Consider the following 112486-nt stretch of genomic DNA (forward strand, 5'->3'; position numbering starts at 1 on the left):
CGGGCACCGTCCTGCTCGTCGCGCGCGACGAGCAGGACGGTGCCCGCATGGCGGCCCAGCACGACGGCGTCGGTTACCGCGAGGATCGGCGCGGAATCGATCACGACGGCGTCATAGCGTGCCGACAGCGGGTCGAGCACCGCGGCGATGCGCGCATCGACCAGCAGCTCGGCGGGATTCGGCGGCAGCGCGCCGGTCGCGATGAAGTCGAGATTCGGGACGACGGTCGCGTGGATCGCCTCGTCCGGCGACGCCGCGCCCGCCACCAGTTCCGCGAAGCCGCGCTCGCGCATCACGCCGAAATAGTCATGCAGATGACCCTTGCGCAGATCGCCGTCGACGAGCAGCACCCGCATGCCGTTCGCGGCGAGCAACGCCGCGAAGTTCGCGGACACGAACGACTTGCCCGCGCCCGGCACGGGCCCGCTCAGCAGCAGCACGTTGTTGCGCGCGCCCTGCATCGCGAAGTGCAGCGCCGTGCGGAGGCTGCGCAGGCTTTCGACCGCCGGTTCATGCGGATGACGCGCGCTCAGCAGGTGCGGCCCCCGCGCACGCGCGGCCATCTGCCGGACCATCTCCCGCTGCCCCGGGGAATCCGGAATCGTCGCGTAGACGCTCAGGCCGAGGTGCTGCTCGATTTCGTCGGCGCTGCCGACGCCGCCGAACAGGAAGTCGCGCGCGAACGCGAGCGCGGTGCCGAGCAGCAGGCCGAGCAGTGCGGCCGCGCCGATCACGGCCGGCCGGTTCGGGCGCACCGGATCCTCCGGAACGATCGGTGCGTCGACGAGACGCACGCTGCCGGTCTTGCCCGCCTTGACGAGTTCGAGCTGCTGCGCATTCGCGAGCAGCGCGGTATAGAGGTCGGTGTCGACCTTCACGTCGAGCATCAGCCGCACCGCATCCTGCTGGAGGTCGGGCAGGCGCTTGACGTCGCGCTCGAACGCCTGCTGCTGGCGCTCGAGCGTCGCGATCTGCGCGCCGAGCGCGGCCATGTCGGGGTGACCGGGCGCGAAGCGCGCCGCCATCTCGTCGCGTTTCTGCCGGAGTTCCAGCAGGCGTGTTTTCGCGTCGGCGGTCTGCTGCAGGATCAGCTTCGATTCTTCCGTCAGGTCGACCGTGCCGTTCGCGTTGCGCATGTCGGTGTAGCGCTGTTCGGCGTCCTGCAGCTGCTTCTTCAGCACCGGCAGCTGCTTGGTGAGGAATGCGAGCGACTGCGCCGCATCGGCGGACTTGCGCTCGATGTTCTGGCGGATGTAGTGGTTCGCGATCTCGCGCAACTCGGCCTGCACGCGCTGCGGATCGGGGCCGCGCAGCGTCGCGACGATCACGCCGGACTGCTTGACCTTCTCCTGCACGTCGAGCGCGCGGCGCAGCGTGTCGATCGTCTCCGCGCGGGAATGGCGCACGAGCGTGAAGCGCGTGCCCGGGTGCGCATCGATCCGCGTGACGTCGATGTCGATCGGGCCGTATGCCGTTTCAAATCGCTCCGCGCGGCCGACGTGCCCGGTGACGGACGCGGGCAGGTCGGAGCCCGACAGCCGGTAGCGGCCGCCGTCGAGCAGCGTCAGGTCGAAGCGGTCGCCTTCGAGCGGCCTCGGCACGTCGAAGCGCGCGAGTTCGGCGCGCTCGTCGCCCCACGCATAGCCGCCGATGCCGAGCACGCCCGGGCGGGTGATGCCGGTGTTGAAACGCGAAATGAAATCGCCGACAACCGGAAAGCGCTGCGGCTGCACGACGATGTAGCTGCGCAGCGTGTCGACCGCGCGCGTGACGACGAGCCGCGACGCGAGGATCTGCGCTTCGGCGGCCGCGGTCGACTTCACGTCGAACAGCGACGACACGTCGCCGAGCAGGCTTTTCGCGGCGGACGCGTCGCCGCTGTCCTCGACCTGCACCAGGATGTCGGCCTGATACAGCGGATGGCTGAGGAACGCGTACAGCGTGCCGGCGCCGACGCACGCGGCGGTAACGAGCGCGATCAGCCAGCGATGGGAGACGAGCGTGTCGACCGCCGCGGCGAGACTGATCTCGTCGGGGCGCTCGCGGTCGCGTTGAGGGGGTTGGATTGATGTCATCGGCTCAGTCCGGAAGAGGGGCGTGAAGGGGAAGGCGGCAGCGGGTCGCGTTGTGGCGATGCGGCAGGCGTCTGCGCGCCGGCCGGCTTGATGCGCACGCACCAGCAGTCGATCGCGTGCTCGATGAGCGCGAGGCTGTGCTCGAACGCGGCGCGTACGCCGAGGTATGGATCCGGCACGTCGAAGCCGGTGTGCGTACCGTTCGGCGCGGGGCAAGCGTCGCCAAGCCGGAAGACCCGGCCGCACAACGCCGGATCGCGGCGCTCGAGATACCGCTTCTGCTCGCGATCCATCGTGAGGATCAGGTCGGCGCGCGTGCACAGCCACGCAGGAAGCTGACGCGCGCGATGCGCGCTGATGTCGAGGCCGCGCTCGCGCATCAGCGCGACCGCGTGCGGATCGGCCGGATGTCCGTCGAGCGCGCCGATCCCGGCCGACTGCAAGTCGACACCCGGCAGGCGGGCGCGAAGCAGTGCTTCCGCCATCGGGCTGCGGCAGACGTTGCCGACGCACACGACGAGCAGCGTGGCCACCGCGATCATTTGACGGCGAGCGCCGCGGCGGCGCTGGTGTTGACGCCCGGCAGCAGCAGGCTCAGCACGCGGCTGAAGCGCACGAGGCCGTTGCCGTCGACGTACACGATGTCCTTCGGCTGCAGCTCGAACTCGTTGGCGAGCACCATCGACACCGGCGAGCGCGCGTCGAGATGGAACACCTGCGGCGTGTCCGTCTGCGAGCCGCGAATCACGAACATCTGGGCGGCGTCGGCGGTATTCGCGTTCACGCTGCCGGCCTGCGACAGCGCGTCGGACAGCGTCAGCCTGCCGTCGCGCAGCGGCAGCGCGAGCGACGGCTTGTTGACTTCGCCCATCACGTACACGCCGTAATCGTTGCGGGCCGGCACATGCAGCAGATCGCCGGCCGCAAGCACGATGTCCGCGGGGTTTCGGCCATGGCGCAGCAGCTGCGTCAGGTCGAGCGGATGGGACACGCCGCCGCGCACGAGCGTCAGGCGGCTCTGGTCCGCGGACGGATTCATGCCGCCGGCGCGGCCGAGCGCTTCGTAGAGCGTCATCGGCACATCGTTCACGGGCTGGCCGCCCGGCGTGTGCACTTCGCCGTCGATATAGACCTGCTTGGAACGGAACGACGCGACGCGCAGCGTGACTTGCGGATCGCGATAGACGTGCGCGAGCGCGGCGGCGACGCGTGCCTGCGCGGCGTCGGTGGTCAGGCCCGCGACCGGCACGGCGCCCGCGAACGGAAATGACACACGGCCTTTCTGGTCGACGACGAAGCCCGCAACGGGATCGGCGGCGCGCGGTGTGTTCGGCGGCGCGGCGCCTTGCGCTGCCGCGAGTTCGGGGTGGTCCCAGACGGTGATCTGCAACACGTCGCCGGCGCCGATCCGGTACGCGGCGGGCCGCGCGGCAAGCAGGCTTGCCTGCGCGGCCTGCTGCTCGTCGGCCTGTGCCTTCAGCGTGCGGACCAGCGCTGCGTCGATCGTCTCGATCCGGTAGCGCGGTGGTTCGCCGTCCGGTTGCGCACCTGCCGCGGACGGCGGCTGCGGATCGCTCATCCGCATGCCGGGGGCGATCGCGCACGCGGAAAGCGTGACGCTGAGCGCGGCCGTCAGCAGCAGGCGGGCGCCAACGGGGCGCGTGTTTCCGATCCGCTCGGTTACGGCGGTTTTCATATGTAGTCCTCTATGTGATCCGGCTTCGCGTAGCGTGACACCGCTGGCGCGTCAGTACGCGTTGCTGTTGGTCCAGCCGTGCGTGACGGTGGCCACGACGATGCGCATGTCGAGTGCGAACGACCAGTTGCGCAGGTAATAGAGATCCGCTTCGACGCGGCGCCGCATCTTCTCGACGCGATCGGTTTCGCCGCGCAGCCCGTTGATCTGCGCCCAGCCGGTGATGCCGGGTTTCACGCGGTAGCGGTGGATGTAGCCGTCTACGATCGGCTGGTACAGGTCGTCGTGTTCGATCGCGTGCGGACGCGGCCCGACCACGGACATCTCGCCGCGCAGCACGTTGATGAACTGTGGCAGCTCGTCGAGGCTCGTGCGGCGCAGGAACGCGCCGATGCGCGTCACGCGCGGGTCGTCCCGCGTCGCTTGGCGCACCGCGCCGTCGGCGTCCGCATGCAGCCGCATGGTCCTGAACTTGTAGATCGTGAACACCTTGCCGTCCGCGCCCTTGCGACGCTGGCGAAACAGCACCGGCCCCGGCGACGAAAGCCGGATCGTGACGGCGATCGCGAGCAGCAGCGGCGCGGTTCCGATGAGCGCGGCCGCCGCGAACGCGCGGTCGAACAGCGCTTTCTGCACTCGTGCGCGCGACGACAGCGGCGACGCGACCAGATTGATCGCCGGGGTGCCGACGAGATCGATCATCTCGCCGTCGAACATCGCGAGCGTGCTGATGTCCGGCATGAAGCGGATATTCACGAGATCGTGGCTGAACGCGTCGCGTACGGCGACGACGGCGCGCGTGTCGGCGATCGGCAGCGCGACCCACACTTCCGGAATCGCGTGTGCGCGCACGTGCGACGCGAACGCGCCGAGTTCATCGAAGCGCGGGAGGCCGCGGTGATCGTCGGGCGCACCCGGATTCGACATGTCGAGCACGGTGACCGCACGAAAGCCGGGAGACGGCGACCGGGCGATCCGGTCGAGAACGGCGTCGACGTGCGTGCCCATGCCGACGATCGCGACCGGGCAGTCGCGCTCGCTTGCGTTGCCGAGGCGGTCGAATATCGTGCCCGCGACGAGCCGCGACACGATGAGGGCGGCGCTGCTCGCCAACGCCCAGCACAGATGCCAGTCCGTCGGAACGGACAGCGTGTGATACGGCGCGAGCATCACGAGCGCCGCGCAGGCCTGCGCGACGATCCACGCAATGCACGTGCGGCCGGCGACGGAATATTTCGAGCGGTCGCGCGTTGTGCGATAGACGCCGAAGGTCGGAAACAGCACCATCGCGAACGTTGCCGCCGACGCGACGAGTGCCACCTCGGCGGATGGATGGTCGCCGCCGTGCGGCAGAACCATGGTCGTGACCAGCGCGCTGAAAGCAATCAGTGTGACGTCCGACATACGCGCAAGCAGCCCTGCGGCTGCTGACGGCGTGCGCGCGCGCCGGTCAAAGAGTGCCGTATGCATATACCCATTTCCATGCTGTTTTAAATGACGTTGCGTTCTTCGCTTCGCACGACGCACGACGAACCGCACACCGATGAACACGGTGCGCCGCTGCCGATTCCGATTTCGTGGAATGTCAGACGAATGGATGGAACGCGCTCTGCCTGATCGGGAGATCGTTTGCGCCGCGCGTGCAACTTTTAAATACGGAAAGATGCGTGTGGAGGTGGAGATGCGATGCGGCGATCAACGAAACCCACATCGATTTTCGGGAAATGGAGCGGTGATTTAAATCGGACAAGTACGAAGTTTCGGATGAACTCTTTGAGGCTTGTACGAAATTTTTAAACTTCGTTGAGACGCGCGTCATGATCGAACAGGAGGGGGCGATCAAACGGGAAGGTGACGATCGAATAACAGGACAAGGCTCGCGGCATGCGAGCCTTGTCGAGCCGAAACGGGCATGCCGCAACCGCGCATCACCCGTCGCGAAAGATGAAGCTGTACGCGCTCAACGCGGGCGCGCCACCCAGGTGCGCATACAGCACCTTCGAGCCGGGCTCGAATTCGCCGCGCCGCACCTTGTCGATCATCCCGTGCATCGACTTGCCTTCGTAGACGGGGTCGGTCAGCACGCCTTCGAGCCGCGCGCACAGCCGGATCGCTTCGAGCGTGCCTTCGTTCGGCAGTCCGTATTCGGGGCCGCCGTAGCGCGTATCGAGGATCACGTCCTGCTCGGTGATCGCGCGCCCGAGTTCCACGAGCTCCGCGGTATGGCGTGCGATCCGCGTGATCTGTTCATGCGTCTTCCCGGGCTTCGCGGACGCATCGATGCCGATCACACGATCCGCGCGCCCGTCGGCCGCGAAGCCGACGACCATCCCCGCCTGCGTGCTGCCCGTTACCGAACACACGACGATGTAGTCGAATTTGAAACCGAGCTGCGCTTCCTGTGCGCGCACTTCGTCGGCGAAGCCGACGAAGCCAAGCCCGCCGAGCGGATGTTCCGAGCAGCCGGCCGGAATCGGATAAGGCTTGCCGCCCGCCTGCCGCACGCTTTCGAGCGCGTCCTCCCAGCTGCGGCGGATGCCGATGTCGAAGCCGTCCGGCACGAGCCGAACGTCCGCGCCCATGATGCGCGACAGTTCGATGTTGCCGACGCGGTCGTAGACGGCGTCGTAGTAGTTCACCCAGTTCTCCTGAACGAGCACGCACTTCATGCCGAGATGCGCGGCGACGGCCGCGACCTGGCGCGTCTGGTTCGACTGGATGCCGCCGATGGACACCAGCGTGTCGGCGCCCTGCGCGAGCGCGTCGGGAATCAGGTATTCGAGCTTGCGCGTCTTGTTGCCGCCGAACGCGAGGCCGCTGTTGCAGTCCTCGCGCTTCGCGTACAGCTCGACCTTGCCGCCGAGATGCGCACTCAGGCGCTTGAGCGGCTGGATCGGCGTCGGGCCGAAGGTCAGCGGATAGCGGGGGAAGCGTTGCAGGTTCATCGATTGTCTCCGGAAAGGGCTGCGTAGACGTGAAAGCGTGACGGGATCGCGTCGGCCGACACCGGGCGCCGGGCCGTGACGCGATGAAAAAATGATAGGCACGCACGCTCGAAATGAGCTTGCGAAATAAATCCGGCCGTCCTACGTTTATGACGAAATCATCGACGAGCAAGCAACCGGTGTTCGCCGAAAAGGAGACAGACGCAATGAAATTAGGCAAGCGATCGGCATCCGCGCCGGATGCCGCGCCGGTGCTGGATCGCATCGATCGCGCGATCCTGCGGCAATTGCAGCAGGACGCGTCGATCTCGAACGTCGCGCTCGCCGCGAAGGTGAAGCTGAGCGCGCCCGCGTGCCTGCGCCGCGTCGAGCGGCTCAAGGAGATGGGGCTGATTCGCGGGATCGTCGCGCTGCTCGAGCCGAAGGCGCTCGGCGCGGGGATGCTGGTCGTGATCGGCTTCGTGCTCGACCGCTCGACGCCGGAAGCGTTCGCCGCGTTCGAGAAGGCCGCGCAGAAGGTGTCCGGCTGCGTCGAATGCCACGTCGTGACCGGCGAGTTCGATTACTTCATGCTGGTGCGCACGCGCGACAGCGAGAGCTTCAACCGGCTGCATGCGGAGCAGTTGCTGTATCTGCCCGGCGTGCGGCAGGTGCGCAGTTTCATGGTGCTGAAGGAGATCCTGTCGACGCATGCGTTGCCGGTGTAGCGAGGGCTGGCAGCCGATTGCCGGTGGGAGACGACACGCGAACGGCACGCCGCAGGCGGAACTGCTTGCGCGGCGCACGGCATGCGAACCGTCGAACTGGAATTCGGTCTCGGCCGGTAATTCACGCGGAATGCTTGACGCTGTCGAACGTAGCTGGATGATGCGTGTGACTCAGGGTTTCGGCGCGGAGTCGGGTGCACTGCATGCCGATAGCGCCGTCATCGCACTTCCACTCACACCGGGCGAGGCAACGGATGAACACCGTTCAGGCATTGATTTTCGACGTACAGGGCACGGCCACCGATTTCCGCACGACGGTCGGCGCGGCGGCCCGCGAGATCGCGGGCGATCGCGCGCCCGATACAGACTGGGGACGTTTCGTCGACGACTGGCGCGGTCGCTATCGCCCCGCGCTCGACGCGATCCTGTCCGGCGCGCAGCCTTGGTCGTCCGTCGACCGGATCTATCGGCACGCGCTCGATCAGGTGATCGATGCGTACGGCCTGAGCTTCCTGACCAGCGACGAACGCGAGCACCTCAACTTCGCGTGGCAGACGATCGAGCCCTGGCCAGATACGGTCGACGGCCTGTCGCGGCTCAAGCGCAGGTTCAAGCTCGCGACGCTGTCGAACGCGGACGTGAGCGCCGTCGTCAACATCTCGAAGCGCGGCGGATTGCCGTGGGACGCGATCTTCGCGGCGGAGATGGCCGGCACGTTCAAGCCCGATCCGCGCACGTACCGGATGGCGCTGCGCTATCTGGGCGTGGACGCCGGCGACGCGATGATGGTCGCGTGCCACAAGTACGACCTTCACGCTGCGCGCACGCTCGGCATGAAGACCGCGTTCGTCGCGCGGCCGCTGGAATTCGGCCCCGGAGGCGCAGTCGATACGGCGTTCGAGGACGCCTTCGACATCAATGCGCATGACCTGATCGATCTCGCCGCGCAGCTCGGTTGCTGAGCGGTCGCGGCGGCGGCGCGAATCCCCATCCCATATGAACCGACCTGCGCCCGCAAAGGCCGACGCGAACGGCATCCGGCAAGCACCAGCCGCGTGATCATCGTTGATACGTTTCCGAATGGCCCCCGCGGACGGCCTTTGCCTCCTCTGCGGAAAGAATCCGGCCCGATCTCCTTGTCCGATATGCGTCAGCGATCGAGATCGAATATCCGGTCAGGCCGGATGGCCCGCGGGCGGCGATTGACGATGCCAGAAGTGAAACGTTTTGCGTTCGTCATTCCGTCATTCGAAAAATCGAGCAGGTGTCTGAATCCAAAAGGGTTTTCCCCGATATTTAGGGGAAACCCCGGTGTCGTGCCGGGCGGTGCGTTTCAAAACTGAATCAAAAAACGCGCGCCGCAATCGGCCGGGTCGGATCGTTTTGCGCGAAAAAACGATATTTCTCTTTGCATTCAGTCGCTTGCAGCCTTGGCATCGCCGATGCGTGACGGGTGACGGATTGGCTCAGTCGGCCAAGCCGTCCCTTGTTAACGCAGGAGGATTTCATGCGCAAAACTTTATTGGCGTCTGCTGCAGTCCTCGCCCTAGGATTCAGCGGCTACGCAGCGGCGAACCCATGTGCTGATGGCAGCAGGACATGCGATCAGTCATCCCGTAGCGGATCGAATAGCATTTCAAACTCAGTCAGCTCGACGCAAACCAGTGCAAGCGGGTCGAACGCGAACGAGATCTCGGCGCCTGTCTCCCAGGATGCTTACAACAACACGAAAGTCGTCGCGCTCAGCAGGCTCAGCGGAACCGTGAGCGGCGTCAGCGTCTGGAACATCGGCAACCAGGCAGGCAACTCGGGTAGCGCTGCTGGCGGAAGCGGTGGCAGCGGCGGCAGCGGGGTAGGCCTTGGCGGCACTGGCGGAAAAGGTGGTAAAGGCGCGGTCGGCGCCGTTGGCGGCGCTGGCGGCGCTGGCGGCAGCGGCGGCAAATCGACAAACGGTAGCGCCACGGCGGGCAACGCCAGTAATGGCAACGCGACGGCTGGCAACGGGACTGGCGGCGCGGGTGGCGCTGGCGGCGCGCCGAGTGCCAACGGCGGACAAGGCGGTAATGGCAACGCCGCCGGCGGCTATGGTTCCGGCCAGGGTGGCGGCGCGGTCGCAGCTTCGGTCGGTGTGGGCGGCGACGGCAAGGGCACTGGCAAGGGCTGGGGCACCGGCTCGGGCAGCAGCAGTGCTGGCGGGGTCGGCGTAACGACTAACGGTGACGGAGCCGTGTCGGCATCGAGCGGCGCAGGCACCGGCACGGGTACGGGCACCGGCACCGGCGGGGGAAGCGGCACCGGCGGCCAAGGGTCGTCTGGTACGGCTTCAGCGTCCGGTGGTAACGGCTCGGGCACGGGCGGTACGGCTGGCTCGGCGGGTGGTATGGGCGGCACCGCGGCGGCCGTCGCGGGCAACGGCGGCGGCGGCGGCACGGGCACGGGCGGCGGTGCAGCGACCTCCCCTGCTTCGACGTCGGCCAGCAACGGCAGCTCGACGGCAGGCAACGGCGCGGTTGGCGCGGCAGGCGGCTCGGGCGGCTCGGGCGGCTCGGGCGGCACCGGTGGCGTCGGGGGCAGCGGTGTTGGTATCGGCGCAGCTGGCGGTGCGGGCGGCGGTGGCGGATCCAACTCGGTCAACGCGGGTACGTTCGACATGGCCAACACGATGACAAGCGTCGGCGCGGCCGCAGCGGGCATCATGATCGCCAACCAGAACAGCGGTATGGCGTCGCTCGTGCAGCAGGCGGTCACCGTGCAGTCGCAACTGACCGTCGGGCACTAGAGCAGCCGGTCGGCAAAGGTCGATCGTTCGATCGCCGGACGGACAGGCACATCGGCGACGGCGAGCTGGCCGAAAGGCCGCCTTGCCGTCGCCGGCGGATTGCCGCCCTATCTCCGTATGCCGACGATCACGCAGATTCCGCTCCCTGCGCGTCGGGTTCGTGCAAGCCGCCGCGGGGTCCAAGGAGACAACCATGCGAACGCGTAACGCATTGTCGCTGGTGTTATTGCCTGCTGTGCTGTTGACGGGCCTGGCCGCTCAGGCAGCGCCTGACGAGCCTCGATCGATTGACTCGGATGCCGCCGTCACGGCTGCATCGAATGCCAACCCTCCCGCACCGGCTGCGCCCGCGGACGGCGCCGCACCCGCTACGGCTGCGGTCGTCGCTCGGCCTGCCGCAGGCGCCGCGACCGGACGCGAAGACAGCTTCGGCGTCGCGATGACGCCCGACCAGCTCGACGCGCACCGCGGCGGCGATGCGCTGATCGGCCAGAACTTTCTGAACGGCACGGTTTCCGACAACGTCGCGAACCGGGTGTCGACGGGCTCGAATTCGATTGCCGACGGCTCGTTCGCCAATTCGAGCGGCCTGCCGACGGTCATCCAGAATACCGGCGCCAATGTGCTGATTCAGAACGCGACGGTACTCAACGTGCACTTCGGGAACTGAGCGATGCGACACCTCGCTGCGGTGTGGATGGCGGCACTCGCGTGCGCGCTGGGCGGCCCGGCCGCGCAGGCGGACGAGATGACCGTCGTCGATCCGGCAGGCGCCGGTTACGCGATGCATGTCACGAGTCTCAAGGAGGCGCGTTTCAAGCGCACCGTGAAGCAGCAGTACGACTTCAGCTGCGGGTCGGCCGCCGTCGCGACGCTGCTGACTTATCAGTATGACTATCCGATGACCGAGCAGATGGCCTTCGCGCAGATGTGGGAGAACGGCAACCAGGAGAAGATCCGCCACGAGGGCTTCTCGTTGCTCGACATCCGGCGATTTCTCGAAGCGCGCGGCTTTGTCGCGGACGGCTACGAACTGCCGCTGCAGACGCTTGCGAAGACGCATACGCCGGCGATCGTGCTGATCACCGAGCATGGCTATCACCATTTTGTCGTCGTGAAGGGGCTGCGCAACGGGCGTGTGCTGGTCGGCGATCCGGCCAACGGCACGCGGCCGATGTCGCAGGCAAGTTTCGAGCAGAAATGGGAAGACCATGTGATCTTCGTGATCCACAACAAGCCGCAGCTCGCGGTGTTCAACGATCCGCGCGACTGGCGCGTCGCGCCGAGCGCGCCGCTTTACACCGGGATCAACCGCGATGGCCTTTACAACGTCGTGATTCCGAAGCACGGCCCGAGCGACTTCTGAGGTCAGCCATGAGATCAGCAACCGCAAAGATAGCCGGCATCGCCGCGATTGCATGCGGCGCAATGGCGTCCGCGGGCGCGGTGGCGATGCAGGACGGATCGCCGGCCGCGAGCGTCGAACCTGCGGTGCAGGCGAGCGATGCCGTGTCGGCCTGCGACACGCAGGCCGGCGCCGACGTCGCACAGGACGACCGGAACTGGCAGCCGGCAGGCGGCGCGCTCGCGCTCAGCGACGCGCGCCTCGACGCGATGCGCGGCGGCTTCGACCTGCCGGGCGGCTTGAAGGTGTCGTTCGGCGTGTCGCGCGTCGCGTTCGTGAACGGCAATCTGGTTACGTCGACCAGCTTCAACATTCCGGACGTCAGTCAGATCACCGCGCAACAGGCGCAGGCGCTGGCGGCCGCGAACGCGGGCGCGCTGATCCAGGTCGGCCCCGGCAACGCTGCGCAGCCCGGCGTGCTGCCGGCGCTGACCGGCGCGGTGATCCAGAACACGCTGAACAACCAGCATATCCAGACGCTGACGACGATCAACACGACCGTCAACACGCTGCCGATGTTCAAGAACCTGAACATCATGTCGACGCTCAACAACGCGCTGCTCGGCGTGCTGCCGGGCCGGTGAGCGGGCAGGTCGCGGGCATTGGCGCGCGCCGGGGGCAACGCCCGGCGCCCGGAACGCGCTCAGAACGCGATCGGCATGCGCAGCGTCATCACGACGTCCGGCGTGTCGCGCGTGAGCCCCGCGCCGATCGACAGGTTCAGCGTGGTCTTCGGCGACAGCCGGTACGAGTAGCCGACGAGCAGCGTGCCGAGGATCACGCGCACGGAACCGGGCACCGTCTCGCCGTTCTGTTGCGTCGGCAGCACGATGCTCTGGTCGTAGCCGAGGCTGACCGAGGCCTTCTCGTTCAGCGCGAGGCCCATGCCGATGTTGAAGCCCCAGATGTCGCCGGGCTGCACGCTGCCGATGAAATCCTTCTGTCCATTGCGGATCGTCAGGCTCAGGTTGTCGCGGCCGAAGCTGTGCAGGTAGCTGACGTTGCCGAAGAACACCACCGGGTCGGACGGGAACAGCCACGTGAGGCCCGGCTGGATCGCATAGAAGCCGGAGCCGGTCGGCTGCTCGAGCGGCAGGCCCGTGCCGGTGGCATTGCCGACGCAGCGCGTGACGCAATCGGTGACGACGTCGAACGGGCTCTTGCCGGTGGCCGTCTTGAAGCGGAGCCAGCCGATGTAGTAGAACTTGTCGGGGCCGCCGGTGTTGAACTGGTAGCGCAGCGTCATCTCGACGTCGCCGATGTTGTGGCCGTGGCTGTTGAACGCATTGTCCTGCGCGGTACCCGTGAAGATCTCGCGGCTGACCGTGTCGGTCGTCGAGTACACGTACGGCACGCGGACTTCGAATTCCATCCGGTTGGTGATCCCGTAGCGCGCCGCGACCGCAGCCGTCAGTACGGTCGTCTTGACTTCCCGCACGTCGATCAGGCCAATTAGCAGCGCGGGGATGATCGTATAGCCGACGAGCGCGACGCGGTCCGACGACGAATAGCTGAACTGGAACGACGGCTCGATCACGAACTTGTGTTTCGGCGTCAGTACGCCGGGCTGATCGAAGATCGGCGCGACGGGCGGCGGCGCGGTTTCCGGCACGGGCGCCTGGCCGACCGGCTGCGCGGGAGACGGGGCGGCCGCGGAGGCGGGTTGTGCCGTGCTGCCGGTCGCGCCACCTGCCGCTCCGGCGGCCGGTGCTTCGGTGGCGGGTGCTCCGGTGCTTGCGGCTCCGGGCTCGGCGGCGGTATCGGCCTGCTGCACGGTGCCGCCGGCATCGCCGGTGCCGGCGCCGCGCTTGTTCGCGAGTTCGCGCGAGTCCAGCGCCCGGCTCAGGCGGGCGAGATTCGTTTCTTCTTCGGCGAGCCTGCGCTTGAGCGCATCGAGTTCCTTCAGGTGGTGGTCGACTTCCTGGCGCAGCGCGGAGATGTTCTCCTGCGTCGACTGGGCATCCAGCGACTGCGCCTGTGCTTCGGCTTGAAACAGCAGCACGGTTGCGTAGGTGATGGCACGGATGTGGCGAAAAGGCATGCGCTTCACGGTGCGTCTCCAAGATCAGGCTTGCAGATCCACCCCCGATGCACTCCGACAGCAGGCTCGCGCGCGTCGCACGCGGGCCGATGTCTGTCGCGCGGCATCGATGCGCGCCCGGCGGCGCGCAATGATCCACCGGCTGCGAGGCCGCGCGCCGACACTGGATTGTCATGTCCGCAACGTCACCACAACGACTCAATCGCGCCTGCCGAACAACACGCTGCAGATTTCACGAGGCTAGTTCAGGCGGGCTTCCAAAGCCAACCAGACAAACCCTTGCCTGCGTATGGCGCGCGATACGGGATGTGCTGATTCGCGGGGGCTTTCGGGAAAACTGGATGCACGTTTCGCGCCTGTGGCGCGTAGTGTTTTCAGGTGTCCGTGCCCGTCGCCCCCGCATAGGCGGATTTCAGCGCGGCGACGTCGAACTTCGTCATTTGCATCATCGTGTTGGCGACGCGCCCGGCCTTGACCGGGTCGGGGTCGGCCATCATCGCGATGAGATCGTCCGGCACGATCTGCCATGACACGCCGAAGCGGTCCCGCAGCCAGCCGCAGCTGTCGGTCGAACCACCGCCTTCGAGCAGCGCGCTCCAGTAGCGGTCGAGTTCCGCCTGATCGCGACAGTTGACCATCAGCGAGATCGCGTGATTGAACGACTCGGCCCGTTCGGCGCTCATCGCGATGAACGGCTGCCCGAAGAGCACGAACTCGACGACCTTGGTCGAACCGGCGCTCGGCACCGGCGTGACGCGAATCACGCGCGAGTCGGGGAAGATGCCCGCATAAAAAGTTGCGGCCTCCTCGGCTTGCGTGGCGTACCAGAGAAACGGCGTGATCTTCTGAATCGACATGGCAAATCTCCTGTCAGGGTTGGCCAGATGCCGCGACGAACTGCATGCCGCGATGGATACGACGGAGAGAGGCCACCAAAATTAACACGTCAGGCAGAGATATTTCATGCTTTTTATCCGCTTCGGCCGTGCGGATACGACACCGGTAGACTTGCTGTTCAAGTCATAGATAAGGTATCCGAAATGTATCCGCGTGCGCAATGGCGGGTTGTGGTGGGCGATGACCGCGTCGCTTCCTGCCACCGAAGTCCGTCACACGACTGGTATGAACCGCGCGCCGGGAACTGCAGTCACGACACGTTTTGCCGGTGCCGTGGGACTTGCTGCGATTGCGCGCCAGGCCGGCCGACGCACTGACCGCCAGCGACCCCTCACGCCGTTATCGTCATACTAATGAATGTGTATTTTCACGTTTTCACTAACTTGAAAATAAAAATTCAGAGACCCATACTTCGGGCATCCCGTCACCCGAACGTCCCATTCATCCCTGTGAGCGACACCGAACTGCCCGGCGCGATCGAGCGCATTCACTACGCATCCGCCACGGCCTCCGACGCGTTGAAACCCGTCGCGCGATGGCTGGCGTCCCATTCGCTCGACGCCGCGACGCTCACGATCGAGGAAGTCGCCGACGCGTGCGGCGGCTCCGTCGCCAGCGTCAACCGGTTCGCGAAGCACGCGGGGTATCGCGGGTTTTCGGAGCTGAAGGCGGACCTCGCGGCCGTCGTGCGCCAGGCGCTGCAACCGGTGGAGAAACTGGAACTGGAAGCGTCGTCGGCGCAGGAGGGGATCGGCGCATGGCTGGCGGATCACCAGCGCAACCTCGCGGCGATGGATTCGCCGCTGCAAAGGGAGCGCCTGGCCCACGCGGCGGCGCGCATCGTCGAGAGCAACGCCGTGTATTGCCTCGGGCTGGGCCTGAGCACCTATTTGACGGGATTGTTGGCGGACACGCTGATGCCGTATCACCGGCAGGTCGTATGGGCCGCCGCGGGAGGCGGCAGCGAGCAGGCGGCGCGACACATGACGCGCATCGACTCGGGCGACACGCTGATCGCGATCTCGCTGCCGCGCTATTCACGCGACACGGTCGAACTGGCACGTTATGCGCGCGAACGCGGCGCGTTCGTTGCCGCACTGACCGACGATCCCACCGCGCCGCTCGCCGCGGCTGCCGACTGTGTGTTGCTGGCGCCCGCCGAGCATCGCGTGCTGTCGTCGAGTTCGGTGGGCATGGTGGCGCTCATCGAAACGCTGGCGTCGGAAGTGCTGAAAGCGACACCGCAGTCGAAAGCCATCGCGGCCAGCTTGTCGCAAACGGTGCTGCCGTATCTCGTGTTCGACGCCGCGCCGTCGATGACGGCGAAAACCCGGGCCGACACCAAGGCCGACACCCAACCCGACGGCAAGGCCGCCGGTCGCAAGCGTGGCGATGGACCGCCGGGTGCGCCCGGCAAAGTTCGCAAACCGTCATGACCTCGTGAACGTCGCTTGTAGTTGTGTCAGCAGTTGCATCTGTTTCAGCAGTTCGAGAAGTCGAGGAGACTCAAATGAACACCACCTCCGATAGCGTTGCCGAGTCACCGGTCCAGCAATTGAGGGATACGTCTGGCCTGGCAGGGCATCCGCGCGGTCTCACCACGCTGTTCTTCACCGAGATGTGGGAGCGGTTCAGCTTCTACGGCATGCGGGCCATCCTTGTGCTGTACATGGTCGCGGCGCCAGGGCTCGGCGGCCTCGGTTACGACACGCCGCACGCGACGGCGATCTACGGCACGTATTCGATGGCCGCGTTCCTGCTGTCGCTGCCTGGCGGCATCATCGCCGACCAGTGGCTCGGCACGCGGCGCTCGGTTCTGATCGGCGGCATCATCATCGCGTGCGGCCACTTCACGATGGCGATCCCCGCCGTCCCGACGTTCTTCGCCGGGCTCGTGCTCGTCGCATGCGGAACGGGCCTGCTCAAGCCAAACGTGAGCGCGCTCGTGGGCGGCCTCTATTCGCAAGACGATGACCGCCGCGACAGCGGTTTCTCGATCTTCTACATGGGCATCAACATCGGCGCATTCCTCGCGCCGCTCGTCTGCGGTTTTCTCGCGGAAGCCGAGCCTTTCAAGAACATGCTGCGCTCGTTCGGCATCGATCCGGTCAACAGCTGGCACTTCGGGTTTGCGGCGGCAGGCGTCGGCATGTTGCTCGGTCTCGTCGTCTTCTGGTTGCAACGCGGCCGCCTCGAGCATGTCGGCGATCGGCTCGCGGCCAAGCCAGCGCCGTCGACGCAGAAGCAGAAGCGGCAGGGCGGCCTGCCGCAGACGGCGATCTATGTCGCACTGGGCGTGTTCACAGTTATTGGCACGGCGCTCGCCGGCAGCAACTGGCAAAACGTGCTTCCGTTCCTGCTGGCCTTCGATGCGCTCGTGCTCGTCATCATGATGGGGAGGCAGGAACAACTGACGGTTGCCGAGTGGAAGCGCCTGGCCGTCATGGGCATCTATTTCGTCGTGACGATCGCGTTCTGGTCCGCGTATGAACAGAAGGGCTCGAGCCTGAGCCTCTTTGCCAAGGAGATGGTGCAGCGAAACATCGGCAGCTTCGTCGTGCCCGCCGCCTGGTTCCAGTCGCTGACCGCGCTGTACGTGATCCTGCTCGCGCCCGTGTTCGCGGCGCTCTGGGTGCGGCTCGGCCGTCGTCAACCGTCGAGCCTCGCGAAGCTCGCGCTGGCGCCGCTCTTGATCGGCTCCGGTTACGCCGCGTTTGCGATCATGTGCTCGTCGCTTCACGTCGGCGCCAAGATCAATCCGCTCTGGCTGGCAGGTCTCTTCCTGTTCGAAGTGTTCGGCGAACTGTGCCTGAGCCCGATCGGCCTGAACCTCGTCACGAAGCTCGCACCCGTCAAGCTGGTCGGATTGATGATGGGCCTCTGGTTCTTCGGCAGCTCGTTCGGCTACAAGCTTGCGGGTTACTTTGCCGGGTTCTACGTGCCCGTCCCGGCACGGTTGACGATGCTTTATGGCGGCATCGCAGCGGGGCTCTTCGTCGTTGCGGCGCTGCTGTTCCTGATGATGCCGACGATGAGAAAGCTCGTTGGGGATGAATCCGCCAAGGCCGCGACGCACGCGCATTGACGATCGAATCGAATACCGCAGGAAGATTGAAATGGCACAGTACATCCTCGCAATCCACGGCGGCGCCGGCACGCTGCAGCGCGGCGTCATGACGCCGGAACAGGAAGCCGCGCATCGGGTCGCGCTCGAAGAAGCGCTCGACGCAGGCCATCGCGTTCTGAAAGAGGGCGGATCAAGCATCGATGCTGTCGTTGCCGCCGTCGTCGCATTGGAGAATTGTCCGCTGTTCAACGCCGGGCGCGGCTCCGTCTTCACGCATGCGGGCACGCACGAAATGGATGCGGCCGTGATGGAAGGACACACCGGGCGTGCAGGCGCGGTGGCAGGTGTTTCCCGTATCAGGAATCCGGTCGAAGCGGCGCAACGCGTGATGGACCGGTCCACGCACGTATTGCTTTCCGGCGCAGGGGCCGAGCAATTTGCGACCGACGAAGGCCTGGCTCTCGAGGGCCCCGAGTATTTCCACACCGATTTTCGCTGGCAGCAGTTGCTTGCCGTGCGCGATACCGGGCGAGAATTGCTCGATCACGACGGTACGGCTCTGCTTCGCGAACAGGATCCGTCCGCCGTCAGCCGGCTCATCAATGGCGAGCACAAGTTCGGCACGGTCGGTGCCGTTGCGCTCGATGCAGCGGGCCATCTGGCCGCCGCGACGTCCACCGGCGGCTTGACGAACAAACGCCACGGACGAATCGGCGATTCGCCGCTCATCGGATGCGGCACATTCGCCGATACGCGCGTGGCCGTGTCCACGACGGGAACGGGGGAGGCATTCATCCGCGCTGTCGCCGCGCATGATGTCGCGGCGCGGATGAACTACGGCCTTGCGACCGTCGACGAGGCTGCACGCGCGGTCATCCACGACGTGATACCGCGGCAACGCGGCACCGGCGGGCTTATCGCCGTCGATGCCGAGGGGCGCGTGTCGATGCCGTTCAACACCGAAGGGATGTATCGCGGCGTCATTCAAAGTGACGGCAACCGGTACGTGGATATCTACCGGTAGACGACGGCGGTGCGCGGTCGACCGGGGAAGCGGAAGCGGAACGCGACGGCCGGCGCGTTTCGCGGCTATGCTGTGCGACCGTACACCTTCAATGCAGGAGCAGCGCATGTCTGACGCAGCGGCAACGAACGCGAGCCATCACGCGCATCCGCTCGACACGGTCGTCTGGAACGCGCTTACCAGCCAGCAGAGCCGGTTTGCACTCGGCGACGCGCGGGCGCTGCGCTTTCCGGCGGCTATCGCGCCGTTTGCTGCGGTGGCCGATGACACGCCCGCTTCCTTCGCAGCGTTGCGCACGCTGATGGACGCGCAGGGCCCCGTTGCGCTGGTCACGCCGCGCGAGATGGCGCCGCCGGCCGGGTTCGCGGTGATGCGGCGTGCGACGCTGCTTCAGATGATCTGGCAGGGCGAGTCCGTCCCGACCGTTGCGACCGAGCACGTGAGGCTGACCGACGCCGACGTGCCGGAGATGCTCGCGCTGGTCGCCGCCGCGCAGCCCGGTCCGTTTGGCGCGCGCACGATCGAGCTGGGCGACTATTTCGGCGTGCGCCGGCAGGGCAAGCTGGCCGCGATGGCGGGCGAGCGCATGCGACTCGACGGACTGACCGAGATCAGTGCCGTCTGCGTGGATGCCGCGTTTCGCGGGCAGGGTCTCGCGGCCGATCTGATGAAGCGGCTCATTGTGACGATCCGCGCGCGCGGCGAGACACCGTTCCTGCATGTGCTCGCGTCGAATCACGCGGCGATTGCGCTTTACCGGACGCTCGGCTTCGTCGATCGGCGCGCGATGCATCTCGCGGTGTTCGAAAGCGCGAAGGGTTAGGCGACGCGCGTGCCCGCGTGACTGCAATGGCGGTAGCGGCGATGATCGGGTAGGGGGCGGTTCACGACCCGCGTGGGCGGCTGGTTGGGTGCAGTCCGCACGCATCGTGCAGGATCCCAGATGCCTGTATCTGTGAACGAACGTTACCAACTGCAGATTGGCACGATCGTTGTCAAACAGGGTCACGCGATTTCTTTCTATCGCTGCCGGCTATTGATCGGGATCCTGCCCGAAGTGCATGAGCGTTTCCCGGCGAGCCATGGCCTCGGCCTCGGCTTCCGATATGATCGGCAACTTGCACTTTGAGAGATCGATGCGTCCCACGTTGAAGACGGCTTTTCGCGGTGGGGGTACCGGTTCGCCCGACGGCCGTGCGCCGTGCTCTACGCCGGACTTGCGCATGACGCGCGTCAGGCTGCGATGGAGCGCGTCTGTGACGAACGCGTCAATGAGCTGTCTGGCTTCCGAGAGACGAACCGGACGATGCTCGCTCGTCGAGCGACCGCGCCTCGCCGTGGGGTGCGCGATCCGGAATCCGGTGATTGGCGTGTGTTTTGCGCTCATTCGTAAATCCCCTTTTCGACCAAGTATTTTTGCAACGCGTGCACGGACTTGCCATGCGGCGCGACGTCGAATGTCACCCAACGATGTGACCCGGCTACACGCCAGAAATCTCGCCCGAATCGAGTCGCGTAGAGCGCGCGCAGCGACCGAAGCGACCCGTCGGCCAAACCGACCGGATACCCTTGGAAATACTGGAACAGTGCCGCTTCATCGCCATGCTTGTCGGGAATGGGCGCATCGAAACCGAAGCGTGGCCAAGCGTAGTATCCAGATAGCCGTGGCCCGCCGGGTTTCGGCGCCGCCTTACGGCCGCCCGCTGCCAATGCGCCGATGCGGATGATCCCCAGCGTATCGCCGCGATTCCGGCCGGCCGAGTCCGCCGAATGGCCAGACCGGAGGCGGAGCGGCTGGGCAGCGCAGCCGTCGCCGCTTCAACCGCTCGACGCCTATAACACGTCCGAATCGGCAGGATAGACCTTCAGGCAGGGTTGTGGCGTGACGATGCCTTCGCTCATGATCGGCTTTCGCGCGGTGAGGATCCGGCAAGACGACATGAACGCGGGCGACATGCTGATGAATACCTGGCGAACATATCCGATACGGTCCTGTGCCATCTGTCCGGTCAATTGTCGACGCCCGCGCCCGATCTGCCTGGAGGTTCTATCCTTGATAATAGTTGATAAACCGGCTAATCTGTGCGCATTGGACTCAATGCCGACTGGAGGTCAACATGATCAGTGCCGAACTGGGCCAGCAACTGGAGAGTTACGTCGCGAAGCTGGTCGAGTCGGGCCGCTATGGGTCCAAAAGCGAAGTGCTTCGGGAGGGCGTGCGCTTGATTCAGGATCGCGAGGCGCAACTGAATGCGCTGGACGCCGTGATTGCGCGCAGCCTTGCCGACGCGGACGCGGGACGCGGAGCCGACGCGGCGGACGTGTTCGATCGCCTCGAGGCAAAGTACCAGGCGCAGGCGGATCGTCAGGTGTGATCGTGCGCCTGTCTGATTTTGCGATTGCCGAACTCGAATTGATCGCTGATTACATTGCGCGCGACAACCCGCGACGGGCCGTCACGTTCGTGCGGGAACTGCGCGAGAAATGCCTGGGCCTAGCCGGGATGCCGCTTGCGTTTCCGCTTGTCCCCCGCTTCGAAGCTCATGGCATCCGGCATCGCGGACACGGCAACTTCCAGATCTTCTATCGGGTCGTGGGCGACCCTCCCGCGCAGGTCGACGTTCTTTACGTGCTGCACGGCGCAAGAGACTACGCGGCCATTCTTTTCTGAGTTCTGCCGCGGTTTCTCGATTCTCGCGTACGCGAAAAACCCGCCTCCAGGCACATGAACCCGGCTTCGACCGGATTCTCTCGATGCGCGTTGGATTATCGCCACGCCGCATGGCGTTGCGCCGCTCAGCGCCCGAGCCCCGCCATCAGCGTGTACTTCAGCTCGACATATTCATCGAGCCCGTACTTCGACCCTTCGCGGCCGAGTCCCGATTGCTTGACGCCGCCGAACGGCGCGACTTCGGTCGAGATGATCCCGTCGTTGACGCCGACCCTCCCGCTTTCCAGCGTGCCGGACACGCGCCACGCGCGGCCGAGGTTGCGCGTGTAGAAGTACGCTGACAGCCCGAACGGCGTGTCGTTGGCAGCCGCGATCGCTTCCTTCTCGACCGCGAAGCGGAAGCACGCGGCAGCCGGACCGACACGCATTCTTTGCGCGTGCCGCCGCGTTTTTTTCACGGCGTTTATGCTGGCTCTTCTAAGCTGGGTACTGTCCAGACCAGCCGAACCGGCTTAACTTCGCCACATGGTTCCTACCCGACTCGCAACGGTGCCGCACCGCGCGGCGCCTGCCAATGCACCGACTTCCCACGACAACGTGATTCCGTTTCCGCCGCCGCGCCTGCTGGTGCCGGTGACGCTCGCGTCCGGATCGGACGGCCTCACGCGGCAGCGGCTGACGACGCTGCTGCATTCCCCGCTGGGCGTGTATGTCGCCGGCGTGCGGGCCGTGCGCAACGAAATCCGCGTGCAGCTCGACATCGCGTCCGAGGACATCGATTTCACGCTGCACACGCTGATCGCGCTGCTGCCCGATGCCGTGATCGGGCCGGTGACGCGGCGGCTGCGTGTCGGGATCGCTGGCCGGTAAGCGGCCTTCACCACGCTTGCACGAAAGGCCTGCCGCACCGCGGATTGTGCGGACTGAGCGGTTTTATGGGCTGCAGTGCGATATCGGCGCTCGCGCATTGCCGCGTGCGGCGCTCGTGATACGAACGGACAAGCTATGTACCTGACAGAGAATCTGCGTGTCGCCGTTGCGCGCGTCGCGTTGCCGCAGCGCGAGCGGGAGCGGGAGCGGGCACGGCTGGCGTCGCCGCAATTGCCGTCGCGGCCGTTGCCGTCGAATTCGCAACTCGAGCGGCAGGTCCGCGCGACCGTGCGCACCGCCGACGTGCTGCTGAGGCAGGCGATCGGCGTGCCCGCGCATCATGAATGGTCGGTCGACACCGAATGCGTGAATGCGGCCGGCGGGCCGCTCGCGGTGTGGGATTCGTGCATCGCGTTCCGGATTCTGAAGGCATTCGCGCCGACGCTCGACGCGGCCGCGCGCCTGGCCGATCCGCAGCAGCGGGTGGTCGAGATCTGCGTGATGCTCCCCGAACAGCACTATGCAGTCGGGCCGCGCGTGGGCACGTTCGGCAAGCATCACGGCAGCCGGTTCGCCGCGCGGCTTTCGGTGCGGTCAGGGCCGCTGGGGCCGGGGCAGGGCGTCGAGCACGTCGACGCGGCGAACCGCCGGCTCGACGGCGCGACGCTGGAGGGGCTCGTCGACGCGGTCGCCGCGGTCGTGAATGCGGCGTTGCGTTCGGCGGATCTTTCGGCGAATCGTTCGGCGAATCGTTCGGAGGATCGTGCAGCGGATAGTTTGGACGATCGTACGGCGAGTCATGCGGTAGACCATTCGGCGAATCGTCCCGCGCACGTGTGAGCGTTCGTCATCCCGCGGCGCCAGACAGTGCGCTGTCCTACATATGCACACCACCACGCAGCCGGCCACTTGCCGCCTGTGACACTTTCGCGTCACGCGTCCCCGGCCTGCCCCGTCTGCCGCTGCAGATCCTCCATGATCTGTTCCGCGAGGAAGTCGCACGGCGGCCGCTTCGACTTCGTGCTGCGCGCGAGGATCAGCTCGAGCGGCGGCAGGTCGGGCAGCCCGTGCGAGCGCCCGAGCACCGTCAGCTGCGACGGGATCGCGCAGCGCGCGAGCGGCGCGACCGCGAGCCCCGCTTCGACCATGCTGATCAGCCCGAGCAGGCTCGGGCTTTCATACGAGGTGCGGTACGGAAGCTTCGCGCGTTCGAGGCTTCTGATCGCATTCTCGCGCGCGACGCTGCCCGGCATGAACACCGCGATCGGCAGCGGGCGCTCCTCCCACACGCGCGGCCCGTTCGTCATCGCGGCCCACGCCATCGGCTCGTGCCGCACGAAATCGCCGGACAGCCCCTTCACACGCGTGCCACACACGAGATCGACGGTGCCGTCCTTGATCAGCGGTGCGAGCGCGCTGCTCGGCAGCCCGATCACCTGGATCTCGACCTTCGGATAGGACGCCGAGAATTTCTTAAGTACTGAAGGAAGAAGCGACGACGCATAGTCGTCCGGCACGCCGATCACGACCTTGCCGGTCACTTCCGGCCGCACGACGGCGGCCCACGCCTCGTCGCGCAGCGCCAGCATCCGCCGCGCGAAGCCCAGCAGCACCTCGCCCTCGCGCGTCAGCACGATGCTGCGCGGACGCCGCACGAACAGCGGCCGGCCGAGCGCATCCTCGAGGCTCTTGATCTGCATGCTGACGGCGGATTGCGAGCGGTTCACGGCTTCGGCGGCGCGGGTCATGTTGCCGGTCTCCGCGACGGCGACGACGGTGGCGAGCACGTCGTGATCGAGCATCTTCATCGGTATCAGAAAATCTGAACGTAACGATCAGCATTATGCGTTTTTATTGTCGTTATGTGTCTGCCATAGTGCGATCACGCAAGCGATTCCGCTGCGGCTGCCGTTGCGTCGGGGCGTTGTCCGGGCACGGTTGCCGGCATGCCGAAGCCGCGGGGTTGAACAAGGAAAGCATGGTGTATCGATGATGGACCATCCGTTGCGCGCCGCACTGGCCGCGGAATTGCATGCCCGGCCGTTCCTGCGGCTGGCCGAATCCGTTTCGCTGACGCATTACGCGATCTACTCGGACGGCCAGCCGGACATCCACGAGACGCTGCTGAACACGCTGTGCCGCGACGCGGGCCTGCCGGCGCCGCACGACGGCGCAACGCACCACGCGGTGCAGTCGCTGAGCGGCTGGTACCTGAAGTGGGAGCGGCACACCGAATTCTCGACCTTCACGTTCGTCGCGCCGCGCCGCGACACCGGCTATTTCGACGATCTCGCGATCGAGGGGATCCCGGCCGACTGGTTCGCACGACTGAACGGCATCCGCTTCGTCGCGGTGCGGATGGAGCTCGTGTCGGGCGCCGCCGCGAAGCTCGTCTGCGACGACCTGCGCCGCTGGATCGACGGACCGATTCTCGTCGGCGCCAACGTGCTCGGCGGCGGCAAGGTGTTCTGCGACTGGCACGTGCGGCCCGACGGCTTCATGCGCTTTCTCGTCGTCGACGAGGATTTCCGCGAAGAGCAGGGCGGCCGGCTGCTGCAGCGTCTCTATGAAATCGAAACGTACCGGATGATGGCGCTGCTTGCGCTGCCGGTCGCGCGCCGGATGAGCCGCGAGCTCGACGAGATCCATGCGTCGCTGCATGCGCTGATGCAAAGCATGGATGCGGGCGGCGCGCACGGCGACGACGCGGCGTTGCTGGTCAGGCTCACGCACCTTGCCGTGCGGGTCGAATCGATGTCGGGGTCCGGCGGGCGCTTCAGCGCGTCGCGCGCATACGAGAAGCTGGTGCTCGCGCGCATCCACGAACTGCGTGAAGAGCGCATCGAGGGGATGCCGACGATCGCCGAATTCATGGAGCGGCGCTTCGCGCCGGCGATGGAGACTTGCCGCAGCGTGTGGGCGCGCCACGAGCAGATCGCCGACCGGATCGCGCGCGCGGTCGACCTGCTGCGCACGCGCGTCAATCTCGCGCAGGAAAAGGACGTGACGCGGCTGCTCGCCGGGATGGAGCGCACCGCGCGCAACCAACTGCATCTGCAGCATGCGGTGGAAGGCCTGTCCGTCGCCGCGATCTCGTATTACGTGCTGTCGCTCGCCGCGGCGGCATTCAAGGCGCTGCACGTGATGAGCCTGCCGGTCGATCCCGAGCTGGCCGAAGGCCTGCTGATCGCGCCGGTCGTACTCGCGGTGATCCATATCACGCGACGGACCCGCGCGCAGCTCGCGCGTGCGGAAGCCGCACGCGATGGCGAGCCCGTGCACGCGGTGAAACTGAAGCAAGTGGCATAGAACATCAATGACATATCAAGGAGTGGAGATGACTTTTTCGCAGATGCAACCCGGATTCTTCGTCAGCATGGACGACTATGCGGAGCCGATGAGCGATGACGCAGGCGACGCGGAAGTCGCGCGCGTGTCGTCGTATCAGGCCGTGCTGCAGGAGCCGACGGTGTCGCTCGTCGGCAGCGCGATCGATCGGCCGGATGTCGCGACGGTCGCGATTCTTGGGTACAACTGACTGAACGCGCGCGCCTCCCGCCTCTCGCGTCTTGGCACGCATACCAGATGATGGATCTGACGTGGCTCGAAGCCGCGTCGACGCATGCGTTGCGGGCGTAGTCGTCGCAACGACGCCGTGGCAGAATGGCCGGTCAGCTTTCCGGACGGGCCGGATCGGCCGGCCCGACATTCTGTCACTGCCCTGCGCACTTACATGACTGCTCATTCAGACATCGAGATCCGGTTGACCGCCGTCGGCCAGCCGGCGGCACGAGACTTCATCGGCAACAAGCTCAAGGAATTCAACGACACGGTGGTCGGCGAGTACGACAGCACGGCGCTCGACGTGTACGTGACCGACCCGGCGACCGGCGACGTCCTCGGCGGACTGGTCGGCCGCACGTCGCTGGGGCTGTTCTTCATCGACCTGCTGTACGTGCCCGAATCGCTGCGCAAGGACGGCCTCGGCAGCAAGCTGCTGCACGCGGCCGAAGCGGAAGCGAAGCAGCGCGGCTGCGCGCGCGCCGTGCTTTACACGATCACGTTCCAGGCGCCCGCGTTCTACGAGAAGCACGGCTATCGCGTGTTTGGCGAAGTACCGTGCGAGCCGGCCGGGGCCGCGCGGGTGTTCATGGTGAAGGAGCTGTGACGGGCGTCTGAGCAAACCGCGATCCACGGCGACGCGCGGTCGCTGTTTCGCGGGCTTCCCATTCGCTCGAGGGCATGCGATCATGGCCACATGAATTTCCGCACCATCACTTCCACGCAGCACCATCATCACGGCCGCTCTCCATCGCGCCGTGGTTCGTTACATCCGTTTCACTGATCGGTCCGCTTTACTCACCGACAAAACGACCAAGGCGCTTCGGCGCCTTTTTTGTTTTGCTCCCGTGTGCAATCGGAAAAAGGTCGAAGCCGAAGGTCCCCTTGGAATGCGCAGCACCAACTTGCCTTCAACACAAGGAGTGGCCGGATGCAACAAGCCTGGGACGACATTTCCATTGCCGACTTGCCTATTCGCGAGGACCTCAAGTCGCTGCGCGCCTACGGCGCGCCTCAGTTCGATGTTCCGGTGCGCCTGAACGTCAACGAAAATCCGTATCGGCCGTCGCAATCGTTGGCGGACCGCATCGCCCAGACGCTGTCCGAAGTCGCGATGCATGCGAATCGATACCCCGATCGTGACGCGACCGGGCTGAGAGCCCGTCTGGCCGACTATCTCGCGCACGATACCGGCGTGATCGTCGATGCCGGCAACGTATGGGCCGGCAATGGCTCGAACGAAGTGCTCCAGCAGATACTCCAGGTATTCGGCGGTCCGGGGCGTACGGCGTTGGCCTCGACGCCGGCGTATCCGATGTACGACGAGTACTGCCGGACCACGTTCACCCGATTGCACACGTTCCCGCGTACAGAGACGTTCGAACTGGACCGCGATCTCGCCGTTTCGACGATCCAGGCATTGCAGCCGGACGTGGTTTTCCTGACTTCGCCGAACAACCCGACCGGCACTGCGCTTGCGCTTTCGGATATCCAGGCGATTCTCGGCGTTGCACCGGGCATGGTGATCGTGGATGAGGCATACGCGGAATTCCGGCGTCATGGCGTAGCGAGCGCGGTGACCCTGCTGCCTGGCAGTCAACGCCTGATCGTCACACGCACGTTGAGCAAGGCGTTCAAGTTTGCTGGCGGACGGGTCGGTTACTGTGCGTGTGCGGCGGCCGTCGTCGACGCGATCAAGCTCGTTCGACTGCCTTACCACCTGTCCGTCTTCACGCAAGCGGCAGCCTCCGTGGCGCTCGATTGCCGCGATGAGATGCTGTCCCAGGTCGAGCTCCTGAAAGCGGAGCGCGATCGCACCGTGTCCTGGCTTCGCGACCTCGGCTTCGATGTACCGGACTCGGATGCCAATTTCGTGATGTTCGGCCGGTTTGAAGACCGGCACCGGATATGGACCGAACTGTTGCGCAGCGGCGTCCTGATTCGGGAGGCGGGGCCGCAAGGCTATCTTCGCGTGTCGATCGGCACCGCGGACGAAATGACCGCGTTCCGCGGTGCGTTGTTGAGCGCGATGGACACCTGTCCGCCGCGATCGTCTTCGTAGGCCGAAACAGAAACGGAAGGCAACCACGCAGCCCCGCCTGTGCAAGCGCAGGGGGCTGCGCGTTCAGGCCGCCGGTCTTCACCGCAAACACTGGCCGCGTCACTTCCCGCTGCGTATCGGTTTCGCGAGCTTCGCATCGCAACGCCAGCTTCGATCGCGGATCGCCGCGACCTGCGCAATCGCCGGGCTGCGCCATCCGGGCGGCAACTTGCACGCGCGGTGCGTCGTGTGCTTCGGGGGTGTGTCGTCGTTGTCGTTGTTATCGTCGACGAGCGAAGCGTAGCTGTCGGTCACGTCTCCAGTCAGCGCATTGACGCTCGTGTGGAATTCGCCGCCGCCATCTGCGGCGCGATGCCAGTCCCAACCATCGAAGTCCCATCCTGCAATGATCCACTGGCCATTGCGTATCGTCAGATGCCAGGTTTCGTTCCAGCGCATCGGGCCGCCACCGCCTGCGTTCCCGACGACCAGCGAACCACGGCTGACCTCGAGCGATTGATACGGATCGCCCATCGCGCCGCCTTCGTCCGGTCCCATTGCGATGGCATCGTTCGACACCACCCGTTTGCCGTCGACGAAGATGCGCAAGCGGCGCGGCCCGTCGTGCTGCGCACGCAGCACGTCGATGCAGGCGTTCACGGAAGGGGGAGAACCAAACGCGCCGCGCACGCTGTCGTCCAGCGCGTATCCGGCGTCGACCTTCGCGCATGGATCATCCGCCGCTTCGGCACCGCTGCCGTGCGCAGTCGCGCAGACGCTCAAAGCCGCGAATGCGAGCAACGCGTGCGTGCAACGAGCGACGTGGTCGAGGATCCTGGAGGGCGGGCGGAAATGGCGCACGGTGAGCTTGTCCTGGCGGTGTGGGCTTGCAGTTTAAGGGATCGAGCAAACGTCACGGGCGGCGCAATGAATGTTGCGACGCCGCAAACGAGTCTTCAATCACGCGCGACGATCGTGACCGGCTGGATGCAAGCGTTTATGTGCGACGCACAAAAACCGCGTCAGGAGCGGCCCGCCGGGCCGCTGTTTCCGCAGATGATTACCGGGGAAGCCCCGAGTGCCGCACGAAACGTGTCCGCGTTACGCTTGGACGGCGAGGAGACAAACCATGAGAAGAGCTGTCCATATTGCTGTTATCGCGTTGCTGGCGTATCTCGTTGCCGATCGCGCGCTGTTGCATGCGCAGGGTCGCGACGCCAGCCCGCAGGCCTGCGCACAGGGCGCGGAGCGCGTGAAGTACGACGCGCTCGGCCGGGGCTTCGACGATGCTGCAGCCAGCAGTCAGAGCGAGGCGTTCATGTCGGGCTGCCTGGTGACGGGGAGGGGCGGCAACGACGCGACGATCGCGAATAATTGAAGCCGGCGAGAAGCGCCTGCTGCACTCGCAACGACAACGCGTTCGCACACCGGAAGCCTGAACGCGGTCCTGCGCGAGCGGCCTGGCGCCTCGATCCTGCTCAAGGCTGAACCATCGCAGACCCCGCGCGACGCGCATTGACACCCCGATAGGTCGCATACACCACAGCGATCCACACCGGAATGGCGAGCGCGGAAGTGCGTATCGTCGGCGTGAGCAACATGACGGCCACGATCAGAACCATGAACGCGAGGCACGCGTAGTTGCTGTATGGCGCGAAGGGTGCGGGAAAGCCGGGCTTCGTGCCGCTCGCCGCGCATGATCGGCGAAAGCGCAGATGCGTGACGATGATCGTCACCCACGTGATGACGAGCGCGGCCACGATCAACGACATCAGCATTTCGATGACGCTCGCCGGCGCGACGTAATTGAGCACGATGCAGAGCGCGGTCAGCATCCCCGGATAGACGATCGCGCGCACCGGCACGCCGCGCCGGTTCACCTGCATCAGCGACCTGGGCGCGTTGCCTTCAATCGCCATGCCGTAGAGCAGCCGGCTGTTGCAATAGACCATGCTGTTGTAGACGGAAAGCGTCGCCGACACGATCACCACGTTGAGCACGTTCGCGGCCATGCTTTCGCCGATGCCCGAGAACACGAGCACGAACGGGCTGTGGCTGTAGGTGCCGCCGCCGCTCTTGAGCTGCGCGAGCAGTTGATCCCACGGCGCGAGCGCGAGCAGTACCGCCATCGAACCGATATAGAACACCAGCACGCGGAAAATCAGCTGGTTGATCGCCTTCGGAATCACCCGGCGCGGCTGGTCGGCTTCCGCCGCCGTAAAGCCGAGCATTTCCACGCCGCCGAACGAAAACATGATGAAGGCCATCGCCATCACCAACCCGGAAATGCCGTGCGGAAAGAATCCGCCGTGCGACCACAGGTTGCTGATCGATTCCCCGGGCCGGTCCGCGCTCGTCAACAGGAATACGCCAGCGACGATCATCGCCAGCACCGCGACGATCTTGACCAGCGCGAACCAGAACTCGACTTCGCCGTAGATCTTCACGTTGATGAAATTTACGCCGTTGATGATCACGAAGCAGACGAGCGCCGTGAGCCACGTCGGAACCTGCGGCCACCAGAACTGGATGAACTTGCCGACCGCGGTCAGTTCGAGCATTCCGACCAGCACGTACAGCGCGACGCAGTTCCAGCCCGCGAGAAAACCCGCGAAACGCGAGCCATAGCGATGCGCGAAGTGGCTGAACGACCCGGCGATCGGCTCCTCGACGAGCATCTCGCCGAGGAAGCGCATGATGAGGAACGCGACGAGCCCGACCAGCGCATAGCCGAGCAGCATCGACGGGCCGGCCAGTTCGAGCACGCCGGCGGAGCCGAGAAAGAGCCCGGTGCCGATCGTGCCGCCGAGCGCGATCAGCTGGATGTGACGGTTCTTGAGCCTGCGCTCGAGGTGTCCGTGGGGGGAATCGGTATGCATGACGGGCGCGCTCCGGTCGTCAGTGAGTCACGAAGAACAGCTTCGCGTGCGTTCCGAAGTACTTCACGGTCGCACCCTTCACGATTTCGATCACATCGCCGGGCCTGCCCTCGATGCGCGTGCCGTCGCTCGCCTCGACACCGAACACGCCCTCGAGAACGAGGATCACCTCGTCATAGGTCAGTGTCTTGGGTTCGCACACGGCCTCGTGCAATCGCCCGAAACCGCAAGGCAATGCTGCGCCTTCGTCGTCCGGAATCGCCCACGCGATTTCGGCGATGCCGCCGGCCGCGCCGCCCCGATCCGCCGTCCGGATCGCCTCACCGTTGATCAGTCGAATGGACCGCATTGTCTCGTCTCCTGTCTATGCCGATATGGATGGATGCGGGATGCCAGACCCGCGCTATACCTCGTGTCTGCCCGAGGCCCGCGTGCGCATCAGCGCGAGATGCACGCCGATATCGCGAAGCGGGCGCGGCGGGATGTAACTGGCCGTGCCCTGAATCAGAAAGTCGTCGGTGAGTTCGCCGCGCTCGCCGAGCGCGAGCTCCGCGATCAGCATGCCGGCCGCGGTGTGCCGCACGATGCCCGAGCCGTTGCAGCACGAGACCGCATGGACTTTGTCACCGACCTGGCCGAACGCGGGCGCGTGATTGCGGGAAACCGCGAGCCATCCCATCCAGAAGTGCTCGATCTCCAGCACGCCGAGATGCCCGAAGCGCCGCGCGAGCAGATCGGCATGCATCGCGCGCGCGGCATCGCGTTGCGCATCGTCGCTGCGCAGCGACGGCGAGTAGTCGAACCCCTGGCGAATGAGCAACCGCTTGTCGGCGGTCAGCCGGAGCGTCGATCCGGCCACGCCATGCGCCGGCGTGATGCCCCAGTTGCGATCGGTGCCGAGCTTCGCCAGCTGATCGGGCGTCAGCGGTTTCGTCAGGCTCGCGAACAGCAGCATCGGAATCTGCCGCGCCTGGAACACGCCGAACGATTGCGAAAACGGATTGACCGCGAGAATGAGCTTGCCGAAGCGAATGCGGCCCGCGGACGTGCGCACGTACGGCGCGGGCCCGTCGAATTCGACCTCGATCACGGCGGAATTTTCGAAGAGCCGCACCGAGGGCGGCAGGCAATCGGCAAGGCCGCGCACGAGCGCAGCGGGATTCATCAGGCAAGTGCCCGGCGTGTAAATGGCCGAGTGGTAATAGCGCGTGCCCAGGCGGGCTTCGAGGTCGTCGCGCGTGAGACGCTCGAAATCTTCGCCCCACGCTTGCAGATTGGCCGTGTACGTGTCGAGCTCGGCGGCGGCGACGTTCGCGGTCACCGCCGCGTGATAGCGTCCGCGTCGCTGCCAGTCGCAGGCGATCTGATGCCGCGCGATGAGGCGCTCGAGTTCGGCCAACGCGAATGGCGCGGCGCCCTTGCTCGACCGACGTGGGTGTCGTCGACGGGACGTGCGGCAGATCGATCGCGAAGCCGGAATTGCGCCCCGACGCGTTCTCGCCGACCACACCGCTCTCCACGAGCGCGATCGAGTCCCGCGGCCGCAGTTCGGCGAGCCGGCGCGACGCGGCGATACCGGCATAACCCGCGCCGACGACTACCCAGTCGAACACGTGGTCTCCGTCGAGCGGCGGCTGCGGCTGGCGTGCGGGGAGCAACGCGCTCCAGCCGTTGGTGCGGTCGTCGCCGGGAAGGCGGGTAATCGGACGAGACATATCGGGGCCAGTTTCAGTGTGGATCCGCGACGAAGCGCGGCGGGCATTCGAACTATACAACAACAATAATTTATTATTGTTAGTGATTGTACTGATCCCGATCGACCGGACGCCCGGGGCTTGCCAGCTATCCGGAAGTATTTATTATTGTTTCGGTGCGACGAACCAGACGAACTTCCATGACGACGACTCCCTCGCCGGCCCGCGCCCGGACAACACAAAGCGAACGCATCGAAGCGACGCAACGAAAGATCATCGAATCGGCCCAGCGCCTGCTGCGCGAGGAGGGGTTCAAAAGCGCGACGCTACAGGCGATCGCGCGCGGCGCGAATGTTTCCCTCGGCGCGCTCCAGCATCACTTCGAGAGCCGCGATGCGTTGATGGAGCGGCTGGTCGACGAGGCCATCTCGCCGCTCGGTGAGCTCGACGGCGTATGGCCAGACGCCGCGCTGCCGCTGCGCGAGCGCGCCGAAATCTTCGTCACGCGGGCGTGGACGAACATCTTCGGTGCGACGAGCTACCTGACCGCCTGGAGCCTGTTCTTCGGCTGCAAGGCCACGCCGTCAATCTTCGGCCGCATCGATGCGAAGCGCGTCAACGAGGACAGGAAATTCTTCGCGATGTTTCTCGATGCGTTTCCGGAGCTCGATAAACACCATCCGTACCCGAAGGGATTCACCGCGTCGGTGTTCTCGACGCTTCGCGGCCTCGGCGTGTTCGAATTGTTCGACGTGACCGAGGACGACAGGCAGCAGGAGCTGGATGCGCTGGTGGAAACGATCGTCCGCGCGTGTTCGCCCGTCGCGGGAGAGGTTGGCGCGGCCGCGCCGCGCCGTGGCGCGCGACGCGGCAAGGCGACAGGGCGGGATTGACGGGCGGCTTGCGTCGTTGCCGGTGCTTTGTCGTTGATCAGGCATTGTCGAATGCGTCGAGCGTGCGCGCGGAATAGACGCGCGCAGCACCGGCAGTCAGATTGATGGCGACTCCCGGCACTCCGAAAATCCGCTCGTGGTAACATCCCGCGCCTTCCAATCGACGCGGCTTGCCTGGCGGCAACGGGCGAGCGTCAACGACTCAGCGAGGATGGCATGTCCCAGATCGTGGTCGAAGGTTTGGCCAAAACCTACCGCATCGCAGAACGGCAACCGGGCATGCTCAGCGTGTTCCGCCGTCGCTGGCGCGAAGTCGAAGCGCTCAAGGACGTCACGTTCAGCCTGCGGCGCGGCGAACTGCTCGGTTTCATCGGCCCCAACGGGGCGGGCAAGTCCACGACCATCAAGATCCTCTCCGGCATTCTGCGCCCGACGGCCGGCAAGGTCGTGATCGAAGGCCGCGTGCCGTTCGACAACCGTATCGCCCACGTCGCGCGCATCGGCGCGGTGTTCGGCCAACGTAGCCAGTTGTGGTGGGATTTGCCTGTCATCGACGGCTTCGACCTGCTCCGCGACATCTATCGTGTGGACCACGGGGCCTACCGCCGTACGCTCGACGAGCTGGTCGCGATGCTGCGGCTGGAGCGCCTGCTCGATCAGCCGGTGCGCCAGCTTTCGCTCGGGCAGCGGATGCGGGCCGAGATCGCGGCGGCGCTGCTGCACGCGCCGTCGATCCTCTTCCTCGACGAACCGACGATCGGCCTCGACGCGCCGTCGAAGCTGGCCGTGCGCGAATTCGTCAAGGAACTGAACCGCGCGCGCGGCGTCACCGTGGTGCTGACCACGCACGACATGCATGACATCGAGGCGCTCGCGCAGCGCGTGATCGTGATCGGTCACGGCCGCGTGCTGGCCGACCAGCCGTTCGACGCGCTGCGCGCCGGCGTGCTGTCCGACCGCCGCCTGTTGGTGGATTTCGCAGGCGACGCGCCCGCGCTCGACATCGACGGCACGCAGTTGCTGAGGCGCGACGGCCGCACGGCCGAGCTCGCATTCGATCCGCGCGTCGTCGGCGCGCCGGCGATCATCGCGCGCATCGCGGCCGAACATGCGGTGGAGGACATCCGCGTCGAGCAGCCGGCGATCGAGGAAGTCATCGCCCGCTTCTACCATCTGCATGGCGCAACCGAGGCGTGACCCGATGAACGCCTTTCGTCCCTATGCCGCGGCGTTCGCCGCCCGTTTCAAGACCATGCTGCAGTACCGCGCGGCCGCGTGGGCCGGTTTCACGACCCAGTGCTGGTGGGGCGCGCTCAAGGTCATGGTGTTCGCGGCCTTCTATCGTCACTCGGCGCATGCGCAGATACCGATGACGCTCGAGCAGGCGATCACCTACACGTGGCTCGCGCAGGCGCTGTTCTCGCTGCAACCCTGGAGCGGTGACCCGGACATCGCGGCGGCCGTGCGGACCGGCGCGGTGAGCTTCGACCGGCTGCGCCCCGTCGATACGTACGCGTGGTGGCTCGTCCGGGCGGTGGCGTGGCTGAGCGCGCGAGCGTTGCCGCGCGTCGCGCTGATGTTCGTCGCGGCCGCGATCGTTCTGCCGTTGGTCGGCCTCGGCGAATGGGCGTGGCGTCCGCCGGCCGATGCGACGCAAGCCGCGCTGTTCGCCGTGTCGCTGCTGCTGTTGATCGTGCTTGCAGCGGCGTTCGTGATGTTGCTCAATCTGTGCATCGCCGCGACGCTGACCGACCGCGGAATCAACACGTTCGCACCGGCGTTCGTGATCCTGTTCTCGGGCAACCTGATTCCACTGGGCTTCTTTCCCGACCGGATCCAGCCGCTGCTGATCGCCCAGCCGTTCGCCGGCATGCTCGACATCCCGTCGCGCATCTACATCGGCACGCTCAGCGGCACCGCCGCATGCATCGGACTGGCGTTGCAGGCGTTCTGGATCGTCGTGTTCGTCGTGCTGGGCCGCAAAGGCATCGACAGCGTGATGACCCGGCTCGAAGTGCAGGGAGGCTGAGGCCATGAACACCGCACGTCTGCTGTCGCGCTACTTCGCCATGTCGGTCCGCGCGCAGCTTCAATATCCGGCATCGAGCCTGCTGCTCGGCGCCGGCACGTTCCTGACGACCATCATCGAGCTCGCGGGAATCTGGGCGCTGTTCGATCGCTTCGGTGACGTGCAGGGCTGGCGCTTCGGCGATATCTGCATGTTCTTCGGCATCGTCAGCATCAGCTTTGCGATCGCCGATTTCTTCAGCCGCGGCTTCGACGTGTTCGGCAGCCAGTTCATCCGCACCGGCGACTTCGACCGCGTGCTGCTGCGCCCGCGCACGGCCACGCTGCAACTCGTCGGCCACGACTTCAGGCTGCGCGTGATCGGACGGCTGATGCAGGGGATCGTCGTGGTGGTGGTCGGCAGCCGGGCACTCGATTTCCAGTGGAACGCCATCTCTGCCGGGCTCGCGTTGTGGACGATCGCCGGTGGCGTCGCGCTGTTCTTTGGCCTGATGGTCCTGCAGGCGACGCTTGCGTTCTGGACGGTCGAGAGTCTCGAAGTGGTGAACGTTGTCACGTATGGTGGCGTGCAGGCGGCGCAGTTTCCGCTCAGCCTTTACGCGGGCTGGCTCCGCAGCTTCCTGATATTCATCGTGCCGATCGCCTGCGTCGCGTACTTTCCGGTGCTCGCGATCCTCGGCAAGCCGGACCCGCTCGGTGCGCCGGACTGGTTCCTGCCGCTGGCGCCGGCGGTCGCATTCGTGTTCCTGGCGATCTCCTTTGCGGCGTGGCGGCTGGGGGTGCGCAAGTACACGTCGACCGGCACCTGAACAGGGACGCGCGCGGCAGACCGTGCTCGCGGTGGAGCTTCGACATAGACACCGAAAAGGGTCGGAATTGGATAGCCGATTTGTACGCTATCCGTAATGATCTGACGAACGCCCGAATCAGTACAAAGCCGCGTATTCATCAACCGCAGGGAAGTGCGAAACTTCAGATACTTCGGTCATGCGGTCGGACTGACGACACTGACGTTCTTCACGTTGCACTGGTGAGGGGCCTGACGTCGTCGGCAACGGCGGGGGGGCGTGTCATGGAATTCGTGGAAAGAAAAGTCGCGACGAATCTCGTTGAGCGGACGGATCGCGCCGTTGAACATGTCGGGGCCGATAACGAGAAGCGGACGTATTACCCCGCGATGTCGATGTGGTTGAAGCTGGAGCAGCTTCAGGTGGTGCAACAGCTCGTCGAGCCTTTGGGCGCAGACAGGCAGCCGACACTTTCCACGTCGCTGCACGGCGTCGCAAATTTTGACGGCCACGACCTGTCGATCATTGGCGACGATCAACACACGACGCGCACGCTTCAGGTGTCGTTCGAGGCGCGCGACGTCAGCAACGCAGATCGGCTGGGGCTGCGTGCGCTGGAAGACGAACTGGGTACCTCGCTGTCCGATGTGGCGCTCGGTAGCGCCCGACTCGGCTTCAATCGCGCCGACAGCGAGAGCGACGAGCCCGACAAGTGGTGGCTCGCGTGCCACGTTCCCGACGCGTGCCTGCAGGTGCTTGCAAAGGCAATCGCGGATGGCCAGCTTGGCGGGGTAGAGCTGGGTCTGGCCATGCGGCACCTGTATCTGGCGGAAAGCGCGGCGGCGAACCCCGCACGTCAGCCCAGCCTGTTCCTCCGGCCCGACGACAGCGGCGACACGGTCGAATGGCCGAACATTGCGACGGGCTATGTCACCCATCTGCGAATCGATTTTGCGACGACTTCGTTGCGTGGCGCCGCGGCGAGCGATGGCGACGAGAATCCCACGACGGCGAAGCTCGTTGCGGATGCCGTGAACTCGCTGGGGCTCAGGCTCTATAACCTCAGACTGACCGTAAGATGGATCGGCGTCCTGATCGCCGTGTTGCTCTTTCTCGAGGTTCTCGAGCGGCTCTGATCCGGCGCCCTCGGAAAGTCGCCGCAAGCGACCGGTATCGCTGCGCCATCTGCGCATCGCGCGTGACGACGGTCGCGACGAGCCCGTAACGCGTGTCGTTCGCGAGCGCGATCCGCGGTTGCCGTCAACGCATATCCGCGCAGGCCGCTTCGGCATCGCGCGCCTTCAGCCAGAGCCCGAAATCGCGCATCACGTCGACGACAGGTCGCAGCCGGTTGCCGTCGTCGGTCAGGTCGTATTCGACCTTGACCGGCACTTCCGGGTAAACCGTTCGCCGGATGAGTCCGGCTTCTTCGAGCGCACGCAGGTCGAGCGTCAGCATCCGCTGCGAGATGCCCGGCACGTCGCGGCGCAGGTCGCTGAAGCGCTTCGGCCCGTCCAGCAGGTACGACACCAGCAACAGCCGCCAGCGTCCGCCGAGCAGGCGCATCGCTTCTTCCACGGAACATCCGGTCGCACTCGTTTTCATTCGTTCAGGCTGGGTTGGTAACGTTTTTGTGACTACGGCACAAACTACTGCCGTCTTCTCTTTCGGGCTTCGATGCGTGATATTAGCGCCCGCGTCGCGACGAATCGATACACGGACCTCGAAACCCTAAGGAAACACATGAAGCTCTATCACGCCCCTGGAAGCTGTTCGCAGGCGATCCACATCGTGCTGCGCGAACTGGACATGGACGCGGACGTCGTCAAGGTCGATGCGCGCAAGCACCTGCTCGAAGACGGGCGAAGCTATTACGACGTCGCCGAACTCGGTTATGTGCCGCTGCTCGAACTGGACGACGGCACGCGCCTGCGGGAGGGCCCGGTGATCGCGCAGTATCTGGCCGACCGGCGGCCCGAAGCGGGACTCGTGCCGGCGCACGGCACGCTCGAACGCTATCGGCTGATGGAGTGGCTCAATTTCCTGACGGCGGAAATTCACAAGGGGTTCATTCCGTTGCTTTATGCGGTGCAGGCCGGCAAGTATGTCGAGCCGGCGCGAGCGAAGCTCGAAAGCCGGTACGCGTGGATCGACCGGCAACTGGCCGACAGGACGTTCTTGATGGGAGACGCGTTCGGCATCGCCGATGCTTATCTGTTCGCGCTGACCGGGTGGGGGAAGGCGGCGTGGATGCGCTCGGTTTATAACGCAGACATCGATCTCGGCGCCTATGTGCATCTTGGGGCGTGGTACGAACGGGTTCGGGCGAGGCCGTCGGTGCAGCATGTTCTGGCTAGCGATGGATTGCTGGGTTAGCTTGCGCTGATTCGTTGCGGTGGTCGCTTCCGACCCGCGTGAGTGCGACCTGAGCGGCGCGACCGGAGAGGGTTCCGGCGCGCGCCGCTCTGTATTTCTGATTCCCGCGAAGATCCGGAGCCGACACGCATGACCCAATCCGCCGATGCATCAACGCTGTTCGAACCCGAGTCTTCTGAACTTGATCAGTTCCGTTGATGGAGAAATGCGTTCGCGCTTCAAACAGAAACAGAAAAAGATTCGAGTCATGCATGGCGGGAAGCTGAATCAGAAAATTCCACCTTTAAAGAGCGGCGTTGGTCGGTGTTTTAATTCGGTTTTTGTTTTAAAGGCTTGCTCCCTTCGTGCAAGCGCCTGGCCACGATGTTCTGGCTGGACAATGGTAAGTTGATTTCAAATAAATAACGGGTTGCAGTTCGACAAACGCTGTTCTACGCTTTCTCTACCAACCCAAATAGATGTCGTTACTCACCTTCTCGTGAGCGTTAGTGGTGTCCGGGGACAGCGCAGTAGTCAACCAAGACAAATCAGCGGCCATGGACACTCGCACACGACACCCATTCCCGAACCTTTGCCAGTAGCGCCCAAACGCCCCCATTCGGTGCGTGCACGCGTTTGCCTCTTCGCTTTCTGACGTGCGGAGAGTACTCGCGTGCGTCGGCGCTCGTGCGTGACGTGCTGCCCGCCTGGGTTTTGAAGACATTCATTTGGTCAGCATCGGTAGACCGTTCCGATGCTGACTATCGAGCCGCCAGGGAGGAATCGTCATGAACAAGAAAGAGCATTTTATGTTCGGTTTCCTGAGTGTATCGGCAACCGCTGCTGTCCCGCTTGCGGCATGGGCCGATTTCGACGCGGGGCTGTTCGGCATGTTCGGCGTGATGGCCGGCGAAACCGCACGTGTGAGCGTGACCAACGTCTCGGCGCCCGGAACATATCCGGTCAGGTCCGGCGGCCGTCTGCTGGACCAGCGAGTCGTCGCGAGAGGTACGTACTGACGGCATCGCGCACGGTCGCAATTGGGGCGAGCGTTCGTAACCACCGAGGTTCGCCTTGACCACGCCACGCCACGCAATGCCGTCATCTCAACAACGCATCGCCTTTCCCACCAGGAGAAGTACCGATGAAACGTTATCCGCATGTGTTGCGATCCCTGCTGCTGTCTGCCGCGTTAGGGTTGAGCGCCTGGTCGATTGCCCAGGCGTCGCCGACGCTGTTCGTCGGCGATGGCGGGGACAATTCCGTCAAACAGTTCGATTCCGCCAGCGGGATAGCGCTCGGTGCATTCGTCGCTTCAGGGGCCGGCGGGCTGACCGGGCCGAGAGGGATGATTTTTACCGACGGAGAGCTCGTAGTCGTCAACCAGAACGTGAGCACCAGTCCAACAACTGACGCTCCTCCCGGCGAGCTTCTGCGCTTTGACGGCACGACCGGAAACTTTATCCGAAAGCTGGTCGCCTCGAGCGACCTGAATGCACCCTACGCGCCGCGCGGCATCGTGCGCGGTGGACCGGAACGCGCCTTCTACGTCGCGGATGACGGCACACGGGGCAAAACCTGTGCGAATCAGGGCGACGTCAAGAGATACAGCGATACCGGTGCGTTTCTGGGCAATCTCGACCGGGATCATTTCGCGCCGGCGTTCTATCCACGCGGCGTCGTCTTCGGGCCCGACGGGCTGCTGTATGTTTCGGCGAGGGGATGCCCGGTTGCAACCGACCCGAACACACCGCTCATCGGCTACGTCTTGCGTTTCGACCCACACACCAATGCATTCGTCGACATATTCGCGTCCTATAAGAGCATCCCGGATTTGCACCGGCCTGAGGGATTGGTTTTCGACAGCGCAGGTAACCTGTGGGTCACCAGCTTTCGCAATCTGAGCGATGCCGGCGATACGGACAAGATCCTCAAGCTCGACGGCAAAACCGGCGCGCTTCTTGACGAACTCGTATTGTCAAAACCGCACACCAACAGGGCGTATGCGCAGGCCATCATTTTCGGGCCGGGCGGCTATCTGTACATTCCCATCAATGGCAATGAACGCCAGACGACCGGCGAGCTGCGGCGCTGCAATCCCACGACCAAGGCATGCGACGTGATCGTGCCGGCCAACGCGTCCGGCGGAACGCTGCAACAGCCGTGGTACCCGATCTTCAGAAGGAGCAACCCTGCGACGCTCAACTACGAAGAGGATTGAAGCACTGGTGGCGGATAAGCTGGGAGGGGCCTGGCAGCGTGCCAGGTCCCGCGTTCCTTCGAGCGAGGAGGACGTCCACTGAGTCCCGATCAAGGATGAGGCTGGCACGTGAATGGGGGCGGGCCACCCATGGTTGAGGTGGTATTGCAGTAGTTGCTCGTGCAGTCAGAGTTTGTCAAGCAACGCAGGCCCACGCTGCACTTCGGGCAGACCGGCCCGCCACAATCGACATCGGTCTCAAACCCGTCCACCTTCTGGTCCGTGCACGACGGAGCGGGTTCGGGCGCGGCGATATCGAACGGATTCGCTCCCACCTGGACTGTGGCCACCACGGTATTGGAGCCAGGGTCAATGACGGACACCGAGTGGTCGCCCGCATTTGTCACCCAGATATTTAACCCGTCCGCCGAGTAGGTGAGCTTGTTCGGAAATGGACCGACCGGCACGGTGGCGACCACGACCTGCGTGATTGTGTCGATAACGGACACGGAGTTGGAACGAGCGTTCGCAACATACACTTGTCTCGCGCCGGCGAGAATGCTCACGGGACTCGAGCCCACCTGAACTGTGGCGACCAAGGTGTCGTGTGCTGTGTCGATGACGGACACGGTGTTCGATCCGCTATTGGCAACATAGGCGCGCGCCGCTGGCTGTGCGACGGCGATCGCAACCGGAATCGGCCCGACGGCAATGGTGGTCAACAAGTTATTGGTATACCTGTCGAGAACAGATACCGTGTTCGAACGGGCATTGACGACATATATGTGTTGTGACTGAGCGACGGCGTCCTGAGCAGTCGAGGCCAGCGTGAGCATGAGGACTGCCAGGATGCGAAGGGCAGATTCGAGGCTTGCGGCACGCAAGAGAATGCCGACCTTTCCAATGGCGAGCGTGAGTCGCTGATACTTTGCATTCCGGATCATATCGAACTCCAATGAACAATCGACTAAGGCTGCAGCTCCCGACAGAGCGGTCGGCTCGCAGCTCGAAGGATTTCCGTTAAAGGGCGTGCGAGTCGCACGCCATGCCCCGATAGTCCATATGAGGTTTGCCAAGGCGTACGGCTCGGGTAAGGCTACAGCGCCGCTGCAACCTCACCTGAAGTACCGTTCCGTGCTGCGATCTCCTCTCAGCTCTATTGGACGTTGAGGTGGTAGAGCATGTTGATATTGATGATTCCGGGAAGAGTGGCAGAAAAACTCAGCGTATGCTGGCCAGCAGGCAATGGCTTAATTGCAATCCAATAGCCATCCGACACGGAAATCACTGGGCCGCTGGTCGAGAAGCCGGAATAAAAAATGAAATCTTTGATTTGCGAGGGTGCCGTGAAAAAGAATACCGGCGATTGGAAGTGAAATTCGCTCAAAAAGTTGATGTTCACGCCATCGAGTGAGACGGTTAAATCGCTTAATTTCGGCAGCGCCTTTTTCGCATTGGTTGGCAGCGGGACTAGCTGGAGCAGTGCAGCACGGAGGTCGGCACCGCTGAAATTTTGAAGCTCCAGGTTGGACCATTCTTGATTGGCGATGGGAAATAGAATCGGGCTTCCCGCTGGCACTGTGCAACTGCGAACGACTTGCGGTTGCGGCGCTTGCAAGCTAACACCCGTCAGGAAGAAAACGGGCCCGGCCGGCTGGTTTCCGTTATTGCAGGTGTTATCCGCGGTGGCCACGAACGGGTGACTGTTGTTGACGTTGGGGATTTGAAAATAGAATTGCCACCAAGCGGCTGTCCAGTCGCCATAAGTCATGCCTAGAATAAGCTCATTCGGCGCGTAGATGCGGTTGTCGAATGCTTGAGCATGGGGGATGGGATTGGCGCATAACAGCGCGATTGCCAATGCAACTGTGCGTGCTTTCATGATGCTGCCTCCTGATGACTCGTGCGAAGCTGCCTGCTGACGTTGGTCACAAAAGTGATTGACCTTTTTCCCCGGATGTCAAAAACTCGCTACCTTTCCGCGTGGCGTGTCCGTGCCGTTGCCGCCTTGCGCCGAGAATCGAAAGGTGCTTATCAAATCAGATGAAACGGCGAACCGTTCGCGGTCTATTGCCCTGATGAATGACAAGCGGGTGGTAGTTGATTGCGCGCGCAACGGTGCAGACGCAAAGCCGCAGGACAGGCACGCGATCGTTGAACATGCGAACTGCATGGCGCGACGTCGCCCGCCAAGGAGTTGGACTTTGTCCACTTGACACCTCCATCTGCGATTTTCAATCTTGGGGGAACGCGCAGTGCGCGAGCAGCGCGAACGCGAGCACGATGGCGGTGACCAACACCACGAGGAAATCGATCAGGAGATACGTGTTCTTGTTCACGAAAGCTCCTTCCAGGAGGCTCGACGACTTCCGATGGCAACGGCGCACCCGGCCCGCAATCGCCCGGGTAGGGCGAACGGGCGAGCGTTGACACGCGTCGGCGCTCTCCGAATTTCAGCAAACGAAGAGGTAAACGCGTGCGCGCACCGGATGGGTGCGTTTGGGCGCTACTGGCAAAGGATCGGGAATGGGTGTCGTGTGCAAGTGTCCATGGTCGCCGATTCGTCTTGGTTGACTACTGCGCTGTCCCCGGACACCACTAACGCTCACGATAAGGTGAGTAACGACATCTATTTGGGCTGGTAGAGAAAGCGTAGAACAGCGTTTGTCGAACCGCAACCCGTTATTTATTTGAAATCAACTTACCATTGTCTAATCCGTGCATTGCGAATCGACGCTGGTATGAAGAAAGCAGGTTTTTAAAACGCCAATTGAATCGGGAGGCTTGAAAACGTTATAAACCAGGGATGCCAATCCCTTGATATCAACTGGTCGATGAAAATGCGGGCAGCCGGGCCTGCCAACAAAAACCCCCGCAAATGCGGGGGCGGAGGTCACACAGTTCGCGCATCTCGTTCCAACATGTTGGCGACCGTGCGGCTGCGCATTACTTCACGATGTCGACGAGTTCCACTTCGAAGTTCAGCGTGCTGTTCGGCGGAATCGGACCGACGGTCCGGCTTCCATATGCCGTGTCCGGCGGGCAGGTGAGCTTCGCCTTTCCGCCGACCCGCAGCTTTTGCACGCCTTGGGTCCAGCACGGAATAACCCGATTGAGCGGGAACGTGGCCACGTCGCCGTGCTTGGCCGAGTTGTCGAACTCCGTTCCGTCGGCAAGGGTACCCCGGTAGCGGACCTTGACTACGTCGGCCGCGCTCGGGTGGGCGCCGGTTCCCTCCTGCGTGATTTCCACTTTCACGCCTGACGGCAGACTTTCGACGGTCCCGGCAGCGTGGGCTGCCGACGCACAGATTGCCAGGATGCCGACGGCCAGCATTCGTTTCTTCATATCCCCTCCTTGACGATGGCGGTTAATTCCGCGTGATATCGTCAACTGAGGTTGTTATCCGCGTCAAGCCCTGCAGGAAACTCGTCATAGTCGCCTGAGAGACAGGAAACGTGCTCATGCAACGATTTGCGCCCACGCGTCAAGGCGGTCTGACCGTTACTTTCAACTTCACCTGAAGCAAGGTCAGTGCACCGAGCACGAACACGGCGACGGTCCACGCGCCGTCATGATGCAACAGCACCGCGGCAGTCGCGGCGATGCCCGCCAGTCCTTGCTGCAGGAAGCCACACAAGGCCATCGCGTGCGCGCCGTAGTCCCGAGCATCGCTGACGGCGGTCGCCATGCTGTTGGGAAACAACACCGCCTGGCCAAAGGTCGTCAGGCAATACAGCGCGATGAAAATCCACAGTCCGGCGAAATGGTTCAGCAGGCCGCCCAGCCAGCACGCCAGCATCAGCGTGGTGGCCAGCGCGATCAGCGCTGCGCCGGCATGCATCAGCCGCACGCCGCCAAGTCGGCTCACAATGCGATTGACGAGCATCGCGCCGCTGAAATAGGCGACGCCGAGCAGCAGCCCTATACTGCCGAAGCTTGTCACCGCGAGCCGAAAATGTTCCTGGAACACGAACGGACTTACTTCCTGCAAGGTTACGGTCGTGGCGAATCCCAACCCGCCCGCGCAGGCGGGCCACAGGAACCCTTGGCGCCGCAGCATGGCCCAGTAGGTGCCGGCCATGCCCGACGTGACGGCGGTGCGCCGTCCCGCCTTCAAAGGCACCGAATATGACAGGCTGATCGCCAGCGCGGCCGTGACGGCCATCAGCACGAAACCGGCGTGCCAATGGCTGTACTGACCGATCAGCCCGCCGATGAACTGGCCACCGCCCAGTGCCGTGATGAAGGCGATCGACAGCACGGAGAGCCGTCGCGCCAGTTCGTCGCCATGCCAGTTGTCCCGCACGATGATTCTGGCGATGATCGCCGCACCACCGCCCGCGATGCCCTGAATGGCGCGCAACACCAGCAGCGCCGGCGCGGATCTGCAGCTTGCGAGCAGCATGCTGCTGGTCACGAACAGCAGCAAGGAAATCAGCAAAGGGCCGCGCCTGCCCCAGCGTTCCGCGGCGGCGCCCCAAAACAGAACAGGCAGTGCCGCGCCGATCACATAGGAGGAAATGGACAGCTCGGCGGTACCCTGAGTCATATTCAGTTCGCGCATGACAATGGGCAAGGACGGCAAATAAACCGTCGTTGCCATTTGCGTCATGAAGACGATCAGGCACGCCAGCGCCATCGTACGAAACGCCGTAGCGGGGCTTGCCAGGGGCGCGTCGGCGGCGAAAGCGGGCTTGTCACTCATGGTCGGCCTTGAGCTGTATGGCGTTCCTGGTATTGGCGAGTGAATGCATGGAATTTCCGGAGATGATCGGCCAGTGTCGATTCGTGCTCGAAAGAGATGAATTTTGCCATGCGATATGGCGGTTTATCGAACCCCGGCGAGGCTAGTTTTTTCGGTGGGAAAGTCTAAATAACATTTCGGCATGATAGTATTTTTACTTGTAAGGGATCGCGCTTTTGTGTGGCGTACCTGTACTTGTTGAATCGTTGAAGCTTCCAGAAGGTATAGCGGCTGCGTCGGCAGTGGTTGGTGCGATTGCCTACATGTTCTGGGCGTTGATGTTCTGCTGCCCAAGGTGCGGAACCCCGTTTCTGTGGGAAATTCGCGGCCATTGGGGCATTCCCCACCTATTGGCGGGAAAGAAATGCAGAGCCTGCAGCTTAGCCACGCGAGATGTTTATGCCAAAGGAACGCAGAGAGGGCGGGCGCCCCGAGTCAGCGCGAGCAATCCCGATTCTTGAATCGAAGTGCCTCAGTTAACGCAAATGGAAATCGAGGAGACGAGGAATGAGCCGTCGAATCTACCTCAGACATCCAAGTCGCGATGATGTGGTCTCAATCGCGACGGGGTTCAATTGGTCGGCATGCCTTCTCGGTCCGCTTTGGGCGATTGCTAAAAGGCAGTGGCTAATCGGCGTCTGGTTGCTCGCCGGGAACGCCGCAATAGCTTGGGCCGATGCAGTATTGGCGCAGGCAGGTGTGTCAATTACTCTTGGCAGCGTGATAAGCCTCGTGTCGACCCTGGTCTTTGCTGCGTTCTGCGGTTACAACGCTAACCGATGGCATCTTCGAGCCTTAAAAAGGAAGGGCTATCAGGTTGTCTAGTCCCGTATGGCTCATCTGTCAGCGGTCAGATATGGCCGACACGTTCATCGTAAATTGCCTGCCGCTCGGTGAGCACGACTAAGTCTGTAAATCTGCTTTAGCAATCCGCATCGGAGAGTTGCATCAACCCTTGCAGACCCTGGCGCGTCGTTCGCCTAGGAGGGGTTCTAGCCCCCAACTGAGGTCCAGGGTATAGACCCATCCGGCGTCTGCCTTCTCGCCGGCGTATTGCAAATTGGCGGAATAGCCGTTCTTACGGTAATGCGCGGTTCGCCCTCCAAGGTCGCGCCACCAATCGCGTACCGGTTCTTCCGTCTGAAATTTCCACCCGAGTCGTGCAAGCTCCCCATCGTAATACTGGCGAATCTCCGCATACGTGGCGGTTGTCGAGTACATGCTGCCTGTCAAGGCCTGACTCGTCTTGTGGTCAGCGTAAAACGATACGACGGTTGCTCCGGGCAAAGGTTTGATAGCTTGGAACTCCCGCTCCAGTATGTTCTGCGCCGATGCTGCCTTGGGGGTGTTAACACGGTGGTCATAAATCGCAAACGCGATAAAGGCGGATAGGAACACAGCCGAAGCGATGCTGATGACGACCTTCCTAAAATCCCGGCCGCCTGGCATCTCCGAGATGGTCGCTCCAAGCGTAGAAGTGATACTGCCTGAGATGTATGCAATATCATTTTTCGAGAGCCACCAGCCAAATTTTATGAATCCGACACCTGCCGCCGGCAAAGCGACCGCGATGGCGATGGGGATAAAGCCTTGATAGGAGGCAGGCGATTCACACAAGGCATCGGCTGCACCGGCTCGCATGCGCGCGACTCCGAAAACTGCGTGCGCTAACAGGAGTAGACAGCCCACGGTCGCGCTCGCCAACCAAAACGTCATGAATATTTTGATGGGGGTGAACATCGTGAACCGTCCATCAAGGACGACCTTGCCATCGTGCTGCTCGAACGTGCCCATGAAGCACGGTTTGAAACTGTTCCCGTAGAACGGAATTACTCTTTGCAGCCGCACTGAGCGTTCCGTGACGCGGCCCACAACTGCCTGGGTCGGGGGCAGCAGACAGGACAGCACGCTGGGCTTAATGACCGCATGAAGGCGCTGGACAGACTCGTCAACGGAGTAGCTACTGGCAAATCGGGCAGGAATGCTCGGATAAAGCCAGTGCCAGAGCTTGAACAGTGCATTCATTGGCGCTCCCCACATCGCGGATGCAACTCAGGCGGTATATCGTTAACACCGGTTGGCGATGAGCCTCGGTTATCGCCGGTTTCGTCGGTAGTGCGCCACAAACGCAATGAATGAATCGAGATGCTTTCGGTAGGCGTCTTCAGTGCGAGCACTGAGCGCGAAGAGGAGGATGTACTCCCCCTCTTCATCGTATGCGATGCGCTCCCAGTTGCCGGCTTGACCGGTAGCTGGCGCAAAACTGTATGCGGCGAGCGCTCTGCCGTCACCATTGACCACGGCAGGTGCCTTCACTATCCGGGCTTTCGGCACTTCTCCCTGATATTCTGCACGGTCGCCTTCGATGAAGTCAGCTAGCGTGGTCGCTGCTTTGCCTTTGTAGATAGCCTTGGCGTAAATAACTACGTCGGCGTTTGAGAAAGTGCTTCCCTGGGGCGCAAATGCGTTGACTTGATAGAGCCGACTGGAGCCCTCGTCGCGGAGCCACCCCGGTGGGGCGTCCACAACAGGACGCCGCCAGAAGCAAATCTTGTCGCCACAGGAAGGAGAGGCGAACCCTTCAGTCTCCGCCGCTGCCGTCAGGTTGACGACAATCAGGCTGCCTGACGAAATTCGAGCAAACATCCTTGACGGAACAATTAGAGCGATTTCTGTAGACACTTGTATCTTTGACGCTTCAGGGCTGCGTCTCGAACATGGACAACTGAAACAGCTGGAGAGCCTGGCCGCATCCGGGTTTCGATTGGTATTCTCCGAAATGACCCTGAAGGAGCTTCGCAGGCATCTGGCAAAGAAGACTGAAGAGGCACGCTCCGCGCTACAAAAGGGACTCGCAGAATCAGTCAACTACTGGGCGCTCTCGGAGGAGAGGCGGCATCAGATTTACGAGGAGATTGTTGGCAACGCGGACTTTAAAGGCAAAGCAGAAGCTAGGCTTACGGTGTTCCTTGAACGGTGCAAGGCCGAGCGTATTGGCGTCCGGGAAAATCTCGACGTCGACAAACTCATATCTTCCTATTTCGAGCCGAAAGCACCCTTCGAATCTACTAAAGACAAGAAAAGCGAGTTCCCAGACGCGATTGTGCTTCTGTCGCTAGAGTCATGGGCTGCCAGGGAGCAGACGTCAATCCTATTCGTCACGAAGGACCAAGGATGTCAACGTACTGCGGGACTGCGGCGCGCCTTGCGGCAATAGACGACCTTGGTAATGCCCTAACGCTTGTTCAAGAGCGAAACGCCCATACGCGTCAGCTGACGGACTTGGTTGCTCAACGCATCGGGCAAGGCATGTATCACGATTTCGTCGCAGAACTTACCGAGCATATATCGGAAAACATCCAATACTTTAACCTCATTCCCGAGGCATCCTCGGCTTTCTATTTCGATGCTGAGATTGAGGGCGAGTACGTAAATGGTGCGAGTCTTGAAGTGGCAGATGGAACTCCGATTCTTAAGCCGATTGGCTATGTCGACGATGTGCTCACGGTACAAGGCAACGTTAAAGTCGACCTTGATGTAGATGGCGTCTTCTCATTTTCTGTGAAAGACGGTATCGACAGAGACATGGTGCGCATCGGCACCGGCCGTGCTGAGACCAACCTTAGCGTGAACGTCGAGGTGTTATATACCTTCGAAGATTTCGAACACGGCGAGCCGGAACTCGTCCAAATCGAAGTCGTTCCGACGACAATCGAGGTTGACTTCGGAGAGGTTGGCCCAGATTACGAATCCTGACCCGGGACTAGATTTATGCGCTGCTGGAAGGTTCGCTCGGGCTCGCCTCGCGAGCGCCAGTAGCATCGGTAGCCGTTCCATGCGCGCCACTTATCGGATTCCGTGCCGGGCGAGCAGTCGGTCGAAAAACTCGGCAACGCGGCGCTGCGCCTCAGGACCGACCTGCGGTTTCTCTCCAAGGGCCACGTCACGGAATTCGTATCCGCCGAAGCGATATACCTCGTAGCCCATCAATCGAAGCCGCCGGTCTTCCATTGCCATCTCGGCGTAGAGTTCTGCGTTCGCGATGTAGCGCTCGGGAGCGCGCTGGTCTTTCACCGCGTAGTGATGGCGCCCATCTATCTCAATAACAATGCGGACGCCTTGCTCAAGCATGAGAAGGAAGTCCATGCGCTGCCGCGCCAAGAATTTCTCATCGCCCCGCTGACGGCGCGTGTACGGGTCGTAGTGCAGATAGACCTGCGGAATCAGAGCCGGCAGTCGCTCGTCGAGAAGTTTGTTGAAGCGTTTGTAGTAGCCGTGAAAAATCGCGTACTCGCCGGCCGAGTTGGTGCCGATGACGGAATCGCGCAAACGCGTGTACAAAATCCTCGAGCCTTCGGTTTCATCTACACCATGAATCTCAGCGTACCAGTCGCGAAGGTCGCTCCATAAGAGCATCCCCGAGCTGGGAAGCGGCTGGTCGTAGACGAGCACCTTGTCCGCATGCTTCGTGATTTCGACGTCATTGTTCAGCGCGTCGCGAAACACGAGCTCCGGTTTCTCACCTGTCGACGCGAAAATCAGATTCTTCATCGTTCCGGCGACGCCAGCCTGAATGCGGACGACGCCGTAAATCGCATATCCCGATTCCACGGCAGTTTGCTTCAGAGTGAAACCATCTCGTTTCAAGGCGTCGCTGATGGCGCTGGCGAGCTCAGCCTGTTCGGCATCGCGCCGGGTCATCGGATGGACAAGTTTTTCGAGTAAAGCGAAGAAGCGAAACTGAGAGCACGTCAACGCGCCGCATTCAATGAGCATCTCCTCGCTGGTCCAATCAGGGTTGCGAAGATAGTGCTGGTCTATCTGAGCCTCCAAGCTGGAGTTATCCAGCCACAACGACCCGCCATCGCGTAGCGCCGCAGCGCCAAAAACTTCCGCCAGGCTTTCCAGGACCGGAGCATCCCCGAACAGCGTATCAAACCGATTCAGAACTTTGAGGACGTCGCCGCGAACAAGCTTGCTCACGCGGTGCTGACTATGCACCGTCAACTCGACGAGCGCTTCCATCAAGCTCTCATCCGGATATTTGAGGAGCACCTTGCGCGCGAGCTCGACAAGCGCGTCTTCGCTCAAATCGGCGATTCTCGTGCTGACGTATGACCTTTTGCTGGCGTGCGCCTCTGTTTCATCGCCGGGTCCAACGGACGGCTGAATACCCAGCTGCGTGCACACGCGTGGAAGGTTGTACGATTTGACTTCGTGCAGAACAGCTGGAATCAGCGTCCTTATCGACTCGAAGGAAACTGCCGGGACCTTGATGCTCGAACCGACCATGAAAGATGCCTCCTGGTTTCGCACTTGCTCATCGCCTCAATCGAGGCCTTCGCAAAAGCATGCATTGTTTCTGCAAAAATAGCAGCCGCCAAGGCAGCGAGGACATCGGTCATTGCATGGAAGCCGGAGTTGCGTTCCCGTCGAACATCGCGCCGGCCGCGCGTCGAGAGGCGCCTACCTGATGGAGCCATTGAATGGAAATCATCGTTGAGACGTATGTGCCCACTGGCGAGCCTTCGTCCGCCGGCTTGCGCGTGAGGCCGCTTCCTGGGCAAGGGGTCGACCCAAAGCTCAAAGTCGAGTGCAGCCGGTCCATGCGGAGACAGTATCCGGCCGGCTCGCTGTTCCGGCTGGCGGTGAAGCTGACTGACCGCGAAGGCACACAATTTCTATACGCTCACCATGCCGCGCCGTTCGAGCACGTGAGCCGCGAAGAAGCGAAACGATTCATTTCGACCATGTTTCGCGCTAAACCGGTCGAAACACCTCGATAGGAACACGGCGACGATGCAGCAGGCTACCTATAAAGGTTACGTGCTATGGGGCCACGCCATCGAGCAGCAAGAGGAGATTCTGGCGCCCGAGCGGTATGCGGCGAGCGGGACCATTACTCGCGAGCGGAAATTCGTAGAAGCCTCGGGAATTCTTGGCGTTTTCGATACCGAGGAAGAAGCGCAGGATGCCGGTCTGTCGTGGGCGCGCGCTTGGGTCGACTCGCACGGATAGCAGGGCCCATCCCCCGTTGCAATTGCCACCGTGTTGGACGCGCACGTCATGACCTTTCGGCAGATGCTCACGGCGGTAGTACAGCGGTGAGCGAACGATAAATTCCTCCCGCCATTTTTCTCACGTCACCGCGCGATTTGTTCATCAGGATGTTCGTGGTCGAAAAGAACGGCAAGAAAGGCTCAGAGGGCATGGTCCTCACTTCACCATCTACCAGCCTGTGCTCGAGCGCCGCGCCGAACCAGTTCTCGGGTAGAGGATGGAGAGCATCAGGGTTGCGAATCAGGACGGTCCCCTGCCGCCAGGTTTCAAGGGGCCAATCTTTATCGCCCACCTCGTAGACGAATGGACGCGGAGTTGCTGCGTTGGGGTCGTGCCGGTAGCAGGAGCCCCATTGAAGCATCCGAACGCCCTTCGCCATGAACGCGCCTTGATGACCCATGCGGTTGAACTTGGGGATGGTTCCCGTATTGCAAAACAAAACGGCCGAAATGTGCTCCGCATCGGGCTGCCGGAAAAAGCCAGACGGTATGCGCTTGTCGCCGTGCTGGTGCTCTTCGAGTTGGTGGCCTTCGATGACAAGATTTCCTTCTTCGTCGTGCCGCCAAGTTTGACCGAGGCCGTACAGGTATCGCACCAAGGGTACGTCGGAGGTCGCCAGCGCGCCGGCCGTGTGGAAATCCTGAATCGCCAAAATCAGTGGCTTGTCCGCAACCTGAGGAAGCCCCCAATATTTCTTCTTGAGCTTCGAGAAGAGCGGGCTTCCCAGTCGGATGGGAATCGTGTGTTCCAGCTCCTCCGCGGCTTCCTGGCGCTTCCTGAAATCGGGGACCGCGTCATAGGGCTGGATTGCGCCGTTCCCCTGCGGGTTGGCTGTCACAGCCTCGACGGCTGCGGTCACGCCATCCTTGGTGATGAGGAAATCGGGGCGGTCGAAGCTCCTGTCCAACTCGTGGCCAGCGTCCTTCAGCATCACCGAAAGGAAGAACTCGAAGGTGCGCGCGTCAAGGCCGAACGTCTGAAACTGCTCGACGAAATTGCCGTCTGGGTCGGAAAACTCTTCCTGAAGCTGTCTGATGAGTTGGCGTGCCGGAGCGTACCCAGGTGCATCTCGCAATGTTATGAACTGCGGATGCAGTTCGCTATCAGGCTTCCCCAGGTCGGCGAACAGGTCGATAGGCATCTGAATTGGCTCCCACTATCGCGCTTCGGCGCCACGCCGGCGCAAGTTTGCGTCATCGCTCCTCGGCACGTCGCTGAGGATGTCCGGCGCGGCGGAGGCCACCCTGGCACCGGCACCGCCACCGCCACTCGGTACGGCTACATAGCACCGTTGTGTCGCATGGGGCTAATGAACTTCTCGGGCAACTCGATAAGGTGAAAATGACTGCCTTCAGTCACGCGGTCGAAAACTGCGACGCTTTCATCGAATGAGGCGGCGAGAATGCTCTGCAGCTGCTTCAGTCCGCTCATGAGGTTCACAAGCGCCTTCTGGCTCGTCTCGCTCATCGAATGCTGACCCGGCTCATCGAACATCAACACGCTCGGGTGATTCCCTGCATAGTCCCGTGTCGCCGACGTTTGATAAACCGCGAGCAGGAATGCCCAGATAAGCCGGACAAAGTCACTCGCCGATGATTCGGACTTCACGTTTCGCTTCAGAACCTCACGCAGCGTGATGTCACCCAATGCCGGAAGCAAGGTCCCTGCATTGACTTGGACTTCCGGGATGTCGGCGCTCGTGTAGTTGAACGCCGATGCGTTTGCGCGAAAGTTCTTTTCGAGAACCGAAATCTTGATGCGGTCTCTCTTGCTGTACAGGTCGCTCGGGAACTTCGCACGCTCTTCCTCGGCGCCGACAAGCTTTTCCACGAGCTCTTCCGCGCGCTCGAGGAAGGTCGACAGCCGGGACTCCGCACTCTGCATCGAGCGGATGTCTTGCTCGAGAGTTATCTGCTTTCTGACGTCGGCTTCGAGTGTTGCATCCGACTGCGAGATGTTTTTCCTGAGATTTACGACGTAGGTTCGCTGCTGCGCTATCTCGCTCTCCAACGCTGCGATGTGGCCGGCGGATTGCTCGCCCATATTCTCCAAACCAGCAATCTGCCCCTTGAGCATACGCAGCTGCGCTTCGAGGTAATCGATGTTGTGCTGCAAATCCATCGGTGTCACGCCGTCCGTGTGAGGGAGCAGAGTGTTCTCCATGTTGGCGCCGCAAGTTGGGCACTTTCCTTCGGCAGATTGAAGCTGGAGACTGGCGCCCAGGTCGTGCAGCTTCCGGGTCGTCTTGTTTTTGCGAAGGTCGGACTCCGCCTGTTGGAGGAGCTGCCGAAACTCGACCAGGCTGTTCTGTCGCAGTCGGGCTTCACTCGACAGCGTCTCATAGCGCGCCATGAGCATGTCCAGCCTGGCGGTTTGCTCATTCAACAGGTCGATAACATCTGGGGTCGCCGACGCCGGGCCGATTTTGCGGCGGCGCTCAATTGCATGCCACTGCTCCGTCTTATTCGACACAGCTTGCGATACAGCAACGTTTTCCGATTCGATTCTCACCCAGAGAGTCGCGTGGCCGGGCTCGAACGACCTGTGGAGGGTTTTGGGAATACCTTGCGCCGATACGCCCACCATGCGCAGAGCAGCCTGCAGCTCAGAGAGATTGTCCGTCCATCGAGCTTGCAGTTGGTTGATGAGCTGTTCGTTGAGCGCTCGCTCCTCCTCGAGCTTGAAATTGTCGAGGCCCAATAGGTACTGAACAACTCGAGTCGGCGCACCTAGGATTTGGTAGAACGGGATGTTCGCTATGTAGTCGGTCCAGCCTCGCTTCTGTTCGATGAACAATGCGGCGGCGACGACTTGCGGATAAAGCCGGGTGAGCCCGCCCACCGAGGATTGCACGCGAGGCAACTGCATGCCGAGAAAGGTCTCGAGGTAGCGCAGAAACCCGCGCTCGTACTGCGCGGCGCCCGGGTCGTGCAGGAAGAGCGGCGTGGGCTCGCCGGCAGCATCATCGGGCTTCGTGACCAAGGCGCCGTCAAATGCTTCGACGAGTCTGGTCTGTTTGCTTTCATTCCGGATAGGGCGCCGGAACGTGATGACCTTCCCTGAGTCGTTTTCGACTTCCACCAGGACTGCGGACTGGCTGATGATTCTCGTCTTGCCGTCGAACTGGAAGCTGTCGCGCACGGCCGATGTCAGGGCGCGCTCACCCTTAACGCCAACCAGTTCTTCAAACCCGAGACCGTACATCAAGGTGTTCACCAGGGTACTTTTACCCGATGAGTTGCGACCTTTGATGATGTTGAGTCCGGCCTTGAACGGTGTACGGAAACCGAAGGTCTCACCGTCGCTGATGATTCGAATTTCAATTCCACGAATGAGCATACTAGACCCACTTCTCCACGATACTGTCGACCATTTTCTCGGTTATAGACGTCTTGAGTCCGCGCAGGAAGGCGGCGTCTTCGTCGTACAGCTGTTCGTCCAAAGCTCGCTGGCAGAATGAGCTGCCCTTGTCCGTCAGCACCACCGTCTTGGCGGTCGCGTCGATGAGCCCATCTGCCGCGGCCAGAGTCATTGCCGTCTGTACAGTCGGGTCGAGGCCCCAAGCCGGAAAATCGATTTCCTGGCTCTTGGCGGCACGAATGAGCTTCTCCCTTCGTGCGTCGTCTTTCAATACCCAATTGAATAGCTGCAGCCTGACGAGGCTGGACTTTCGCCCGCGCGACGCGAGCAACAGCACAAGCAGAAGCTGCGTAATCTTGAAGAGCGGTCGATGGTCAGGAAGTACGGATGAGGGGCGGACGTTGAACTCGAGGAATGCCATTATTGGACCGGCTCCGAGAAGTCAAGCTGGCATACGGCAAGCCAGCGCGCGACGACGAGGTCTGCAAGAGTGCGCGTTTCGCTGAAACCGACAACACCTCCGAGCTCTTTCTCCAGCCGGGTGCCAAGTTCAGCTCTGACCGATTCCACTAGCTCGTTGGGCTCGCCGGTCCAGAAATACTTGAGTTCCTGCATCTCGTCAGCGTAGAGGCCAATGACACGAATGACTTGTGCAAAGGCCTGAGGTGACGTCCGCTCAATCGTGGCGAGGTGGTGGTCGCAGCGTAAGAATTTGCCTTGGACAAGCTTGTTGAATTCCGACAGCTCGGCTTCAAACGTCGGGCTGGCCTGCCTCGATTTGAGGCGCATGCGGTTCTTTCGAGCGATGAGCTTGTCGTACTCCTCGGGAGCTTCCGGCAAGGCAATCGACTTGTCTACCGCCGGGCCAAGCTGCAAAGCAGTCCCCGCGTTGCGCCTGCATTGCTCGAACTCGCTGGAGTAGTAGCCGGCGTCCAGAAGCGAGATGTTGAAGTCTTCGGTGAGGATGGTGAGCTCCCATTTGCGGGCATCCTTTTCCTTCTTCCGGGCGTGCTTGTGGAGCTCGTTGTCGTTTATCGTCGGCGTCACAAACAGCCAGTTGCGAATCCTCGTGGAGCCGATGCGCTCGGCTATCTGTTGCGCATAAGATTTGAGCTTGCCAACGTCGCGCGTAATCTTGTCGCGGATGTTGTCGTAGAGCTCTTCCTGCGTGTAGTGCCGTTCCGGACAGTAACATTGGAACGCGAGACCGTCCGTCGTCCAACCTTCGATTCCAAAGTCGCCAGGCGAAGCTGGCATGTGCTGATATGACGGTCCGTATTTCAATTTGAACGCCGACTGGCACAAGCGCTCCCAGCTTGTGCCATCGAAAGTCCCGAAATCGGTTTGTATCACGAAGCCCCCAATCTACATATATCGTCCAGGTACGACTCTTCTCGTGCGGTCTCCGTAACCGACAAAACGGGCATATTGGTGACGCTCAAGGAGAACACCGCTTCTGTTCACTCGTCGCACACTTGTGCAGGCAGGTCTGACCTTTCGGGCGATTATGTGTGCGCATCATCTAAAAATCTACCAGTTAGTGCAGTTTTCTCCAGTGACATCCTCGCCGCGAAACAATGACCAGGGCGCGGCGCACCAACGACGCGGACCAATGTGCGGGGGTCACGTGGTCCGAGTGCCAGAGTCTGGCTGTTGCTCGCGCGCGGCTACATGCAAAGCCCAAGTGGATGGCGCTGACTGGCGACTTTTGACGGCGTGCTCATGCTTCAGAATACGGTCGTGTAGCGCTTTCATCGCGTTTTCCCCGTACTGATGCAACTGAGCGGCCGGAAGTCCGGAACTGTATCGACCTTTCGCTGCCAACTTCCAGGCCTGTATTCCGAGCCGCGCACAGCCCAGCGTTATGTCATCACATGTGCCGCACGGGTCATAAAAGTCCGCCCTGTTGCGGATGTGCTGCGCGGTATCCCTATGTGCATTGGGGAACTCACGCAGGTCTGCCGCCATGTCGTTTGGCAGCCACTTCCACTGGATGTCCTTCGGATACGAAAAGGCGGGAAGGTGAACTCGGTCCAAGGGTTCGTGGCTTCCGCGCTGAACTGCCTCCTGCTGTGCTTCGCCGTCCGTGTAAATCATCTGGACGCAGGCGCGCATGTAGCCTTCGAGTTCTTCGACTGCCAACAGGGCAGCCAGGAACGACTCGCGGTCGCGCTCACGCCTGTCTTTACCTCGCGCGAACAAGCCGTTAATTATCGCGCCCATCGCCGAGCCAATAACAGCCGATGATGTTGCGATTTTCAACCAGTCATAGCTATCGAGTGCCATAGCGTTCCATGCGGCTGCTGTTTTGTGGCCGGATACACCTTCAAAGTCACGAAGCGCAAGACAGTGCACACGCTCCGAATCGCCATCGACGTCGGCTTAGAGCCCGTCCATCCCTGTTGTCGGGAATATTGTATCTGTGTGATAACCGTTAAGACGAACGCCGATAAGGTTGACGCGGCGCGTGACTACCTGCGGAACGCGGTGGCGGCGCTGAAGTGAGTGCGCGTGGCCGCCAGGCGGAAACTGGCGCGGCGGGCGCGGTGATGCGGATAGAGAGACCGGGAACTGCGGGGAAACGGGGCCAGAGCACCGGTCCGCCCGCTCGATGGATTCATTCCGTGACACTTTTTTCGGAATTTCCCTTCGAAAACAGGCGATTTGGTGTCGACGGATTAGAAGCGTTTACGTTGTAAAATCAAGTGTTTGCAGTCGCGTAACGACTTCTTACGCAGAGATTTCGCCGTTGTGTAACGACTTCTAATCCATATTGCCAATTTCGACAATCCCACCCCACCCACTACTCCACCGTCACCGACTTCGCCAGATTCCTCGGCTTGTCGATATCCGTCCCCCGCGCAAGCGCCGCATGATACGCAAGCAATTGCATCGGGATCGTATGCAAAATCGGCGACAACGGCCCGTAATACTCATTGAGCCGAATGACCTCGATCCCCGCACCCGGCGACAGCCCGCAATCGACATCGGCGAACACGAACAACTGGCCATTGCGCGCACTGACCTCGTGCATGTTCGACCGTAGCTTTTCCAGCAGCGCATCGTTCGGCGCGACCGCGATGACGGGCATCTCGTTGCTCACGAGCGCGAGCGGCCCATGCTTCAGTTCGCCGGCCGGATACGCCTCCGCGTGGATGTACGAAATCTCCTTCATCTTCAGCGCGCCTTCTAGCGCGATCGGGTAGTGCATCCCGCGCCCGAGGAACAGCATGTTCTCGCGGCGCGCGAGCAGTTCCGACCACGCGATGATCTGCGGCTCGAGCGCAAGCACCTTCGACATCGCGTCGGGCAAGTGACGCAGCGCGCGAAGATGGCGCTTCTCGTCGTCGTCGCCAAGCCGCCCGCGCACCTGCGCGAGCGCGAGCGTCAGCAGGAACAGCGCGACCAGCTGCGTGGTGAACGCCTTCGTCGACGCGACACCGATCTCGATGCCCGCGCGCGTCACGAACTGCAGCGCGCATTCGCGCATCAGCGCACTCGTCGCGACGTTGCAGATCGCGAGCGTGTGCCGCATGCCGAGCTGTCTGGCGACATGCACGGCGCCCAGCACGTCGGCAGTCTCGCCGCTCTGCGACACCGCGACGACGAGCGTGCGCGGATTCGGCACGCTGTCGCGATAGCGGTACTCGCTCGCGATCTCGACGCTGGCCGGCAGCCGTGCGATGCTCTCGATCCAGTACTTCGCGGTGAGCGCCGCGTGATAGCTGCCGCCGCACGCGAGCAGCAGCACCGAGTCGACGTCGTTGAATACGCGCCAGGCCGCGTCGCCGAACAGCTCCGGCATGATCGACGTGACGTCGAGCAGCGTATCGGCCACCGCCTGCGGCTGCTCGAAGATCTCCTTCTGCATGTAGTAGCGATACGAGCCGAGATCGGCTGCGCCGCTGTGCGCGGCGACCCGCTGCACGGTGCGCTCGACGCGCCGGCCGTCGGCGTCGACGATCCAGTAGCGATGCAGCTGGATGTCGGCGACATCGCCGTTCTCCAGGTACGCGATCCGGTCGGTGATGCCGGACAGCGCGATCGCGTCGGACGCGAGGAAGTGCTCGCCATCGCCGACACCGACGACGAGCGGCATGCCGTCGCGCGCGCCGACGATGCGGTGCGGCTCGTCGCGGCACATCACCGCGATCGCGTAGCTGCCCCGCAGCCTGGCGACCGCAAGCCGGACCGCATCGAACAGGTCGCCGTCGTACAGGTGATCGATCAGGTGCGCGATCGCCTCGCTGTCGGTCTGGCTCGCGAACACGTAGCCATGCGCCTCGAGTTCCGCGCGCAGCGCGTCGCAGTTCTCGATGATCCCGTTGTGCGACAGCGCGATGCGCGCATTTTCGTCGCCTGGCGAGAAATGCGGATGCGCGTTGAGCGTGACGGGTGCGCCGTGCGTCGCCCAGCGCGTATGGGCGATCCCCGTGTAGCCCGACAGCGCCCGCTCCGCGATCTCGCGGTGCAGGTTCGCGACGCGCTCGACGCCGCGCGCCCGCACGAGCGCCCGGTCGCGGTACACGACGACGCCGCACGAGTCGTAGCCGCGGTATTCAAGCCGCTTCAGGCCGTCGACGAGATTCGGCAGGATGTCCCGCTGGGCAACGGCTCCGACAATTCCACACATGGCGCGCTCCTTGGAAGGTGCTGTTTCGGTCAGTGACAGCGATGGTAGGGGCGGCTTGATGGAATTAAATTTCAATAATGAATCGATATTGAAATGGATCGGCGGTCACGTATGATGCTGAAATTAAATTTCACATACGGCTGACCGGAGGTGACCTTGGCGAGCGTGACCCTCGACGACCTCGACCTGCGCATCCTCGCGATCCTGCAAGCGGATGCGTCGGTGTCGAACCTGGAACTGGCGGAGCGCGCGCTGTCATCGCCGCCGACCTGCATGCGCCGGGTGCGCCGGCTGCGGGAGGCGGGCGTGATTCGCCGGCAGGTTGCGATTCTCGATCAGCAGATGATCGGCTCGGCCGTCACCGCGATCATCGAGATCAGCCTCGACCGCCAGACGGCGGAAGACTACGACGCGTTCGAGGCTTACGTGTGCGCCGAGCCGGCCGTCACGCAGTGCTATCGCGTGTCGCCGGGGCCGGACTTCGTCGTGCTTGCGGATCTCGCGGACGTCGCCGGGTACGACGCGTTCGCGCGACGGCTGTTCACCGGCGCATCGAACGTGCGGAACGTGCGGACGTTCTTCTCGACACATCGCGCGAAGTTCGAGGCGAACGCGCCGGTCGCGCATGCGCTGCGCAAGCACGGATGAGCATCGGCGACGCGCAACTGGGCTACGATTCGACGTCGTCGTTCATCGGGCTCTTTCAGGCGAAATTCATCGTGACGCCCGGCGCGTTCGCGAAGCGGGCGACACGGCGGATGACGATGGCCGGTTGAGTTCGGGCAGGCAGTCAGAACGCTTGATTGCCGGCTGCACGCACGCGAATGGCCCGTATCGTACACCGGCATGCGTGTTGAAAGGAGGGCGCGGGTTCACCGGGTTACATCAGGAATGCAGACGATCCGCATGTACTGACGCGACCCGCGCGTCAGAACGCTAGCGTCTGCTGAGCCCGATCATGTCTGCCACCGGCACGGTCGGCCCCTTCGAGCGCCAGCAACGCGCGCTTCCTGTCGATCCCGCCCGCATAGCCCGTGAGACTCCCCGTCGCGCCGACGATGCGATGACACGGCACGATGATCGACACCGGATTGCGGCCGACCGCTCCGCCGACCGCGCGCGCGGCACTCGCGGGCAGACCGATGCGCAGCGTCAGCTCGCCATACGACACGAGCGTGCTGAACGGAATCGTCAGCAGCTCGTGCCACACGCGCCGCTGGAAATCGCTGCCGCGCAGATGCAGCGGCACCGAGAATGTCGTGCGTGCGCCAGCGAAATATTCCGCGATCTGCTCCTGCGTGTTGCGCGCAACGGGCGACGCCGGCCGTTCGCCGGTCGCGACGTTCATCGCCGGGAAGTACTTCTGTCCGACGAAGAAGAGTCCGGTCAGGACATCGTCTTCGATGCGCATCACGATATCGCCCAGCGGGCTCGCAATCAGGTGGCCGAGTGTTGTCATGCGGCGACTGTACACCATCGCCACAGCCGGCTCTGACCGGAACCGGACACGAGCCCCGACCACCGCGATCCCGCGCGGCACGATAAAAAACGATTAACTCCGATATCTGGACAGGTCATCTCTTTTCCGTTGCCAGTAGAGAGATGACTCCTCGAAATCCCGCACTGGTCAGACGTCTGGAATCCCCCTATTCTTTAAAAAACGTTTTCCAAACCGATCGGCGGGACGTGGCGCGGCGGGCATGACGCATCGCGACGCCTCCCGCCCCGGCGCTCGTCGCCGGCGACAGACAGCGTGCGGTGCGACGAGCGACGCCGCGCAACGGAGACTGACATGCAATCTGCCGTCGTCGGCGTCGCGCGCGCCGCGAGCCGCTACCGCTGGGCCGTTTGTGGGCTGCTGTTCCTCGCGACCGTGATCAACTACATGGACCGGCAGATTCTCGGCCTGCTGGCGCCGATGCTCCAGCACGACATCGGCTGGACCCAGATCCAGTACGGCCGCATCGTGATGGCGTTTTCCGCGTTCTATGCGATCGGCCTGCTGTGCTTCGGCCGCGTGGTGGACTGGCTCGGCACGCGCGTGTCGTATGCGCTCGCGATGTTGTTCTGGAGCATCGCCGCGATGCTGCATGCGCTGGTCGGCTCGGTGATGGGCTTCGCATTCGTGCGTGCGCTGCTCGGCATCGGCGAGGGCGGCAACTTCCCGGCGGCGATCAAGACCACCGCCGAGTGGTTCCCGCGCCGCGAGCGCGCACTCGCAACCGGCATCTTCAACTCGGGCGCGAACATCGGCGCGGTGTTCGCGCCGGCGATCATTCCGGCGATTGCGGTCGCGTACGGCTGGCGCGCTGCCTTCGTGATCATCGGCGCGATCGGCCTCGTCTGGCTCGCCGTGTGGCTCGTGTTCTACAAGCCTGCCGACCCGCAGGCGCTCGCGCAGGAATTCGACGAGCCGCGCGACGAAGTGGAAGCACTCGACGCCGGCAACGCGAACGCGGGCTCGCCGGGCTGGGGGATGCTGCTGCGCAAGCGCGAGACGTGGGCATTCCTGATCGGCAAGTTCCTGACCGACCCGGTCTGGTGGTTCTACCTGTTCTGGCTGCCGAAGTGGCTCAACGAATCGCGCGGGATGGACATGCAGCACATCGGCATGCCGCTCGTCTGCATCTATGCGCTGACGACGGTCGGCAGCATCGGCGGCGGCTGGATCTCGTCGACGATGCTGCGCTCCGGCTGGAGTGTGAACGCCGCGCGCAAGACCGCGATGCTGATCTGCGCGTGCTGCGTGCTGCCGATCGCGTTCGTGTCACAGGTGCAGAACCTGTGGGTCGCAGTGCTGATCGTCGGGCTTGCCGCCGCCGCGCACCAGGGCTGGTCGGCGAACCTGTTCACGACCGCGTCGGACCTGTTTCCGCGCCGCGCGGTCGCGTCGGTGGTCGGCATCGGCGGGATGGCCGGCTCGATCGGCGGTGTGCTGTTCTCCGAAGTAATCGGGCAGGTGCTGCAGCGCACGGGCCACTATTGGGTGCTGTTCGCGATCGGCGCGCTCGCCTACCTGATCGCGCTGGCGGTCATGCATGCGCTCACGCCGCGCATGAAGCCGGCGAAGCTCGATGCGTGATCGCGAAATCGCGCGGCGCGAGCCACCACGCTCACGCGCTGGCGGCCGTCGACTCTCGCACGATCAGCCGCGGCTCGAACGACGAATAGCTGGCGTCGGTCTGGCCCGCGAGCGCGTCGATCAGCTTCTGCATCGCGAGTTCGCCCATTTTCTCGCTCTGGATGTCGACGGTGGTCAGCGCGGGCGCCGCGTATTTGCCGTACGGCACGTTGTCGATGCCCGCGACCGACACGTCCTGCGGCAGCCGGAAGCCGAGCGACGCCGCTTCCTTCATGAAGCCGAGCGCGATCAGGTCGTTGTAGCAGATCACCGCGTGCGGGCGCTGCGGCCCGAGCATCACGCGCGAGCACGCGCGCTCGCCGGCTTCCGCGGTGGGCGCATGCGCATCGTGCACGTCGAGCGTGAGCCCCGCTTCCGCGAGGCAGTCGCGCGCGCCCTGGATGCGTTCGTCGTTGATGCGCGTCTGCCCGAAACCGAGATAGGCGATGCGCCGGTGGCCGAGATTCAGCAGGTGGCGCGCGAGCATGTAAGTCGCCATCCGGCTGTCGATGCCGACGCCGGGAATCGGCAGGTCGGGGCTGTGCCGCAGCAGCACGAGCGGCTTGTGGAGATCGAGCATCCACCGCACCTCGTCGTCGGGCAGGCGGGAGCTGACGATCAGCCCGTCGACGCGCGGCGCGAGCGCCTCGATCAGCGTGCGCTCGCGGGCCTGGTTCTCTTCGGTGTCGACGAGCAGCAGCGTGTAGTCGTGCTGCAGCGCGATGCGGTTCGCGCCTTTCACGATGTTCGTGAAGTGTGGGTTGCTGATGTCGAGAATCACGAGGCCGATTGTGCGCGTGCGTCCCGTGATCATCGAGCGCGCGAGCGGGTTCGACCGGTAGCCGAGCTTGTCGATCGCGGCCTTGAGTCGCGCCTCGACCGACGGCGAGAAGCGCTGCGCGCCGTTCACGTATTTCGACACCGTCGCGACCGACACGCCGGCTTCGGCGGCGACGTCGCGTATCGTCGTGGAAACTTTTTTCATGCGAAGGGTAACGTTTTCTTCCGGTAGTCCCGGATTGTGGCAGAAAAAGGCCGGCATGCGGCGCGGCGCCGGGCTAGGGAAACACCGGGGATCGTCGATGCAGCGTGCGATTGACGTTGGGTCGGCGTCGAAGCTATAGTTGGAAAACGTTTTCCAACTATAGCTGGAAAATCAGGCAAGAACATCAGGCAAGACTCAACGAAGGAGACTCAATGAACGCGTCATCTACTGAAGGAGCGCGCAAGCCTTTCGGGCGCCTGCTGCTGACGGGCGCGGCCGGCAATCTCGGCTGCCAGGTGCGCGGCGCGCTCGCGGACTGGGCGGACGTCGTGCGCGTCAGCGATATCGCGGCGGTCGGCGAAGCGGCCGCGCACGAGGAAACCCGCGTCGTCGATCTCGCGGACCGGCAGGCGATGATGGCGCTGGTCGACGGTGTCGATGCGATCGTGCATCTCGGCGGCATCTCGGTCGACGCGCCGTTCGACGACCTGCTCGAAGCGAACATTCGTGGCACGTACAACCTGTATGAAGCGGCACGCAAGCACGGCGTGAAGCGGATCGTGTTCGCGAGTTCGAATCACGCGATTGGTTTTCATCCGGTGACGGAAGTGCTCGATGCCGATTCGCCGCAGCGTCCGGACAGCCTGTACGGCGTGACGAAGTGTTTCGGCGAGGCGCTGTCGCGCTACTACTACGACCGCTTCGGGATCGAGACGGTGTGCCTGCGGATCGGCTCGTCGTTCGACGCGCCGAAGAATCCGCGCATGCTCGTCACGTATCTCAGCTATCGCGACTTCATCGAGCTCGTGCGCTGCGCGCTGTTCACGAACCGGGTCGGGCACGTGATCGCCTACGGCGTGTCGGACAACCCCGTGAAATGGTGGGACAACACGAAGGCCGGCTTTCTCGGCTTCCGCCCGAAGGACAGCTCCGCGCAGTTCGCGGGGCTATTCCCGGCCACCGCGCCGACCGCCGACTACGACGACCCGGCGCAACGCTTCCAGGGCGGCGGATTCATCGTCGGCGAACCGATGGAGCGGCGCGAACAGGCGGAGTGAGATGGAATCAATACCCGCGGCCGCGCGCAGCGATCGAAATTCTGATTTTGCCTACCGAATCGTGTTGACTTCGTATTCACGGGCCGCCTAGAATTTATAAATCGAGACAAAAGGGGCTGATGCTTTGGACAGTTGCAGTTGTCGATCTTCGAGCAGTTTCGCTGCCTGATTGGCAGGACGTCCGCGCTTCCTTTCTCCAGCCGCCGTCCTGCCATCGGGCAGACGGTGCGCGTCGTACTCATACCTTCCGTGCACCTTGTTGACTGACGCCGTTCGGGCATGTGCATCTGCACGCGTGCCGGATGGCCCAGCGTCGCGAGCGTCAACTCGCGGTCGCGTTTGTTCACGCTCGAACGATTCGTTCTCGGGTGTGTGCCGACGCGCGGATAAACACGTACGTAGCAGTCCTGCGTACCAGCCATTGATAAGGAGCCGAAATGCCGGGCACTGACAGTTATCCCATATGCCGCTCATCTCAGCCTTCGTCATTCACTGAGAAAAGCAAGTAGACCTCTGTCGCCGCGCCCGTAATGCGCCCGATCTTCGTGTCTGCCGGCTTTTCGCAATCAAGCGTCAAGCCGGACGCACGGAGAGACATCATGAATTTCGGCCTGCTGCTGTCGAAACTGCCGCACATCGACGAATCGCGTTCCAACTACGACGCGATGCTGTCGCTTAAATCAGGCGAATCGCACCACCGGTTCGCCGCTATCTGGCACCGCCTCAAAGCCCTCGTTTCGTAATCGCCCGCGCTCCGTTCCGGCATGGGCAAGCGACGCTGTCGCTCGACGCGTCGCGTCCGCGCTCATGCCGGAACGCAAGCAGGTTCGTTATGCTAACCGCTTATCAGGGAAAAGAGAAAATGTCCTCACCTGTCAACATCTCGCCGCGCGATACCGTGCGCGAACGCAGTGCCGTCCTCGACGACGCGCATCTCGGCGACATCAAGGGCGCACTCGGCACGATCGCTCACCATGACGTAGCGCCACGCACCAGCTGGTGGGCGCGCTTGCGCACGTTGCTCGCGATCCTCGGTCCCGGCCTCATCGTGATGGTCGGCGACAACGACGCGGGTGCCTTCGGTACCTATACGCAGGCCGGGCAAAACTACGGCACCACGTTGCTCTGGACCATGCTGCTGCTGGTGCCGGTGCTCTTCGTCAACCAGGAAATGGTGCTGAGGCTCGGCGCAGTCACTGGGGTCGGCCACGCGCGTCTCATCTTCGAACGCTTCGGCAAGTTCTGGGGCGCATTCAGCGTGATCGACCTGTTTCTCCTCAACGCGCTGACGATCGTCACCGAATTCATCGGCATCACGTTCGTCCTCGAATTCTTCGGCGTATCGAAGATCGCGGGCGTGTGCATCGCGGCCGCACTCACGATGGCGGCCGTGAGCACCGGCAACTTCAGGCGATTCGAGCGCTTTGCGGTGTTCCTGTGCCTGCTGAGCCTGCTGCTGGTGCCCGTGCTGGTGTCGATTCATCCGCCGGTCAGCCAGATGACGCGCGATTTCTTCATTCCGAACTGGCCCGCGCATTCGAAGCTGTCCGACGTGATGCTGCTCGTCATCGGGATCGTCGGCACGACGGTCGCGCCGTGGCAACTCTTTTTCCAGCAGAGCTACGTGGTCGACAAGCGCATCACGCCACGCTTCATGAAGTACGAAAAGGCGGACCTGTGGATCGGCATCGTGTTCGTGCTGATCGGCGCGGTGGCGATGATCGCGTTCTGTGCGCAGCTGTTCGCGGGCAAGCCCGAGTTCGGCAACTTTGCCGACGCGGGCGGCATCATCGCCGGCCTGGACAAATACGCGGGCCACACGTCGGCCGTGCTGTTCGCGATCGCGCTGTTCGACGCGGCCATCATCGGCGCGGCGGCTGTGTCGCTTTCGACCGCGTATGCGATCGGCGACGTGTTCCGGATTCGCCATTCGCTGCATCGCAGCGTGACGGACGCGAAGGGTTTCTACCTCGTGTATTTCGGCATCGTGGCCGCCGCCGCCGCGATCGTGCTGATACCCGGCAGCCCGCTCGGGCTGTTGACCGAAGCCGTGCAGACGCTTGCCGGCGTGCTGCTGCCGAGCGCGACGGTATTCCTGCTGCTGCTGTGCAACGACCGGGCGGTGCTGGGGCCGTGGGTCAACTCGAAAAAGCTGAACCCGTTTACCGGTGCAGTCATCTGGGTGCTCGTGATGCTCTCGATCATCCTGACGGCCTCGGTGTTGTATCCGGACATGAGCGGGGAAACGATACTCGACATGCTCGCCGGCGGCACGCTGCTTGCCATCGTCGGCTATGCGGTGACAGTCGCGATCCGCAAGCTGCGCCGCGAGCCGGTGGAAGCTGTTGCGGCGGCCCGGGCCTGGCCGGAAGGCGCGCGTGCGACGTGGCGGATGCCACCGCTCGACGAACTGCCGCCGCCGAACCTGACGCTGGCAAAGCGTGTCTGGATGGGCGTGCTGCGCGGCTACCTGCTGCTGGCCGTTGTGCTGGTCATCGTGAAGGTGGTGCAGATGACGTTTCTGAAGTAGGTCTCACGCCGCGCGGCTCGCACGAGCCGGCGGCATGTGTGCATGCGTCGCACGCGCCCGCGACACCCCGGGCGCGCGCGGACCGACAAGGAGGGCAACTTGAGCCGGATTCGAGCCGTTTCGGCACGCTCGAGGCGACTTGGCGGGCGACACGCCCGCGTTCGCCTCGCACGCGTTCGCCGCACGTTGCGCAACGCACCGCTGACCATTGCCGAGCGCATCGTGCTGATCCTGTGGGCCTGCATGCTGACGTCGCTCGTCTGGGCATCAATGCTCGCCGGACTCGTTCGCACGCTGCGAATCGTGCCCTGATGCAGGCAGGCGGTATCCGTTTTTCAACGCAGTTCACATTCAAACAACAGGACCGCAACATGAAGCAATACCTTTACGTCGCCGCCATTACCGCATGCGTTGCGTTCGCAGCGTGCAGTCATGTCGACGATGACGACGTCGGCAGTACCACCGGCAATGTGCCGTCCGCCGCCAGACCGGCTGCGGTGTCGAGCGGCAATGCGGCGGGTGGCAGTGCGGCGGCGTCGGGCACCTCGGCCGAAGCCGGCGAGTCGGCTTCGGCTGACGATGCGGCACCGGCGTCGGCCGCGTCCGGAGCCAGCCAGTAGCCGGGAACCGGCCAGGAAGCCGCTAACGGGAGTCACAGCCATGAATCGCTCGCCGCCCCGTCACAGGATGGCATTCGCCCCGGGCCTGGCTGGCCCGCTGGCGCTCGTTGCAGCGCTGACGGCCCTGAGCCTCGTCTGTCACACGCGGGGAGCCGATCCGCCGCATGCCGTGTCTGACGCTGCGCCCAGGAATGGCACGCCGGATGCCGGATCGGACCATTGCCTGATCTACGGAAAATACTGCCTGACCACGTTGCTTCGCGGCCGGTAGCGGTTCCGTCATACCGGCTTCGATCGGAGCGCGCTTCCGGATGCGCCAGCCGATGCGATCGCGTGTCGCGATGACGCCGCGCTCCGCGGTCAAACGACCTTGAGCACCCCCATCATGCCGAGGTCCCCGTGTTCGAGGATGTGGCAATGGAACATCCGCTCGCCGGGCATCGTCTGCCGCGTGAGCAGCGTCACCGTCTCGCCGCTGTGCAGGTTGACGATGTCGCGCCATGCGCGCAGCGACTCGAGGGTCCGGATGCCGCGGAACGATCGCGACACGACCTGGAACTGCGTGCCATGGATATGGAACGGATGATCCATGTCGGAATCGTTGCGGACCGACCATTCCTCGACGTCGCCTGCGCGGCTCGTGAGCGTCACCCGGCGCGGATCGTAGGTTTCGCGATTGATCGTGAAGCGCATGCCGGCAGGCATCCCGTGCATCGGTCCCGACATCATCGCGAGCATGTGCATCTCCTCGCCGCGCCTCACGGCCTTGCGCGCGCGGTTCGGCCGGCCACGGCGGTCAGCCGCGTCGCGAAGCAAGGCCGGCGACCGCACCGGTAATGGCCGATGCCGCTATCCACGCGCGCCATTGCGTCGCGAAATCGAATTGCGGATCGATCGCGAAGGCGGCATCGAGCGCTTCGGCCAACGTGCTGCCGCGTTGAAGCGCGACGAACGCCGTGTGCGCGGCTTCGGTGTGAACGAGCACCGTGGGCCGCCACTGCGGACGCACGACGAGCACCCACGCACGGACGTCGAGCTGCGTCGGGAAGGTGCCGTCCGGCTGATGCGCGAGCCAGATGTCGGCAATCGCGTAGTCCGACGCAAGAGCCGCGCAGGCGGGATGCACGGCGAGCCGCGCGTCGAGCAGGTGCGCATCGGCGAGGCCGAGCCATTGTTGCGGCGTGAAAGGGATGACGTCGGCAGCGAAAGCGGCCTCGTGCAGCGCCCATTCGACGCGCGCGACATCCGCGAAGTATCGAAAGCGCGCGTCTCGCTCGTACTCGCCGACGTAGGCCGGCAACGCATCGCCGAAGCGATTGAGATCACCGCTGCGCGACGGATGCACGCGCGCATATGCAACCGACAGCGCATCGAACCACGCGTCGCCGCCCAGTGCGAGCAACACCGGATATGCGTTCGCGAGCGCGGCGCGCCAGTGCGCGCGGACGTTGCCGCGGTACAGCGCGATCCGCTGGCGTAGCAGCGCGTCGGGAGCGTCGGCAGCGGCGGCCGCCAGCTGCGGCTCGTCCGCAACGTGTTCGCAGCGCTGCGCATCAGTCGCGCCGAACACAGGTCGCGCTGGTTTCACGTTCTCGATCAGCAACGGGTCGTGCCGACGTTCGTCGAGCGCCTTCGCGAAGCAGTGCTGAAGTGACTCAAGCGAAGTGGACATCAGTCGGATGACCTCGTGACGGTGTCCGCCGCTGACTGCTGGCGAGAGCCGACCCTGACCTGCGCAGCACGCGCGAGCCGCGCTTCATCGACCAGCACGCTCAGTGGCGGAATGGCGGTATCCCATTCGATCAGCGTCGGCACGTTACCGAAGCGGCGCAGCGCATGGTCGTAGACGTGCCAGACCGCCGGCGCGACGCGCGAGCCATGATCGTCGATGACGGCCACGTCGGTCACACGATGCCCGGCCAGATGGATCTCGCCGACGACGCCGGGCGGCAGCGCGTCGATCGCCGCGAGCGCGTCCTCGCGATGATTGCACTGGTTCACGTGCAGGTTGTTCACGTCGAGCAGCACGCCGCATCCCGCGCGGCGCGCGACTTCGGCGAGGAAAGCCGCTTCGCCGTAGCAATCGGCGTCGAACCGAAGCCAGGTGGAAACGTTCTCGAGCAGGATCGGCCGTCCGAGCACGTCCTGCAACTGGCCGACGCGTGCGCAGACGAGATCGAGCGCCGCGTCCGTCAGCGGCATCGGCAGCAGGTCGTTCAGGTGGCCGGCGGCGGTTGCGCCCCAGCACAGGTGTTCGGAGACGACCGCGGGTTCGATGCGCTCGACCAATCGCTTCAGATTGCGCAGGTGCTCCGCATCGAGCGGCACGGCGGAGCCGAGCCCGAGGCCGACACCGTGCAGGCTGACCGGCAGGTCCTGCCGCACCTTGGCGAGCACGTGCAGGTCGTAGCCGCCATCGCCGAAGTAGTTCTCGCTGTGCACCTCGACCCAGTCGACTGCGGGCGGCGCGTCGAGAAAATCCGCATAGTGTGCGTGGCGCAGCCCGATTCCGACGCCGATTGGCGCGCGTGCAACAGGCTCGACGGCGATCATTCGGATCCCGGAATGAAAAGGCAAGCGCGTCGCGACGCGTCGCGCATCACGCGCCGACCGTGCCGCCCATTTTTACGCAGGTGCCCGTCGGTACATTCTTGAAGTCGCCCTTGTCGTTGTCGACCTTCGCATCACCCGCGCAGCCGTGCACGCCGGTCTTGCTCGCGCAGTCGTTCTGGCCCGCCTTGGCGACGCCGAAACACCGCTCCGTGTCGCTGGCCTGTGCCGTGGTGGCGGCAGTCATCGCGACACCGGCGAGCGCAACGGCAAGCAGCGTCTGGCGGCTGAGATTCGATTTCATTGTGATTTCTCCAGCGTGGCGAACCCGCATCGGCGGGCGTGTCCGAAGAGGCTGCGGCGTGCCCGCATCGCGTGAACCGTGTTGCGGGGCCCGACGCACGCCATCGCGGCTGCCCGCGGCGGGCTGCCGTGCACGAGTATGCCGCAACCCGTGTTGGGCGAGTGTTCGAGCAAATACCAATGCCGGTTGCCGTTCTGCCTTCGCGCAGGAACGCTGTACAATCCCGCGCCATGAACGCACTTCGCCACTTCCTGCTCCGGGGCGGCGTCGCAAAGCAGCTGTTGTGGGGACTGATCCTCGTGGTCTCGCTGTCGCGCGCGTTGATGTCCGGAGCCGTGATGCTCGATCCGGACGCACCGGATTCGGGCACCGTGGTGCTGTGCTCCGGCCATGGGCCGCTGGTCCTTGGCGTGACCGCGCTGATGGCCGGCTTCGAGTCGCGCTCATCCGTGGCACCGGCCAACGATGTGCTTGCGCTTGCCGATGCGCTCACGCATGGCACCCCCCACGACGGCAAGCCGATGTCTTCCGATCACGGCGCCGGAATCTGTGCGTTCAGCGCGGCACTGTTTGCTGCGCTGACGCCGCTCGTGCTGTTCTTCCTGCTGTTCCGCGCCGCGGTCGCGCGGCGTTTGCGGATTCCGCCAGTCTGTTGTTCCGTCGCGCGATCCGCGCTCGACGATCTCCCGCCCTCACGCGCCCCGCCCCTGTTCGCCTGACCGTTCCGTCGCCCTTGCCCCGCGCACGTGCTGATGCGCGGGTGCGTTCGTCCGTTCTACCGAATCCGGATCATGAACCCAGCCGAATGCTCGCGTCGTGCGAGCGATCGCGGCACGCGCGTTGCGCACGTTGCTCGCGCACGCCGCCACGCGCGGGCAGGGGACGACCACCGCGCCCGTAGCCCGGGTCGCCATTCACCGCGTGCGCCGGACGGCGCAGCGCGTCTTGACGAGGGCCGACCCGGTTCGGGTCGCCCCTTTGGATCGAAGACAACGACGAGGTAACAGCATGTCGACCACCGTTGGGCAGGCGGTATCGCCTGTCCGTTCTGCGAGCGCCGGTTACCGGACGCTCTGGCGCTGGCATTTCTATGCCGGCCTGTTCGTGATGCCGTTCCTGGTGATGCTTGCCATCACGGGCACTTTGTACTGCTTTCAACCGCAGATCGAGCCGCTGCTGTATCCCGACCGGCTGATCGTCGCGCCGCGCGACACGCGGCCGCTCGGTGCGGAAACGTTGCTCGCGAAGGCGCGCGCCGCGATGCCGCCTGACGCGAAGGCTGTCGCGATGCAGGTTGCGCGCGCGCCGGACCGCAGCGTGGAGTACGTGTTCCGGATCGGCGACGGCAGCCGGCAGAGCGTCTACGTGAATCCGTACGACGGCCGCGTGCTCGGCACGCTGAGCGTCGAGCGCCGCTTCATGCAGGTGGACCGGATGCTGCATCGCAAGCTGCTGCTCGGCAAGACGGGCGAGTTGCTGATGGAACTCGCCGCATGCTGGACGTTCGTGATGATCGGCACCGGTGTCGCCCTGTGGTGGCCGCGCGGCACGGCACGCATCGCGGGCGCGCTGCGGCCCGACCTGTCGTTGCGCGGCCGGCCGCTGTGGAAGAGCATCCACGCGTGCGTCGGGATCTGGCTTGCAGCCGGCGCGGTCGCGTTCATCGTGACCGGCCTGCCGTGGTCCGGCTCGTGGGGAACGCACTTCAAGGAGCTCGCCGCGACCGTGAACCTTGGCGCGCCGAAAGGGGTGTGGGGCGGCCTGCCGTTGCGCTCGTCGCGCCCCGGTACGGAGCAGGCGACCGCGCTCGCCTCCACACCGGCCGCACCGGTCGAGCATGACGCGCATCACGCGGCGTCGGCCGATTCGATGCCGGGGATGGTGATGGACGACTTGCCGCTGCCGCAGACGCCTTGGGCTGTCGGCAACGTACCGGTGCCGCACTCGATGGCGGCGCCGACCCCGACGCCGCTGACGCTCGACCGCGCGATTGCGATCGTGGCGGCGCGCGGCGTGACGAGCGGCTATACGCTCGCGTTGCCGGCGGACCCGGACGGCGTGTTTACCGCGTCATATTTCCCGGACGATCCGAAAGCGGAGCGGACGATCTACGTCGATCAGTACAGCGGCGCGGTGCTGAAGGACATCCGTTACGACGACTACGGCGCGGTGTCGAAAGCCGTGTCGTACGGCACGTCGCTGCATATGGGGCGGTATTTCGGGCTCGTGAACCAGATCGTCTGCGCGACGCTGTCGCTCGGGCTCGCCGTGATGGCCGTGACGGGCACCGTGATGTGGTGGAAGCGTCGCCCGGCCGGCAAGCTCGGCGCGCCGTCGCGCGAGCGCGGCGCGCCGCCGATGCGCGGCTGGATTGCCGGCCTCGTGCTGCTGGGGATCGTGTTTCCGCTGATGGGCATGACGATCGTTGCCGTATGGCTGGTCGATCGGCTGCTGTTCGGGCGTGCGGCTCGCTCGGCAGCCTGACGGATTCCAAGGAGGACAGTCGTGATGAAACGTTTCGTCTTGACCAGCTCGTTTGCTGGCCAGCAAACCGCCAACCCTCAATAAGGAGACCGACATGAAAAAACGAGCCTCACTGCTTGACCTGATCGTTCGATACAAGACCCACCTGAACATCGTCGGCCTGATCGCCTGTGGACTGTGGGCCGGATGGATCGCATGGATGACGCGGCCCGAAGCGGTCAACGTTCCTGCGCCGAGCCCCACGTGCTGCGTGCGCCCGGTGCATTGACAGTCGCTGCCGTTCGCCGGCCGGACGCCTTGCGGGTATCCACCTAACGGAAAATTCGAGCATCCCGCCGCGAATATTTCGCATACTGTTCCTATCGACCTCTTGTTGCGTTGGCCTGCCATGCCCAGCCGCCGCCGTCAGACGATCGGGGCTTTTCTCGGGATGTTCGCGATCCTGATGAGCATGGTCGCGCCGACCGTTTCGCAGGCGCTGCACGGTGCGCATGGCGGTGTCCATGAGCACATGCATCATGCGCATCATGTGGCAGACATCACCCATCCCGCTCACGCGCAGCACTTCGCGCACCATCACGGATCCGATCCGTCGCAGCTTTGCGACGCGTGTCCGTACTGCGGACTGATCGCCCACTCGCCGGTGTTGCCTGGCGTGCCCGTGACGTCACACGTGGCGCCGCCGCCCGCCAGGTTCCCGATGCCGGTCGCGGCCGTCGCGTTTCGCCCGTACACGGTCCTGACGCCGGCTCAACCGCGCGCTCCGCCTGTCTCGTCCTGATTCCCGTTGACGATTTTCGAGCGACGTCGGTGCACGACGCCGCCGTGTCGCCGTGCATCTACCACCGCGACATTTCGACAACCGAACAAGGACATGAACATGCGAACCACTCTAAAACGGGGCGCGGCAGCGCTATGCGCGATCGCTCCGTACCTCGTTTCACTCGACGTCTCGGCCCACGCGGTCGCCGGCAATCGCGTCTTTCCCGCCACGATGGCGGTCGACGACCCCGGCGTCGGGGACGAACTCAACCTCAACTTCGGTCACCTCCAGTCCGACACGGGGGACGGCGACAAGCAAAACACCAACACGACCACGCTCGAATGGGACAAGCGGATCACGCCGAGCTTCCAGCTTTCCGTGACGGGCACCTACGTCAACCTCAACGCGCCGAACGACGGCTCGGCACGCGGCTTCGACAACTGGCAAGTCGGCGCCAAGTACCGCTTCTACGTGAATGACAAGCACGAGTTCATGGCGTCGGTCGGCGCATTCGCGGAACTCGGCGGTACGGGCGCGCATTCAATCGCCAATCCGCATTCGGCCGTGACGCCGACGCTCTACCTCGGCAAGGGATTCGGGGACTTGCCCGACAGCCTGAAATACCTGAAACCGCTGGCGATCACGGGCACCGTCGGCCCGCGCATCACGTTGAACAGCGCCGATCCGAATTCGCTGAGTTGGGGCGTCACCGTGCAATACAGCCTGCCGTATCTGCAGAGCCACGTGCAGGACATGGGACTCAAGGCGCCGTTCAACAACCTGATTCCCGTCGTCGAGTTTCCGATGAGCACCTGCACCGCCAGTCCATGTTCGGGCCAGACAACCGGGACGATCAATCCCGGGGTGATGTGGGTGAATCGCTGGGGCCAGTTCGGCGTCGAAGCGCAGATTCCAGTCAACCACGCGAGCGGAACCGGCATCGGCGTGCTGTTGCAGGCGCATCTGTACCTTGACGACGTGTTCCCCAACACGGTCGGCAAACCGCTTTTCGGCAAAGGAGAATAGCGATGCGTCAATCCAGACGTCTTTGGCGCGGCTCGTGCGCAGCGGCCATCGTAACGGGCATCCTGACCGCGTCGTCAGCATTCGCACATGTGTTCCCGCAACAGCAATCGCCGCCGGCAGGTGCGGAAGTGGCGGCGCCGGCAAACGTGACGATCGTCTTCGACGGGCCGCTCGAACCCGCATTCAGCTCGCTGACCGTCACCAATTCGGCGGGCACGCAGGTCAATACCGCGAAGGCACGGATCGACCCGCACAACGAGAAGTCGATCAGCGTCGCGCTACCGCCGTTGCCGCCTGACCGGTACACCGTGCATTGGGTGGCCGTCGCGTCCGACGGGCATCGCACGCATGGCGACTATGCGTTCAAGGTGAAGTGACGGACCCGGTGACGCTGTCCGCATCGATCGTGGTGGCCGCCATCGCGAACATGTCGTTCGCATGCGCGGTCGGCGTCTGCGTCGCCGCGACTGGCAGGCAAGTCGTTACGACACACGCGTCGCGCGGCGTGCCTGCAGGTCGGCCGGAGCATCGGCCGCCGCGCGGCGCGCGATGAACCCGAGCAATGCAATCAGCAACAGCGGTGCGATCTGGATCGACAGCAGGTTGGCAATCGACGCCATCACCATCGGCAGCACCCACGCAGCCACGAGCGTCTCGCGCTCGCCACGCAGCCAGCCGGTCCGCAAACCGGCAAAGGCCAGCCATGCGATCGGAAACGCCAGCCACGCGAGGTCGTAGTCATAGACGTACGGGCTGATCAGGAACGTGCCCGTCATCAGCGACGCACCGCGCAGCGCCGGATCGGCGGAGCGCCGCCAGATGTGCCAGACGACGCCCGTGGCGCCGAGCGCGACGATCGCGTGTACGACATAGGCGCCGGCGACCGGCATGCCGGCCATCCGGGCGAGCGCGAACACGGTCGGCATCTTGGCCCACGGCAGCGCACCCGTTTCGACGAAGCCGCGGGCTTGCTGGACGCTGTCGAGGAACGCCTTCAGCGTGCCGGTACCGAGCGCGACGGTGCCGGCGGCAGTGACGGCGATCGCGGTTGCCGCCGCTGACGCGATGGCTGGCCACGCGCGCGCAGCCAGCAACGCGACGGGAAACAGCACGGCCAGGTGGGGCTTGATCGCGAGCAGCCCGACGAACACGCCCGCGATGATTGGGCGGCGCTCGACGCACAGCAGCGCGGCGCCGGCCAGCGCGGCGGTGAGGAACGCATTCTGGCCATGGAGCAGGTTGGACCAGAGGCCGGGAAAGGCCGCGACGCACCAGAGCGCGGCGCGATTCCGGCCGATCACGCGCAGCAGCACGAACACATAGGCGGCGAGCGTCGTGCCGATGAACACGCAGTAGGCGACCAGGTACGGCATCAGCGCGAGCGGCAGCACGACCAGATAGAACGCGGGCGGGTAGAACCACGCGAACACGCTGCTCGTACCCGGCACGGCGACCTTCGCAGACTCGACCAGCAGCCGGATGTCGTACGCGTCCAGCGCGTGGCCCGCGAGCGCGAGGCGGGAGGCTGCCCAGAACGCGATGAAATCGTAGCCGAGCGGTTTGCCTCGCGGGTCGACGAGATGCTTCGACATCGAGAGCCACGTGAGGCAGAGGATCCCGAGCATCAACAGCACGACGCGCGGATACACCTTGACGCGCTCTGCTGTCAGCCAGTGTTCGCCGGTTTTCATCGAGGCTCCCCGTGTCCCGATCCGCGCCGTGTGGTTCGCGGTTTCGCTGTTTGCTGTAGGTATGTTGCAGCCAGCCTGTCGAGCAGAACGCGACGGGCTGGCCGCGCGGCTGGTGACAGGCATCTTAATTCAGCCTGACGGCAGACGATAGACGGGAATGACCGCACGGAGCGGGGAAGGCGGGAAGCAGGAGGCAGGCGGGCGCCGCCGCGCCCGCCTTCGGCATCAGAAGATGAAGCCGGTGTTCACGAACTTCGAATGGTGATCCGACACGATCGCGTCGAGCAGCTGCTTGCTGCTGTCGGTCTGTTTCGCGGCGACCATCGAGCGGATCGAGAACGCGCGCAGCGCATCGCTGACCGACAGCGTGCCTTCCGCCGAATCCTTGCGGCCCGCGAACGGGAACACGTCGGGCCCGCGCTGGCACTGGCAGTTGATATTGACGCGGCACACCTGGTTCACGAGCGGATCGACGAGCGCGCCGATCTGCGCCGGGTCCGAACCGAAGATGCTGACCTGCTGCCCGTGGTCCGACGTCGTCACGTAATCGAGCGCGGTGTCGACGTCGTCGAACGGCGCGACCGGAATGATCGGCCCGAACTGTTCCTCGCGGTACAGCTTCATCCCTTCCGTGACCGGGTACACGACGGCCGGATAGAACAGCGTCTTGCTGAACACGCCGCCCGATTCGTTCACGACCTGCGCGCCTTTCTCCTTCGCGTCGTCGATCGCATCGGTCATGTACGCAGTGCGATGCATGCCCGGCAGCGGCGTGATGCCGACGCCTTTCTCCCACGGCATGCCGATCTTCATCTTCGCGAGTTCCTCGGTAAAGCGCTTCAGGAACGCGTCGACGATCGACCGGTGCACGAGCAGCATCTTCAGCGCGGTGCAGCGCTGGCCGTTGAACGACAGCGCGCCGAGCAGGCACTCCTTTACGGTCAGCTCGAGATCCGCATCGGGCAGCACGATCGCCGCATTCTTCGCGTCGAGCCCGAGAATCGCGCGCAGCCGGTGCGACTTCGGATGCTGCTTCTTCAGGTGATCGGCGACCTTGCTCGAGCCGATCAGCGCGAGCACGTTGATCTTGCCCGACGCGAGCATGTGCGGCACGACCACCGCGCCCGGTGCGTAGATCGTGTTGATCACACCCTTCGGGAACGCGTCGCGGAACGCCTCGAGCAGCGGTTCGAACAGCAGCGTGCCGTATTGCGGCGGCTTGAACACGACGGTGTTGCCCATCAGCAGCGCGGGAATCAGCGTCGCAAATGTTTCGTTCAACGGATAGTTGTACGGCCCCATGCACAGCACGACGCCGAGCGGCGTGCGGCGGATCTGCCCGATCGTGCCCTCGGCGATCACGAAGCGCGAGTTCGCGTTGTCGAGCTCCTTCAGCGCATCGATCGTCTGCAGCATGTAGGTGACGGTGCGGTCGAACTCCTTCTGCGAATCCGCGAGGCTCTTGCCGATCTCCCACATGATCAGGTTCACGACCAGCTCGCGTTGCGCGACCATCCGCCGGATGAAATCCTGCATGCACGCGATGCGTTGCTCGACCTTCATCGTCGGCCATTCTCCACGGCCGGCGTCGTACGCGCGCACCGCGGCATCGAGCGCCGCGTCGCTTTCCGGCTCGCCCATCACCGGGTAGCTGCCGATCTCGAGCTGCTCGACGCTGCCGTCGGGCTGCCGCACGCAAACGGGCGACAGCACCGTCTTGGTCGCGCCGTCCCACGGTTTCAGTTCGCCGTCCACGAGCGACACGCGCTGGTGGATCGGGGCCTTCAGCCGGACGTCGGCGGGAATCTCTTCGAGGGCGGGAAACAGCTGCTGCAGGGAGTCGGAATCGGGCATGACGGTCTCGCTTGACTGGGTGTCCGTGATGGACGGGCGATGCGGAATCCTCGGCTTGGCGTTCGTCGATCCTGAATTGCCATGATGACGCGCACACGACGAAGCGTCACGCGACGGCACAACCGAAACGACGAATGGAACCAGTTCCATTAAAAAGGAACGCCGGCCTGAACGCAAGACTTGAACGGCTGGATCGAAACCGCACGCAGCCGATTCAGGCCGCCACAGCACGCACCGCACGGTCAGTGCGCGGGTTTTCCCTGAGTATCCGCAAGATTACGTTTTTTGTTAATGTTGTGAACATAACAAATCATGTTACGTTCATCTCATCGAGTGAGATGTTGTCAACATACAGCAGGCATGTCAGGCGGACGCTCGAACCGGACGCTCGAACGTATCCGGCACGACACCACCCCGGAGGGCTGCGGCACGGGCCGTGATTGACCTGCTACTTACCGAGAAGGGAAGCAGAACCTTGGACCCAATCAGGAGACTGTGGCGCGAAGCCGCATGGGCCGTGCCCGCATATCGTTCGCGTCGCTCGCGTCGCGCATGTCGTTTCAGCGCGGCCGGCATCGCGGCCGTCGTCGCATTGAGCGTGGCGCCGGCCCGCGCGGACACGCTCGCCGAAACCGGCGAGACGTCGCCCGGCGTCACGGGCGCGGCCCCGCTCGCGGGCGCCGCGGCCGGCACGCGGTACCTGTCGGACTGGCTGCATCAGAGCATCGCGATCATCGGCTCGAAGAATATCCGTTTCGGCCCGTACCGCACCAACGACGTGTACCTCGAATACGAGTATTTCGGCAGGAAAGGCCCGTTCGACCTGTACGGCTACGTCGACGTCCCGCGCGCATTCGGCGTCGGCAACGGCTATGACACCGGCGTGACCAACAAGGGTTCGCCGCTGTTCAGCGAGCAGGAGCCGCGTGTGTCGATCGACCATCTGCTCGGCCGCCGTCTCGGCTTTGGTCCGTTCAAGGAGTGGTATGCGGCGTTCGACTGGATCTACGACCAGGGCCATAGCGTCGCCGGTCGCCAGAACACGCTGTATGCGGGGATCGGCACGGACATCGAGACGCCGCTGCCGATCTACCTGTCGGCGAATCTCTACGTGCGCCGGCAGTGGGAAAACTACGGCGCGGCGAATGCGAACAGCTGGGACGGCTATCGCGCGCAGATGAAGGCCGTGTATCCGATCGGCACGTTCGGCGGCGGGAATCTGACCTTCGTCAGTTTCTTCAATTACGACTTCGGCTCGCACCTCGCCGAAAAGACCGGCGGCAATACCCGCAGCGACACCGCGTTCGTGTCGACCAACGTGCTGATCTACGAATTCGAGCGATGGCGCTTCTGGACGGCCGCGCGCTATTTCCACAACGGCGGCCAGTGGAACGGCACCGCGCTGAATTTCGGCAATGGCGGCTTCGAAAACCGTTCGACCGGCTGGGGCTACTACGCCAGCGTCGGTTATCGCTTCTGACTCAATTCATCGGGGACCCAACGTGGATATCCTGCGTAGTGTAGGTGGCATTCTGGTGTTGCTCTGCGTCGGTTACTGCCTGTCGATGAACCGGCGCGCGGTGAAGCCGCGCACCGTGGTCGCGGCGCTCGCGACGCAGCTCGTGATCGGCGCGTTCGTGCTGTTCGTGCCGGTCGGGCGTCACGTGCTCGCGTCGATCGCGTATGGCGTGAACGGCGTGCTCGAGATGGGCAAGCACGGGCTGCTGTTCCTGTTCGGCGGCCTCGTCGGCGACAAGATGTTCACGCTGTTCGGCGCGGAAGGGTTCGCGTTCGGCCTGCGCGTGTTGCCGATGATCATCTTCGTGACGTCGCTGATCGCGGTGCTGTATTACATCGGCGTGATGAAATGGGTGATCGCGATCGTCGGCAGCGCGCTCGCGAAGCTGCTGGGCGTCAGCCGCGTCGAAGCGTGCTCCGCGGTCGCGACGATCTTCCTCGGGCAAAGCGAGATGCCCGCGTTCGTGAAGCCGTTCGTGCGTCGCCTGAGCGGGCCCGAGATCTTCGCGGTGATGTCGAGCGGGATGGCGTCCATCGCCGGCTCCGTGCTCGCGGGCTACGCGGGGCTCGGTGTCAGGATGGAATATCTGCTCGCCGCGTCGTTCATGGCGATTCCGGGCGGGCTGCTGTTCGGCAAGTTGTTGTGCCCGTCGGTGGAGGAGAGCCACGTGGAGATCGGTTCGCTCGAATTCGACGAGAAGCGCCCGGCCAACGTGATCGAGGCCGGCGCGTCGGGCGCGAGCGTCGGCCTGAAGATCGCGGTCAACGTCGGCACAATGCTGGTCGCGTTCATCGGCCTCATCGCGCTGCTCAACGCGGGCGTCGGCGTCGTCGCGGGCTGGTTCGGCTTCGTGAACGTGACGCTGCAGTCGTTGCTCGGCACGCTGCTCGCGCCGCTCGCCTGGATGATCGGCGTGCCGTGGCAGGATGCGACGGTCGCCGGCAACTTCATCGGGCAGAAGCTGATCCTGAACGAGTTCGTCGCGTACAGTGGACTGTCGCCATATCTGCAGGACAGCGCGCGCGTGGCGGCGGCAGGGCTGCAGGTGCTGACGCCGAAGACGATCGCGATCGTGTCGTTCGCGTTGTGCGGTTTCGCGAATTTTTCGTCGATCGCGATCCTGACCGGCGGCTTCACCGCGGTTGCACCCGAGCTGCGCGGCGACGTCGCGCGCTACGGGATGCGCGCGCTCGCGGCCGCGACGTTGTCGAACCTGATGAGCGCGACGATCGCCGGACTGTTTTTTTCCCTCTCCTGACTTAAGGCCGTTTCATGAATCACGCACTGACCCGTAACCAGCTCGCCGAGGCAGCGCTGAAAGCGCTGCATCTGATCGATCTCACGGCGCTCAACGATGACGACACCGACGCGTCGATCGAGGCGCTGGCCGCGTCGGCCGATACGCCGGTCGGCACGCCGGCCGCGCTGTGCGTGTACCCGCGCTTCGTCGGCACCGCGCGTGCGGCGCTGGCCGCGCGCGGCCTTGCGCTGCCGGTCGCGACCGTGACGAACTTCCCGGGCGGCGCGGCCGATCCGGATGCCGCCGCGCGCGAAACTGCCGACGCGGTCGCGCTCGGCGCCGACGAGGTCGACGTCGTGTTTCCGTATCGCGCGCTGCTTGCGGGCGATGCGGCCGTCGGCCGCGAGCTGGTGGCGGCATCCCGTGTCGCGGCGGGTAGCGCTTGCCTGAAGGTGATCCTGGAGACCGGTGAGCTGCGCGATCCGGCGCTGATCCGCCAGGCGAGCGAAATCGCGATCGACGCGGGCGCGGATTTTCTCAAGACGTCGACCGGCAAGGTCGCGGTCAACGCGACGCTCGAAGCCGCCGCCGCGATGCTCGCGACGATTCGCGATGCCGGGCGCACGGTCGGTTTCAAGGCGGCGGGCGGTGTGCGTTCCGCGCACGACGCCGCCGCATATCTGGCGCTCGCGGAACGCGAGCTGGGCGCGGGCTACACGGTGCCCGCGACGTTCCGCTTCGGCGCGTCGAGCCTGCTCGGCCACCTGCTTGCGACGCTCGGCCACGGTGCGGCCGCGTCGCGGCCGGGCACTTACTGATTGGAGGATCCATGTTTCTGCCACAGGAATTCATTCGCAAGGTGCGCGACCGCCTGCCGCTGGACGGTGGCGAGATCGCGCAATTCGTCGATGGCGTCACGACGGGGCAGGTCACTGAAGGCCAGATCGCGGCGTTCGCGATGGCCGTCTATTTCAACGAACTGCCGCTCGATGCGCGGGTCGCGCTGACGCGTGCGCAGCGCGATTCCGGCGACGTGCTCGACTGGCGCGCGATGAACCTCAACGGGCCGGTGGTCGACAAGCATTCGACGGGTGGCGTCGGCGATTTGACCTCGCTGCTGCTCGGGCCGATGGTGGCCGCGTGCGGCGGCTACGTGCCGATGATTTCGGGGCGCGGCCTTGGCCACACTGGCGGCACGCTCGACAAGCTCGAGTCGATTCCGGGTTACGACGTCGCGCCGGAGCCCGACGCGTTCCGCCGCGTCGTGAAGGACGTGGGCGTCGCGATCATCGGCCAGACCGCGCGGCTCGCGCCCGCCGACAAGCGGATCTATGCGGTGCGGGATGTCACGGCCACGGTCGAGTCGATCTCGATGATCACTGCGTCGATCCTGTCGAAGAAGCTCGCGGCGGGGCTCGACGGGCTCGCGATGGACGTGAAGGTCGGTTCGGGCGCGTTCATGCCGACCTACGAGAAATCGGTCGCGCTGGCGCGCAGCATTGTCGACGTCGGCAACGGCGCGGGCATGAAAACCACCGCGACGCTGACCGACATGAGCCAGTCGCTCGCGCCGTGCGCGGGCAATGCGCTCGAAATCCGCTGCGCGATCGACTACCTGACCGGCGCGGCACGCCCCGCGCGGCTGCACGAGGTGACGATGGCGCTCGCCGCGCAGATGCTGCTGATCGGCGGCCTCGCGGCGAACGAAGACGACGCGCGGGCGAGATTGCAGGCGTCGCTCGAATCGGGGCAGGCGGCCGAGCGGTTCGCGCGGATGGTGACGGCGCTCGGCGGCCCGGCCGATCTGCTCGAGCGCCCGCAACAGCATCTGGCCACCGCCGACGTGATCATGCCGGTGCTTGCGCCGCGCGCTGGTTGGGTCGAACGTGTCGATGCCCGCGCGCTTGGGGTCGCCGTCGTCGGCCTCGGCGGCGGGCGGATGAAGACGACCGACACGCTCGACTACGCGGTCGGCCTGTCCGGGCTGCTCGAACTGGGCGACCACGTGACGGAAGGGCAGCCGCTCGGCGTCGTGCACGCGCAAAGCCGCGAGGCCGCGGAGCGCGCGGCGGGCGAGGTGCGGCGCGCGTACGGAATCGGCGACGAGGCCGGCGTGCTGCCGCCGACCATTCACGCATTGCTCGACTGAGCGCAGGAGGCCTGTATGCGAGCAATCGTGCTGGTGCTGGACTCGCTCGGGATCGGTGCGGCGCCTGACGCCGCGCGTTTTGGCGATGCCGGCTCGAATACGTTCGGCCATATCGCCGAGCAGTGCGCGCTCGGCGCGTGCGACACGGACGGCCGGCGTGGCCCGTTGCGGGTGCCGCAGCTCGAGCGTCTGGGGCTCGCGCTGGCGAGCCGGCTGGCGACGGGCACGCTGCCCGCCGGGATGTCGGCCGAGCCCGCGCTGACCGGCGCTTACGGCGCGGCATGCGAGGTGTCGTCGGGCAAGGACACGCCGTCCGGGCACTGGGAGCTGGCCGGTGTGCCGGTCCGGTTCGACTGGGGCTATTTTTCGCAGTCCGACGCATCGTTTCCCCCCGAATTGCTCGACGCGATCGTGCGCCGCGCGGGCTTGCCCGGCTATCTCGGCAACTGCCATGCGTCCGGCACCGACATCATCGCGGCGCTGGGCGAGGAACACGTCGCGACCGGCAAGCCGATCTTCTACACGTCCGCCGATTCGGTGTTCCAGATCGCGTGCCACGAAACGGCGTTCGGGCTCGACCGGCTGTATCGGCTGTGCGAGATCGCGCGCGAAGAGGTCGATCGCTACAACATCTGCCGCGTGATCGCGCGGCCGTTCCTCGGTACGAGCGCGGCGGATTTCCGGCGCACCGGTAACCGGCGCGACCTCGCAGTGCCGCCGCCGGCGCCAACGGTGCTGGAAAAGCTCGCGACCGCGGGCGGCCAGGTGATCGCGATCGGCAAGATTTCCGACATCTACGCGGGCGTCGGTGTGACGCGCAAGATCAAGGCGGACGGTCTCGCGGGCCTGTGGGACGCCACGCTCGAAGCGGTGCGCGACGCGCCCGACTTCAGCCTGGTGATGACGAACTTCGTCGATTTCGACCAGCTGTACGGGCATCGCCGCAACGTCGCGGGCTACGCGGCCGAGCTCGAGCGTTTCGACGCACGGCTGCCGGAGCTCCACGCGCTGCTGCGTGACGACGACGTGCTGATCCTGACGGCCGACCACGGTTGCGATCCGACCTGGCCGGGCTCCGATCACACGCGCGAACATGTGCCGCTGCTCGCCAGCGGCCCGCGGATCGAGCCGGGCAGTCTCGGTGTGCGTGCATCGTTCGCGGATCTCGGGCAGAGTCTCGCGAACTGGTTCGCGCTCGATGCATTTGCGGACGGCACCGCGTTTCTCGACGCGCACGCCGCGCGGTGAGCGGGAGCGGGATCGGAAGCGAAAGCAGGCCCTTTGAAAAAACAGGATGACGAGATGGACACACAGGCATTGATCGACGCGGCGAAGGCCGCTCGCGAAAAAGCGTATGCGCCGTATTCGCGCTTCAAGGTTGGCGCGGCGCTGCGCACGAAGGACGGCAAGATCTTCCACGGCTGCAACGTCGAGAACGCATCGTACGGCCTCTGCAATTGCGCGGAGCGCACGGCTTTGTTCGCGGCCATTGCGGCCGGGTATCGCCCCGGCGATTTTGCGGTGCTGGCGGTCGTGGGGGAGACGGACGGCCCGATCGCGCCGTGCGGCGCGTGCCGGCAAGTGATGATCGAGCTTGGCACGCCGTCGCTCGACGTGGTGCTGGCGAACCTGAACGGCGACGTGCGCGTGACGCGTGCGGACGCGTTGCTGCCGGACGCGTTCTACCTGAAGTAATCGTGCGCGGCGGCGCAGCGCGCCGCCGCCGCATCGTGTGCACGCATCCCGCGTGGCGCACCTCGTGCCACGTTACCCACGCGATCGCAGCGTCTGGCCCTGCTCGGTAATGATCGAGTCGAAATCGCCGAGCTGCGAAAAGCGCACGGCCTTCACGATACCGAACTTGCTGGAGTCGACGACCAGGTGTCGTTCGACCGCGCTTTCCATCGCGGCCTGCTTGATCGCGACTTCATGAAAATTCCAGCAGGTGACGCCGCGCGCGTCGTCGACCCCGCCTGCCGACAAGAACGCCTTGTTGATCCCCATTCGCCGCAGCATCTCGAGGCTCTCGTCGCCGGAAAACGAATCGGACGACGGCACATAGACGCCGCCGAGCAGAATCATCCGCACGTTCGGCTTGCGCCGCAGGATTTCCGCGACATTCAGCGAGTAGCAGACCACCGTCACGCTCAGGTCGACGGGTATCAGCCGCGCGAGCGTCGTGAGCGTGGTGCCGCAATCGATGAAGATCGTCTCGCCCTCGACGATCAGCTTCGCGGCGATCGCGGACGCTTCCGCCTTCGCCTGCGCGAAGTGGTCCTGTTCCAGTTCGAGCGAGTAGCCGGTGCTGCTTTGCACGTCGGTCGCGCTGACGATATAGCCGCGCAGATAGGTGAACTGGTCCGTGCTCGCGGCGATGTCGCGGCGCACCGTCATTTCCGACACGCCGAGTAGCGCCGCCGCGTCGCGCAGGTGCATCACGTTGCGTTGTGCGAGTGCGTCGGCGAGCGTGCGCAGACGTTCAGTTTTCTGCATGGAAATCCCGGGGGCTTGTTGCGCGGGCGGATGTGAGGCTTTGTGCACTGCAATGGTGAAATTATAACAAGGCGAACGTGCACGCCGACGCGCATCCGGCATTCGAAAGCGAATCGAAGGCTGCGCTGAAGTTGGCGGAATTGCACAGGATTGGCTGCGGTAAAACCACGCGCAAACGTTTCACTTGCGGCGGATTGGGCAGATAATGGCAGCGCACGACAGCGATTGAAAAGAACGAACAGAGCCTGAGAGATTACGAGGCGCAGTAAAAATAGAAACAGCCGCGATGCCGGTATGGGTCCTGGCTGCCGGCGCGCCGGATCGGAGTCGTCCGGTCCGGCGCATGCCGGATACGCGTCCGCTTTCCTGCTTTCCTGCTTTCCCTGCTTTCCTGCTTTCCCTGATTTCCTCGCTTCCCCGCGTCATTCCACGTCTTCGTCGTCTTCCACGAAACCGTCGTCCCGCGTCGGCGACGCGTACGCGCTCGCCTGCTCGAGCAGCCACGCGCGGAACAGTTCCAGCGGCTTGCTGTGGCTGAATTCCGTCGGATACACGAGGTAGTACGCGGAATCCTCGACCGTTGCCGCGTCGAACGGCACGACCAGGCCGAGCTGCTGCAGTTGCCCCTCGACGAAGAACTTCGGCACGAGCGCGACGCCGAGCCCGGCCGTGGCCGCGCTGATCAGCATCGTATGCAGCTCGTAGCGCACGCCCTGCATCGTGCGGGTGTCCTCGACGCCGAGCGTCTCGAACCACTGCGACCACGCGCCGGGGCGTGTCGTCGAGTGCAGCAGCGGGTACGCGAGCAGGTCCTGCGGCGTTTTCACGGGCCCGTCGAGCAGCGCCGGCGAGCAGATCGGCACGACTTCCTCGCCGAACAGGTAATCGGACGACGTGCCGGGCCAGGTCGGCTTGCCGTAGTGGATCGCCGCCTCGAAGTGGGTGTCCTCGAACGAGAACAGGTCGGTGCGGCTGCCCATGTTGACGCGCACGTCGGGCGTGCGGTCGTAGAAGTGCTTGATGCGCGGGATCAGCCAGTGCGACGCGAAGGTCGGCAGCACCGCGAGCTCCAGATAGCCGCCGCCGCTGCCGTGCGCGATGATCGACAGCGTGTCGCGGTCGAGCGACTCGAGCGCGCGCCGCACCTGCGTGCCGTACAGCTTGCCGGCGCGCGTCAGCACCACGCGCTGCTTCACGCGCGCGAACAGCCGCACGCCGAGGCTCGCTTCGAGCGTTGCGATCTGGCGCGACACCGCGCTTTCGGTCAGGAACAGCTCCTTGGCCGCGTGTGTGAAGCTTTCGTGACGCGCGGCGGCCTCGAAGGCCACGAGCGCGCCCATGTTCGGGATCTTGAATTTACGCATGAGGGTCGATTCGTCTGACGATCCGTGCCGCGCCGCGCACGGCGGCGGGGCGGGGAAAGTACCGTCAATAGTTCCAAAAACTCATTACGTGTCAATTTAATCTCGCTTTACGCCCGCCTGCAACCCTTTGAATAATGCATCCCACGCAAGGCTGGGCGTCCATCGGGCGGCTGGCCGACGAGTTGCCGGCACCGTTGCCGGCCGGTCCCCCCGACGAGAATCCATGATGCGCAATCCGAATATCGAGAGCTTGCTGACGAAGCTGCTGGGACAGGCAAAGACCGACGCCCTGTTCGCCACCCTGAACATGCCGGCCATCCTCGAGGAATGGGAAGACGGCGTCGTGACGCGCGCGGAAATCGCGCAGGCGATGAACATGGCGCTGTTCGAAGGGCTGCTCGATCGCTCGGCGAACGGCCGCGCGTACACGGCCGACGCGATCGGCGACGGCGGCTCGGTGTATTTCGATCACGGCGCACTGCGCACGGTGCGCTGGCCGCACACCGGCGCGCTGCCGCCGGGCGAGGCCGCGTTCACGCGCATCCTGCGTCCGCTCGGCTTCCGCCTGAACGGCCGCTATCCGCTCGACAAGCTCGGCATGACGGGCCGCGCGTATGCACACGAGGATGCACCCGACGAGATCGCGCAGTTCTTCGTCAGCGAACTGCATCCGGAGCGCTTCTCGAAGGAATTCCAGCAGGCGGTGACCAATGTCGTGAGCTCGTCGCGCGATCCGCTGACCCCGGCCGCCGTTGCGCTGCTGTGGGAGATCGAGCGCGAAGGCTGGCTGTCGCTCGACGCCGCGCACGCGCTGCTGCCGGAGATCGTCGGCGCGTTCGCGCGCCAGCACGACGTGCCGGGCGAACTCGACTACGAGACGCTGCTGCTCGAATCGGCGGAAATGGCGTGGATCGCGACCGAAGGCAATGCGTTCAACCATGCGACCGACCGTGTCGCCGACGTGTTCAAGCTGTCCGACGACGAGAAGGCGAAGGGCCGGCCGATGAAGCCGGACGTCGAGCGCTCGCGCTCTGGCCGGGTGTTCCAGACCGCGTATCGCGCGGACGTCGTCGAGCGCGAGTTCCGGACGCGCGATGGCGCGCTCGTGAAGCGTAACGTGCCCGGCTCGTTCTACGAGTTCATCACGCGCAAGCGCACGTTCGACCAGGCGCAGCGCCGCTGGGTGACCGACCTGCGCTTCGATGCCGGCAATGCGCAGGGCATCTTCAAGATGACCGCGAACGCCGCGAAATAATCGTGAAGCGCGCGACCCCGATTGAAGTCGGGCAGGAACTGCTCGACACGCTCGCCGCCGACCTGCGCACCGCGGTGCGCGGCGAGGTGCGTTTCGATGCCGGCTCGAAGGCGCTCTATGCGTCCGACGCGTCGAATTACCGGCAGGTGCCGCTCGGCGTCGTCGTGCCGGCCGGCGCGGACGATCTCGCCGCGGCGCTCGGCGTGTGCCGGCGCTACGACGTGCCGTTTCTCACGCGCGGCGGCGGCACGTCGCAGAACGGGCAGTGCGTGAACGTCGCGGTCGTCGCCGATACGAGCAAGTATTTCAACCGCGTCGTGTCGATCGATCCGGACGCGAAGAGCGCGATCGTCGAACCGGGCGTCGTCTGCGACACGCTGCGCGACGCGGCCGAAGCGCACGGCCTGACGTTCGCGCCGGACCCGGCGACGCACAGCCGCTGCACGCTCGGCGGGATGATCGCGAACAACTCGTGCGGCGCGCATTCGGTGATGGCCGGCAAGACGGTCGAGAACGTCGACGCACTCGAGATCCTCACGTATGACGGCGCGCGCTTCTGGGTCGGCCCGACGCCCGAGCACGAACTCGACGCGATCATCGCGGAAGGCGGCCGGCGCGGCGAGATCTACCGCCAGCTGCGCGACCTGCGCGACCGTTACGCGGACCGCATCCGCAACGAGTTTCCGCAGATCAAGCGGCGCGTGTCGGGCTTCAACCTCGACCAGCTGCTGCCGGAGAACGGCTTCAACGTCGCGCGCGCGCTGGTTGGCACCGAAGGTACGTGCGCGGTCACGCTGCAGGCGAAAGTGCGGCTCGTGCACAGCCCGTCGTGCCGCGTGCTGCTCGTGCTCGGTTTCACCGACATCTTCACCGCGGCGGACGCGGTACCGCATTTCAACCGCTTCTCACCGATCGCGATCGAGGGCCTCGACCGCGCAATCATTCGCGGGCTGCAGGCGCGCGGGCTGAAGGCCGACGAGATCGCGCTGCTGCCGCCCGGCGATGCGTGGGTCGTGCTGGAGTTCGGCGCGGATACCGTCGATGCAGCGCTCGCGCAGGCACGCGCAGCGGAGGCGCATTTCAACGGTGGCGGCGCGGGGCCGGACGTGAGCGGCTTCGTCGTCGAGGAGAAGGCGAAGCAGCAGCGGATCTGGTCGATCCGCGAGACGGGCGCGTCGGCGATCGCGCTGTCGGTCGATCCGTCGAAGCCCGATCCGGTTGCCGGCTGGGAAGACGCGGCCGTCGATCCGCTGCGGCTCGGCGATTACCTGCGCGCGTTCCAGGCGCTCGTCGACCGCTACGGTTACGAGACCTGCCTGTACGGCCATTTCGGCGATGGTTGCGTGCATGCGCGGATCACGTTCGACCTGCGCAGCGCGACCGGCGTGCAGGTGTGGCGCGGCTTCCTGCGCGAGGCGGCGCAACTCGTCGTCGACTTCGGCGGCTCGCTGTCCGGCGAGCACGGCGACGGCCAGGCGAAAGCCGAGTTCCTGCCGATCATGTACGGCCCGGAACTGATGCAGGCGATGGCCGAGTTCAAGGCGATCTGGGATCCGTCGAACCGGCTGAACCCCGGCAAGGTGATCAACGCGTACCGCGCCGACGAGAACCTGCGGCTCGGCCCGGCATATAAGCCCGTGACGCTGCAGACGAAGCTGACTTTTGCGAGCCCCGAGGGCGACGGGATGCAGCGCGCGATCGAGCGCTGCATCGGGATGGGCAAGTGCCGTTCGCTCGACGGCGGCACGATGTGCCCGAGCTACCGCGCGACGCGCGAGGAGAAGTTCTCGACACGCGGCCGCGCGCACCTGTTCTGGGAGATGCTGCAGGGCGACGTGATCAAGGACGGCTGGAACAGCGCCGAGGTCAAGGAAGCGCTCGATGCGTGCCTCGGCTGCAAGGGCTGCAAGTCCGATTGCCCGACGCATACCGACATGGCGTCGTACAAGTCGGAATTCCTGTCGCACTACTACGAAACGCATCGCCGGCCGCGGCAGGCGATGTTCATGGGGAGGATCGGACAATGGGCACCGCTGGCGAGCCGCTTTCCTCGGCTTACGAATTTTATGACCTCGACCCCGCCCTTGGCGCGTATCGGCAAGTGGATCGCCGGCATCGCGCCGCAGCGGGCGCTGCCGGCGTTCGCGCCGCAGCCGTTCCGCGCGATCGCGAAGCGGCGCGGGATCGGGCAGCGCAAGGGGGCGACGCCGGCCCGCGGCAAGGTGATTCTGTGGGTTGATACGTTCAACGAGCATTTCTCGCCGGACATCGCGTCGGCCGCGGTCGACGTGCTGAGCGCGCTCGGCTACGACGTGACCTTGCCGCAGAAGCGCCTGTGCTGCGGCCGGCCGCTGTACGACTATGGCCTGCTCGACGAAGCGCGCGCGCTGCTGCGCACGGCGGTCGACGAACTCGCCGACGAGATCGGCGCGGGCGTGCCGGTCGTCGGGCTCGAACCCGGCTGCCTGTCGGTGTTCAAGGACGAGCTGCTGAAGCAGTTACCGAACGAACCGCTCGCGAAGCGTCTCGCCGCGCAGACGTTCCTGTTCTCCGATTTCGTCGCGCAGGCGGATTTCGCGTGGCCGCAGCTCGACGCGGACGTGATCGTCCACGGGCACTGCCATCAGAAATCGCTGTTCGGGATGAAGGGCGAAACCGCGCTGCTCGACAAGCTCGGCGTGCGCTGGAAGCTGCTCGATACAGGCTGCTGCGGGATGTCGGGATCGTTCGGCTTCAACGAGGCCCATTACGACCTGTCGATGAAGATCGGCGAAGGCAAGCTGCTGCCGCTCGTGCGGCAGGCGAGTGCGGACGCGATCGTCGTCACCAACGGCTTCAGCTGCCGCGAGCAGATCGAGCAGGGCGCGGGTCGCACGCCGCTGCATATCGCGCAGCTCGCGAAACGGGCGCTCGGGGTGTAACGAAAGAGGCGGCGAGTGTCGACGCCGGGCTGGGCGTCGACGCTCGCGCGTCAGAACGAAAAGTCGTCGACAGCGAAGGCCGACTGCTGACGTTTCAGCTCCTTCAGCCAAAGCTTCAGGCTCCCGACGTCGTTGAACAGCGGCATCTCTTCCTTCAGATTGCGGATGTCCTGCTGGAGCCCGACGATTTCACGCGCGAGATTGAGCAACACCGTGTCGGGAGAGACGCCGACGTACGGAGAAAATCCGTACGCGTGCCGGAAGTTGGATTCCACATGCAGGATTTCCTGGTCGAGTTCGGCGACTTGCTCCTTGAGTATCTTGTTGTAGTGCTTCAGGCGATCTTCACTGATCTGGTTGATCGCGTGCTGATCGATGTGTTCGAGTTCTAGCTGCAGTTCCAGCAGCTTCAGCAGATCGTTCTTGTCGTAAGCCTGGTTGACCCGCTGCATCAGCGAAGTCTTGCGCTCGCGCTCCAGCGGATCGGGCTCCCGATCGGGATGCAGCGCGCTGGCGAGCTTGCGATAGACGTCACGGATCGACTGGCTCAGCTCGACCTGTTCCGCTTGCTGCTGCGACTCCTTCGCAAGCTGCTTCGCCGATTTTTGCCGTTTGGCCCGCCGCGCTTCCCGCGCCCGCTGGTTGGCCTCATCCCGAGCCCGCTGTTGTTCCAGCTTCGCATGAACGTGTTGCAGGACCTCGTCATGCGCGCTCATGTCGAGGTCGTCGTCGAGTTCGACACCGAGCATCGCTTCCAGCTCGGCCTTCATCGTCGCATACTCGGTGGCGACTTCGGTGTCGTAGTCGGTTCCGCCATGCCGGTTGTAGACGGCCTTCAACTGCGCGTCGGCGTTGCCGTCGATCAGGTCGCCGGCGATGCTGGCGATCAGCGTCGAGATCATGCGTTGCTCGGCCTTGGTCAGTCCTTTTCGGCCGCTTGCCTCGTCGAGCCCGAACACCATCTTCGTGCGCAGATCCGTCCACGCGCGTTCGAGCGGCAACAACTCGTCGACATATCGCTTCTGGAACGCGGGCATGACCTGCTCCCATGCCGACAGGCACTTGCGGCGCTTTTCGATCTGCTTGATCAGCGCATTGAATGCCTTCTGCCCCTTGGACAGGACGGTCTTGCCGGAATTCGGCGCAATGCTGACGGACCGGTTGTTTGCGCGGGGCATGGCGGTTCCTCTCGGTGGCTGCGGTGCACGAAACAAACGGGCATTTTAGCGCCGCCTGCGACAGGCCCACGTCGAGCGGATCACGTATGCCGTCAGCCGGGTCGCGCATTCGCCGCGACTTGATGACTATTGCTCACAACATAGTTCCGATATTTCGTTTGCTGCGCGGGTATTGGCTACCCACAATCCTTTCACCTCTTTCGCGGTGCAAGGTTCTACGGAGACGGAACCATGGCTGCCGCGTGCCCCCGTGCTGCGGGCGGCGCGCGCATGCCAGCGCGACGGAGGTCGCCGGCGCGCGGTTCGCGCGTCGCATCCCGACTCAAAGCAGAAAGGAATGCCCGATGAAGTTCCGAATTCGCTCCCTGTCCGGCGTGGCGCTTGCCGCGGCGATCCTCGCACTCCCGATGAGCGCGGCCCACGCGCAGGAGACGGTCGTCAAGGTCGGCGTCGCCGGCCCGCTGACGGGCGGCGGTGCCGCGTACGGCAAGGACATCGAGAACGGCGTGCGCATGGCCGTCGACGAAGCGAACGCGATGCATCCGACCGTCGGCGGCAAGCCGGTGAAGTTCGTCGTCGCGTCGCAGGACGACCAGAGCGATCCGCGTGCGGGCGTGCAGGCCGCGCAGCAGCTGACGGACTCGCAGGTCGCGGTCGTGATCGGCCATTTCAATTCGGGCACGACGCTGCCGGCGTCGAAGATCTACGCGAAGGCCGGCATTCCGATGATCACGCCGTCCGCGACCAATCCCGAGATTACGCGCGCGGGCCTCGGCACCGTGTATCGCGTGATCGCGACCGATACACAGAACGCCGGCAACGCGGGCACCTATGCGGCGACGGTCACGAAGGCGAAGCGGATCGCGATCATCGACGACCGCACCGCATTCGGCCAGGGCGAGGCCGACGAGTTCGAGAAAGCCGTGAAGGCGAACGGTGGAACGATCGTCACGCGCGAATTCACGAACGACAAGGCAGTCGACTTCAGCGCGCAGCTCACGAAGATCAAGAGCGTGAACGCCGATCTCGTGTTCTTCGGCGGCCTCGATGCGCAGGCCGCGATGCTCGTCAAGCGGATGCGCCAGCTCGGCATCCGCGCGCAGTTCCTGGCCGGCGGCGGCGTGATGAACGCGAACTTCATCAAGCTCGCGGGCAACGCGGCCGAAGGTGCGTCCGTGTGGGAGTACGGCCAGCCGTTGTCGCGCCTCGAGAAGGGCAAGACGTTCGAGACGAAGTTCAAACAGAAGTACGGGGTCGACATGCTCGCGTATGCGCCGTTCGCGTATGACGCGACGTGGATCGCGATCAACGCGATGCAGAAGGCGAACTCGACGAAGCCCGCGGATTTCAACAGCGCGCTGAAGAACACGAGCTATGACGGCATCACGGGCACGATCGCGTTTACGGGCACCGGCGACCTGAAGAACCCGAGTTCGACGCTGTACGAAGTGAAGAACGCCGCATGGCAGCCGGTGACGACGAAGTCGGCGAATTGAGCATGCGTGCCGGCCGGGCGTCGCGCGGCGCTTTGCTGCCGGCGCCGTCCGTGCTGAAATAGCGTCAGGAGTCCGGCGTACCAAGGGTTTTCCCCGGCTGCGGCCCGTGTGCCGCGCCATTCATTGCAATCTGGAGTCAGTCGTGAGTTCTCAAGTCGTAATCGTCGGCGGCGGTGTGATCGGCAGCTCGATCGCCTATTTCCTGCGCGCGTCCGATCCGACGGTCGCCGTGACCGTGATCGAACGCGATCCGACCTATGCGAAATCGTCGTCGGCGCTGTCGGCCGCTTCGATTCGTCAGCAATTCTCGACACCACTGTCGATCCAGATGTCGCTGTACGGGATCGAATTCCTGCGCACGCTCGGCGAGCGGCTCGAAGTGGACGGCACGCGTCCGTCGATCGACCTGCACGAAGGCGGTTATCTGTTTCTCGCGACGCCTGCGGGTGAAGCGACGCTGCGCGAGAATCATGCGCTGCAGACGCAGCTCGGCGCGGATATCCGATTGATGGATTGCGACGCGCTGCGCGCGAAGTTTCCGTGGCTGAACGTCGACGATCTCGTGGCCGGCGCGTATGGCGTGAGCGGCGAAGGCTGGTTCGACGGCTACGGGCTCGTGCAGGCGCTGCGCAAGAAGGCGCAGGCGCTCGGCGTGCGCTACGTGGCTTCCGACGTGACGGGCGTCGTGCGTGACGGGCGCAAGGTCACGCATGTCGTCACGAGCGACGGCGAGCGCTATGCGTGCGATACGGTCGTCAACGCGGCCGGTGCGTGGACGCGTACGTTGTCCGCGATGATGGGCATCGACATTCCCGTGTATGCGCGGCGTCGCAGCATCTTCAACGTGTCGTCGCCGGCGAAGCTCGCGGCCTGCCCGCTGCTGATCGATCCGACGGGTGTGTATTTCCGGCCGGAAGGGCGCACGTATATCTGCGGCACGTCGCCGAGCCCGGACAAGGACCCCGACGATCTGCCGCTCGACCAAGTGGATCACGATTTGTTCGATGAGGTGATCTGGCCGACGCTCGCGCATCGCGTGCCGGAGTTCGAGGCGCTGCGCGTGGAGAACTGCTGGTCCGGGTACTACGAGTACAACGTGTTCGATCACAACGCGATCATCGGGTATCACCCGGCGCTCGATAACGTCGTGTTCGCGAACGGGTATAGCGGGCATGGGCTGCAGCAGGGGCCGGCGACCGGGCGCGGTGTCAGTGAACTCATTCTGGGCGGGCGTTATGAAACGCTCGACCTGTCGTCGCTCGGCTGGGCGCGTGTGCTGGAGAATCGGCCGATCGTCGAAAAGAACGTCGTGTAGCGCGGTTGTGTGAGCGGCGTGGCCGCCCGTCGCGAGCGGGCGGGATTCTCCTTGTGTCTCACCGATTGGCCCGACTTTGTCGGGCTTTTTTTGCTTCTCGGCGCTTTCAACGTAACCGTCCGGCGGCAATCGGTCACATCGTTGCTATCACAACCACAATGGCGACACCGACGATAATGATGCCGGCCAGCGCGTACCACCCCTTCCTGGTCGTCGGAAACTCCGCGTCTGATCCGCTTGCCGCACATAGCAACAGCAAAATCCAGCCTGCTACGTCGATCAGCACTTTACCTATCTTTCCGGGCACGCCGGTCAGACGACTCCGCAGGCTTCCCCGCGCATATGGACTGGACGTTGGTCGATGAAATGTTGGTCTGTCGTGAAGTGGCATTTCGTCCTGGGTAAAAGTTTGTTTTCGGCCGCCTCGTGGCTGGAATTCGCGACATCAGTCCGGTGTCGCGCACATCCCTATACCCTTTGGCCAATCTCGATAAGCAACCCATTTTCAAGACGCCAGCGCAGCTAAACTGGTCGCGAAGCCTTGCTTCTCGAACATCGGATGTTGACCGCAGAACCCTTTGCGCCGATGGTCGGAAAAACGCCTTGTTCGACAAGACGCAGCGAAGGGGAGCAGGGAATTCACGGCAGCAAAAAAAGCGCGGGCCGCATGGGCAGCAACCCATACGACCCGCTGACCACAACCAACTCAACACAGGAGTTGACCATGGCTGACGCCGATAGTAAGTCACGTCCAAAGAAGCGTAAACCGCGCAAGCCGAACACCGTGCTTGCGATGATCCTCCGCAGCACGCCTGATCGGCCCAAGAGAGGCTGGCCGTACATGCCTTGGATGAGCGTCATCGATGCGCACTTCAAGCTGTTCGGATTCGAACCGGGGGACCGCGTCTTTCTCGCCATCAATCACAAGACCCGGCAAATCACCACCACGCCTGACGGTAGCCAGCTTGCGCTTCGAGAGCAGCCCTACCATCAGCATGCCGAATGAGCGGAAGCGGCATAAACCACAAGGACCGCTTCGCGCGGTCCTTGCTGATGGATTGTCGGTTATGCACGAACGCGACCGACCGGCGGGGCGCTATTGCCTTGGCCCTTGTCTCGGATGTCGCGATGCGTGTCGACCATCATCTTTAACAACTGTCATGGTCGCAACCTTGCTGCCCAGACGGAGTGCATGGCGCATACACGAACACGTACTACCAGCGGATCGCCGGCGTGAACCAGACGTTCGTCGCGAGCGGAAATTCGCAGTCGGTCGATTTCAAATTGGCTCGCGTGCTGGCGCGCGGCCAGAATGACGTGCTCGGTGGGTATTTCCGACTGTCGCGACGCGTCGGCCAGAGCTTCATCGAAGACACCGAAATCCCGCAGCAGCGCCGCAACAACACGTTCGTCGAAATCGGCCTGACCGACCGCCACTACTTCGGCGGGGCACAGTTCGATGGCACGCTCGCGTATCGCCAAGGTATCGGCGCGTTCGGTACGCAAGACGACATTCTTGCGCCCGGTGGAGGTCCGACCTACCGCTACAAGATGGCCGTCCTCGACGCAAACCTGTTGGCGCCGTTCGCGATCGCGCAGCAACCATTCCGCTACGTCACAACCTTCCACGGCCAATACACGGGCAACACGCTGTACTACATCGACGACCTGTCGATCGGGAGTCGCTACACGGTGCGGGGCTTCGACGGCGAAACAATGCTGGCGGCGGCGCGCGGCTTCTACTGGCGCAATGAGTTGCAGATGCCGATCGGGCAGACGGCGCACGTGGTCTACGCCGGGCTGGACTATGGCCGCGTGTGGGGCCCGCAGCCGGTCGCGCTGGTCGGTACGCAATTGGCCGGCGCGATTGTCGGCGTGAAGGGCAGCGTCGATACACGATTTGGCACCTACGCGTATGACTTGTTCGCCGGCACGCCCGTCTACACGCCGTCTGACTTCGACACGTCCCGTGTGACGCTCGGATTCCAGCTGACGGCGCAGTTCTGACGCACAGGCGTCGGAATTCGCGCCAGCGAGACAGCGTCGGCGCGCATTCGCCAATGAGTAAGCATGACGTCCGACTGCGATCCTCAAACAGGACGGCTACCGGATCGGGCACTGCATGACGATGAGCTCGCCGGTGAACCTCGGACTGCTCGTGCGTCGAATCTCCTCGAAGCCCTCGCGCCGCCAGAATTCATACGCGCGCGGATTGGTTGAAACGACGGCAAGTTGCGCGGTACGGTAGCCTCGCTCGCGTGCCATTTCGACCAGCATCCCCAACGCGGCCTTTCCGTGCCCTCGGCCCTGATGTGCTTCGGAGAGGAGGATCAGGCCGATCCAGATGCAGTCGTCGGCTGGATAGGCGTGAATGACATCTGCGCAGCCGATCATGTCCGTTCCGACAAAGAATCCGAAGACTGATTTGTCTGCTGCATCCTTGCTGGCGGGCTTGCCGAAGAAGAAATCGTCGACATCTTCGGTGGAGGGCGGACGACCCTCAACGCGTTCCGTGTACGAAGCTGCTTCAATGAAGACGCGCAAGACATTAGCGCAGTCGCTAGCTGACTCGCTGGACAGGGGGCGCACTGTAAGCACCGGGTATTCGTCGGAAATGAGAAATTTGATTCTAAATCGATTTGTTTCCACGACAACGGCATGGTGAAGCCCAAGGTCTATATGAATGATGCGTGGAAGCGTCTCGAAGAGTTCGTTGCGGCCGACGCGGGCAAGCCCGCTCGTCGGTCGGCTCGAACTGACGCGAGAGACGGACCTCTATCACGATCTGGACATGGAGCCGGACCACATCGATAAGCTCATCAGGCGATGGGCCGTGAAGTGTGGAGTCGACCTGTCCGCATTCGACATCCACTATTACTCTCCGTCAGCGAAGCTCGGTATCGGCTCGTTCCTTGTGACGGTCGTGAAGTCCGCGTTCAGCACCGAGGCGCGCGAGACGCTAGGCGGTCGTTCGCTTACGCTCGGCATGATGGAAGAGGCGATGCGCCGGCGCTGGGGAGCGTAACGCCTCTACGCGGCGAGACTGCCGCACGCGTCCTTCAAGATATGTGTCGACCCGTTGGCCCGACCTTGTCGGGCTTTCATGTCGCGTACAGATAGAGAGAATCCGGATTGCGCAATCGGACAAGTCAGATTGTGCGGAACGTGTTGGTGATCTCGCACGGTTTGCAATCTTTTACACGCCGCTTTTGCCGATATCGCTTATTGTTCGCGGGTTAATAAAAATCGGGGCCAAGAACAATGAAGGGGAAGACCTGCGTTTGCGGGGGCGGGGCTGCCATCCTGCTCGCGGGTTGCGCGCTGTTCCCGCAACCGGCCCACCATGTGACCACGGAAACGCCGCACTACGACGGGCCGTTTTGGCCCGTATCCGCGTGTTGACCGGCAATGGCACCGGCGGCGCCGTCTTCCGGCCGGGCGAGGGGGGGCGTGCCCGCTTCGAAACCGCTGTCGATCGGGATGACAGTCAGCAATAGCGCCGGCAACTACTATTCGAGTTGCTCGCCGCCATGGGCGACGTTCACGCCGCAGCCCGGCCAAGATTACGACATTTTCCTGGATGGCAGCGATCGACACTGCTGGGTCGCTGCCCGGCACATCGACGGATACGGGATGGACGAGCCTGTCGCGCTCACGCTCACCCCGAAATGCCCGGCCGATGCTCAGGCCCGGACACCGGACACCGTAGGCCGCAGGGCCTCTTCCCGTCGAAATTCGAAATGTGCTCCGGCATATGCGGCATGTCGGAGCATGAACAACCTGTATGCCGCTCAATCGATCTGGAAATTCCACCATGCGCCACTTCAAAAGAACGCTTCCTGCTTTGTTGATCGTTGCCGTGTTGTCCGGTTGCGCCGTTTCCGTCGGTCCGGGCGAGGGCGACCAGAAGATCTCGGATGCCTCGCAGGAGTCGCTCGAGCAGCAATTTAAGGTCGGCACCTCCACGCGGGACGAGGTTGCGATGCAGCTCGGCGCACCGTCCAGCAAGTCGGTCGCAGGTAGCTACGAAATCTGGAAGTATCAGTACACGAAGCGGGCAGCGGTCGGGTTCGTGTTCGTCGGGGTGCCGGTCGGCACGACGAAAAGCGCGCAGTTCTATTTCGACAACGACAGCGGCGTGCTGCGCAAGATCGCATTCGAATCGCACCAGGGTTGATCGACAGGTGCCGGGCGTCTGCGCGGCATGCGAATTTTCGATTCGCATCGGACGCATGACCGGGCGGGCGCTGGCCTTGGCCGTTGATGACCAAACCGCAAGACCTAGTGCATAGATATCGTTTGCCGCAGCCTTAATGACTGTCGACAATCGTGGCTCGAATTTGCCGCCGATGCGTCAGAAGCGCACCGGCGGCCGGCAACCGGGCGGCTATCCCGGCCATCCCCCGCCATCCAGCCCACGACGACATGTACGCGTTCACACCTTCGTTCCAGCATCCCGCCGGCTCGCCGATCCGCGAGTTGTTCAAGTACCTGAGCGAGCCCGGCATGATTTCCTTCGCCGGCGGCTATCCGGCCAGCGACCTGTTCGACACCGACGGCCTGAACACGGCCGCCGAGCGCGCGTATGCGCAGCCGGTCCGCTGTCTGCAGTACGGCCCGACCGACGGCCTCGCCGAACTCAAGCAGCAACTGATCGCGCTGATGGCGCGTCGCGGCGTGACCTGCACGCCCGCCGAACTGCTCGTCACGACCGGTTCGCAACAGGGCCTCGACCTGCTGCTGCGCGTGATGGTCGCGCCGGGCGACGTCGTGCTGACCGAACAGCCCGCGTATCCGGCGACGCTGCAGGCAATGCGCCTGCAGCAGGCGCGCATCGTCACGATTCCGGTGGATGGCGAAGGTCTCGACGTCGACCGCCTCGATGCGCTGCTTGCATCGGGCGAGATCGCGCAGCCGAAGCTGCTGTACACGGTGCCGACGTTCGCGAACCCGACCGGCGCAACGCTCACGCGCGAGCGCCGGCTGAAGCTGCTGCGTCTCGCGGTGCAATACCGCTTCCTGATCGTCGAGGACGATCCATACGGCGACCTGCGTTTCACGGGCGAAGCGGTGCCGTCGATGCTCGCGCTGGCCGCTGAAGTGGATGGCGCACGCGACTGGATCGTGCATTTCGCGAGCCTGTCGAAGATCGTCGCGCCGGGCCTGCGCGTGGGCTGGACGATCGCACCGGCCGAGATCGCACGGCGCTGCGTGATCGCGAAGCAGACGGTTGACCTGTGCAGCACGCCGTGGACGCAGGCGACGGCCGCCGAATATCTGGCGGACGGCGCGCTCGAGCGCCATCTGCCGCGTATTACCGAGGCGTACAAGCGCAAGTGTGACGCGATGTGCGACGCGTTGCGCGACGGGCTCGGCGATGCGATCGAATTCCATCGTCCCGAAGGCGGGATGTTCGTGTGGGCGCGGATCGGCGCGCTGTCGTCTGCTGTGCTGCTGCAGCACGCGATCGCGAACAAGATCGTATTCGTGCCCGGCAACGCGTTCTTCGCGGACAACGTCGACGACGCGTCGCTGCGCCTGTCGTTCGCTGCGCCGGATGTCGATGCGATCAAGGAAGGCGTTGCGCGGCTCGCGCGCGCATATGGCGCGGCGCTGGCCGCATAAGGAGGAAACACAACGATGAACGTGACCGTCAACGAAACCGCGTGGATCGATGAAGCACCGGGCATGGCCGACATCGGGCCGATTGCACATCTGTCGTCGCAGATCAGCGCGGGGCCTGAATACGTCGCCGAAGTGCTCGGGCGGCTGGGGGCCGATCGCACGGACGCAGGCGATATGGCGCCGGTCGTGCTCGGCTACAACTGAGCGTAGCGCCGTAGCCCAACGCACGGCGCACGGCGCACGGCGCACGGCGCACGGCGTGCGTCATGGCGGAATCGACGCCGGAACGGTTAAGCTTGTGCGATCGACACCACGCATCGCGCAGCAGCGCTCTGACCATGTCCCATCCCGCTCCGGAATCGATTTCAGCGACCTACGATCACATCTGGACCTGCATCGAATCGGGCGTCGACGTGAAGCGCTCGCGGTTTACGATGCTGCAACTCGCGACGCTCGGTCTCGACGGCGCACCGAAGGTGCGGACGGTCGTGCTGCGTCAGGTGCGCCGTGCTGAGCGTCGGCTGTCGTTCCATACGGACGTCCGTTCGGAGAAGGTTGCGGAGCTGCGTCGCGATCCGCGTATCGCACTCGTCGGCAACGATCTCGATTCGCTCGTCCAGATTCGCATCGAAGGCACCGCATCGATCTGCGACGACGAAGCGGAGCGGCGCGCGATCTGGGAATCGAGCCGTCCGCATACGCTGCTGCTGTATCGCGCGCCATTACCGCCCGGTACGCCGGTCGCGTCGCCTGCCGATGCGCAGTTTCGTGCCGATGCAGGCGCGAGCCTGACGGACGACGGCTACGCGAATTTCTGCTTGATCCACGTGAAGGCGACGCGGCTCGACTGGCTCGATCTCGCGCCATCCGGCCATCGTCGCGCACAGTTCGACCTGCGCGGCGATGGTTTCGACGGCCGCTGGGTTGCGCCTTGACGCTCACGCACCTGCTGCCCGCCGCCACCGCCACCGCCACCCGTCCGCCGTCCACCGCTGCCGCTGCCGCGATCACACGCGCGCGTTACGGCTGCCCGTCCAGCCCCGCCTGCGCAATCAACCAGTCGCGCATCACCGCGAGCGCATCGTCATCGCGCCGCTCGCCCGGATACACGAGATAGAACCCCACCGACAGCGGAAGCGCGACGTCGAACGGCTTGCACAGCCGCCCCGCGGCGATGTCGCGCTCGACGAGCGGATCGGTTGCGAGCGCGATGCCCTGGCCGGCGACTGCCGCGTCGATCGCGAGCGACGTCTGGTTGAAGCGCAGCCCCTTGTGCGGATCGACGTCAACAGGTTCCGGCAGCGCCGCGAGAAAATCCGGCCACAGATCGTGCGCGTCGTGCAGCAGCACGTGGCCGGCCAGCGCGTACGGCGTCGCAGGCACGTTCGGCAACGCCGGGCTGCAAACCGCACACACGTCGAGCGGAAACAGCTGATGCGCGGCGAGGCTCTTGCCGAACGGCGGCTTGCCGAAACGGATCGCGAGATCGACGCCGTCGTGCCGGAACGTCGCGAGCTGCTGGTCGGCGATCACGCGCACGTCGATGTCCGGATACGCGTCGGTGAAGTGCGCGAGCCGCGGGATCAGCCACTTCGACGCGAACGACGGCGTCGTGCTGATCGTCAGCGTCGCGCGTCGTTTCACGAGCTTGTCGGTCGCGTCGGCGATCGCGTTCAGCGCGCGCTGAACATCGGAAAAATACGCGGCGCCGTCGTGCGTCAGCGCGAGGCCGCGCGGCAGGCGCTCGAACAGCCGCAGGCCGAGCGCGTCCTCCAGATGCCGCACCTGCTGCGCGACCGCGCCCTGCGTGACGCCGATCTCGTCCGCGGCCGCGCGGAAGTTCAGATGCCGCGCGGACACTTCGAACGCACGTAGCGCATTGAGCGGCGGCAGGCGGGACGGGCGGCGTATCGACATCGTCAGGCAGTAGAAAATCTATCGTCGAAGTGCAGAAATACTGGTTCGACAGTGAATGGGGATGCGCACTACATTACACGAATGCGTGTCCGGTGGCGGATGCGCGATCGCATGAATCGGACAAGGAGCACATCGTGACTGTAGAAAAAGTGGCGCTGATCACGGCGGCGGGCAAGGGCATGGGCGCGGCGATCGCGCGGGAACTGGCTGCGAGCGGCTATCGCGTCGCGCTGATGTCGCCGTCGGGCAGCGCGGTCGCGCTTGGCGAGGAACTCGGTGGCTTCGGGATCCAGGGCTCGGTTACCGACGACGCGGACATCGAGCGGCTGGTGCAGGAGACGGTTGCGCGTTACGGCCGGATCGACGCGGTCGTCAACAACACCGGGCATCCGCCGAAGGGCGACCTGCTGGCGATCACCGACGACAACTGGCATGCGGGGCTCGACCTGATCCTGCTGAACGTCGTGCGCGTGATGCGCCGCGTGACGCCGATCTTCCAGGCGCAGGGTGGCGGCGCGGTGGTCAATATCTCGAGCTTCGCGGCGGACGCGCCCGAGCAGCCGATGCCGGTGTCGTCGGCACTGCGCGCGGCGCTGAGTGCGTGGACGCGTCTGTACGCGGAACGCTACGCAGCCGAGAACATCCGGATGAACGCGGTGCTGCCGGGCTTCATCGACAGCTGGCCCGAAACGCCGGAGATCGTCGCGCGCATTCCGGCCGGCCGCTTCGGCAAGACGCAGGAAATCGCGAAGACGGTCGCGTTCCTGCTGTCGGACGGCGCGGGCTACATCACCGGGCAGAACATTCGCGTCGATGGCGCGATCGTGAAGGCGCTCTGAGCGCGGCTGTGACGGAAACGGCGGCGGCCGCCAGGCCGCCTGCCTGCTACAAAACCCTACAAACCAGACAAATCCGGGATACATCAGACCTTTCAAATCGGTGACGCCGTGTGACCGGGGTGCGCCGAAACGAAAGGTAGACGCGTCCGGGCGCGCGGCATGTCCATTTTTACGAAAGGAGATGCCAGGCAATGTCTTCCAATCCGTTTTCCCCGATGCGGCGTCACCTGCTGGCCACGTCCGTGGCCGCAGGCGTCGCTGCGATGCTGCCCGCCGGTGTGCGCGCCGCGACGGGCGGCGGCAACATCCGCCCGTTCACCGCTCATATTCCTGACGACGCGCTCGTCGACCTGCGCCGCCGCATTGCCGCGACGCGCTGGCCGGGCCGCGAGACCGTTGCCGACGAATCGCAGGGCGTGGCGCTCGCACGCATGCAGGCGCTGCTCCGCTACTGGGGCAGCGACTACGACTGGCGCAAGGGCGAGGCGCGCCTGAACGGCTTCCCGATGTTCATCACCGAGATCGACGGCCTCGACATTCACTTCATCCACGTGCGTTCGCGGCACGAGAACGCGTTGCCGATGATCATGACGCACGGCTGGCCCGGTTCGGTCTTCGAGCTGCTGAAGGCGATCGGTCCGCTGACCGACCCGACCGCGCACGGCGGCAGCGCCGACGACGCGTTTCACGTCGTCGTGCCGTCGCTGCCGGGCTTCGGTTTCTCGGGCCGGCCGACGAAGACGGGCTGGGGCTCCGACCACATCGCGCGAGCGTGGGGCGAACTGATGGCGCGGCTCGGCTATACGCGCTTCGTGTCGCAGGGCGGCGACTGCGGCTCGGTGATCTCGCACCGGATGGCGATGCAGCGCGTGCAGGGGCTGGCCGGGATTCACGTGAACATGCCGGCCACCGTGCCGCCCGACATCGCGACGCTGCTCGCGACCGACGCACCGGCGCCGGCCGGCCTGTCGCCGAAGGAGAAGGCCGCGTATGAGAAGCTCGGCACGTTCTACCGCGACAACTGCGGCTACTCGGCCATGATGGTCACGCGCCCGCAGACGGTCGGCTACGCGCTTGCGGATTCGCCGTCCGGGCAGGCGGCTTGGATGTACGACAAGATTTCTCAGTGGACCTATAGCGGCGGCATTCCCGAGCGCTCGATTCCGCGCGACGAAATCCTCGACGACATCTCGCTGTACTGGCTGACGAACACCGCGACGTCCGCTGCGCAGATCTACTGGGAGGATCACTCGAACAACTTCAATGCGGTGGATATCGCGCTGCCGGCCGCGATCACGGTATTTCCGGGCGAGATCTACCAGGCGCCGCGCAGCTGGGCCGAACGTTGCTATCACAACCTGATCTACTTCAACGAAGTCGACAAGGGCGGCCACTTCGCGGCGTGGGAGGAGCCGGACCTGTTCGCCCGCGAAGTGCGTGCCGGGTTCCGGCCGCTGCGCCGCGCGTAAGCGGAGCATGACCGGCGAACGCGGGCCGGCGGGCATGCGGCTCGCGTTCGTTTCTCGTTTGCCAGCGGCATCGAGCCGGGCCGACCCGGCCGCATGGCCCCCGGAGAGCGCCATTTTTCCTGCGATTTTTGAATCGCCGTGTGTCGTGCGCGAACACGGATACGTTGGGATACAAAGCATCCGCACGGTTCGGATATAAATCCGGTGAAGCGTTTCTTGCGGCGGCTCGGCAGCATCGGCGCCGCGCTCGCGAATGGCGATTCCAGCCTGCCCGCTCCCTGCCGCGGGCTTTCCTCTGCTACCGACAATGGAGATCGAGTCATGCCTGATTCCGTGAACACCCGACGCCGCCTGCTTCTCGGCACGACGCTGGCGAGCCTGAGCCTCGCGGACCTGGGTTTCAGCAGCCTCGCCCGCGCGCAGGCGACGCCCGATGCGCCGCCGACGAAGCGCGCGACCGGCAGCGCGTCGTTCGACACGATCCACCAGATCGACGCGGGCGTGCTGAACGTCGGGTATGCGGACGTCGGGCCGAAGAACGGCCCCGTCGTGTTCCTGCTGCACGGCTGGCCGTACGACATCCACAGCTACGCCGAAGTCGCGCCGCTGCTCGTGGCTGCCGGCTATCGCGTGATCGTCCCGTACCTGCGCGGCTACGGCTCGACGACGTTCCGCTCGGCCGACACGGTGCGCAATGGCCAGCAGGCCGTGACGGCCGTCGACATCGTCGCGCTGATGGATGCGCTGAAGATCGACCAGGCCGTGTTCGGCGGCTATGACTGGGGCGCGCGCACGGCCGACATCATCGCGGCGCTGTGGCCGCAGCGCGTGAAGGCGCTGGTGTCGGTGAGCGGCTACCTGATCGGCAGCCAGGCGGCGAACCAGAAGCCGCTGCCGCCGCAGGCCGAATTCCAGTGGTGGTATCAGTTCTATTTCACGACCGAGCGCGGCGCGCTCGGCTACGCGGCGAACCGCGATGCGTTCAACAAGCTGATCTGGCAGCTCGCGTCGCCGAAATGGCAGTTCGACGATGCGACCTACGCGCGCACTGCGGCGTCGTTCCAGAACCCTGATCACGTGGCCGTCGTGATCCACAACTACCGCTGGCGTCTCGGGCTCGCGAAGGGCGAAGCGCGCTACGACGATATCGAGCGGCGCCTCGCGGCCGGGCCGGCGATCGCGGTGCCGACGATCACGATGGAAGGCGACGCGAACGGCGCGCCGCATCCGGAACCGGCCGCGTACGCGAAGAAGTTCACGGGCAAGTACCAGCATCGCACGATCAGCGGCGGCATCGGCCACAACCTGCCGCAGGAGGCGCCGCAGGCGTTTGCCGATGCGATCCTGCAAGTGGAGCAGCTGTGATGCGGGCGGGAACGGGGGGCATGGGTCGCGGCCCGGCTCGTGCATGCCTGGCGGGCGCGCTGCTGCTGGCGGCGCTGGTGGCGAATGGCCCGGCTGCGTTCGCGGAACCGGCGAAGCCGGCCGCGTCGCCGATCTATGGCGTGACGATTCCGCCCGGCTACCGGAAATGGGAAATGGTCGCGCCGGCCGAGGAGGCCGCGCCGCTCGACGAACTGCGCGTGGTGCTCGGCAATCCGGTCGCGATTCGCGCGCTCGAGCAGGCGACACGGCCGTTTCCGGACGGCACGATCCTCGTCAAGCTTGCGTACAAGCGCAAGCAGTCCGAGGAATTCCCGCCGGCCACGGTGCCAGGACAGGCGACGACCGTGCAGGTGATGGTGAAGGATTCGCGCCGCTACGCGGCGACTGGCGGCTGGGGCTTCGGACGCTTCGTCAACGGCGTGCCGGCGGACATCGGTCAGCATCAGACCTGCTTCGCGTGCCATCAGGCGCGGGTGAAGGACCGCGATTACGTGTTCACGCGGCTCGCACCGTGACGTGACGCGATTGGCGAGGGAAAGGCGTGCCGCGTGCGGCACGCTTTTTTTTTTGCGCCGCAAACGCGTCGTGCGATTTTGTATCGCACTGTATCTGCGGCCATCCTGGAAAAACTGGCATGCACCCGGCCGTTTTTCGGAAACATGCGCGATACGTTGGCGGGTTCTACTGTCGACGTGCGGAGATCAACCGATTTGAACAGTTAAATCGGATACCGAATGATCGCTCCGCCAACCTAAACTTCTGGAGAACGTTCATGAACACCGCCCGAATCCTCGCAGCTGCCGTGCTTGCCGTCGCCCCCGCCTTGTCCTTCGCCGATGCCGGACACGGCATCACGCGCGCCGACGTGCGCGCCGAGCTGGTTCGACTGGAGCAGGCGGGCTACAGCCCGGCCCGCAGCGAACCGCACTACCCGGACGACGTCGTCGCCGCCACGCAGCGGGTCGCACGTTCCGACCAGAACGGTCCGTCGAAGTCGGGCGGCGACACGATGGCCGACACGTCCTCGCCAGATCAGCATCACGATGCGATGCATGGGCGCGCGGCACGGGGCGCCGCGTTCTCCAACGACGACCTCTATGCGCATTCGTGATCCGTTGCCGCGCCGTCGCCGCGTACGGACGGCGACGGTGCGGCGGCGATCGCGCCTCACCATATGAACAACACGACACAAAGGAGCATCGAGATGGTTCGTTTGATGAAACGGGTTCTGGTATCCGCTGCGGTGCTCGGCGGGCTGTTCGGCGCCGTTGCGGCGCATGCCGCGCCGCAGGATGACCTGAAGGGCACCAACGTCGTCCTCGTGCACGGCGCGTTTGCCGACGGTTCGAGCTGGAATCGCGTGATTCCGCTGCTGGAAGCGCGCGGGCTGCATGTCGTCTCGGTGCAGAACCCGCTGAGCTCGCTGGCTGACGACACGGCAGCGACGAAGCGCGCGATCGACGAGCAGAAGGGGCCGGTCGTGCTGGTCGGCCATTCGTGGGCCGGCGTCGTGATCAGCGACGCGGGCAATGACGACAAGGTGAAGTCGCTCGTCTACGTTGCGGCGTTCGCGCCCGACAACGGCCAGTCGATCGCCGACGTCACGCAGGGGCTGCCGCCGCCAGTGTGGGCGGGCGAGCTGCGCAAGGACGCAGGCGGGTTCGCGCGGCTGTCGGACAAGGCGATCGCGCAGGATTTCGCGCCGGACCTGCCGGTTGCGCAGCAGCGTATCGTCGCGGCGACGCAGGGGCCGTGGTACGGCGGCTGCATTTCGGAGAAGGTCGCGCAGGCCGCATGGCATGCGAAGCCGTCGTCGTTCGTCGTCGCGACGCAGGACAAGATGATCGACCCCGCGTTGCAGGAAGCGATGGCGAAGCGCATCGGCGCGACGGTGACGCGCGTGAACGGCAGTCATGTCGCGATGCTGAGCCAGCCGAAGGCCGTGGCCGACGCGATCATCGCGGCCGCGGAGCGCGTGAAGCAGGACGCGCACTGAGCGAATGCGGCGCCGCTGCGTAGCGCCGGTCGCCCATCTGAACTCCGCGTCGACACCTCGGCGCCGATCGCACGTTGGCGAACCCGTCATCGAAAGGTGCGTTACACGGGACTCGTCAAAAACACAGCGCAATTGTTCAGTCTGTTCGCTTTGGCAAACCGGGTGATCGCGTGAAAGCGGTTGTGGTCGAAGGCGTATGCGGTTAGCATTTTTTGACACCGCAATGCCGCGTTAAAGAACTCGGCGTTGCGGTGTCGCATTCGTGAAATGATTACTTGCTGTCACAGCAGTTGTTTGGACACCCCGGGGTGAGTTGGAGCGTGGCCGTTCGCCAATCACCTCCGTAGCTAGCAGGGTTCCCAAATGACCCGACGTGCGATTTTAATTCTATTGGGGCACGTACTAAGCCATAGTCAAGCGCTAGTTTCGCGAGTGAAATGGCACGCGAAATCGCCAAATCATCGGGGTGATCTTCGTCTGGTTGTGCCTTCGCACCAATCGAGAGCCATTGATGAATTGGATATTTTTCATTCATCTGCTTCGCCCATGCCTTCAATTTTTCTGCCTCACCTGTGCTTGGTGATGTTTCATTCTTGTTAAATTCGACAGATACTTGCTGGCCGGGAAGGTTGACTGATCCTGAACATTCCGCAAAACTCTTCGGAGAAAAGATACTCCACAAAGAAAGCCCAAAAGCGATCGCCAAGCAATACTTTCTCATACCCCGCCCTCCAGTTTGTTCTAGTACCCATAACGCTGTTCACCATACAGCACGTAGCCTGCCAAGCTGTCCGCATTCTTCAGCGCAAGCTCTGAATTGCGTTGCCCCCACAAGGCCAACGGGGTCGAAATGCTGTACATGGAATCACCGCTCGCGAATGTATCTGCGAAGTGTGTAACCTCGTGAATAATAGTTGACACCCGTGAGTCGTGATCCTCATCCTCGTCGCGTAAACCATCGCAGAATTTCATGGCGATGCTAATCAATTTTCGAGATGTGTTTGGGGCGCAAACGTGTGCCGCTTCGCCATCCAAATTTTTGAGATTTGGGGCGCACCCTAATATTCTATCCGTCTGTTGATCGGAGCGCACAAGATTTGTCGGCGCTAGCGATTTTATAACTCTCGATACTTGATGAAATCCAGTAAGTAGATATTGGCGTGTCGCTTCATCGTTTTTCCCAAACCAGAAGTGCATGCGATCTTTTGTTCTGTTATCGTTTCTGTTTAGGTCTGAAATTCGCCTGTCAACAGCCTTCTCGGTCCATCCCAAAATTCGCCTTGCCATTACCCTGAACTCCCGGTCTGTCATGTTCGGGCAAATCGGCGTCGTATCAATGGATACGTAGACTATTGACCCCGGATTGGTATTGGTAACTGCGCCCGAATGTACGAGAAACCACTCTTCGTTTTCATTCGAATCGAAGTCGTATTTATTTTTGCTGGAAAAGTCATTCATTCCTGAAATGTCCCTTCGTGTGGATTTTCACGGATGCCGACGCTTCCGTGGCGATGCGCTGCGTTTGTCCCGCCGCGTTTGTGGTGCCGGTGAACACCAGCACGGTATCCGTGACGACCTGATAATGGACGTTCGCAAACGAGTGGAAGGTGTAGCGCGCGTCATGTGTCGCCGTTGCTCAATCGATTTCCGACCAAGGCGAACGACTTGCCGTCGCTATGGCGTTCTCTCGGGTCGTCGATAACCACGGCTTCGCTACCGTCGTCATAAGTCAACACGTCACCCATGCGGGCCACTTGCAGCCCGGCCAAGGTCAGGCCACTGGCCGACTTGGTCACGTGTCCCCACCGTTCCGTGAGTGCGCCAATGGTGGAAAAGTGACAGGTCGACAATTCGTCTTCGTTGTTCATTCAGGTTTCCTTTCTCAATTAATGGGTAAGGTCTGCCTTCGCACGCTAACCCAGACAGGAAAATCGAATCAATTGGATGAGTCGGAATTGTTGTAAGGATTATTAATTATTTAGGTCATGTACGATTCGAGGTCGCACGGCGACAACGTGGCCGGCACGACTTCGCCGGATCGGCATCGCGATGCGATGCTGGCGCGTGCGATGCACCGCAACTCCATCCCGACCGATAACATTTACGCGCATTCGCAGGACTTCGCGATCGATCTTCCGGCCGCGCAGCAGCGCATCGTCGCGGTGGCCCAACCGCCCAACGGCCTCGCTGCGTAGCGACGGCCCCCCATCTGAACCTCCGCGTCGACACCCCCGGCGCCGATCTCCCCTTTACCGAACCCGATCCAGCAACCCGCTCGATAGCGCGCGTTCGCGTTTGCATTCCGTGCGGCGCTGATTTGGAAATGAAGATTAATTGGTTCAGCTTCCCGGCGCGCGCTCGCATAGTGGCGTTGACGGCTATAGACAGCATGCAAGCTGCGCAGGCCGTCCCATCCTGGTCACTTGATCCGACAAATCAGAAGAGGAAGCGTCATGACGCCCGTATTGGAAGAACAAACCGCCGCGCAGCAGGCGCTCGAAGACGCGCGCGACGCGGCAGCCGTAGCCGGCACACCGTACGCGGGCGGCGTAGCCCCGGAAATCGCGTGGGCGTTGTTCAAGGCCGGCGACGCGCTGCTGGTCGACGTGCGCACCGCAGAGGAACGCAAGTTCGTCGGCCACGTGCCGGACTCGCTGCACGTGGCCTGGGCGACCGGCACGAGCCTCACGCGCAACCCGCGCTTCGTGCGCGAACTGGAAGCGAAGACCGGCAAGGACGCCGTAGTCCTGCTGCTGTGCCGCAGCGGCAACCGCTCCGCGCAGGCCGCCGAAGCGGCGGCGAAGGCGGGCTTCACGCAGGTATTCAACGTGCTCGAAGGATTCGAGGGCGATCTTGATGCGAAGCAGCGCCGCGGCGGCCAGAACGGCTGGCGCTTTCGCGGGCTGCCGTGGGCGCAGGACTGATACGCGGCCGGACGGGAAAAAGCGAAAAGGAGAGAACCGGCCATGGCCGCATTCGAGATCGACCACATCGTTCAATCGCTTCAGACGGTGCGCCGCGCGTGGCGAGAAAAACAGCGCCGCTCGCTTGAGCCCGGCGGGCGCGACCTGCCGGCGCGCGAAGCGCTCGCGCAGATCGTCGGCGCGCTGAAGGGCGTGCTGTTCCCGATGCGGCTCGGGCCGCCCGACCTGCGCCAGGAGAGCGAGAACTTCTACGTGGCACACGCGCTCGACGCGGCGCTCAACGCGCTGCTCGCGCAGGTGAAGCTCGAATTGCGCTACGCGGCGCGTCAGCGCGCAACCGACGTATCGATCGACGTATCGACCGACGAACCGGCATCATCAGCCGTGCAGGCGTTCGCCGCGCGTCTGCCCGAGATCCGCCGGCTGCTCGACAGCGACGTGCTCGCGGCCTACCACGGCGATCCGGCGGCCGGCAGCGTCGACGAAGTGCTGCTGTGCTATCCGGGTGTGCTCGCGATGATTCACCATCGGCTGGCGCATGAGCTGTACCGGCTCGGCCTGCCGCTGCTCGCGCGCATCATCGCCGAACAGGCGCACGCGGAAACGGGCATCGACATCCATCCGGGCGCGCGCATCGGCGGCGGTTTCTTCATCGACCACGGCACGGGCGTCGTGATCGGCGAGACGGCAATCATCGGCGAGCGCGTGCGCGTCTACCAGGCGGTCACGCTCGGCGCGAAGCGCTTTCCGCGCGATGCGGCCGGCCATCTGGAGAAAGGGCTCGCCCGCCATCCGATTGTCGACGACGACGTCGTGATCTACGCAGGCGCGACGATCCTCGGCCGCGTGACGATCGGACGCGGCGCGGTGATCGGCGGCAACGTGTGGCTCACGCAGGACGTGCCGCCCGGTGCGAATGTCACCCAGGCCGTGCTGCGCAGCGAGGCGACCCACGTGCCGCGCGCGCCGGCCGGCCCGCTGCCGGTCGCGCAGGCCGC

General features: G+C 64.1%; 114 protein-coding genes and 3 pseudogenes (1 of these 117 cut by a window edge). 72 read left to right on the forward strand and 45 right to left on the reverse strand.

Annotation, left to right across the window (positions count from 1 at the left end):
• The 5 genes from G3N94_RS07360 to G3N94_RS07380 form a co-directional block, all read right to left on the reverse strand.
• A partial coding sequence (locus tag G3N94_RS07360) for a polysaccharide biosynthesis tyrosine autokinase (RefSeq protein WP_205791572.1) occupies nt 1-2075 on the reverse strand: 2075 nt, incomplete at its 3' end.
• Nucleotides 2072-2617, reverse strand: coding sequence for a low molecular weight protein-tyrosine-phosphatase (locus G3N94_RS07365; protein ID WP_205791574.1), 546 nt, complete (start codon nt 2615-2617; stop codon nt 2072-2074). The genes G3N94_RS07365 and G3N94_RS07360, both read right to left, overlap by 4 nt.
• Nucleotides 2614-3771 carry a polysaccharide biosynthesis/export family protein gene (locus G3N94_RS07370; RefSeq protein ID WP_205791575.1) on the reverse strand — a complete coding sequence of 386 codons (1158 nt, stop codon included), beginning with the start codon at nt 3769-3771 and terminating at the stop codon, nt 2614-2616. The genes G3N94_RS07365 and G3N94_RS07370 overlap by 4 nt, the downstream gene beginning before the upstream one ends.
• Nucleotides 3772-3822: 51 nt before the next feature.
• Complete coding sequence (locus tag G3N94_RS07375) at nt 3823-5241, reverse strand: undecaprenyl-phosphate glucose phosphotransferase (RefSeq protein WP_205791576.1); 1419 nt, start codon at nt 5239-5241, stop codon at nt 3823-3825.
• Between the two features lie 458 nt (nt 5242-5699).
• A complete protein-coding gene (locus tag G3N94_RS07380; protein ID WP_205791577.1) occupies nt 5700-6716 on the reverse strand; it encodes a 1-aminocyclopropane-1-carboxylate deaminase in 1017 nt (338 codons plus the stop codon).
• A gap of 206 nt (nt 6717-6922) precedes the next feature.
• On the opposite strand from G3N94_RS07380, the gene G3N94_RS07385 reads away from it, so the two are divergent.
• From G3N94_RS07385 to G3N94_RS07410, 6 genes are all read left to right on the forward strand, one after another.
• Nucleotides 6923-7423: an Lrp/AsnC family transcriptional regulator gene (locus tag G3N94_RS07385; protein WP_205791578.1), complete on the forward strand. Its 501-nt coding sequence runs from the start codon at nt 6923-6925 to the stop codon at nt 7421-7423.
• Between the two features lie 254 nt (nt 7424-7677).
• Entirely contained in the window at nt 7678-8385 is a 708-nt protein-coding gene (locus tag G3N94_RS07390; RefSeq protein WP_241021664.1) for a haloacid dehalogenase type II, read from the forward strand.
• An 800-nt stretch (nt 8386-9185) separates the two neighbouring features.
• Nucleotides 9186-10202, forward strand: a complete 1017-nt coding sequence (locus G3N94_RS07395) for a hypothetical protein (protein WP_346778664.1) — start codon at nt 9186-9188, stop codon at nt 10200-10202.
• A 160-nt stretch (nt 10203-10362) separates the two neighbouring features.
• Nucleotides 10363-10872 carry a hypothetical protein gene (locus G3N94_RS42255; protein ID WP_346778665.1) on the forward strand — a complete coding sequence of 170 codons (510 nt, stop codon included), beginning with the start codon at nt 10363-10365 and terminating at the stop codon, nt 10870-10872.
• Between the two features lie 3 nt (nt 10873-10875).
• Entirely contained in the window at nt 10876-11568 is a 693-nt protein-coding gene (locus tag G3N94_RS07405) for a cysteine peptidase family C39 domain-containing protein (RefSeq protein ID WP_205791583.1), read from the forward strand.
• Between the two features lie 8 nt (nt 11569-11576).
• On the forward strand, nt 11577-12191 hold the full coding sequence (locus G3N94_RS07410) for a hypothetical protein (protein ID WP_205791585.1): 615 nt from the start codon (nt 11577-11579) through the stop codon (nt 12189-12191).
• 59 nt (nt 12192-12250) lie between these two features.
• Here the strand turns inward: G3N94_RS07410 and G3N94_RS07415 are convergent, their stop codons facing one another.
• Nucleotides 12251-13657: an acetate kinase gene (locus G3N94_RS07415; RefSeq protein WP_205791587.1), complete on the reverse strand. Its 1407-nt coding sequence runs from the start codon at nt 13655-13657 to the stop codon at nt 12251-12253.
• A gap of 365 nt (nt 13658-14022) precedes the next feature.
• The gene (locus G3N94_RS07420) at nt 14023-14505 is read right to left on the reverse strand and encodes a VOC family protein (RefSeq protein WP_205791588.1); all 483 of its coding nucleotides are present in this window, start codon (nt 14503-14505) and stop codon (nt 14023-14025) included.
• Nucleotides 14506-14994: 489 nt separating this feature from the next.
• Here G3N94_RS07420 and G3N94_RS07425 point away from each other — a divergent pair, with 489 nt between their 5' ends.
• The 4 genes from G3N94_RS07425 (at nt 14995) to G3N94_RS07440 (ending at nt 19459) form a co-directional block, all read left to right on the forward strand.
• The gene (locus tag G3N94_RS07425; protein WP_205791589.1) at nt 14995-15981 is read left to right on the forward strand and encodes a MurR/RpiR family transcriptional regulator; all 987 of its coding nucleotides are present in this window, start codon (nt 14995-14997) and stop codon (nt 15979-15981) included.
• Nucleotides 15982-16055: 74 nt separating this feature from the next.
• Nucleotides 16056-17630, forward strand: a complete 1575-nt coding sequence (locus tag G3N94_RS07430; protein WP_205791590.1) for a peptide MFS transporter — start codon at nt 16056-16058, stop codon at nt 17628-17630.
• 31 nt (nt 17631-17661) lie between these two features.
• Nucleotides 17662-18636 (forward strand): isoaspartyl peptidase/L-asparaginase, encoded by a 975-nt coding sequence (locus G3N94_RS07435; protein ID WP_205791591.1) that lies wholly within the window; start codon nt 17662-17664, stop codon nt 18634-18636.
• A gap of 106 nt (nt 18637-18742) precedes the next feature.
• The gene (locus G3N94_RS07440; protein ID WP_205791592.1) at nt 18743-19459 is read left to right on the forward strand and encodes a GNAT family N-acetyltransferase; all 717 of its coding nucleotides are present in this window, start codon (nt 18743-18745) and stop codon (nt 19457-19459) included.
• A gap of 210 nt (nt 19460-19669) precedes the next feature.
• Here G3N94_RS07440 and G3N94_RS07445 read toward each other — a convergent pair whose 3' ends face one another.
• Entirely contained in the window at nt 19670-20023 is a 354-nt protein-coding gene (locus G3N94_RS07445; RefSeq protein WP_205791594.1) for a hypothetical protein, read from the reverse strand.
• A 730-nt stretch (nt 20024-20753) separates the two neighbouring features.
• On the opposite strand from G3N94_RS07445, the gene G3N94_RS07450 reads away from it, so the two are divergent.
• A complete protein-coding gene (locus G3N94_RS07450; protein WP_205791596.1) occupies nt 20754-21011 on the forward strand; it encodes a type II toxin-antitoxin system ParD family antitoxin in 258 nt (85 codons plus the stop codon).
• On the forward strand, nt 21008-21307 hold the full coding sequence (locus G3N94_RS07455) for a type II toxin-antitoxin system RelE/ParE family toxin (protein ID WP_205791598.1): 300 nt from the start codon (nt 21008-21010) through the stop codon (nt 21305-21307). Before G3N94_RS07450 ends, G3N94_RS07455 begins: the two co-directional genes overlap by 4 nt.
• A 125-nt stretch (nt 21308-21432) precedes the next feature.
• Here G3N94_RS07455 and G3N94_RS07460 read toward each other — a convergent pair whose 3' ends face one another.
• Nucleotides 21433-21804 (reverse strand): aldehyde dehydrogenase family protein, encoded by a 372-nt coding sequence (locus G3N94_RS07460; RefSeq protein WP_277398520.1) that lies wholly within the window; start codon nt 21802-21804, stop codon nt 21433-21435.
• A gap of 28 nt (nt 21805-21832) precedes the next feature.
• Here G3N94_RS07460 and G3N94_RS07465 point away from each other — a divergent pair, with 28 nt between their 5' ends.
• Nucleotides 21833-22177, forward strand: a complete 345-nt coding sequence (locus G3N94_RS07465) for a hypothetical protein (protein WP_205791600.1) — start codon at nt 21833-21835, stop codon at nt 22175-22177.
• Between the two features lie 135 nt (nt 22178-22312).
• Nucleotides 22313-23017: a hypothetical protein gene (locus G3N94_RS07470; RefSeq protein WP_241021666.1), complete on the forward strand. Its 705-nt coding sequence runs from the start codon at nt 22313-22315 to the stop codon at nt 23015-23017.
• Nucleotides 23018-23109: 92 nt separating this feature from the next.
• Here G3N94_RS07470 and G3N94_RS07475 read toward each other — a convergent pair whose 3' ends face one another.
• Nucleotides 23110-23985 (reverse strand): LysR family transcriptional regulator, encoded by an 876-nt coding sequence (locus G3N94_RS07475; RefSeq protein ID WP_124599653.1) that lies wholly within the window; start codon nt 23983-23985, stop codon nt 23110-23112.
• A 181-nt stretch (nt 23986-24166) separates the two neighbouring features.
• Here G3N94_RS07475 and G3N94_RS07480 point away from each other — a divergent pair, with 181 nt between their 5' ends.
• From G3N94_RS07480 to G3N94_RS07495, 4 genes are all read left to right on the forward strand, one after another.
• Nucleotides 24167-25486, forward strand: a complete 1320-nt coding sequence (locus tag G3N94_RS07480) for a DUF3422 domain-containing protein (protein WP_205791602.1) — start codon at nt 24167-24169, stop codon at nt 25484-25486.
• 28 nt (nt 25487-25514) lie between these two features.
• Complete coding sequence (locus G3N94_RS07485; protein WP_205791603.1) at nt 25515-25715, forward strand: hypothetical protein; 201 nt, start codon at nt 25515-25517, stop codon at nt 25713-25715.
• A 195-nt stretch (nt 25716-25910) separates the two neighbouring features.
• Nucleotides 25911-26345 carry a GNAT family N-acetyltransferase gene (locus tag G3N94_RS07490; protein ID WP_205791604.1) on the forward strand — a complete coding sequence of 145 codons (435 nt, stop codon included), beginning with the start codon at nt 25911-25913 and terminating at the stop codon, nt 26343-26345.
• Nucleotides 26346-26588: 243 nt separating this feature from the next.
• A complete protein-coding gene (locus tag G3N94_RS07495) occupies nt 26589-27800 on the forward strand; it encodes a histidinol-phosphate transaminase (RefSeq protein WP_346778666.1) in 1212 nt (403 codons plus the stop codon).
• A gap of 99 nt (nt 27801-27899) precedes the next feature.
• Here G3N94_RS07495 and G3N94_RS07500 read toward each other — a convergent pair whose 3' ends face one another.
• Complete coding sequence (locus G3N94_RS07500; RefSeq protein ID WP_205791605.1) at nt 27900-28640, reverse strand: hypothetical protein; 741 nt, start codon at nt 28638-28640, stop codon at nt 27900-27902.
• Between the two features lie 268 nt (nt 28641-28908).
• Here G3N94_RS07500 and G3N94_RS07505 point away from each other — a divergent pair, with 268 nt between their 5' ends.
• On the forward strand, nt 28909-29157 hold the full coding sequence (locus G3N94_RS07505; protein WP_205791606.1) for an adhesin: 249 nt from the start codon (nt 28909-28911) through the stop codon (nt 29155-29157).
• Between the two features lie 100 nt (nt 29158-29257).
• Here the strand turns inward: G3N94_RS07505 and G3N94_RS07510 are convergent, their stop codons facing one another.
• Genes G3N94_RS07510 through G3N94_RS07520 form a run of 3 tightly spaced genes read right to left on the reverse strand, consistent with a single transcriptional unit; the run spans nt 29258 to nt 32240 of the window.
• Nucleotides 29258-30658 (reverse strand): amino acid permease, encoded by a 1401-nt coding sequence (locus G3N94_RS07510; protein ID WP_205791607.1) that lies wholly within the window; start codon nt 30656-30658, stop codon nt 29258-29260.
• 19 nt (nt 30659-30677) lie between these two features.
• On the reverse strand, nt 30678-31007 hold the full coding sequence (locus tag G3N94_RS07515; protein WP_205791608.1) for a hypothetical protein: 330 nt from the start codon (nt 31005-31007) through the stop codon (nt 30678-30680).
• A gap of 54 nt (nt 31008-31061) precedes the next feature.
• The gene (locus tag G3N94_RS07520) at nt 31062-32240 is read right to left on the reverse strand and encodes an FAD-binding oxidoreductase (RefSeq protein ID WP_241021667.1); all 1179 of its coding nucleotides are present in this window, start codon (nt 32238-32240) and stop codon (nt 31062-31064) included.
• A gap of 312 nt (nt 32241-32552) precedes the next feature.
• On the opposite strand from G3N94_RS07520, the gene G3N94_RS07525 reads away from it, so the two are divergent.
• From G3N94_RS07525 to G3N94_RS07545, 5 genes are all read left to right on the forward strand, one after another.
• A complete protein-coding gene (locus tag G3N94_RS07525) occupies nt 32553-33245 on the forward strand; it encodes a TetR/AcrR family transcriptional regulator (protein ID WP_205791611.1) in 693 nt (230 codons plus the stop codon).
• A 216-nt stretch (nt 33246-33461) separates the two neighbouring features.
• A complete protein-coding gene (locus tag G3N94_RS07530) occupies nt 33462-34442 on the forward strand; it encodes an ATP-binding cassette domain-containing protein (protein WP_205791613.1) in 981 nt (326 codons plus the stop codon).
• 4 nt (nt 34443-34446) lie between these two features.
• The gene (locus G3N94_RS07535; protein ID WP_205791615.1) at nt 34447-35274 is read left to right on the forward strand and encodes an ABC-2 family transporter protein; all 828 of its coding nucleotides are present in this window, start codon (nt 34447-34449) and stop codon (nt 35272-35274) included.
• Between the two features lie 4 nt (nt 35275-35278).
• Nucleotides 35279-36082, forward strand: a complete 804-nt coding sequence (locus G3N94_RS07540) for an ABC-2 family transporter protein (protein WP_205791617.1) — start codon at nt 35279-35281, stop codon at nt 36080-36082.
• A gap of 263 nt (nt 36083-36345) precedes the next feature.
• Entirely contained in the window at nt 36346-37197 is an 852-nt protein-coding gene (locus G3N94_RS07545) for a hypothetical protein (RefSeq protein WP_205791619.1), read from the forward strand.
• Between the two features lie 124 nt (nt 37198-37321).
• On the opposite strand, the gene G3N94_RS07550 is transcribed toward G3N94_RS07545, so the two are convergent.
• Entirely contained in the window at nt 37322-37666 is a 345-nt protein-coding gene (locus G3N94_RS07550) for a helix-turn-helix domain-containing protein (RefSeq protein ID WP_205791621.1), read from the reverse strand.
• A 138-nt stretch (nt 37667-37804) separates the two neighbouring features.
• Between G3N94_RS07550 and G3N94_RS07555 the strand changes: the two genes are divergently transcribed.
• The 3 genes from G3N94_RS07555 (at nt 37805) to G3N94_RS07565 (ending at nt 40637) form a co-directional block, all read left to right on the forward strand.
• Nucleotides 37805-38437, forward strand: a complete 633-nt coding sequence (locus tag G3N94_RS07555; RefSeq protein WP_205791623.1) for a glutathione binding-like protein — start codon at nt 37805-37807, stop codon at nt 38435-38437.
• A gap of 767 nt (nt 38438-39204) precedes the next feature.
• On the forward strand, nt 39205-39435 hold the full coding sequence (locus G3N94_RS07560; RefSeq protein WP_205791625.1) for a hypothetical protein: 231 nt from the start codon (nt 39205-39207) through the stop codon (nt 39433-39435).
• 125 nt (nt 39436-39560) lie between these two features.
• The gene (locus G3N94_RS07565; RefSeq protein ID WP_205791627.1) at nt 39561-40637 is read left to right on the forward strand and encodes a hypothetical protein; all 1077 of its coding nucleotides are present in this window, start codon (nt 39561-39563) and stop codon (nt 40635-40637) included.
• A gap of 89 nt (nt 40638-40726) precedes the next feature.
• Here the strand turns inward: G3N94_RS07565 and G3N94_RS07570 are convergent, their stop codons facing one another.
• The 4 genes from G3N94_RS07570 to G3N94_RS07585 form a co-directional block, all read right to left on the reverse strand.
• Nucleotides 40727-41560 (reverse strand): YncE family protein, encoded by an 834-nt coding sequence (locus G3N94_RS07570; RefSeq protein WP_205791630.1) that lies wholly within the window; start codon nt 41558-41560, stop codon nt 40727-40729.
• A gap of 212 nt (nt 41561-41772) precedes the next feature.
• Entirely contained in the window at nt 41773-42498 is a 726-nt protein-coding gene (locus G3N94_RS07575; RefSeq protein WP_205791631.1) for a hypothetical protein, read from the reverse strand.
• A 1064-nt stretch (nt 42499-43562) separates the two neighbouring features.
• Nucleotides 43563-43964: an FKBP-type peptidyl-prolyl cis-trans isomerase gene (locus G3N94_RS07580; protein ID WP_241021668.1), complete on the reverse strand. Its 402-nt coding sequence runs from the start codon at nt 43962-43964 to the stop codon at nt 43563-43565.
• A 139-nt stretch (nt 43965-44103) separates the two neighbouring features.
• Nucleotides 44104-45324 carry an MFS transporter gene (locus G3N94_RS07585; RefSeq protein WP_241021669.1) on the reverse strand — a complete coding sequence of 407 codons (1221 nt, stop codon included), beginning with the start codon at nt 45322-45324 and terminating at the stop codon, nt 44104-44106.
• Nucleotides 45325-45870: 546 nt separating this feature from the next.
• Here G3N94_RS07585 and G3N94_RS07590 point away from each other — a divergent pair.
• Nucleotides 45871-46188 (forward strand): DUF2628 domain-containing protein, encoded by a 318-nt coding sequence (locus G3N94_RS07590; RefSeq protein WP_205791632.1) that lies wholly within the window; start codon nt 45871-45873, stop codon nt 46186-46188.
• A gap of 123 nt (nt 46189-46311) precedes the next feature.
• Here the strand turns inward: G3N94_RS07590 and G3N94_RS07595 are convergent, their stop codons facing one another.
• A complete protein-coding gene (locus G3N94_RS07595) occupies nt 46312-47388 on the reverse strand; it encodes a hypothetical protein (protein WP_205791633.1) in 1077 nt (358 codons plus the stop codon).
• A gap of 69 nt (nt 47389-47457) precedes the next feature.
• Nucleotides 47458-48045: a hypothetical protein gene (locus G3N94_RS07600; protein ID WP_241021683.1), complete on the reverse strand. Its 588-nt coding sequence runs from the start codon at nt 48043-48045 to the stop codon at nt 47458-47460.
• On the opposite strand from G3N94_RS07600, the gene G3N94_RS07605 reads away from it, so the two are divergent.
• Together G3N94_RS07605 and G3N94_RS07610 are read left to right on the forward strand one after the other, a co-directional pair.
• On the forward strand, nt 47969-48580 hold the full coding sequence (locus G3N94_RS07605) for a PIN domain-containing protein (RefSeq protein WP_241021678.1): 612 nt from the start codon (nt 47969-47971) through the stop codon (nt 48578-48580). The two genes, G3N94_RS07600 and G3N94_RS07605, sit on opposite strands and share 77 nt — an antisense overlap.
• A complete protein-coding gene (locus G3N94_RS07610) occupies nt 48538-49119 on the forward strand; it encodes a hypothetical protein (protein WP_205791637.1) in 582 nt (193 codons plus the stop codon). The genes G3N94_RS07605 and G3N94_RS07610 overlap by 43 nt, the downstream gene beginning before the upstream one ends.
• A 90-nt stretch (nt 49120-49209) precedes the next feature.
• On the opposite strand, the gene G3N94_RS07615 is transcribed toward G3N94_RS07610, so the two are convergent.
• Nucleotides 49210-50655, reverse strand: coding sequence for an RAP domain-containing protein (locus G3N94_RS07615; protein WP_205791638.1), 1446 nt, complete (start codon nt 50653-50655; stop codon nt 49210-49212).
• A gap of 194 nt (nt 50656-50849) precedes the next feature.
• Here G3N94_RS07615 and G3N94_RS42260 point away from each other — a divergent pair, with 194 nt between their 5' ends.
• Nucleotides 50850-51149 carry a hypothetical protein gene (locus G3N94_RS42260; RefSeq protein ID WP_241021670.1) on the forward strand — a complete coding sequence of 100 codons (300 nt, stop codon included), beginning with the start codon at nt 50850-50852 and terminating at the stop codon, nt 51147-51149.
• A 13-nt stretch (nt 51150-51162) separates the two neighbouring features.
• Nucleotides 51163-51381 carry a hypothetical protein gene (locus G3N94_RS07625; protein ID WP_205791640.1) on the forward strand — a complete coding sequence of 73 codons (219 nt, stop codon included), beginning with the start codon at nt 51163-51165 and terminating at the stop codon, nt 51379-51381.
• A 67-nt stretch (nt 51382-51448) separates the two neighbouring features.
• Here the strand turns inward: G3N94_RS07625 and G3N94_RS07630 are convergent, their stop codons facing one another.
• From G3N94_RS07630 to glmS, 6 genes are all read right to left on the reverse strand, one after another.
• The gene (locus tag G3N94_RS07630; RefSeq protein WP_205791641.1) at nt 51449-52564 is read right to left on the reverse strand and encodes a hypothetical protein; all 1116 of its coding nucleotides are present in this window, start codon (nt 52562-52564) and stop codon (nt 51449-51451) included.
• A gap of 137 nt (nt 52565-52701) precedes the next feature.
• Nucleotides 52702-54762, reverse strand: a complete 2061-nt coding sequence (locus G3N94_RS07635) for an ATP-binding protein (RefSeq protein ID WP_205791642.1) — start codon at nt 54760-54762, stop codon at nt 52702-52704.
• Between the two features lies 1 nt (nt 54763).
• Nucleotides 54764-55204 (reverse strand): hypothetical protein, encoded by a 441-nt coding sequence (locus G3N94_RS07640; protein WP_205791643.1) that lies wholly within the window; start codon nt 55202-55204, stop codon nt 54764-54766.
• On the reverse strand, nt 55204-56136 hold the full coding sequence (locus tag G3N94_RS07645) for a hypothetical protein (protein WP_156440949.1): 933 nt from the start codon (nt 56134-56136) through the stop codon (nt 55204-55206). Before G3N94_RS07645 ends, G3N94_RS07640 begins: the two co-directional genes overlap by 1 nt.
• A 270-nt stretch (nt 56137-56406) precedes the next feature.
• Nucleotides 56407-57069: a hypothetical protein gene (locus tag G3N94_RS07650; RefSeq protein WP_205791644.1), complete on the reverse strand. Its 663-nt coding sequence runs from the start codon at nt 57067-57069 to the stop codon at nt 56407-56409.
• 517 nt (nt 57070-57586) lie between these two features.
• Complete coding sequence (gene glmS, locus G3N94_RS07655) at nt 57587-59416, reverse strand: glutamine--fructose-6-phosphate transaminase (isomerizing) (protein ID WP_205791645.1); 1830 nt, start codon at nt 59414-59416, stop codon at nt 57587-57589.
• 156 nt (nt 59417-59572) lie between these two features.
• Between glmS and G3N94_RS07660 the strand changes: the two genes are divergently transcribed.
• Nucleotides 59573-60064, forward strand: a complete 492-nt coding sequence (locus G3N94_RS07660) for an Lrp/AsnC family transcriptional regulator (RefSeq protein WP_124599609.1) — start codon at nt 59573-59575, stop codon at nt 60062-60064.
• 11 nt (nt 60065-60075) lie between these two features.
• Nucleotides 60076-60192: pseudogene (locus G3N94_RS07665) on the forward strand (AraC family transcriptional regulator); the annotation flags it as partial.
• A 152-nt stretch (nt 60193-60344) separates the two neighbouring features.
• On the opposite strand, the gene G3N94_RS07670 reads toward G3N94_RS07665, so the two are convergent.
• The gene (locus G3N94_RS07670; RefSeq protein ID WP_205791647.1) at nt 60345-60875 is read right to left on the reverse strand and encodes a methylated-DNA--[protein]-cysteine S-methyltransferase; all 531 of its coding nucleotides are present in this window, start codon (nt 60873-60875) and stop codon (nt 60345-60347) included.
• Between the two features lie 333 nt (nt 60876-61208).
• Between G3N94_RS07670 and G3N94_RS07675 the strand changes: the two genes are divergently transcribed.
• Entirely contained in the window at nt 61209-62498 is a 1290-nt protein-coding gene (locus G3N94_RS07675) for an MFS transporter (protein WP_205791650.1), read from the forward strand.
• Between the two features lie 31 nt (nt 62499-62529).
• Here the strand turns inward: G3N94_RS07675 and G3N94_RS07680 are convergent, their stop codons facing one another.
• A complete protein-coding gene (locus G3N94_RS07680; protein ID WP_205791652.1) occupies nt 62530-63579 on the reverse strand; it encodes a LacI family DNA-binding transcriptional regulator in 1050 nt (349 codons plus the stop codon).
• Between the two features lie 155 nt (nt 63580-63734).
• Here G3N94_RS07680 and G3N94_RS07685 point away from each other — a divergent pair, with 155 nt between their 5' ends.
• The 5 genes from G3N94_RS07685 to G3N94_RS07700 all read left to right on the forward strand — a co-directional run bounded on the left by G3N94_RS07685 (nt 63735) and on the right by G3N94_RS07700 (nt 67730).
• On the forward strand, nt 63735-64580 hold the full coding sequence (locus tag G3N94_RS07685) for an NAD(P)-dependent oxidoreductase (RefSeq protein WP_205791653.1): 846 nt from the start codon (nt 63735-63737) through the stop codon (nt 64578-64580).
• 599 nt (nt 64581-65179) lie between these two features.
• Complete coding sequence (locus G3N94_RS07690) at nt 65180-65323, forward strand: hypothetical protein (protein WP_205791655.1); 144 nt, start codon at nt 65180-65182, stop codon at nt 65321-65323.
• Between the two features lie 119 nt (nt 65324-65442).
• Nucleotides 65443-67110 (forward strand): NRAMP family divalent metal transporter, encoded by a 1668-nt coding sequence (locus G3N94_RS07695; protein ID WP_205791657.1) that lies wholly within the window; start codon nt 65443-65445, stop codon nt 67108-67110.
• Between the two features lie 186 nt (nt 67111-67296).
• Nucleotides 67297-67422 (forward strand): hypothetical protein, encoded by a 126-nt coding sequence (locus tag G3N94_RS42915; RefSeq protein ID WP_277398519.1) that lies wholly within the window; start codon nt 67297-67299, stop codon nt 67420-67422.
• A gap of 59 nt (nt 67423-67481) precedes the next feature.
• Nucleotides 67482-67730, forward strand: coding sequence for a hypothetical protein (locus G3N94_RS07700; RefSeq protein WP_205791659.1), 249 nt, complete (start codon nt 67482-67484; stop codon nt 67728-67730).
• Nucleotides 67731-68090: 360 nt separating this feature from the next.
• Here the strand turns inward: G3N94_RS07700 and G3N94_RS07705 are convergent.
• The 4 genes and pseudogenes from G3N94_RS07705 to G3N94_RS07720 all read right to left on the reverse strand — a co-directional run.
• Nucleotides 68091-68483, reverse strand: a pseudogene (locus G3N94_RS07705) (multicopper oxidase domain-containing protein); the annotation flags it as partial.
• Nucleotides 68484-68526: 43 nt separating this feature from the next.
• Nucleotides 68527-69402 (reverse strand): DNA-binding domain-containing protein, encoded by an 876-nt coding sequence (locus tag G3N94_RS07710; RefSeq protein ID WP_205791661.1) that lies wholly within the window; start codon nt 69400-69402, stop codon nt 68527-68529.
• Nucleotides 69402-70283, reverse strand: coding sequence for a DUF692 domain-containing protein (locus tag G3N94_RS07715; protein ID WP_205791663.1), 882 nt, complete (start codon nt 70281-70283; stop codon nt 69402-69404). Before G3N94_RS07715 ends, G3N94_RS07710 begins: the two co-directional genes overlap by 1 nt.
• Before the next feature lie 46 nt (nt 70284-70329).
• The gene (locus G3N94_RS07720; protein ID WP_205791665.1) at nt 70330-70584 is read right to left on the reverse strand and encodes a DUF2282 domain-containing protein; all 255 of its coding nucleotides are present in this window, start codon (nt 70582-70584) and stop codon (nt 70330-70332) included.
• Nucleotides 70585-70814: 230 nt separating this feature from the next.
• Here G3N94_RS07720 and G3N94_RS07725 point away from each other — a divergent pair, with 230 nt between their 5' ends.
• The 6 genes from G3N94_RS07725 (at nt 70815) to G3N94_RS07750 (ending at nt 75234) form a co-directional block, all read left to right on the forward strand.
• Complete coding sequence (locus tag G3N94_RS07725) at nt 70815-71303, forward strand: hypothetical protein (protein ID WP_205791739.1); 489 nt, start codon at nt 70815-70817, stop codon at nt 71301-71303.
• Between the two features lie 289 nt (nt 71304-71592).
• Entirely contained in the window at nt 71593-73068 is a 1476-nt protein-coding gene (locus G3N94_RS07730; RefSeq protein ID WP_205791667.1) for a PepSY domain-containing protein, read from the forward strand.
• 94 nt (nt 73069-73162) lie between these two features.
• Nucleotides 73163-73336, forward strand: a complete 174-nt coding sequence (locus G3N94_RS07735; RefSeq protein WP_205791669.1) for a hypothetical protein — start codon at nt 73163-73165, stop codon at nt 73334-73336.
• A gap of 120 nt (nt 73337-73456) precedes the next feature.
• Complete coding sequence (locus G3N94_RS07740; RefSeq protein WP_205791672.1) at nt 73457-73849, forward strand: DUF2946 domain-containing protein; 393 nt, start codon at nt 73457-73459, stop codon at nt 73847-73849.
• A gap of 99 nt (nt 73850-73948) precedes the next feature.
• Nucleotides 73949-74857: a hypothetical protein gene (locus G3N94_RS07745; RefSeq protein WP_241021671.1), complete on the forward strand. Its 909-nt coding sequence runs from the start codon at nt 73949-73951 to the stop codon at nt 74855-74857.
• A gap of 2 nt (nt 74858-74859) precedes the next feature.
• Nucleotides 74860-75234 carry a copper resistance protein CopC gene (locus G3N94_RS07750; protein ID WP_205791674.1) on the forward strand — a complete coding sequence of 125 codons (375 nt, stop codon included), beginning with the start codon at nt 74860-74862 and terminating at the stop codon, nt 75232-75234.
• A gap of 105 nt (nt 75235-75339) precedes the next feature.
• Here G3N94_RS07750 and G3N94_RS07755 read toward each other — a convergent pair whose 3' ends face one another.
• Together G3N94_RS07755 and G3N94_RS07760 are read right to left on the reverse strand one after the other, a co-directional pair.
• A complete protein-coding gene (locus G3N94_RS07755) occupies nt 75340-76548 on the reverse strand; it encodes a glycosyltransferase family 87 protein (protein WP_205791675.1) in 1209 nt (402 codons plus the stop codon).
• A 225-nt stretch (nt 76549-76773) separates the two neighbouring features.
• Nucleotides 76774-78402 carry an NADP-dependent glyceraldehyde-3-phosphate dehydrogenase gene (locus G3N94_RS07760; protein ID WP_205791676.1) on the reverse strand — a complete coding sequence of 543 codons (1629 nt, stop codon included), beginning with the start codon at nt 78400-78402 and terminating at the stop codon, nt 76774-76776.
• Between the two features lie 475 nt (nt 78403-78877).
• Here G3N94_RS07760 and G3N94_RS07765 point away from each other — a divergent pair, with 475 nt between their 5' ends.
• From G3N94_RS07765 to G3N94_RS07790, 6 genes are read left to right on the forward strand one after another with little or no spacing between them, the layout of a single operon-like run.
• The gene (locus G3N94_RS07765) at nt 78878-79882 is read left to right on the forward strand and encodes a nucleoside-specific channel-forming protein Tsx (protein ID WP_241021672.1); all 1005 of its coding nucleotides are present in this window, start codon (nt 78878-78880) and stop codon (nt 79880-79882) included.
• Nucleotides 79883-79904: 22 nt separating this feature from the next.
• The gene (locus G3N94_RS07770; RefSeq protein WP_205791677.1) at nt 79905-81179 is read left to right on the forward strand and encodes a NupC/NupG family nucleoside CNT transporter; all 1275 of its coding nucleotides are present in this window, start codon (nt 79905-79907) and stop codon (nt 81177-81179) included.
• A gap of 14 nt (nt 81180-81193) precedes the next feature.
• On the forward strand, nt 81194-81979 hold the full coding sequence (gene deoC / locus G3N94_RS07775) for a deoxyribose-phosphate aldolase (protein ID WP_205791678.1): 786 nt from the start codon (nt 81194-81196) through the stop codon (nt 81977-81979).
• Between the two features lie 11 nt (nt 81980-81990).
• Nucleotides 81991-83310 carry a thymidine phosphorylase gene (gene deoA, locus G3N94_RS07780; RefSeq protein WP_205791679.1) on the forward strand — a complete coding sequence of 440 codons (1320 nt, stop codon included), beginning with the start codon at nt 81991-81993 and terminating at the stop codon, nt 83308-83310.
• Nucleotides 83311-83325: 15 nt separating this feature from the next.
• On the forward strand, nt 83326-84558 hold the full coding sequence (locus G3N94_RS07785) for a phosphopentomutase (protein WP_205791682.1): 1233 nt from the start codon (nt 83326-83328) through the stop codon (nt 84556-84558).
• A gap of 33 nt (nt 84559-84591) precedes the next feature.
• On the forward strand, nt 84592-85005 hold the full coding sequence (locus tag G3N94_RS07790) for a cytidine deaminase (protein WP_346778667.1): 414 nt from the start codon (nt 84592-84594) through the stop codon (nt 85003-85005).
• A gap of 72 nt (nt 85006-85077) precedes the next feature.
• Here G3N94_RS07790 and G3N94_RS07795 read toward each other — a convergent pair whose 3' ends face one another.
• Nucleotides 85078-85803 (reverse strand): DeoR/GlpR family DNA-binding transcription regulator, encoded by a 726-nt coding sequence (locus G3N94_RS07795; RefSeq protein WP_205791685.1) that lies wholly within the window; start codon nt 85801-85803, stop codon nt 85078-85080.
• Nucleotides 85804-86225: 422 nt separating this feature from the next.
• A complete protein-coding gene (locus tag G3N94_RS07800; protein ID WP_205791687.1) occupies nt 86226-87167 on the reverse strand; it encodes a LysR family transcriptional regulator in 942 nt (313 codons plus the stop codon).
• A 226-nt stretch (nt 87168-87393) separates the two neighbouring features.
• Between G3N94_RS07800 and G3N94_RS07805 the strand changes: the two genes are divergently transcribed.
• Nucleotides 87394-88422, forward strand: coding sequence for a DUF1338 domain-containing protein (locus G3N94_RS07805; protein ID WP_205791747.1), 1029 nt, complete (start codon nt 87394-87396; stop codon nt 88420-88422).
• Between the two features lie 2 nt (nt 88423-88424).
• Nucleotides 88425-91343, forward strand: coding sequence for an FAD-binding and (Fe-S)-binding domain-containing protein (locus tag G3N94_RS07810; RefSeq protein ID WP_205791689.1), 2919 nt, complete (start codon nt 88425-88427; stop codon nt 91341-91343).
• A 50-nt stretch (nt 91344-91393) separates the two neighbouring features.
• Here the strand turns inward: G3N94_RS07810 and G3N94_RS07815 are convergent, their stop codons facing one another.
• Nucleotides 91394-92521, reverse strand: a complete 1128-nt coding sequence (locus G3N94_RS07815) for a J domain-containing protein (protein WP_205791690.1) — start codon at nt 92519-92521, stop codon at nt 91394-91396.
• Between the two features lie 344 nt (nt 92522-92865).
• Between G3N94_RS07815 and G3N94_RS07820 the strand changes: the two genes are divergently transcribed.
• Complete coding sequence (locus G3N94_RS07820; RefSeq protein ID WP_205791691.1) at nt 92866-94017, forward strand: branched-chain amino acid ABC transporter substrate-binding protein; 1152 nt, start codon at nt 92866-92868, stop codon at nt 94015-94017.
• A 142-nt stretch (nt 94018-94159) separates the two neighbouring features.
• Nucleotides 94160-95332, forward strand: a complete 1173-nt coding sequence (locus G3N94_RS07825) for an FAD-binding oxidoreductase (protein ID WP_205791693.1) — start codon at nt 94160-94162, stop codon at nt 95330-95332.
• A gap of 133 nt (nt 95333-95465) precedes the next feature.
• On the opposite strand, the gene G3N94_RS07830 is transcribed toward G3N94_RS07825, so the two are convergent.
• Nucleotides 95466-95618, reverse strand: coding sequence for a hypothetical protein (locus G3N94_RS07830; RefSeq protein ID WP_205791694.1), 153 nt, complete (start codon nt 95616-95618; stop codon nt 95466-95468).
• A gap of 273 nt (nt 95619-95891) precedes the next feature.
• On the opposite strand from G3N94_RS07830, the gene G3N94_RS42265 reads away from it, so the two are divergent.
• Nucleotides 95892-96338 (forward strand): hypothetical protein, encoded by a 447-nt coding sequence (locus G3N94_RS42265; protein ID WP_241021673.1) that lies wholly within the window; start codon nt 95892-95894, stop codon nt 96336-96338.
• Between the two features lie 191 nt (nt 96339-96529).
• Nucleotides 96530-97339, forward strand: a pseudogene (locus G3N94_RS07840) (ShlB/FhaC/HecB family hemolysin secretion/activation protein); the annotation flags it as partial.
• A 96-nt stretch (nt 97340-97435) separates the two neighbouring features.
• Here the strand turns inward: G3N94_RS07840 and G3N94_RS07845 are convergent.
• The gene (locus G3N94_RS07845; protein ID WP_205791695.1) at nt 97436-97876 is read right to left on the reverse strand and encodes a GNAT family N-acetyltransferase; all 441 of its coding nucleotides are present in this window, start codon (nt 97874-97876) and stop codon (nt 97436-97438) included.
• A 139-nt stretch (nt 97877-98015) separates the two neighbouring features.
• Here G3N94_RS07845 and G3N94_RS07850 point away from each other — a divergent pair, with 139 nt between their 5' ends.
• The 5 genes from G3N94_RS07850 to G3N94_RS07870 all read left to right on the forward strand — a co-directional run bounded on the left by G3N94_RS07850 (nt 98016) and on the right by G3N94_RS07870 (nt 101892).
• On the forward strand, nt 98016-98357 hold the full coding sequence (locus tag G3N94_RS07850) for a DUF1493 family protein (protein ID WP_241021674.1): 342 nt from the start codon (nt 98016-98018) through the stop codon (nt 98355-98357).
• Between the two features lie 789 nt (nt 98358-99146).
• The gene (locus tag G3N94_RS07855) at nt 99147-99509 is read left to right on the forward strand and encodes a hypothetical protein (protein WP_205791697.1); all 363 of its coding nucleotides are present in this window, start codon (nt 99147-99149) and stop codon (nt 99507-99509) included.
• 248 nt (nt 99510-99757) lie between these two features.
• The gene (locus G3N94_RS07860) at nt 99758-100957 is read left to right on the forward strand and encodes a PLP-dependent aminotransferase family protein (RefSeq protein ID WP_205791699.1); all 1200 of its coding nucleotides are present in this window, start codon (nt 99758-99760) and stop codon (nt 100955-100957) included.
• A 15-nt stretch (nt 100958-100972) separates the two neighbouring features.
• Nucleotides 100973-101161, forward strand: coding sequence for a hypothetical protein (locus tag G3N94_RS07865; RefSeq protein ID WP_205791701.1), 189 nt, complete (start codon nt 100973-100975; stop codon nt 101159-101161).
• A gap of 134 nt (nt 101162-101295) precedes the next feature.
• Nucleotides 101296-101892 (forward strand): pyridoxamine 5'-phosphate oxidase family protein, encoded by a 597-nt coding sequence (locus G3N94_RS07870; protein ID WP_205791703.1) that lies wholly within the window; start codon nt 101296-101298, stop codon nt 101890-101892.
• 85 nt (nt 101893-101977) lie between these two features.
• On the opposite strand, the gene gcvA is transcribed toward G3N94_RS07870, so the two are convergent.
• On the reverse strand, nt 101978-102874 hold the full coding sequence (gene gcvA, locus G3N94_RS07875; RefSeq protein WP_205791705.1) for a transcriptional regulator GcvA: 897 nt from the start codon (nt 102872-102874) through the stop codon (nt 101978-101980).
• Between the two features lie 134 nt (nt 102875-103008).
• On the opposite strand from gcvA, the gene G3N94_RS07880 reads away from it, so the two are divergent.
• The 6 genes from G3N94_RS07880 to G3N94_RS07905 all read left to right on the forward strand — a co-directional run bounded on the left by G3N94_RS07880 (nt 103009) and on the right by G3N94_RS07905 (nt 108564).
• Entirely contained in the window at nt 103009-103713 is a 705-nt protein-coding gene (locus tag G3N94_RS07880) for an SDR family oxidoreductase (protein WP_205791707.1), read from the forward strand.
• A gap of 191 nt (nt 103714-103904) precedes the next feature.
• On the forward strand, nt 103905-105182 hold the full coding sequence (locus G3N94_RS07885; protein WP_205791709.1) for an epoxide hydrolase: 1278 nt from the start codon (nt 103905-103907) through the stop codon (nt 105180-105182).
• A 321-nt stretch (nt 105183-105503) separates the two neighbouring features.
• The gene (locus tag G3N94_RS07890; protein WP_205791711.1) at nt 105504-106547 is read left to right on the forward strand and encodes an alpha/beta hydrolase; all 1044 of its coding nucleotides are present in this window, start codon (nt 105504-105506) and stop codon (nt 106545-106547) included.
• Nucleotides 106547-107083, forward strand: coding sequence for a cytochrome P460 family protein (locus tag G3N94_RS07895; RefSeq protein ID WP_205791713.1), 537 nt, complete (start codon nt 106547-106549; stop codon nt 107081-107083). Before G3N94_RS07890 ends, G3N94_RS07895 begins: the two co-directional genes overlap by 1 nt.
• A 257-nt stretch (nt 107084-107340) precedes the next feature.
• Nucleotides 107341-107679, forward strand: a complete 339-nt coding sequence (locus tag G3N94_RS07900) for a DUF4148 domain-containing protein (RefSeq protein ID WP_205791714.1) — start codon at nt 107341-107343, stop codon at nt 107677-107679.
• Between the two features lie 93 nt (nt 107680-107772).
• Entirely contained in the window at nt 107773-108564 is a 792-nt protein-coding gene (locus G3N94_RS07905; protein WP_205791715.1) for an alpha/beta hydrolase, read from the forward strand.
• 271 nt (nt 108565-108835) lie between these two features.
• Here G3N94_RS07905 and G3N94_RS07910 read toward each other — a convergent pair whose 3' ends face one another.
• From G3N94_RS07910 to G3N94_RS07920, 3 genes are all read right to left on the reverse strand, one after another.
• A complete protein-coding gene (locus tag G3N94_RS07910; protein WP_205791717.1) occupies nt 108836-109285 on the reverse strand; it encodes a hypothetical protein in 450 nt (149 codons plus the stop codon).
• Nucleotides 109286-109305: 20 nt separating this feature from the next.
• Entirely contained in the window at nt 109306-110022 is a 717-nt protein-coding gene (locus tag G3N94_RS07915; RefSeq protein ID WP_205791719.1) for a M35 family metallo-endopeptidase, read from the reverse strand.
• A 161-nt stretch (nt 110023-110183) separates the two neighbouring features.
• Nucleotides 110184-110432, reverse strand: a complete 249-nt coding sequence (locus G3N94_RS07920) for a hypothetical protein (RefSeq protein WP_205791721.1) — start codon at nt 110430-110432, stop codon at nt 110184-110186.
• Nucleotides 110433-110549: 117 nt separating this feature from the next.
• On the opposite strand from G3N94_RS07920, the gene G3N94_RS07925 reads away from it, so the two are divergent.
• From G3N94_RS07925 to epsC, 3 genes are all read left to right on the forward strand, one after another.
• Entirely contained in the window at nt 110550-110759 is a 210-nt protein-coding gene (locus G3N94_RS07925; protein WP_205791723.1) for a hypothetical protein, read from the forward strand.
• A gap of 258 nt (nt 110760-111017) precedes the next feature.
• A complete protein-coding gene (locus tag G3N94_RS07930; protein ID WP_205791726.1) occupies nt 111018-111488 on the forward strand; it encodes a rhodanese-like domain-containing protein in 471 nt (156 codons plus the stop codon).
• A gap of 42 nt (nt 111489-111530) precedes the next feature.
• Nucleotides 111531-112486 carry the 5' portion of a serine O-acetyltransferase EpsC gene (gene epsC, locus G3N94_RS07935; protein WP_205791728.1) on the forward strand. Its footprint extends 7 nt past the window's final position, so 956 of the gene's 963 nt are visible here — the first part of the coding sequence; its start codon is at nt 111531-111533; the stop codon falls past the right edge of the window.

Source organism: Burkholderia sp. Ac-20353 (genome assembly GCF_017104785.1).
In the GTDB taxonomy this organism is placed as follows: domain Bacteria; phylum Pseudomonadota; class Gammaproteobacteria; order Burkholderiales; family Burkholderiaceae; genus Burkholderia.

Bases quoted from the DNA above. Each gene is read 5' to 3' on its own strand.
- G3N94_RS07485 (WP_205791603.1), top strand. From the start codon at position 25,515: ATGACTTTTTCGCAGATGCAACCCGGATTCTTCGTCAGCATGGACGAC.
- G3N94_RS07815 (WP_205791690.1), bottom strand. From the start codon at position 92,521: ATGCCCCGCGCAAACAACCGGTCCGTCAGCATTGCGCCGAATTCCGGC.
- G3N94_RS07930 (WP_205791726.1), top strand. From the start codon at position 111,018: ATGACGCCCGTATTGGAAGAACAAACCGCCGCGCAGCAGGCGCTCGAA.
- deoA (WP_205791679.1), top strand. From the start codon at position 81,991: ATGTTTCTGCCACAGGAATTCATTCGCAAGGTGCGCGACCGCCTGCCG.
- G3N94_RS07585 (WP_241021669.1), bottom strand. From the start codon at position 45,324: ATGAGTGACAAGCCCGCTTTCGCCGCCGACGCGCCCCTGGCAAGCCCC.
- G3N94_RS07610 (WP_205791637.1), top strand. From the start codon at position 48,538: ATGTCAACGTACTGCGGGACTGCGGCGCGCCTTGCGGCAATAGACGAC.
- G3N94_RS07685 (WP_205791653.1), top strand. From the start codon at position 63,735: ATGAACGCGTCATCTACTGAAGGAGCGCGCAAGCCTTTCGGGCGCCTG.
- G3N94_RS07365 (WP_205791574.1), bottom strand. From the start codon at position 2,617: ATGATCGCGGTGGCCACGCTGCTCGTCGTGTGCGTCGGCAACGTCTGC.
- G3N94_RS07575 (WP_205791631.1), bottom strand. From the start codon at position 42,498: ATGAAAGCACGCACAGTTGCATTGGCAATCGCGCTGTTATGCGCCAAT.
- G3N94_RS07590 (WP_205791632.1), top strand. From the start codon at position 45,871: ATGAGCCGTCGAATCTACCTCAGACATCCAAGTCGCGATGATGTGGTC.
- G3N94_RS07505 (WP_205791606.1), top strand. From the start codon at position 28,909: ATGAGAAGAGCTGTCCATATTGCTGTTATCGCGTTGCTGGCGTATCTC.
- G3N94_RS07565 (WP_205791627.1), top strand. From the start codon at position 39,561: ATGAAACGTTATCCGCATGTGTTGCGATCCCTGCTGCTGTCTGCCGCG.
- G3N94_RS07520 (WP_241021667.1), bottom strand. From the start codon at position 32,240: ATGCCGGTATCGCCGCGTCGCGCCGGCTCGCCGAACTGCGGCCGCGGG.
- G3N94_RS07860 (WP_205791699.1), top strand. From the start codon at position 99,758: ATGTACGCGTTCACACCTTCGTTCCAGCATCCCGCCGGCTCGCCGATC.
- G3N94_RS07735 (WP_205791669.1), top strand. From the start codon at position 73,163: ATGAAAAAACGAGCCTCACTGCTTGACCTGATCGTTCGATACAAGACC.
- G3N94_RS07380 (WP_205791577.1), bottom strand. From the start codon at position 6,716: ATGAACCTGCAACGCTTCCCCCGCTATCCGCTGACCTTCGGCCCGACG.
- G3N94_RS07390 (WP_241021664.1), top strand. From the start codon at position 7,678: ATGAACACCGTTCAGGCATTGATTTTCGACGTACAGGGCACGGCCACC.
- G3N94_RS07530 (WP_205791613.1), top strand. From the start codon at position 33,462: ATGTCCCAGATCGTGGTCGAAGGTTTGGCCAAAACCTACCGCATCGCA.
- G3N94_RS07580 (WP_241021668.1), bottom strand. From the start codon at position 43,964: ATGAAGAAACGAATGCTGGCCGTCGGCATCCTGGCAATCTGTGCGTCG.
- G3N94_RS07545 (WP_205791619.1), top strand. From the start codon at position 36,346: ATGGAATTCGTGGAAAGAAAAGTCGCGACGAATCTCGTTGAGCGGACG.
- G3N94_RS07805 (WP_205791747.1), top strand. From the start codon at position 87,394: ATGCGCAATCCGAATATCGAGAGCTTGCTGACGAAGCTGCTGGGACAG.
- G3N94_RS07385 (WP_205791578.1), top strand. From the start codon at position 6,923: ATGAAATTAGGCAAGCGATCGGCATCCGCGCCGGATGCCGCGCCGGTG.
- G3N94_RS07435 (WP_205791591.1), top strand. From the start codon at position 17,662: ATGGCACAGTACATCCTCGCAATCCACGGCGGCGCCGGCACGCTGCAG.
- G3N94_RS07470 (WP_241021666.1), top strand. From the start codon at position 22,313: ATGTACCTGACAGAGAATCTGCGTGTCGCCGTTGCGCGCGTCGCGTTG.
- G3N94_RS07795 (WP_205791685.1), bottom strand. From the start codon at position 85,803: ATGCAGAAAACTGAACGTCTGCGCACGCTCGCCGACGCACTCGCACAA.
- G3N94_RS07410 (WP_205791585.1), top strand. From the start codon at position 11,577: ATGAGATCAGCAACCGCAAAGATAGCCGGCATCGCCGCGATTGCATGC.
- G3N94_RS07615 (WP_205791638.1), bottom strand. From the start codon at position 50,655: ATGGTCGGTTCGAGCATCAAGGTCCCGGCAGTTTCCTTCGAGTCGATA.
- G3N94_RS07450 (WP_205791596.1), top strand. From the start codon at position 20,754: ATGATCAGTGCCGAACTGGGCCAGCAACTGGAGAGTTACGTCGCGAAG.
- G3N94_RS07490 (WP_205791604.1), top strand. From the start codon at position 25,911: ATGACTGCTCATTCAGACATCGAGATCCGGTTGACCGCCGTCGGCCAG.
- G3N94_RS07550 (WP_205791621.1), bottom strand. From the start codon at position 37,666: ATGAAAACGAGTGCGACCGGATGTTCCGTGGAAGAAGCGATGCGCCTG.
- G3N94_RS07925 (WP_205791723.1), top strand. From the start codon at position 110,550: ATGTACGATTCGAGGTCGCACGGCGACAACGTGGCCGGCACGACTTCG.
- G3N94_RS07640 (WP_205791643.1), bottom strand. From the start codon at position 55,204: ATGGCATTCCTCGAGTTCAACGTCCGCCCCTCATCCGTACTTCCTGAC.
- G3N94_RS07755 (WP_205791675.1), bottom strand. From the start codon at position 76,548: ATGAAAACCGGCGAACACTGGCTGACAGCAGAGCGCGTCAAGGTGTAT.
- G3N94_RS07750 (WP_205791674.1), top strand. From the start codon at position 74,860: ATGCGTCAATCCAGACGTCTTTGGCGCGGCTCGTGCGCAGCGGCCATC.
- G3N94_RS07405 (WP_205791583.1), top strand. From the start codon at position 10,876: ATGCGACACCTCGCTGCGGTGTGGATGGCGGCACTCGCGTGCGCGCTG.
- G3N94_RS07375 (WP_205791576.1), bottom strand. From the start codon at position 5,241: ATGCATACGGCACTCTTTGACCGGCGCGCGCGCACGCCGTCAGCAGCC.
- G3N94_RS07915 (WP_205791719.1), bottom strand. From the start codon at position 110,022: ATGAATGACTTTTCCAGCAAAAATAAATACGACTTCGATTCGAATGAA.
- G3N94_RS07895 (WP_205791713.1), top strand. From the start codon at position 106,547: ATGCGGGCGGGAACGGGGGGCATGGGTCGCGGCCCGGCTCGTGCATGC.
- G3N94_RS07695 (WP_205791657.1), top strand. From the start codon at position 65,443: ATGTCCTCACCTGTCAACATCTCGCCGCGCGATACCGTGCGCGAACGC.
- G3N94_RS07515 (WP_205791608.1), bottom strand. From the start codon at position 31,007: ATGCGGTCCATTCGACTGATCAACGGTGAGGCGATCCGGACGGCGGAT.
- G3N94_RS07625 (WP_205791640.1), top strand. From the start codon at position 51,163: ATGCAGCAGGCTACCTATAAAGGTTACGTGCTATGGGGCCACGCCATC.
- G3N94_RS42265 (WP_241021673.1), top strand. From the start codon at position 95,892: ATGTTGACCGCAGAACCCTTTGCGCCGATGGTCGGAAAAACGCCTTGT.
- G3N94_RS07560 (WP_205791625.1), top strand. From the start codon at position 39,205: ATGAACAAGAAAGAGCATTTTATGTTCGGTTTCCTGAGTGTATCGGCA.
- G3N94_RS07555 (WP_205791623.1), top strand. From the start codon at position 37,805: ATGAAGCTCTATCACGCCCCTGGAAGCTGTTCGCAGGCGATCCACATC.
- G3N94_RS07635 (WP_205791642.1), bottom strand. From the start codon at position 54,762: ATGCTCATTCGTGGAATTGAAATTCGAATCATCAGCGACGGTGAGACC.
- G3N94_RS07740 (WP_205791672.1), top strand. From the start codon at position 73,457: ATGCCCAGCCGCCGCCGTCAGACGATCGGGGCTTTTCTCGGGATGTTC.
- G3N94_RS07870 (WP_205791703.1), top strand. From the start codon at position 101,296: ATGTCCCATCCCGCTCCGGAATCGATTTCAGCGACCTACGATCACATC.
- G3N94_RS07630 (WP_205791641.1), bottom strand. From the start codon at position 52,564: ATGCCTATCGACCTGTTCGCCGACCTGGGGAAGCCTGATAGCGAACTG.
- G3N94_RS07480 (WP_205791602.1), top strand. From the start codon at position 24,167: ATGATGGACCATCCGTTGCGCGCCGCACTGGCCGCGGAATTGCATGCC.
- G3N94_RS07670 (WP_205791647.1), bottom strand. From the start codon at position 60,875: ATGACAACACTCGGCCACCTGATTGCGAGCCCGCTGGGCGATATCGTG.
- G3N94_RS07650 (WP_205791644.1), bottom strand. From the start codon at position 57,069: ATGGCACTCGATAGCTATGACTGGTTGAAAATCGCAACATCATCGGCT.
- G3N94_RS07715 (WP_205791663.1), bottom strand. From the start codon at position 70,283: ATGATCGCCGTCGAGCCTGTTGCACGCGCGCCAATCGGCGTCGGAATC.
- gcvA (WP_205791705.1), bottom strand. From the start codon at position 102,874: ATGTCGATACGCCGCCCGTCCCGCCTGCCGCCGCTCAATGCGCTACGT.
- G3N94_RS07710 (WP_205791661.1), bottom strand. From the start codon at position 69,402: ATGTCCACTTCGCTTGAGTCACTTCAGCACTGCTTCGCGAAGGCGCTC.
- G3N94_RS07700 (WP_205791659.1), top strand. From the start codon at position 67,482: ATGAAGCAATACCTTTACGTCGCCGCCATTACCGCATGCGTTGCGTTC.
- G3N94_RS07675 (WP_205791650.1), top strand. From the start codon at position 61,209: ATGCAATCTGCCGTCGTCGGCGTCGCGCGCGCCGCGAGCCGCTACCGC.
- G3N94_RS07820 (WP_205791691.1), top strand. From the start codon at position 92,866: ATGAAGTTCCGAATTCGCTCCCTGTCCGGCGTGGCGCTTGCCGCGGCG.
- G3N94_RS07370 (WP_205791575.1), bottom strand. From the start codon at position 3,771: ATGAAAACCGCCGTAACCGAGCGGATCGGAAACACGCGCCCCGTTGGC.
- G3N94_RS07850 (WP_241021674.1), top strand. From the start codon at position 98,016: ATGATGCGTGGAAGCGTCTCGAAGAGTTCGTTGCGGCCGACGCGGGCA.
- G3N94_RS07725 (WP_205791739.1), top strand. From the start codon at position 70,815: ATGAACGCACTTCGCCACTTCCTGCTCCGGGGCGGCGTCGCAAAGCAG.
- G3N94_RS07570 (WP_205791630.1), bottom strand. From the start codon at position 41,560: ATGATCCGGAATGCAAAGTATCAGCGACTCACGCTCGCCATTGGAAAG.
- G3N94_RS07885 (WP_205791709.1), top strand. From the start codon at position 103,905: ATGTCTTCCAATCCGTTTTCCCCGATGCGGCGTCACCTGCTGGCCACG.
- G3N94_RS07475 (WP_124599653.1), bottom strand. From the start codon at position 23,985: ATGAAGATGCTCGATCACGACGTGCTCGCCACCGTCGTCGCCGTCGCG.
- G3N94_RS07760 (WP_205791676.1), bottom strand. From the start codon at position 78,402: ATGCCCGATTCCGACTCCCTGCAGCAGCTGTTTCCCGCCCTCGAAGAG.
- G3N94_RS07745 (WP_241021671.1), top strand. From the start codon at position 73,949: ATGCGAACCACTCTAAAACGGGGCGCGGCAGCGCTATGCGCGATCGCT.
- G3N94_RS07730 (WP_205791667.1), top strand. From the start codon at position 71,593: ATGTCGACCACCGTTGGGCAGGCGGTATCGCCTGTCCGTTCTGCGAGC.
- G3N94_RS07910 (WP_205791717.1), bottom strand. From the start codon at position 109,285: ATGAGAAAGTATTGCTTGGCGATCGCTTTTGGGCTTTCTTTGTGGAGT.
- G3N94_RS07445 (WP_205791594.1), bottom strand. From the start codon at position 20,023: ATGAGCGCAAAACACACGCCAATCACCGGATTCCGGATCGCGCACCCC.
- G3N94_RS07865 (WP_205791701.1), top strand. From the start codon at position 100,973: ATGAACGTGACCGTCAACGAAACCGCGTGGATCGATGAAGCACCGGGC.
- G3N94_RS07855 (WP_205791697.1), top strand. From the start codon at position 99,147: ATGCGCCACTTCAAAAGAACGCTTCCTGCTTTGTTGATCGTTGCCGTG.
- G3N94_RS42260 (WP_241021670.1), top strand. From the start codon at position 50,850: ATGGAAATCATCGTTGAGACGTATGTGCCCACTGGCGAGCCTTCGTCC.
- G3N94_RS07905 (WP_205791715.1), top strand. From the start codon at position 107,773: ATGGTTCGTTTGATGAAACGGGTTCTGGTATCCGCTGCGGTGCTCGGC.
- glmS (WP_205791645.1), bottom strand. From the start codon at position 59,416: ATGTGTGGAATTGTCGGAGCCGTTGCCCAGCGGGACATCCTGCCGAAT.
- G3N94_RS07595 (WP_205791633.1), bottom strand. From the start codon at position 47,388: ATGAATGCACTGTTCAAGCTCTGGCACTGGCTTTATCCGAGCATTCCT.
- G3N94_RS07920 (WP_205791721.1), bottom strand. From the start codon at position 110,432: ATGAACAACGAAGACGAATTGTCGACCTGTCACTTTTCCACCATTGGC.
- G3N94_RS07420 (WP_205791588.1), bottom strand. From the start codon at position 14,505: ATGTCGATTCAGAAGATCACGCCGTTTCTCTGGTACGCCACGCAAGCC.
- G3N94_RS07900 (WP_205791714.1), top strand. From the start codon at position 107,341: ATGAACACCGCCCGAATCCTCGCAGCTGCCGTGCTTGCCGTCGCCCCC.
- G3N94_RS07510 (WP_205791607.1), bottom strand. From the start codon at position 30,658: ATGCATACCGATTCCCCCCACGGACACCTCGAGCGCAGGCTCAAGAAC.
- G3N94_RS07690 (WP_205791655.1), top strand. From the start codon at position 65,180: ATGAATTTCGGCCTGCTGCTGTCGAAACTGCCGCACATCGACGAATCG.
- G3N94_RS07800 (WP_205791687.1), bottom strand. From the start codon at position 87,167: ATGCGTAAATTCAAGATCCCGAACATGGGCGCGCTCGTGGCCTTCGAG.
- G3N94_RS07680 (WP_205791652.1), bottom strand. From the start codon at position 63,579: ATGCCGGCCTTTTTCTGCCACAATCCGGGACTACCGGAAGAAAACGTT.
- deoC (WP_205791678.1), top strand. From the start codon at position 81,194: ATGAATCACGCACTGACCCGTAACCAGCTCGCCGAGGCAGCGCTGAAA.
- G3N94_RS07525 (WP_205791611.1), top strand. From the start codon at position 32,553: ATGACGACGACTCCCTCGCCGGCCCGCGCCCGGACAACACAAAGCGAA.
- G3N94_RS07430 (WP_205791590.1), top strand. From the start codon at position 16,056: ATGAACACCACCTCCGATAGCGTTGCCGAGTCACCGGTCCAGCAATTG.
- G3N94_RS07465 (WP_205791600.1), top strand. From the start codon at position 21,833: ATGGTTCCTACCCGACTCGCAACGGTGCCGCACCGCGCGGCGCCTGCC.
- G3N94_RS07440 (WP_205791592.1), top strand. From the start codon at position 18,743: ATGTCTGACGCAGCGGCAACGAACGCGAGCCATCACGCGCATCCGCTC.
- G3N94_RS07785 (WP_205791682.1), top strand. From the start codon at position 83,326: ATGCGAGCAATCGTGCTGGTGCTGGACTCGCTCGGGATCGGTGCGGCG.
- G3N94_RS07890 (WP_205791711.1), top strand. From the start codon at position 105,504: ATGCCTGATTCCGTGAACACCCGACGCCGCCTGCTTCTCGGCACGACG.
- G3N94_RS07720 (WP_205791665.1), bottom strand. From the start codon at position 70,584: ATGAAATCGAATCTCAGCCGCCAGACGCTGCTTGCCGTTGCGCTCGCC.
- G3N94_RS07540 (WP_205791617.1), top strand. From the start codon at position 35,279: ATGAACACCGCACGTCTGCTGTCGCGCTACTTCGCCATGTCGGTCCGC.
- G3N94_RS07535 (WP_205791615.1), top strand. From the start codon at position 34,447: ATGAACGCCTTTCGTCCCTATGCCGCGGCGTTCGCCGCCCGTTTCAAG.